Annotated in this window: 97 protein-coding genes, 2 tRNA genes and 1 pseudogene (2 of these 100 cut by a window edge); 57 read left to right on the top strand and 43 right to left on the bottom strand. The window is 59.8% G+C overall.

The features are described from left to right. The 4 genes from phaC (PspCFBP13508_RS16505) to PspCFBP13508_RS16490 all read left to right on the top strand — a co-directional run. Positions 1–936: the 3' portion of a class II poly(R)-hydroxyalkanoic acid synthase gene (phaC, locus tag PspCFBP13508_RS16505; RefSeq protein ID WP_137215135.1), read on the top strand. 744 nt of this gene lie to the left of the window's left edge; only the last 936 of its 1680 coding nucleotides appear in the window; the start codon falls outside the window, past its left edge; the stop codon is at positions 934–936. A gap of 94 nt (positions 937–1030) precedes the next feature. Further along, positions 1031–1885, top strand: coding sequence for a poly(3-hydroxyalkanoate) depolymerase (gene phaZ, locus PspCFBP13508_RS16500; protein WP_076565220.1), 855 nt, complete (start codon positions 1031–1033; stop codon positions 1883–1885). Between the two features lie 140 nt (positions 1886–2025). Beyond that, positions 2026–3708 (top strand): class II poly(R)-hydroxyalkanoic acid synthase, encoded by a 1683-nt coding sequence (gene phaC, locus PspCFBP13508_RS16495; protein ID WP_137215134.1) that lies wholly within the window; start codon positions 2026–2028, stop codon positions 3706–3708. A gap of 30 nt (positions 3709–3738) precedes the next feature. Next, positions 3739–4359: a TetR/AcrR family transcriptional regulator gene (locus PspCFBP13508_RS16490; protein ID WP_137215133.1), complete on the top strand. Its 621-nt coding sequence runs from the start codon at positions 3739–3741 to the stop codon at positions 4357–4359. A gap of 380 nt (positions 4360–4739) precedes the next feature. On the opposite strand, the gene PspCFBP13508_RS16485 is transcribed toward PspCFBP13508_RS16490, so the two are convergent. From PspCFBP13508_RS16485 to PspCFBP13508_RS16475, 3 genes are all read right to left on the bottom strand, one after another. Continuing rightward, a complete protein-coding gene (locus tag PspCFBP13508_RS16485) occupies positions 4740–5645 on the bottom strand; it encodes a phasin family protein (RefSeq protein WP_137215132.1) in 906 nt (301 codons plus the stop codon). Positions 5646–5655: 10 nt separating this feature from the next. Continuing rightward, positions 5656–6078 (bottom strand): phasin family protein, encoded by a 423-nt coding sequence (locus PspCFBP13508_RS16480; RefSeq protein ID WP_016772067.1) that lies wholly within the window; start codon positions 6076–6078, stop codon positions 5656–5658. Positions 6079–6308: 230 nt separating this feature from the next. After that, entirely contained in the window at positions 6309–6584 is a 276-nt protein-coding gene (locus PspCFBP13508_RS16475; RefSeq protein ID WP_016772068.1) for a polyhydroxyalkanoic acid system family protein, read from the bottom strand. A gap of 154 nt (positions 6585–6738) precedes the next feature. On the opposite strand from PspCFBP13508_RS16475, the gene ubiE reads away from it, so the two are divergent. From ubiE to PspCFBP13508_RS16425, 10 genes are all read left to right on the top strand, one after another. Further along, positions 6739–7509: a bifunctional demethylmenaquinone methyltransferase/2-methoxy-6-polyprenyl-1,4-benzoquinol methylase UbiE gene (gene ubiE / locus PspCFBP13508_RS16470; RefSeq protein WP_016772069.1), complete on the top strand. Its 771-nt coding sequence runs from the start codon at positions 6739–6741 to the stop codon at positions 7507–7509. Then, positions 7509–8132: an SCP2 domain-containing protein gene (locus PspCFBP13508_RS16465; protein WP_071174136.1), complete on the top strand. Its 624-nt coding sequence runs from the start codon at positions 7509–7511 to the stop codon at positions 8130–8132. Before ubiE ends, PspCFBP13508_RS16465 begins: the two co-directional genes overlap by 1 nt. After that, a complete protein-coding gene (ubiB, locus tag PspCFBP13508_RS16460; protein ID WP_137215131.1) occupies positions 8129–9733 on the top strand; it encodes a ubiquinone biosynthesis regulatory protein kinase UbiB in 1605 nt (534 codons plus the stop codon). Before PspCFBP13508_RS16465 ends, ubiB begins: the two co-directional genes overlap by 4 nt. 120 nt (positions 9734–9853) lie before the next feature. Continuing rightward, on the top strand, positions 9854–10255 hold the full coding sequence (gene hisI, locus PspCFBP13508_RS16455; protein ID WP_007899278.1) for a phosphoribosyl-AMP cyclohydrolase: 402 nt from the start codon (positions 9854–9856) through the stop codon (positions 10253–10255). Continuing rightward, positions 10248–10580, top strand: a complete 333-nt coding sequence (locus PspCFBP13508_RS16450) for a phosphoribosyl-ATP diphosphatase (RefSeq protein WP_007909355.1) — start codon at positions 10248–10250, stop codon at positions 10578–10580. Before hisI ends, PspCFBP13508_RS16450 begins: the two co-directional genes overlap by 8 nt. 25 nt (positions 10581–10605) lie before the next feature. Beyond that, the gene (locus tag PspCFBP13508_RS16445) at positions 10606–10887 is read left to right on the top strand and encodes a twin-arginine translocase TatA/TatE family subunit (protein ID WP_073471591.1); all 282 of its coding nucleotides are present in this window, start codon (positions 10606–10608) and stop codon (positions 10885–10887) included. Between the two features lie 10 nt (positions 10888–10897). Further along, positions 10898–11368 carry a Sec-independent protein translocase protein TatB gene (gene tatB / locus PspCFBP13508_RS16440; protein WP_137215130.1) on the top strand — a complete coding sequence of 157 codons (471 nt, stop codon included), beginning with the start codon at positions 10898–10900 and terminating at the stop codon, positions 11366–11368. Continuing rightward, positions 11365–12156 carry a twin-arginine translocase subunit TatC gene (gene tatC / locus PspCFBP13508_RS16435; RefSeq protein WP_016772075.1) on the top strand — a complete coding sequence of 264 codons (792 nt, stop codon included), beginning with the start codon at positions 11365–11367 and terminating at the stop codon, positions 12154–12156. Before tatB ends, tatC begins: the two co-directional genes overlap by 4 nt. Then, positions 12153–12860: a 16S rRNA (uracil(1498)-N(3))-methyltransferase gene (locus PspCFBP13508_RS16430; RefSeq protein ID WP_130911789.1), complete on the top strand. Its 708-nt coding sequence runs from the start codon at positions 12153–12155 to the stop codon at positions 12858–12860. Before tatC ends, PspCFBP13508_RS16430 begins: the two co-directional genes overlap by 4 nt. 236 nt (positions 12861–13096) lie before the next feature. Next, entirely contained in the window at positions 13097–15013 is a 1917-nt protein-coding gene (locus PspCFBP13508_RS16425; protein WP_137215129.1) for a methyl-accepting chemotaxis protein, read from the top strand. 252 nt (positions 15014–15265) lie between these two features. Here the strand turns inward: PspCFBP13508_RS16425 and mdoH are convergent, their stop codons facing one another. From mdoH to hutC, 15 genes are all read right to left on the bottom strand, one after another. Continuing rightward, a complete protein-coding gene (gene mdoH, locus PspCFBP13508_RS16420) occupies positions 15266–17836 on the bottom strand; it encodes a glucans biosynthesis glucosyltransferase MdoH (RefSeq protein ID WP_073471586.1) in 2571 nt (856 codons plus the stop codon). Further along, entirely contained in the window at positions 17829–19610 is a 1782-nt protein-coding gene (locus tag PspCFBP13508_RS16415; protein WP_160768503.1) for a glucan biosynthesis protein G, read from the bottom strand. Before PspCFBP13508_RS16415 ends, mdoH begins: the two co-directional genes overlap by 8 nt. 350 nt (positions 19611–19960) lie before the next feature. Continuing rightward, positions 19961–20398, bottom strand: coding sequence for a D-aminoacyl-tRNA deacylase (dtd, locus tag PspCFBP13508_RS16410; protein WP_137215128.1), 438 nt, complete (start codon positions 20396–20398; stop codon positions 19961–19963). Beyond that, a complete protein-coding gene (pip, locus tag PspCFBP13508_RS16405; protein ID WP_024011249.1) occupies positions 20395–21366 on the bottom strand; it encodes a prolyl aminopeptidase in 972 nt (323 codons plus the stop codon). Before pip ends, dtd begins: the two co-directional genes overlap by 4 nt. 241 nt (positions 21367–21607) lie before the next feature. Continuing rightward, positions 21608–22411 (bottom strand): N-formylglutamate deformylase, encoded by an 804-nt coding sequence (hutG, locus tag PspCFBP13508_RS16400; protein ID WP_137215127.1) that lies wholly within the window; start codon positions 22409–22411, stop codon positions 21608–21610. A 10-nt stretch (positions 22412–22421) separates the two neighbouring features. Further along, entirely contained in the window at positions 22422–23627 is a 1206-nt protein-coding gene (gene hutI / locus PspCFBP13508_RS16395; protein WP_137215126.1) for an imidazolonepropionase, read from the bottom strand. 200 nt (positions 23628–23827) lie between these two features. Continuing rightward, entirely contained in the window at positions 23828–25360 is a 1533-nt protein-coding gene (gene hutH / locus PspCFBP13508_RS16390; RefSeq protein WP_137215125.1) for a histidine ammonia-lyase, read from the bottom strand. Between the two features lie 116 nt (positions 25361–25476). Beyond that, positions 25477–27000: a histidine ammonia-lyase gene (hutH, locus tag PspCFBP13508_RS16385; RefSeq protein ID WP_137215124.1), complete on the bottom strand. Its 1524-nt coding sequence runs from the start codon at positions 26998–27000 to the stop codon at positions 25477–25479. Positions 27001–27133: 133 nt separating this feature from the next. Then, entirely contained in the window at positions 27134–27964 is an 831-nt protein-coding gene (locus PspCFBP13508_RS16380) for a glycine betaine/L-proline ABC transporter ATP-binding protein (protein WP_137215123.1), read from the bottom strand. Next, positions 27961–28812 (bottom strand): proline/glycine betaine ABC transporter permease, encoded by an 852-nt coding sequence (locus PspCFBP13508_RS16375; protein ID WP_016772087.1) that lies wholly within the window; start codon positions 28810–28812, stop codon positions 27961–27963. Before PspCFBP13508_RS16375 ends, PspCFBP13508_RS16380 begins: the two co-directional genes overlap by 4 nt. 68 nt (positions 28813–28880) lie before the next feature. Next, the gene (locus tag PspCFBP13508_RS16370) at positions 28881–29849 is read right to left on the bottom strand and encodes an ABC transporter substrate-binding protein (RefSeq protein ID WP_137215122.1); all 969 of its coding nucleotides are present in this window, start codon (positions 29847–29849) and stop codon (positions 28881–28883) included. Between the two features lie 71 nt (positions 29850–29920). Beyond that, complete coding sequence (locus PspCFBP13508_RS16365; RefSeq protein ID WP_137215121.1) at positions 29921–31393, bottom strand: cytosine permease; 1473 nt, start codon at positions 31391–31393, stop codon at positions 29921–29923. Positions 31394–31534: 141 nt separating this feature from the next. Continuing rightward, on the bottom strand, positions 31535–33223 hold the full coding sequence (hutU, locus tag PspCFBP13508_RS16360; RefSeq protein ID WP_137215120.1) for a urocanate hydratase: 1689 nt from the start codon (positions 33221–33223) through the stop codon (positions 31535–31537). Positions 33224–33698: 475 nt separating this feature from the next. Next, positions 33699–34271, bottom strand: coding sequence for a HutD family protein (locus PspCFBP13508_RS16355; protein WP_137215119.1), 573 nt, complete (start codon positions 34269–34271; stop codon positions 33699–33701). Then, entirely contained in the window at positions 34268–34978 is a 711-nt protein-coding gene (gene hutC, locus PspCFBP13508_RS16350; protein ID WP_178084498.1) for a histidine utilization repressor, read from the bottom strand. The genes PspCFBP13508_RS16355 and hutC overlap by 4 nt, the downstream gene beginning before the upstream one ends. A gap of 146 nt (positions 34979–35124) precedes the next feature. Between hutC and PspCFBP13508_RS16345 the strand changes: the two genes are divergently transcribed. Continuing rightward, positions 35125–36489 carry a formimidoylglutamate deiminase gene (locus PspCFBP13508_RS16345; protein ID WP_137215117.1) on the top strand — a complete coding sequence of 455 codons (1365 nt, stop codon included), beginning with the start codon at positions 35125–35127 and terminating at the stop codon, positions 36487–36489. A gap of 121 nt (positions 36490–36610) precedes the next feature. Here PspCFBP13508_RS16345 and PspCFBP13508_RS16340 read toward each other — a convergent pair whose 3' ends face one another. Continuing rightward, positions 36611–37180: a lipocalin family protein gene (locus PspCFBP13508_RS16340; RefSeq protein WP_110602125.1), complete on the bottom strand. Its 570-nt coding sequence runs from the start codon at positions 37178–37180 to the stop codon at positions 36611–36613. 29 nt (positions 37181–37209) lie between these two features. Beyond that, on the bottom strand, positions 37210–37464 hold the full coding sequence (locus PspCFBP13508_RS16335) for a hypothetical protein (RefSeq protein ID WP_016772095.1): 255 nt from the start codon (positions 37462–37464) through the stop codon (positions 37210–37212). 282 nt (positions 37465–37746) lie between these two features. Between PspCFBP13508_RS16335 and PspCFBP13508_RS16330 the strand changes: the two genes are divergently transcribed. Then, positions 37747–39639 (top strand): methyl-accepting chemotaxis protein, encoded by a 1893-nt coding sequence (locus PspCFBP13508_RS16330; protein ID WP_206665449.1) that lies wholly within the window; start codon positions 37747–37749, stop codon positions 39637–39639. Between the two features lie 310 nt (positions 39640–39949). Here PspCFBP13508_RS16330 and PspCFBP13508_RS16320 read toward each other — a convergent pair whose 3' ends face one another. From PspCFBP13508_RS16320 to PspCFBP13508_RS16300, 5 genes are all read right to left on the bottom strand, one after another. After that, a complete protein-coding gene (locus tag PspCFBP13508_RS16320; protein WP_137215116.1) occupies positions 39950–40552 on the bottom strand; it encodes a DUF924 family protein in 603 nt (200 codons plus the stop codon). Between the two features lie 3 nt (positions 40553–40555). Continuing rightward, a complete protein-coding gene (locus tag PspCFBP13508_RS16315; protein ID WP_039756611.1) occupies positions 40556–41566 on the bottom strand; it encodes a class 1 fructose-bisphosphatase in 1011 nt (336 codons plus the stop codon). Positions 41567–41857: 291 nt separating this feature from the next. After that, positions 41858–43222, bottom strand: coding sequence for a DUF3999 domain-containing protein (locus PspCFBP13508_RS16310; protein ID WP_137215115.1), 1365 nt, complete (start codon positions 43220–43222; stop codon positions 41858–41860). Continuing rightward, entirely contained in the window at positions 43219–46800 is a 3582-nt protein-coding gene (locus PspCFBP13508_RS16305; RefSeq protein WP_137215114.1) for a DUF2339 domain-containing protein, read from the bottom strand. Before PspCFBP13508_RS16305 ends, PspCFBP13508_RS16310 begins: the two co-directional genes overlap by 4 nt. A 251-nt stretch (positions 46801–47051) precedes the next feature. Further along, on the bottom strand, positions 47052–49502 hold the full coding sequence (locus tag PspCFBP13508_RS16300; protein ID WP_137215113.1) for a glycogen/starch/alpha-glucan phosphorylase: 2451 nt from the start codon (positions 49500–49502) through the stop codon (positions 47052–47054). Between the two features lie 259 nt (positions 49503–49761). On the opposite strand from PspCFBP13508_RS16300, the gene PspCFBP13508_RS16295 reads away from it, so the two are divergent. Beyond that, positions 49762–50199 (top strand): YkgJ family cysteine cluster protein, encoded by a 438-nt coding sequence (locus tag PspCFBP13508_RS16295; protein ID WP_130887632.1) that lies wholly within the window; start codon positions 49762–49764, stop codon positions 50197–50199. A gap of 255 nt (positions 50200–50454) precedes the next feature. On the opposite strand, the gene typA is transcribed toward PspCFBP13508_RS16295, so the two are convergent. Next, complete coding sequence (typA, locus tag PspCFBP13508_RS16290) at positions 50455–52275, bottom strand: translational GTPase TypA (RefSeq protein WP_090280259.1); 1821 nt, start codon at positions 52273–52275, stop codon at positions 50455–50457. Positions 52276–52414: 139 nt separating this feature from the next. Further along, on the bottom strand, positions 52415–53869 hold the full coding sequence (gene thiI, locus PspCFBP13508_RS16285) for a tRNA uracil 4-sulfurtransferase ThiI (RefSeq protein WP_024011233.1): 1455 nt from the start codon (positions 53867–53869) through the stop codon (positions 52415–52417). A 327-nt stretch (positions 53870–54196) separates the two neighbouring features. Between thiI and glnA the strand changes: the two genes are divergently transcribed. The 5 genes from glnA to ntrC all read left to right on the top strand — a co-directional run bounded on the left by glnA (position 54197) and on the right by ntrC (position 59762). Next, the gene (glnA, locus tag PspCFBP13508_RS16275; RefSeq protein WP_016772104.1) at positions 54197–55603 is read left to right on the top strand and encodes a type I glutamate--ammonia ligase; all 1407 of its coding nucleotides are present in this window, start codon (positions 54197–54199) and stop codon (positions 55601–55603) included. 277 nt (positions 55604–55880) lie between these two features. Continuing rightward, complete coding sequence (locus PspCFBP13508_RS16270; protein ID WP_137215112.1) at positions 55881–56393, top strand: DUF4124 domain-containing protein; 513 nt, start codon at positions 55881–55883, stop codon at positions 56391–56393. Then, on the top strand, positions 56390–57013 hold the full coding sequence (locus PspCFBP13508_RS16265) for a DUF4124 domain-containing protein (protein ID WP_137215111.1): 624 nt from the start codon (positions 56390–56392) through the stop codon (positions 57011–57013). Before PspCFBP13508_RS16270 ends, PspCFBP13508_RS16265 begins: the two co-directional genes overlap by 4 nt. 230 nt (positions 57014–57243) lie before the next feature. Next, entirely contained in the window at positions 57244–58329 is a 1086-nt protein-coding gene (gene glnL / locus PspCFBP13508_RS16260) for a nitrogen regulation protein NR(II) (RefSeq protein ID WP_016772107.1), read from the top strand. Then, positions 58326–59762 (top strand): nitrogen regulation protein NR(I), encoded by a 1437-nt coding sequence (ntrC, locus tag PspCFBP13508_RS16255; RefSeq protein WP_016772108.1) that lies wholly within the window; start codon positions 58326–58328, stop codon positions 59760–59762. The genes glnL and ntrC overlap by 4 nt, the downstream gene beginning before the upstream one ends. 623 nt (positions 59763–60385) lie before the next feature. Here the strand turns inward: ntrC and PspCFBP13508_RS16250 are convergent. From PspCFBP13508_RS16250 to PspCFBP13508_RS16230, 5 genes are all read right to left on the bottom strand, one after another. After that, positions 60386–62857, bottom strand: a complete 2472-nt coding sequence (locus PspCFBP13508_RS16250) for a leucine-rich repeat domain-containing protein (RefSeq protein ID WP_137215110.1) — start codon at positions 62855–62857, stop codon at positions 60386–60388. A gap of 121 nt (positions 62858–62978) precedes the next feature. Then, positions 62979–64958, bottom strand: coding sequence for a leucine-rich repeat domain-containing protein (locus PspCFBP13508_RS16245; RefSeq protein ID WP_241669528.1), 1980 nt, complete (start codon positions 64956–64958; stop codon positions 62979–62981). A gap of 108 nt (positions 64959–65066) precedes the next feature. Continuing rightward, entirely contained in the window at positions 65067–68333 is a 3267-nt protein-coding gene (locus PspCFBP13508_RS16240) for a leucine-rich repeat domain-containing protein (protein WP_137215109.1), read from the bottom strand. Positions 68334–68510: 177 nt separating this feature from the next. After that, positions 68511–70595 (bottom strand): leucine-rich repeat domain-containing protein, encoded by a 2085-nt coding sequence (locus PspCFBP13508_RS16235; RefSeq protein ID WP_137215108.1) that lies wholly within the window; start codon positions 70593–70595, stop codon positions 68511–68513. A 151-nt stretch (positions 70596–70746) separates the two neighbouring features. Further along, the gene (locus PspCFBP13508_RS16230) at positions 70747–71187 is read right to left on the bottom strand and encodes a hypothetical protein (RefSeq protein ID WP_130911999.1); all 441 of its coding nucleotides are present in this window, start codon (positions 71185–71187) and stop codon (positions 70747–70749) included. Here PspCFBP13508_RS16230 and PspCFBP13508_RS16225 point away from each other — a divergent pair. Next, a complete protein-coding gene (locus PspCFBP13508_RS16225) occupies positions 71186–71641 on the top strand; it encodes a tRNA (cytidine(34)-2'-O)-methyltransferase (RefSeq protein ID WP_076565159.1) in 456 nt (151 codons plus the stop codon). The two genes, PspCFBP13508_RS16230 and PspCFBP13508_RS16225, sit on opposite strands and share 2 nt — an antisense overlap. Positions 71642–71737: 96 nt before the next feature. On the opposite strand, the gene secB is transcribed toward PspCFBP13508_RS16225, so the two are convergent. The 3 genes from secB to PspCFBP13508_RS16210 are packed head-to-tail and all read right to left on the bottom strand — an operon-like array spanning position 71738 to position 72950. Further along, positions 71738–72223 (bottom strand): protein-export chaperone SecB, encoded by a 486-nt coding sequence (gene secB, locus PspCFBP13508_RS16220; RefSeq protein ID WP_130911998.1) that lies wholly within the window; start codon positions 72221–72223, stop codon positions 71738–71740. 57 nt (positions 72224–72280) lie between these two features. Beyond that, positions 72281–72535: a glutaredoxin 3 gene (gene grxC, locus PspCFBP13508_RS16215; protein WP_130911997.1), complete on the bottom strand. Its 255-nt coding sequence runs from the start codon at positions 72533–72535 to the stop codon at positions 72281–72283. A gap of 1 nt (position 72536) precedes the next feature. Next, the gene (locus PspCFBP13508_RS16210; RefSeq protein WP_016772116.1) at positions 72537–72950 is read right to left on the bottom strand and encodes a rhodanese-like domain-containing protein; all 414 of its coding nucleotides are present in this window, start codon (positions 72948–72950) and stop codon (positions 72537–72539) included. Positions 72951–73102: 152 nt separating this feature from the next. Here PspCFBP13508_RS16210 and gpmI point away from each other — a divergent pair, with 152 nt between their 5' ends. From gpmI to PspCFBP13508_RS16180, 5 genes are all read left to right on the top strand, one after another. Beyond that, the gene (gpmI, locus tag PspCFBP13508_RS16205; protein ID WP_016772117.1) at positions 73103–74632 is read left to right on the top strand and encodes a 2,3-bisphosphoglycerate-independent phosphoglycerate mutase; all 1530 of its coding nucleotides are present in this window, start codon (positions 73103–73105) and stop codon (positions 74630–74632) included. Between the two features lie 217 nt (positions 74633–74849). Next, positions 74850–76136 (top strand): murein hydrolase activator EnvC, encoded by a 1287-nt coding sequence (locus PspCFBP13508_RS16195; protein WP_137215107.1) that lies wholly within the window; start codon positions 74850–74852, stop codon positions 76134–76136. 31 nt (positions 76137–76167) lie between these two features. Beyond that, positions 76168–77487, top strand: coding sequence for a S41 family peptidase (locus tag PspCFBP13508_RS16190; protein WP_137215106.1), 1320 nt, complete (start codon positions 76168–76170; stop codon positions 77485–77487). A gap of 2 nt (positions 77488–77489) precedes the next feature. Further along, entirely contained in the window at positions 77490–78266 is a 777-nt protein-coding gene (locus tag PspCFBP13508_RS16185; protein WP_137215105.1) for a divergent polysaccharide deacetylase family protein, read from the top strand. A 116-nt stretch (positions 78267–78382) separates the two neighbouring features. After that, on the top strand, positions 78383–79756 hold the full coding sequence (locus PspCFBP13508_RS16180; protein ID WP_137215104.1) for a Vps62-related protein: 1374 nt from the start codon (positions 78383–78385) through the stop codon (positions 79754–79756). Here the strand turns inward: PspCFBP13508_RS16180 and PspCFBP13508_RS16175 are convergent. From PspCFBP13508_RS16175 to PspCFBP13508_RS16140, 7 genes are all read right to left on the bottom strand, one after another. Beyond that, positions 79737–80492 carry an ABC transporter substrate-binding protein gene (locus PspCFBP13508_RS16175; RefSeq protein WP_137215103.1) on the bottom strand — a complete coding sequence of 252 codons (756 nt, stop codon included), beginning with the start codon at positions 80490–80492 and terminating at the stop codon, positions 79737–79739. The two genes, PspCFBP13508_RS16180 and PspCFBP13508_RS16175, sit on opposite strands and share 20 nt — an antisense overlap. Positions 80493–80565: 73 nt before the next feature. Further along, positions 80566–81336: an imidazole glycerol phosphate synthase subunit HisF gene (gene hisF, locus PspCFBP13508_RS16170; protein ID WP_016772122.1), complete on the bottom strand. Its 771-nt coding sequence runs from the start codon at positions 81334–81336 to the stop codon at positions 80566–80568. A gap of 107 nt (positions 81337–81443) precedes the next feature. Next, positions 81444–82184 carry a 1-(5-phosphoribosyl)-5-[(5-phosphoribosylamino)methylideneamino]imidazole-4-carboxamide isomerase gene (gene hisA, locus PspCFBP13508_RS16165; RefSeq protein ID WP_039756586.1) on the bottom strand — a complete coding sequence of 247 codons (741 nt, stop codon included), beginning with the start codon at positions 82182–82184 and terminating at the stop codon, positions 81444–81446. Positions 82185–82279: 95 nt separating this feature from the next. Next, complete coding sequence (locus PspCFBP13508_RS16160; RefSeq protein WP_137215102.1) at positions 82280–82543, bottom strand: DUF2164 domain-containing protein; 264 nt, start codon at positions 82541–82543, stop codon at positions 82280–82282. Next, positions 82544–83182 carry an imidazole glycerol phosphate synthase subunit HisH gene (gene hisH / locus PspCFBP13508_RS16155; RefSeq protein ID WP_137215101.1) on the bottom strand — a complete coding sequence of 213 codons (639 nt, stop codon included), beginning with the start codon at positions 83180–83182 and terminating at the stop codon, positions 82544–82546. After that, positions 83182–83775 carry an imidazoleglycerol-phosphate dehydratase HisB gene (gene hisB / locus PspCFBP13508_RS16150; RefSeq protein ID WP_016772125.1) on the bottom strand — a complete coding sequence of 198 codons (594 nt, stop codon included), beginning with the start codon at positions 83773–83775 and terminating at the stop codon, positions 83182–83184. The genes hisH and hisB overlap by 1 nt, the downstream gene beginning before the upstream one ends. Positions 83776–84048: 273 nt before the next feature. Further along, complete coding sequence (locus tag PspCFBP13508_RS16140) at positions 84049–85713, bottom strand: OFA family MFS transporter (RefSeq protein WP_016772126.1); 1665 nt, start codon at positions 85711–85713, stop codon at positions 84049–84051. A gap of 231 nt (positions 85714–85944) precedes the next feature. Between PspCFBP13508_RS16140 and PspCFBP13508_RS27680 the strand changes: the two are divergent. The 18 genes and pseudogenes from PspCFBP13508_RS27680 to vapC all read left to right on the top strand — a co-directional run. Then, positions 85945–86159 (top strand): annotated as a pseudogene (locus PspCFBP13508_RS27680) (acetyl-CoA sensor PanZ family protein); the annotation flags it as partial. 78 nt (positions 86160–86237) lie between these two features. Then, positions 86238–88454 (top strand): AsmA family protein, encoded by a 2217-nt coding sequence (locus tag PspCFBP13508_RS16130; RefSeq protein ID WP_137215099.1) that lies wholly within the window; start codon positions 86238–86240, stop codon positions 88452–88454. Then, entirely contained in the window at positions 88451–89518 is a 1068-nt protein-coding gene (gene mutY / locus PspCFBP13508_RS16125) for an A/G-specific adenine glycosylase (RefSeq protein ID WP_137215098.1), read from the top strand. Before PspCFBP13508_RS16130 ends, mutY begins: the two co-directional genes overlap by 4 nt. Then, a complete protein-coding gene (locus tag PspCFBP13508_RS16120) occupies positions 89515–89787 on the top strand; it encodes an oxidative damage protection protein (protein ID WP_016772129.1) in 273 nt (90 codons plus the stop codon). The genes mutY and PspCFBP13508_RS16120 overlap by 4 nt, the downstream gene beginning before the upstream one ends. A gap of 91 nt (positions 89788–89878) precedes the next feature. Further along, a tRNA-Phe gene (locus tag PspCFBP13508_RS16115) sits at positions 89879–89954 on the top strand. A gap of 402 nt (positions 89955–90356) precedes the next feature. Continuing rightward, positions 90357–91331, top strand: a complete 975-nt coding sequence (sbnA, locus tag PspCFBP13508_RS27675; RefSeq protein WP_137215097.1) for a 2,3-diaminopropionate biosynthesis protein SbnA — start codon at positions 90357–90359, stop codon at positions 91329–91331. Positions 91332–91336: 5 nt separating this feature from the next. Next, positions 91337–92368 (top strand): 2,3-diaminopropionate biosynthesis protein SbnB, encoded by a 1032-nt coding sequence (gene sbnB, locus PspCFBP13508_RS27670; protein WP_137215096.1) that lies wholly within the window; start codon positions 91337–91339, stop codon positions 92366–92368. Continuing rightward, positions 92362–94143, top strand: a complete 1782-nt coding sequence (locus PspCFBP13508_RS16100; RefSeq protein ID WP_137215095.1) for an FAD/NAD(P)-binding domain-containing protein — start codon at positions 92362–92364, stop codon at positions 94141–94143. Before sbnB ends, PspCFBP13508_RS16100 begins: the two co-directional genes overlap by 7 nt. Beyond that, on the top strand, positions 94140–94754 hold the full coding sequence (locus PspCFBP13508_RS16095) for a glutathione S-transferase (RefSeq protein WP_137215094.1): 615 nt from the start codon (positions 94140–94142) through the stop codon (positions 94752–94754). The genes PspCFBP13508_RS16100 and PspCFBP13508_RS16095 overlap by 4 nt, the downstream gene beginning before the upstream one ends. A 15-nt stretch (positions 94755–94769) precedes the next feature. Beyond that, on the top strand, positions 94770–96194 hold the full coding sequence (locus PspCFBP13508_RS16090) for an L-lactate permease (protein WP_130910409.1): 1425 nt from the start codon (positions 94770–94772) through the stop codon (positions 96192–96194). A gap of 27 nt (positions 96195–96221) precedes the next feature. Continuing rightward, on the top strand, positions 96222–97700 hold the full coding sequence (locus PspCFBP13508_RS16085; RefSeq protein WP_137215093.1) for a PLP-dependent aminotransferase family protein: 1479 nt from the start codon (positions 96222–96224) through the stop codon (positions 97698–97700). Positions 97701–97722: 22 nt separating this feature from the next. Further along, positions 97723–98067: a hypothetical protein gene (locus PspCFBP13508_RS16080; RefSeq protein WP_130910411.1), complete on the top strand. Its 345-nt coding sequence runs from the start codon at positions 97723–97725 to the stop codon at positions 98065–98067. Between the two features lie 279 nt (positions 98068–98346). Next, positions 98347–99405, top strand: coding sequence for a PDDEXK nuclease domain-containing protein (locus PspCFBP13508_RS16075; protein ID WP_137215206.1), 1059 nt, complete (start codon positions 98347–98349; stop codon positions 99403–99405). 121 nt (positions 99406–99526) lie between these two features. Next, complete coding sequence (locus PspCFBP13508_RS16070; RefSeq protein ID WP_241669527.1) at positions 99527–100447, top strand: alpha/beta fold hydrolase; 921 nt, start codon at positions 99527–99529, stop codon at positions 100445–100447. Positions 100448–100476: 29 nt separating this feature from the next. Next, positions 100477–100890, top strand: a complete 414-nt coding sequence (locus PspCFBP13508_RS16065) for a hypothetical protein (protein WP_016772137.1) — start codon at positions 100477–100479, stop codon at positions 100888–100890. Between the two features lie 6 nt (positions 100891–100896). After that, positions 100897–101349 (top strand): hypothetical protein, encoded by a 453-nt coding sequence (locus tag PspCFBP13508_RS16060; protein WP_137215091.1) that lies wholly within the window; start codon positions 100897–100899, stop codon positions 101347–101349. 164 nt (positions 101350–101513) lie between these two features. Next, complete coding sequence (gene vapB / locus PspCFBP13508_RS16055; protein ID WP_137215090.1) at positions 101514–101744, top strand: type II toxin-antitoxin system VapB family antitoxin; 231 nt, start codon at positions 101514–101516, stop codon at positions 101742–101744. Next, the gene (gene vapC, locus PspCFBP13508_RS16050; protein WP_039756566.1) at positions 101744–102142 is read left to right on the top strand and encodes a tRNA(fMet)-specific endonuclease VapC; all 399 of its coding nucleotides are present in this window, start codon (positions 101744–101746) and stop codon (positions 102140–102142) included. Before vapB ends, vapC begins: the two co-directional genes overlap by 1 nt. Positions 102143–102219: 77 nt before the next feature. On the opposite strand, the gene gabP is transcribed toward vapC, so the two are convergent. Next, positions 102220–103611, bottom strand: a complete 1392-nt coding sequence (gene gabP / locus PspCFBP13508_RS16045) for a GABA permease (RefSeq protein ID WP_016772141.1) — start codon at positions 103609–103611, stop codon at positions 102220–102222. A 543-nt stretch (positions 103612–104154) separates the two neighbouring features. Between gabP and PspCFBP13508_RS16040 the strand changes: the two genes are divergently transcribed. The 11 genes from PspCFBP13508_RS16040 to PspCFBP13508_RS15985 all read left to right on the top strand — a co-directional run. Further along, positions 104155–104928 (top strand): ABC transporter ATP-binding protein, encoded by a 774-nt coding sequence (locus tag PspCFBP13508_RS16040; RefSeq protein ID WP_024011209.1) that lies wholly within the window; start codon positions 104155–104157, stop codon positions 104926–104928. Positions 104929–104941: 13 nt separating this feature from the next. Further along, positions 104942–105694 carry an ABC transporter substrate-binding protein gene (locus tag PspCFBP13508_RS16035; RefSeq protein ID WP_042608621.1) on the top strand — a complete coding sequence of 251 codons (753 nt, stop codon included), beginning with the start codon at positions 104942–104944 and terminating at the stop codon, positions 105692–105694. A gap of 77 nt (positions 105695–105771) precedes the next feature. Next, entirely contained in the window at positions 105772–106467 is a 696-nt protein-coding gene (locus PspCFBP13508_RS16030) for an ABC transporter permease (protein ID WP_016772144.1), read from the top strand. Next, positions 106464–107153: an ABC transporter permease gene (locus PspCFBP13508_RS16025; RefSeq protein ID WP_016772145.1), complete on the top strand. Its 690-nt coding sequence runs from the start codon at positions 106464–106466 to the stop codon at positions 107151–107153. Before PspCFBP13508_RS16030 ends, PspCFBP13508_RS16025 begins: the two co-directional genes overlap by 4 nt. Beyond that, the gene (locus tag PspCFBP13508_RS16020; protein WP_137215089.1) at positions 107134–108390 is read left to right on the top strand and encodes a methyltransferase; all 1257 of its coding nucleotides are present in this window, start codon (positions 107134–107136) and stop codon (positions 108388–108390) included. Before PspCFBP13508_RS16025 ends, PspCFBP13508_RS16020 begins: the two co-directional genes overlap by 20 nt. 407 nt (positions 108391–108797) lie before the next feature. Further along, a tRNA-Thr gene (locus PspCFBP13508_RS16015) sits at positions 108798–108873 on the top strand. 172 nt (positions 108874–109045) lie between these two features. Next, positions 109046–110368 (top strand): integrase arm-type DNA-binding domain-containing protein, encoded by a 1323-nt coding sequence (locus PspCFBP13508_RS16010; RefSeq protein ID WP_137215088.1) that lies wholly within the window; start codon positions 109046–109048, stop codon positions 110366–110368. 905 nt (positions 110369–111273) lie between these two features. Next, the gene (locus PspCFBP13508_RS16000) at positions 111274–112254 is read left to right on the top strand and encodes an integrase domain-containing protein (RefSeq protein WP_137215086.1); all 981 of its coding nucleotides are present in this window, start codon (positions 111274–111276) and stop codon (positions 112252–112254) included. Then, entirely contained in the window at positions 112251–112538 is a 288-nt protein-coding gene (locus PspCFBP13508_RS15995; protein WP_137215085.1) for a hypothetical protein, read from the top strand. Before PspCFBP13508_RS16000 ends, PspCFBP13508_RS15995 begins: the two co-directional genes overlap by 4 nt. Positions 112539–112902: 364 nt before the next feature. Continuing rightward, positions 112903–115044: an AAA family ATPase gene (locus PspCFBP13508_RS15990; RefSeq protein WP_137215084.1), complete on the top strand. Its 2142-nt coding sequence runs from the start codon at positions 112903–112905 to the stop codon at positions 115042–115044. A gap of 5 nt (positions 115045–115049) precedes the next feature. Then, a protein-coding gene (locus PspCFBP13508_RS15985) for an ATP-dependent helicase (protein ID WP_137215083.1) crosses the window boundary here: on the top strand, positions 115050–115343 show its beginning. Its footprint extends 1473 nt past the window's final position; 294 of the gene's 1767 nt are visible here — the first part of the coding sequence; its start codon is at positions 115050–115052; its stop codon lies beyond the right edge, outside the window.

The raw sequence follows: 115343 nt of genomic DNA, 5'->3' as shown, positions 1-115343 counted from the left end.
CCAACCTTCATCATCAGCTGGCGCAACCCGACCAAGGCCCAGCGCGAATGGGGTCTGTCGACCTACATCGAGGCGCTGAAGGAAGCCGTCGACGTAGTCACCGCTATAACCGGCAGCAAAGATGTGAACATGCTCGGCGCCTGTTCCGGCGGCATCACCTGCACCGCCCTGCTCGGCCACTACGCCGCGCTCGGCGAGAACAAGGTCAACGCCCTCACCCTGCTGGTCAGCGTGCTCGACACCACCCTGGACAGCGACGTCGCCCTGTTCGTCGACGAGCAGACCCTGGAGACCGCCAAGCGCCACTCCTACCAGGCCGGCGTGCTCGAAGGCAAAGACATGGCCAAGGTCTTCGCCTGGATGCGCCCCAACGATCTGATCTGGAACTACTGGGTCAACAACTACTTGCTCGGCAACGAGCCGCCGGTGTTCGACATCCTGTTCTGGAACAACGACACCACTCGCCTGCCCGCCGCGTTCCACGGCGACCTGATCGAGATGTTCAAAAACAATCCACTGATCCGCCCCAATGCACTGGAAGTGTGCGGCACGCCGATCGACCTCAAGCAGGTCACCGCCGACATCTTTTCCCTGGCCGGCACCAACGATCACATCACGCCATGGAAGTCCTGCTACAAGTCGGCGCAACTGTTCGGCGGCAAAGTCGAATTCGTGCTGTCGAGCAGCGGCCATATTCAGAGCATCCTCAACCCGCCGGGCAATCCGAAATCGCGCTACATGACCAGCGAAGAGATGGCGGCGACTGCCGATGACTGGCAGGAAAACTCGACCAAGCACACCGATTCCTGGTGGCTGTACTGGCAGGCATGGCTGGCCGAACGCTCGGGCAACCTGAAAAAGGCCCCGGCGAAACTGGGCAACAAAGCCTACCCGGCAGGCGAGGCTTCGCCAGGCACTTACGTACATGAGAGATAGCGGCAAGTTTCAAGCTGCGAGCGACAAGCTGAGCGGGTTCTGCTTGAAGCTTGCGGCTTGCAGCTGCTCCCAACTGACCCGAAGGGTTTGACCCATGCCGCAACCGTTCATATTCCGCACCGTCGATCTGGATGGCCAGACCCTCCGCACGGCGGTGCGTCCCGGCAAGCCTCATTTGACGCCTCTGCTGATCTTCAACGGCATCGGTGCCAACCTGGAGCTGGTGTTTCCGTTTGTCGCAGCGCTCGACCCGGATCTGGAAGTGATCGCCTTCGACGTGCCCGGGGTCGGCGGCTCGTCGACGCCGAACCGACCGTATCGCTTCCCCGGCCTGGCCAAACTGACGGCGCGGATGCTCGACTATCTCGACTACGGCAAGGTCAATGTGATCGGCGTGTCGTGGGGCGGAGCTCTGGCGCAGCAGTTTGCCTACGACTATCCCGAGCGCTGCAAGAAACTGGTACTGGCGGCCACTGCGGCCGGTGCGGTGATGGTCCCCGGCAAACCGAAAGTGCTGTGGATGATGGCCAGTCCGCGCCGCTACATTCAGCCATCCCATGTGATCCGCATCGCGCCGATGATCTACGGCGGCTCGTTCCGCCGCGACCCGACGCTGGCTGCCAGCCATGCGGCGAAAGTGCGCTCGGCGGGCAAGCTCGGTTACTACTGGCAACTGTTCGCCGGCCTCGGCTGGACCAGCATCCACTGGCTGCACAAGATCCATCAGCCGACGCTGGTGCTGGCCGGCGATGACGACCCACTGATTCCGCTGATCAACATGCGCATGCTCGCCTGGCGCATTCCCAATGCGCAGTTGCACATCATCGATGACGGCCATCTGTTCCTGATTACCCGCGCCGAAGCGGTGGCGCCGATCATCATGAAGTTTCTCGAAGAGGAGCGTCTGCGCGCAGTCATGCACCCGCATCCGACCCCGCTCGGCGGCTGATCGCGGCGGCCTGCTTTATGCAGCACTTTCCAAATCAAGCGCGCGGCAGGACGCCGCGCAGGCAGCAACCGGTAACAGCGTCTATGGTGTTCTGGTTCGGTGAGTGTGTTTTTGCCCTGAAGACGAAGGAGTGTTGAGTCATGCGCGAAAAACCAGCGACGGGCGTGGTGCCCAGCCCCGCCGTGTTTATCAACGCCCAGAGTGCGATCGCCGGTCTGCGCGGCAGGGATCTGCTGTCGACCCTGCGCAGCGTCGCCGCCCACGGCTTGCGCAATCCGTTGCACAGCGCAAAGCATGCGCTGAAGCTTGGCGGACATTTGGGCCGCGTGCTGCTCGGCGAAACCCTGCACCCGACCAATCCGCAAGACAGCCGCTTCGCCGATCCGGCGTGGAGCCTCAACCCGTTCTACCGGCGCAGCCTGCAGGCGTATCTGGCCTGGCAGAAACAGGTCAAGAGCTGGATCGATGAAGGCGACATGAGCCCTGAAGATCGTGCCCGTGCGCACTTCGCTTTCACCCTGCTCAATGACGCCGTGGCGCCCTCCAACACCCTGCTCAATCCGCTGGCGGTCAAGGAGCTGTTCAATTCCGGCGGGCAGAGTCTGGTGCGTGGCCTGAGCCATTTGTTTGATGATCTGCTGCACAACGACGGCCTGCCCCGGCAAGTGACCAGGCAGGCGTTCGAGGTCGGCAAAACCGTGGCGACCACCAGCGGATCGGTGGTCTTTCGCAATGAAATGTTCGAGCTGATCCAGTACAAATCGATGAGCGAAAAGCAGTACGCCAAGCCGCTGCTGGTGGTGCCGCCGCAAATCAACAAGTACTACATCTTCGACCTAAGCCCGCAGAACAGCTTCGTCCAGTACGCCCTGAAAAACAGCCTGCAGACCTTCATGATCAGTTGGCGCAATCCTGATGTGCGCCATCGCGAGTGGGGCCTGTCGAGTTACGTCGAAGCGGTCGAAGAAGCGATGAACATCTGCCGGGCGATTACCGGCGCCCGCGAAGTCAACCTCATGGGCGCCTGCGCTGGCGGCCTGACCATCGCCGCCCTGCAAGGGCATTTGCAGGCCAAACGGCAACTACGCCGGGTCGCCAGCGCGACGTATCTGGTCAGTCTGCTCGACAGCCAGATCGAGACCCCGGCCACGCTGTTCGCCGACGAGCAAACACTGGAAGCGGCCAAACGTCGCTCGTACCAGCGAGGCGTGCTCGACGGTCGCGACATGGCCAAGGTCTTCGCCTGGATGCGCCCCAACGATTTGATCTGGAGCTATTTCGTCAACAACTACCTGCTGGGCAAGGAGCCGCCAGCCTTCGACATTCTCTACTGGAACAATGACAACACGCGCCTGCCGGCGGCGCTGCACGGCGATCTGCTGGACTTCTTCAAGCACAACCCGCTGATCCACGCTGGCGGTCTCGAGGTGTGCGGTACGCCGATCGACCTACAGAAGGTCAATGTCGACAGCTTCAGCGTCGCCGGCATGAACGACCACATCACGCCATGGGACGCGGTGTATCGCTCGACCCTGCTGCTCGGTGGCGAGCGACGTTTCGTGCTGTCCAACAGCGGCCACGTGCAGAGCATCCTCAACCCGCCGAGCAACCCGAAAGCTGCCTACGTCGAGAACGCCAAACTGAGCAGCGACCCGCGTGCCTGGTACTACGATGCCAAACACGTCGACGGCAGCTGGTGGCCGCAGTGGCTGGAATGGGTCGCGCAGCGCTCCGGCGCCCTGAATGAGACTCGCACCACCCTCGGCAATCCGAACTATCCACCGATGGAAGCGGCACCCGGCACCTATGTGCATGTGCGCTGACGCTCAACCGAAATTTTCTAAGAAGACTGGATGAAAACCCGCGACCGGATTCTCGAATGTGCACTGCAACTGTTCAACGAAAAGGGTGAGCCGAACGTTTCCACCATGGAGGTGGCCAACGAAATGGGGATCAGCCCGGGCAATCTTTACTACCACTTCCACGGTAAGGAACCGCTGATTCTCGGCCTGTTCGAACGCTTCCAGCACGAACTCGCCCCCCTGCTCGACCCGCCACCGGAGGTGGAGCTCGCACCGGAAGATTACTGGCTGTTTCTGCATTTGATCGTCGAGCGACTGGCGCAGTACCGGTTCCTGTTCCAGGACCTGTCGAACCTCGCCGGCCGTTTGCCGAAACTGGCCAAGGGAATTCGCAATCTGCTCAATGCATTGAAGAGAACTCTGGCCTCTCTGTTGGCGCGTCTGAAGGCTTCGGGGCAACTGGTCAGCGATACCCAGGCCTTGGGGCAACTGGTCGAGCAGGTGACCATGACGCTGCTGTTCTCGCTGGATTACCAGCGGATTCTGGATCGTGAGGGTGAGGTCAGGTTGGTGGTTTATCAGATCATGATGCTGGTGGCGCCGCATTTGTTGCCGCCGATGAAGGTGGCGACAGAGCGAATGGCGCTGCAATACCTTGAGGATCACGACTGACCCGAAAAGCCCTCACCCTAACCCTCTCCCGGAGGGAGAGGGGACTGATTGGGGGATGTTCGAGAGCTACGCCGACCTGAGCGAGCTTCGTTGAATCCATAATCGACTATCCGAAGATTACGGCTGACTCGAAAAGCCCCTCACCCTAGCCCTCTCCCGGAGGGAGAGGGGACTGACTGGGGGATGTTCGAGAGCTACGCCGACCTGAGCGAGCTTCCTTGAATCCATAATCGACTGTTTTTTTCAGGTCGGTGGATGTCTGGAGACAACGCGGTCGGCTCCCTCTCCTTGGGGAGAGGGCTGGGGTGAGGGGCCGCTTGGAATGCACAAACAAAAACGCCCGACCTTCACAGGCCGGGCGTTTTTGATTTGCCCTGCAATCAGGACTGACTGGATGGCGTCGACGGTGTCGATGCCGCAGTCGGAGTAGCTGCTGCCGTGGGTGCCGCAGCGGAGTTTGCCGCGTTGGCCGGAGCTGTTGGAGCAGTCGATGGTGCGGCGGCCGGTTTCGGCGCAGCGGCTTTCGGCGCAGCCAGTTTTTTCACTGCAGGCTTTTTCGCCGCAGCCGGTTTGGCCGCAGGCTTCGCAGCGGGTTTGGCAGCAGCGGTCTTCGCTGCTGGTTTGGCCGCTGGTTTCGCTGCAGCTTTAGTCGCAGGTTTTGCTGCTGCTTTGGTTGCCGGTTTCGCAGCGGCCTTGGCGGCAACCGGTTTGGCTGCCGCTTTGGCCGCAGGCTTGGCGGCTGCCGTTTTGGCCGCAGCTTTTGCAGCAGGTTTCGCCGCTGCTTTGGTCAGTGGCTTGGCTGCGGTTTTCGCCGCAGGTTTGGCCGCTGCAGTTTTAGTGGCAGGTTTCGCCGCAGCGGTTTTTGCCGCCACAGGCTGAGCTTTCAGACCGGTGAGTTTTTCGATCTGCTTGGTCAGCGTGTCGACCTTGGCGTTGAGCGCCTTCACCTCATTGCGGCTCGGCACACCCAGGCGCGAAATCGCGCTGTTCAGGCGCTTGTCGAACGCGCCTTCCAGCTCGTCCCACTTGCCCATGGCACGGTCTTTCACGCCGCTGATGCGCGACTTGGCCGAAGAGGTCGAGTCCTCGACTTTCTTGCCGACCGCAGTCTTGGTGAGCTTCTCGGCTTTCTCGCCGTCTTTGACCAATGCATCGAAGAGTTTGCTGCCGTCAGTGTCGATCTTCGAGTACACGCCTAAACCAGCCAGCCAGATTTTGCGGGAGTAGGACTCGACCTTCCCGACCCACGAGCTGCTTTCTTTATCGGTGTTCTTTTTGCCAGCCATCCCGTTCTCCTTAAGATTTTCGCGCGACGCGTTCGAGCAATGCCGTCAGCTCATCGAGCTTAGCAGAGAGTGCCTCAACGTCATGTTTAGACGGAATGCCGATCCGATTCAAGGCGCTGGCCACACGGTTGTCGAAGGCCTTCTCGACCTTGTCGAGCTGAACTTCAACGCGACCCTTGAACGAGCTGACCTGGGTGGCCGCGTCATCGATCTCGGCGTTGGCCGCGAGGAGTTTTTCGCTGACGGCTTTTTTGCCTTTCTTTTCAACGGTTTGACCGGCGGCCACGAGTTCTTGAAAGTACTCGCTGCCCTCCTGGCCGACCTTGGTGTAGGCGCCCAGGCCTGCCAGCCAGATCTTGCGGGCATAGGATTTGACGTCGCTCAGAGTGGAAGTCGGAGCGTCGATTTTTTTCTTCAAAATGACTTTGGCCATGGTGCACCTCACGCGCAGAAGGTTTGAGGAACTGCCGGACGAGTGTCGGGCTCAGGCACAAAGTAGGCAGAAAAATTAGAAAGGGCACCCTAACCAGCGGGAGCAACACAAAACAAATGTGGGAGCGAGCCTGCTCGCGAATGCGGTTTGTCAGTCACGGATAATTTGACTGAAAGACCGCTTTCGCGAGCAGGCTCGCTCCCACAGGGGACTTGATTTCAATCTGGAAATCAGGCGAGGGCTTTGTCTAGGGCCTTCTCGATCTCGGCTTTGATCATGCCGCTCATGGCCGACATCATCAGGCCCAGCTCGACGTCGACCCTGATCGAATCGTCCGCCACGTGCACTTCACCTTTCACGCCCGAGCGCTTGAGGTTCAGGGTGTCGCCCGACCATTGCGGCTCCAGGCCGTATTGTTCATTGAGCTTTTTGGCCAGTTTGTCGGCCTTTTCGCGGGCGGCGTCCTTGCCCAGGGTGTGGGCGCGCTCAACACTGATTTTGGCCATGGAATGACTCCTGATGATTGAATGGCTGACGTTGAATCTTGACCGCATCTGCGGCAAATCGTCCCGAAGGTTGCCCATCTTACCTTTAGCCATTCCAAGACAAAGCACGGCTTGGGGATTAGAATGTCGCGCATTCTCTTTTGGTGACAGCGATATGACTGATCAGCGCAAAGGCAGCGATGCCGAACCCACCACTCACTTCGGCTTCAAAAACGTTCCGGAAAGCCAGAAAGCGGAAAAAGTCGCTGAGGTTTTCCATTCCGTAGCCGCGAAATACGACCTGATGAACGACCTTCTGTCGGGCGGCATGCACCGTCTGTGGAAGCGTTTCGCGATCGAGCTTTCCGGCGTGCGCAGCGGCAACCGCGTGCTCGACATCGCCGGTGGCACCGGCGACCTGACCCGCAAGTTCTCGAACCTCGTCGGCCCGACCGGCCAGGTCGTGCTGGCCGACATCAACGAGTCGATGCTCAAGGTCGGCCGTGATCGTCTGCTCGATCTGGGCGTTGCCGGCAACGTCGAATTCGTCCAGGCCGACGCGGAAAAACTGCCGTTCCCGGACAACCATTTCGACTGCGTGACCATCGCCTTCGGCCTGCGCAACGTGACGCACAAAGAGGACGCGCTGCGTTCGATGCTGCGCGTGCTCAAGCCCGGCGGACGCCTGCTGGTACTGGAATTCTCCAAGCCGACCAACGCGCTGATGTCGAAAGCCTACGACGCCTACTCGTTCGCCTTCATGCCGCTGATGGGCAAGCTGATCACCAACGATTCGGAAAGCTATCGCTACCTGGCCGAATCGATCCGCATGCACCCGAATCAGGAAACCCTGAAGTCGATGATGGTCGAGGCCGGTTTCGACCGCGTGACCTATCACAACATGACCGCAGGCATCGTCGCCCTGCACCGCGGCATCAAACCCTGATGTTGCTCACCGGGCTGCTCGCCAGCGTCGAACTCGGCCTCAACCGGGTGCTGCGTCTCGACAGCACGGCGCTGCCGCGCCTGGCGCATTTGACCGGCAAGGTGATTGCCGTCGACTGCCGCAGCCCGGCGCTGCAACTGTTCATCCTGCCCAGCGACGAAGGCCTGATGCTGGCTGCGCAGTGGGCAGCGGACGTCGATTGCACGTTGCGTGCACCGGCCTCGAGCCTGGTGAAACTGGCCCTGAGCAAAGACAAGACCGCCGTGCTGCACGCACCGGAAGTCGAGCTCGATGGCGACAGCGGTGTGTTGCTGGAACTGGCCGGCGTGCTGCAGGATCTTGAGCTGGACTGGGAGTACGAACTCTCGCGCTGGCTCGGGCCGGTCGCCACGCAATTGCTCGGCGGCCATCTGCGCAGCCGCGCGCGCTGGTATCAACAAGGATTTGCCAGCCTCAACCAGAATCTTGCCGAATACCTCGCCGAAGAATCGCGCACCCTTGTCGGGCAACGCGAAGCGGAAGCGCGGTTCAGCGAACTGGACCGGATCAAACTTGATCTGGAACGACTCGAGGCGCGTTTCGAGCGCCTTTCCCGATCCCTCGACCCAAGCGATAACGCATGAAGCTGCTTGCCGTCCGCCGTCTGTTGCGCATCCAGCGCGTCGTGATCCGCTACCGCCTCGATGACCTGCTCTTCGATCTGCCACTGCCCTGGTTCCTTCTGGCCGTGCGCTTTTTGCTGCCGTGGCGCTGGCTGCCGCGCAAGCCGCTGGAGCTCAACCGTGGCGCGCGCTTGCGTCTGGCGTTGCAGGATCTGGGGCCGATCTTCATCAAGTTCGGGCAGATCCTTTCGACCCGCCGCGACCTGTTGCCGGAAGACATCGCCGATGAGCTGATGCTGCTGCAGGACCGCGTGCCGCCGTTCGATTCGCAGGTGTCGATCAAGCTGATCGAAGAACAGCTGGGCAAGAAAATCAGCGAAGTGTTCAGCCGTTTCGACGTCGCACCGCTGGCCTCGGCCTCGGTAGCGCAGGTGCATGCGGCGCAGCTCAAAAGCGGCGAAGAAGTGGTGGTGAAGGTCATTCGCCCGGGTCTGAAGCCGATCATCGCGCAGGATCTGGCATGGCTGTTCATCCTCGCCCGCGCGGCGGAAAAATTCTCCGCTGATGCGCGCCTGCTGCACCCGGTCGACGTGGTGCAGGATTACGAAAAGACCATTTACGACGAACTCGATCTGTTGCGCGAGGCGGCCAACGCCAGCCAGTTGCGCCGCAACTTCGAAGGCTCGCAGCTGCTTTATGTACCGCAAGTCTATTGGGACTGGTGCCGGCCGAAAGTGCTGGTGATGGAGCGCATCTACGGGATTCAGGTCACCGACCTGGCGACACTCGCCGACCAGCGCACCGACATGAAAATGCTCGCCGAGCGCGGCGTGGAGATTTTCTTCACTCAGGTGTTCCGCGACAGTTTCTTCCACGCCGACATGCACCCGGGCAACATCTTCGTCAGCACAGTCAATCCGTGGAGCCCGCAGTACATCGCGATCGACTGCGGCATCGTCGGCAGCCTGACCCCGGAAGACCAGGATTATCTGGCACGCAACCTGTTCGCTTTCTTCAAGCGTGACTACCGCCGTGTGGCGCAGTTGCACATCGATTCGGGCTGGGTGCCGGCGGAAACCAAACTCAACGAATTCGAAGCGGCGATCCGTACGGTGTGCGAACCGATCTTCGAAAAACCGTTAAAAGATATTTCATTTGGCCAGGTGCTGATGCGCCTGTTCCAGACCGCTCGCCGTTTCAACATGGAAGTGCAGCCGCAACTGGTGCTGTTGCAGAAGACCCTGCTGAACATCGAAGGCCTCGGGCGTCAGCTGTATCCGGATCTGGATCTATGGAACACCGCGCAGCCGTTTCTCGAGCGCTGGATGCGCGAACGCGTCAGCCCGAAAGCCTTGCTGGGCAACGTGCAGAGCCAGCTGGAGCAGATTCCGCACCTGTCGAACATGGCTCGCGATCTGCTCGAACGCATGTCGCAACCTCACGCCAAAGACCCTCCGCCGCCGTGGCGCAAACGCAAGGACGACTGGTTCCTGCGCCTGCTCGGCTGCGTGCATCTGGCCGGCGGCGCGATCCTCGCAGCGGGTGGTCCGTTGACCGAGTGGTCGCACTGGCCCGCCGGAATCATGATCGCGGTCGGTTTGTATCTGGTCGTTCGCCGATAGCACGATTGAGCTGCAAGTTATAAGCTGCGAGCTTCAAGCTTGACGCTACAGGCACACCGCAACGTGCGTTTACTTGCAGCTTGAAGCTTGAAACTCGAAGCTGCTTTTCAGGAATTGAAGATGAAAAACTGGCTGGACGAGATCAAGTGGGACGCTGACGGCCTGGTGCCGGCGATTGCCCAGGATCACAAGACCGGGCGCGTATTGATGATGGCCTGGATGAACCGCGAAGCGCTCGAACTGACCGCTGCGGAAAATCGTGCAATCTACTGGTCACGTTCCCGTGGCAAGCTGTGGCGCAAGGGCGAAGAATCCGGCCATGTGCAGACCCTGCATGAGATGCGCCTGGACTGTGACGCCGACGTGATCATCCTGATGGTTGAACAGATCGGCGACATCGCCTGCCACACCGGCCGGCAAAGCTGCTTTTACCGGGTCTTCGAAAACGGCGACTGGAAAACGGTCGACCCGGTACTGAAAGATCCGCACGCTATCTATTCCGCAGGACACACACATGAGTGACACCCTCACCCGTCTGGCCGAAGTGCTCGAAGAGCGCAAAGGCGCAGCCGCCGACAGCTCGTATGTCGCCAGCCTGTATCACAAGGGGCTGAACAAGATTCTGGAGAAAGTCGGCGAAGAGTCGGTCGAAACCATTATTGCCGCCAAGGATGCCGCCATCAGCGGCGATTGCAGTGATGTGATCTACGAGACCGCCGACCTGTGGTTCCACAGCATGGTCATGCTCGCCCAACTGGGGCAGCATCCGCAGGCCGTGCTGGATGAACTGGACCGTCGCTTCGGCCTGTCCGGACACGTCGAGAAAGCCTCGCGTCCGTCCGCCTGAACAACTTTTAGAGAGGAATCGCCACATGGGCATTTTTGACTGGAAACACTGGGTCGTCATTCTGATTGTCGTGGTGCTGGTATTCGGTACCAAGAAACTGAAAAACCTCGGCACCGACGTTGGCGAGTCGATCAAGGGTTTTCGCAAAGCCATGAACGACGACGAAAAACCGGCCGAACCAAACGTGACCCCGCCGGCCCAGCCTGTGCCACCGGTGCAGCCGCAAACCACTGCTCAGGCCAACCCGCCGCACACCATCGACGTGCAGGCGCAGAAAGTCGAAGAGCCGATCCGTAAAGACGTGTGAGCACTGACTAATGTTTGGTATCAGCTTCTCTGAACTGCTGCTCGTCGGCCTCGTCGCCCTGCTGGTGCTCGGCCCCGAGCGTCTGCCGGGCGCTGCGCGCACCGCCGGTCTGTGGGTCGGCCGCCTGAAGCGCAGCTTCAACGCGATCAAACAGGAAGTTGAACGTGAAATCGGTGCCGACGAGATCCGTCGGCAACTGCACAACGAACATATTCTGTCGCTGGAGCAAGAGGCGCGGAAGATTTTCAATCCGAACCAGCAGGAGCCGACGCCGGTCGAGCCTGTGGGCGAGCAGACGATTCACAGCGCTGCCGCTCCCACTGCACCTGCACCTGCACCTGCACCTGCACCTGCACCTGTTGTAACACCGCCAGGACCGGCGCCGGTTACCACAGACACATCGGTTGAACACGTAGCGCCCTCCGCCGCGCCGACTACACCAGCGCCTCAAGACCCTACACTGCCGCCGCGAGCCCCATGAGCGATCTTCCGGAAAACGACCAGCACATGCCGCTGGTTTCGCACCTCACCGAGTTGCGCACCCGCCTGCTGCGTTGCGTGGCGGCGATCTTCATTATCTTTGCCGGGCTGTTTGCGTTTACCCAGCAGATCTACACCTTCGTCTCGACGCCGCTGCGCCAGTACCTGCCGGTCGGCGCGACGATGATCGCCACAGACGTGTCGTCGCCGTTCCTGACGCCGCTGAAGCTGACGATGATGGTTTCGCTGTTCCTCGCGATTCCGGTGATCCTGCATCAGATCTGGGGCTTTATCGCGCCAGGCCTGTACAAGCATGAAAAACGCGTCGCGGTGCCGCTGCTGATCTCCAGCATTCTGCTGTTCTACATCGGCATGGCGTTCGCCTATTACTTCGTTTTTCCGCTGATCTTCAAGTTCTTCGCCGCTGCCACCCCGGCGGGCGTGGAAATGATGACCGACATCGCCAGCTACCTCGATTTCGTCATGACGCTGTTCTTCGCCTTCGGCGTGGCGTTCGAGATTCCGGTGGCGGTGGTGTTGCTGGTGTGGATCGGCGTGGTCGACGTCAAATACCTGAAGAAGATTCGCCCGTACGTGATCATCGGCTGCTTCGTGGTCGGCATGATCCTCACCCCGCCGGACATCTTCTCGCAGACCCTGCTGGCTGTGCCGATGTGGATGCTGTTCGAGATCGGCATTCTCTTCGGCGCGCTGGTCAGCAAGCGCGAACGCCCGGACGAAACGCCGGCCGACGACCACAACGACCAGCCGCCAGCGACCCAGGCATGAACCTGCTGCTGCTCGAAGAGGCCGACTTCATTGCGGCCGACCGCGTGATCCTGCGCGACCGGCGCCTTACGCACATGCAGGAAGTGCATCGTTCGGAAGTCGGCGACAGCCTGCGTGTGGGGCGCATCAACGAGTTGATGGGTTCGGCCGAGTTGCTGCGTCTGGAAGCCGGCGAAGCGGAGCTGCGCGTCAACCTCGATCAGCCGCCGCCGGCCAAACTGCCGCTGACCCTGGTGCTGGCCCTGCCCCGGCCGAAAATGCTCCGCCGCGTGTTCCAGACCGTCGCGACCATGGGTGTGGCCAAGGTGATTCTGGTCAACAGCTATCGCGTCGAAAAAAGCTTCTGGCAGACGCCGTTTCTGGAGCCGGAAGCGATTCGTGAGCAGTTGATCCTCGGTCTTGAACAGGCACGCGATACGGTGTTGCCGGAGATCGTCATCGAAAAGCGCTTCAAGCCTTTTGTTGAAGATCGCTTGCCGGCGATCGCCGAGGGCACCCTCGGCCTGGTAGGCCACCCCGGCAACTTCCCGCCCTGCCCGCGCGCCCTGAGCGAGCCAGTAACCCTGGCCATCGGCCCCGAGGGTGGCTGGATTCCCTACGAAATCGATCTGCTGGCCAAATCCGGCCTGCAACCGGTGCAACTGGGCGAGCGCATCCTGCGCGTCGAAACTGCCGTCACCGCCCTGCTTGCGCGCCTGTTCTAGCGCGACAGCGATCCTTGTAGGAGCTGTCGAGTGCAACGAGGCTGCGATCTTTTGACCTTGTTTTTTTAGAAGCAAAATCAAAAGATCGCAGCCTCGTTGCACTCGTCAGCTCCTACAAGCTCCTACAAGCTCCTACAAGCTCCTATGGGGCGCAGACAAGTGGCGTTACAGATTGCCATCACCCAGCCGATACAACCCCTATAAGTCCAATTTAGTGGTCCGAAGGGAGTGGTCGCATGTACCGTTGGTTAGCCGAGAGTCTTGGAAACGTCAGCGTCAAACGCAAGCTGGGCATCGGTTTCGGCCTGGTGCTGTTGCTGACGCTGTTGATCACTTTCACTGGCTGGACCGGCATGAGCGGCATCATCAGCCGTGGCGACAAGCTCGGCTTCATTTCCAGCCTCAACGAGCTGACCAAAGACCTGCGCCTGGCGCGCATGGACTACGACATGCGTCGTGGCGAACAGGGTCCGGGCGCGGTCAATGAATTGCTCAGCAAACTCGAAAGCGGTCTGCAATCGGCACGCGGCATGATCGAGCAGCCGTCAGATGTGGCGATGGTCGATCAACAACTTGCTGCGGTTGCCGAATACAAACGCGCCTTTGGCGAAATGACCCAGGCCACGGTGCAGCGTGAAGACGCGCGCAGCAAGCTTGGCGCCAACGCTGACAACGCGGTAGCCAAGGTTGGCGAAGTTGAAAGTGCGCTGCTGCAAGGCGACAGCGTCGCGCAATACAACGCAGTGATCGAAATGACCAAATTGCTCCAGCAAGCGCGCTATCAAGTGCGCGGCTACACCTACAGCGGCAAGGCCGACGCGGAGCAACCGGCGCTGACTGCCATCGACAACGCCCTGAAAAACCTCGAAAGCCTGCCGACCCGCGTGCCAGAGCAGCACATCGCCAACCTGCAGCAAGCCACCGACTCGCTCAAGGCCTACCGCGCCGCCGTCGCCCAATTCCGTGATTCGCAGGTCAAGAACACCGCCGCACTGGCGAACATGTCGGCTCAGGGCGACATCCTCATGTCGGCCAGCAAGAAGCTCACCGAATCGCAAACCGTGGTGCGCGACACCGACGCCGCCCACGCCAAGAACATGCTGCTGGTCGCCACTGCGCTGGCGCTGGCCTTCGGTCTGATTGCCGCCTGGGCGATCACCCGACAAATCATCATTCCGCTGACCCAGACCCTGAAAGTCGCCGAGCGCGTGGCGGCCGGTGACCTGACTCACAACCTGGTGTCCCTGCGTCGCGACGAACTCGGTCAATTGCAGCGCTCGATGCAGAGCATGACCCAAGGCCTGCGCGAGTTGATCGGCGGCATCAGCGACGGCGTCACGCAGATCGCCAGCGCCGCTGAGGAGCTTTCGGCGGTGACCGAGCAGACCAGCGCCGGGGTCAACAATCAGAAGGTCGAGACCGATCAGGTCGCCACCGCCATGAACGAAATGGCCGCCACCGTGCAGGAAGTCGCGCGCAACGCTGAAGAGGCCTCTGAAGCCGCTGTCGCCGCTGACCAACAGGCCCGTGAAGGCGACAAGGTCGTCGGCGAAGCGATCGCGCAGATCGAGCGTCTGGCGCTTGAGGTCGGCCATTCCACAGAAGCCATGGGCGAGCTCAAGCGCGAAAGCGACAAGATCGGCAGCGTCCTCGACGTCATCAAGTCGGTCGCCCAGCAAACCAACCTGCTGGCCCTCAACGCGGCCATCGAAGCCGCGCGTGCCGGGGAAGCCGGACGTGGTTTCGCCGTGGTTGCCGATGAAGTGCGCAGCCTCGCCCAACGCACGCAGAAGTCCACCGAAGAGATCGAAGAGCTGATCGTCGGCCTGCAAAACGGCACCCAGCAAGTGGCGACGATCATGGACAACAGCCGCAGCCTGACCGACAGCAGCGTCGAACTGACCCGGCGTGCGGGAGGTTCGCTGGAAAGCATTACCCGCACCGTGTCGGCGATCCAGGCGATGAACCAGCAGATCGCCGCAGCCGCCGAGCAGCAGAGCGCCGTGGCCGAAGAGATCAACCGCAGCGTGTTGAATGTGCGCGATGTGTCCGATCAGACCTCGGCGGCGAGTGAAGAGACCGCAGCGTCGAGTGTTGAACTGGCGCGACTGGGCACGCATCTGCAGATGCTGGTGGGCCGCTTCAAAGTCTGAGTTGATGCACAACCTCGGTTCGCCTGGAACCGAGGTGATGCCATTCGCGAGCAGGCTCGCTCCCACCTTGGAATGCGTTTCCCTGTGGGAGCGAGCCTGCTCGCGAAGGCAGCGGCGCGGTTTGCGCGTCGTAGGTAACGGGCGCGCCAATTTGGCGACGGATGCTATGCACTGGTTTTAGGTTTGATCGGTATTTGTTCGCAGCTCAACAGCGGACATAAAAAAACCCCGCTGATCAGCGGGGTTTTTTTATCAAGCCGGCTGAGCCTGCAAGCTCACCGGTCGCAGCGGCAGCAACGGCGCATGCGGATCGGCTTTCACCGAGGCGCGCCAGGCGTCCAGCCACTCGGCGTGACCTTCGGCCCAGACCTGCTCATGCAGACGTGCCAGTGCTACAGGGTCGCTGAGCAGTTGCAGGCGATCATGGTTGTTCAGCCCGGCCGGGCCGACCTTGATGGCGTGACGCACACGTTCCTGACGCAGCCACTCGATCGGCTCGGCCTGGCCGTGACGCGAGGTCGCCAGCGAGCACGCCAGGGCGTTCTGCTGTGGATCGACCACGGCGCGGACGAAGCCGTCGTTGAGGGCGTGATAACGGTTCTCGTGGGTGTACTGATCGGTTGCCAGCAAGGCCTGTGGCGGATTGTATTCCTCGGGGATGAGGAACAGGCTCTCGTCACGGGTCTTCAGACCAAGGCCGACACGGCTGGAGATCACCGATACCGGTATCGACAGCATCAGCGAACCGACGATCGGCACCAGCCACCAGAGGAAGCTCGGGTTCAGCCAGATCACCAGCAGCGCCCACAAGAAGCCCAGCAACGTCTGCGGACCGTGGCGCTTGACCGCTTCGCTCCACGGCGTCGAGTCGTCGTCACGCTGCGGCGAGTTCCAGGTCGCGGCCCAGCCGAGGAACGCGGCGAGGACGAAGCGGGTGTGGAAAATCATCCGCACCGGCGCCAGCAGCATGGAGAACAGCATCTCCAGCAGCATCGACAGGGTCACCTTGAACTTGCCGCCGAACTCTTTCGCGCCCTTGGCCCAGATCAGGATGATGCTCAACAGCTTCGGCAGGAACAGCAGCACGATGGTCGTCGAGAACAGCGCGATGGCCTTGTCCGGGTGCCATTGTGGCCACAGCGGATAGAGCTGGCGCGGTTCGAGGAAGTACTGCGGCTCCATCAGCGTGTTCACCGCCAGCAGCGCGGTCGACAACACCAGGAAGAAGAACCACAACGGCGCCGATAGGTAGGACATCACGCCAGTGAGGAACACCGCGCGGTGCACCGGGTGCATGCCTTTGACCAGGAACAGGCGGAAGTTCATCAGGTTGCCGTGGCACCAGCGACGGTCACGCTTGAGTTCGTCGAGCAGGTTTGGTGGCAGCTCTTCGTAACTGCCCGGCAAATCGTAGGCAATCCACACGCCCCAACCGGCACGGCGCATCAGCGCAGCTTCGACGAAGTCGTGGGAAAGGATCGCACCGGAAAACGCGCCCTTGCCCGGCAACGGCGCGAGGGCGCAGTGGTCGATGAACGGCTTCATGCGAATGATCGCGTTGTGACCCCAGTAGTGGGATTCACCCAACTGCCAGAAGTGCAGACCGGCAGTGAACAGCGGGCCATACACGCGGGTCGCAAACTGCTGCATGCGCGCATACAGGGTGTCCATGCCCGAGGCACGCGGCGCGGTCTGGATGATCCCGGCGTCCGGCGTGGCTTCCATCAGACGTACCAGACTGGTCAGGCACTCGCCGCTCATCACCGAGTCGGCGTCGAGCACGACCATGTACTTGTAGTCACCACCCCAACGACGGCAGAAGTCGTCGAGGTTGCCGCTCTTGCGCTTCACGCGACGGCGGCGACGGCGATAGAAGATCTTGCCGAAGCCCTTGGCCTCGCGGCAGACATCCAGCCAGGCCTGTTGCTCGGCGACGCAGATATCGGTGTCGTTACTGTCGCTGAGGACAAAAAAGTCGAAGCGATCCAGATCACCGGTGGCCGCTACCGATTCGAACGTCGCACGCAGACCGGCGAATACACGCGGTACGTCTTCGTTGCAGATCGGCATCACCAGCGCAGTACGCGCATCTTTCGGAATCGGCTCGTTACCGGCGCTTTTCCCGGAGATACGGTATTTATCGTGGCCGGTGAGCAGCTCGAGGAAGCCCATCAGCGCGGTCCAGAAGCCGGCCGAGACCCAGCAGAACAGAATCCCGAACAGAATCAGGATGCTGGTTTGCAGCGCGTACGGCAGCACTTGCGTGGCGGTTTGCAGCAGCGGCTGATGCAGGACTTCTTCCAGATCGACGAACGACCAGCCCTGGTACGGCATGATGCCTTTCATGTACCAGCCGGCAACGATGGTCTGACCGAGCATCAGCAGCAACAGAATGTAGCGGCGGATCGAACCGACGGTGCGCCAGCGCGCGGCCGGCAGGACATTGGCGTCCTTCGGCGGCTGCGGCGGGTTGGTGCGACCGGTCAGACGGCGCCAGCCACGCACCAGAATATTGGTGCGCCATGGCTCCGGCACGACCTTGGTGCGGCGGATCGGCGGGGTCGCCTTGAGGCTGACCCGACCACTGGCGTCGAGCACCAGCATTTCCGCTTCAGCGAGTTCTTCGGCAGTGCTCAGGGTCAGACGCTTGCCCACCGAAGCCTGGGCGGCTTCGGCAGGAGCGTCGAATGTCGAGGACGACAGGCGTTCATGCAGCTCGCTGAACGACTGGCAACCCGCGAGTTCCGCGCGTTGCTCGTCGGTCATCGGCAGATGCGCCAGATACTCGGACAGAGTCTCTGGCTGTACTGGTGAATTACTCATCGGCAGGCAACTGATAGCTCCAGGTCTCGGTCAGGACTTCTTCAGTCGGCGCCGATTCCGGTGTGGCTGGGGCCGCGTCGGCAGCGACTGGCTGCTTGGCGTCTTTGTTGGCCTTGTCCTTGGCGTCGGCTGCAGGCTTGGCTTCAGCCTGTTTGGCTTCGGCGGCCTTGGCTTCCTTGTCGAGTTTTTCCTGTTGCTTGGCGGCAACCTTGTCAGCCTTGGCGACCGACGAATTGGACGCCGGCACCGATTTGCCCAGATCTGCGGTGACTACCGGCTGAACCAGGGCGGCGCGCATCTCGGTCGCTTTGCTCGGGTCCTTGATCTTCATCCGCAGGGTCAAGCGCCAGCCCTTGGTTTCCGGGTTGTAGCGCACGCTGTTCTCGACCAGTTCGGCGTTGTCACCGACGCTGACCTGACTGCGCACGTCGGCATCCGGCGTCAGGGCCGCCAGCGACGGGCCTTCGAAGTCGACCAGATAGGCCACGCTGCCATCGGGCTGACGGATCAGGTTCGATTGCTTGACGTCACCGGTCGAACGCAGGGTCTGTGCCACCCAGGCACTGTCCGGCGCGTGGAGTGCTGCTTCGTCCATGGTCCAGTGCATGCGGTAGGCGAAGTCCAGCGGCTGGCCTGGCTCCGGCATTTTTTCCGGGCTCCAGAACGCAACGATGTTGTCGTTGGTTTCGTCAGCGGTCGGAATCTCTACCAGATCGACAGTACCCTTGCCCCACTCGCCCTTCGGCTCGATCCAGGCGCTTGGGCGCTTGTCGTAGCGGTCGTCGAGGTCTTCGTAGTGGCTGAAGTCACGGCCACGCTGCAGCAGACCGAAACCACGTGGGTTCTCGACGCTGAAGTTGCTCACGGCCAGGTGTTTCGGGTTATTTAGTGGGCGCCAGATCCACTCGCCGTTGCCGGCATGGATCGACAGACCGCTGGAGTCGTGCAGTTCACGACGGTAGTTGAGCACTTTCGACGGCTGGTTGGCGCCGAACAGGAACATGCTGGTCAGCGGCGCGATACCCAGTTTGCCGACCTTGTCACGCAGGAACATCTGCGCCTTGACGTCGACGATGGTGTCGCTGCCAGGACGCAGGATCAAACGGTAGGCACCGGTGGCGCGCGGCGAATCGAGCAGGGCAAAGATCACCAGGTGCTTGTCGCCTGGCTTGGGCTGCTGAATCCAGAACTCGCGGAAACGCGGGAATTCTTCACCCGACGGCAGCGCGGTATCGATCGCCAGACCACGGGCCGACAGACCGTAGGTGTGGCCCTTGCCAACGACGCGGAAGTAACTCGCGCCGAGCATGGTCATGATCTCGTCTTGCTTGTCGGCCTTGTTGATCGGGTACAGCACACGGAAGCCGGCGTAGCCCAATTGCTCGGTGGCTTTCGGATCGAATTTCAGATCGCCGAAATCGAAGCGGCTCGGATCATATTTGATTTCCGAGACGGTGTTTGCGGTGATTTCGTTGATTTTCACCGGCGTATCGAAATGCATACCCTGGTGATAGAAGGAGAGCTTGAACGGCGTCTTCTGATCGGCCCACTCAGCCTTTTCGGTGAGGAAGCGGATCTTCTGGTAGTCCGCGAACTTCATTTCGCGGAATTCGTTCGGCAGGTTGCTGCGCGGGGCTTCGAACTTCTGCCCGGCCAGCTCTTTGGCCTTGGCCGATACGTCGTCAAGATTGAACGCCCAAAGCTGACCGGCGCTGAGCAGGCACAGGAGCGCCGAACCCGCTACCAGAGCACTTCGCATGCGTTTGGCAGACATTTTTGCTGCATTACAGGGACTAACAATCACGAGCAACCCTCGCCGAAAACAGATCAATAAACCAACGGCCAGATGAAGTGCCTTTAGGGTTTTCGGCAATGAAAAACCGACCTTTCAGGGCACCCTTGCCAAGTTGGCGAGCATTGTTCCGACTCCGCCGGGGCAAAATGATTCCCCAATCGGATCCAGACAAGTCTCTACCTAAGTCAAAACGGATCAACGAATGTCGATCCCCGCAGCGCGCGATTATCTAGTAGCCCGGATGACAACGCATCAGGGGTAACAAAGTATTTATCGCGAAAACAGCCTAAAAACAGTCGAAATTACCGAAAAAGGTGTTTCAGGCACTGTCAGGTCTGTAACAAAAAGGTAACCGGGCCATCGTTGACCAGGTGCACCTGCATATCGGCGCCGAATCTACCTGATGCCACAGTGCCATGCATCTGTTTCGCCTGGCTTAATAAATAGTCGAACAGTTCTTCACCCAGCGCCGGCGGTGCGGCCGTGGAAAAGCTCGGACGCAGGCCGCTTTTGGTGTCGGCGGCGAGGGTGAACTGAGAGACCAGCAGCAACCCGCCACCCACATCCGCCAAGGACAGATTCATCTTGCCCTCGGCGTCACTGAATACCCGATAGTTAAGCAGCTTATGCAGAAGTTTGTCGGCGCTGGTACGCGTGTCGTCGGGTTCTACCGCCACCAGCACCAGCAAACCCTGATCGACCGCGCCGACTATTTCGCCGGCGACCTCCACCCGCGCACCGCGTACGCGTTGCAACAGCGCCTTCATGCTTCTTCGAGCGGCAGGTCGAGCAGGCGCTGGGCCATTTTGCTCGCGGCGCGCACCAGCGCATCGGTGATGCCCGGCTCGGACGCGGCGTGGCCGGCGTCGCGGATCACCTGCAATTCGCTGTTGGGCCAGGCCTGGTGCAATTCCCAGGCGTTGTCGAGCGGGCAGATCACGTCGTAGCGACCGTGAATGATCACGCCGGGCAGATGAGCGATCTTGCCCATGTCGCGGATCAACTGGTTCGGCTCAAGGAAGGCGTTGTTGGTGAAGTAGTGGCATTCGATCCGCGCAATCGACAGCGCGCGTTGCGGCTCGGAGAAACGATCGACCACCAGCGGGTTCGGGCGCAGGGTCGCGGTGCGCCCTTCCCAGGTCGACCACGCCTTCGCCGCATGCATCTGGGCGATCTGATCGTTGCCGATCAGGCGTTTGTGGAAAGCGTTGAGCAGGTCGTCGCGCTCGTCCAGCGGGATCGGCGCGATGTAGTCCTGCCAGTAATCGGGGAACAGACGGCTGGCGCCGGCCTGATAGAACCATTCGATTTCCTGCGGACGGCAGAGAAAGATCCCGCGCAGAATCAGACCATGGACCCGCTCCGGGTGGGTTTGCGCGTAGGCCAGCGCCAGGGTCGAACCCCACGAGCCGCCGAACAGCACCCATTTTTCAATGCCAAGGTGTTTGCGGATGCGCTCAAGGTCTTCGACCAGATCCCAGGTGGTGTTGTTTTCCAGGCTGGCGTGCGGCGTCGAGCGACCGCAGCCGCGCTGGTCGAAGGTGACGATGCGATACAGATTCGGATCGAAATAGCGTCGGCTCTGGGCGTCGCAGCCGGCGCCGGGGCCACCGTGGATGAACACCACCGGTAAACCCTCCGGCGAGCCGCTTTCATCGACGTACAGCGTATGGGTGTCATCGACAGCCAGATCGTGCCGGGCGTGGGGTTTGATCTGCGGAAACAAAGTCTGCATTGCGCGCTCCGTAAGGGGTCGAGGTCATCCCTGGGGGGACTCGTATTATTCTGCCGTTGGGCATCATAAACCCGATTTGCGTCAATGAGCATGCCTGTGCGCTGTCACCGTTTGTCAGCCATCACCCTCACGGGCTGAACGCGATCCTGTGGGAGCGAGCCTGCTCGCGAACGCGGTGTGTCATTCGGCCTGGTTGTCGGCTGAACGGACGCCTTCGCGAGCAAGCTCGCTCCCACAGGGGTTAGGCGCTGTAGTGAGATTTTGCCCAGGCCAGATAGCCCTGCAGCAATTCCCTGAGCACCACCCGCGTCGGTTCGGCCAGGTCGGCGCGGTAGCGGAACGGTTCGAACTCTTCCATGTAGGTGGACTGGCACAGTTCCAGCTGCACGGCGTGGATGTTCTGCGCCGGGTCGCCGTATTGGCGGGTGATGTGTCCGCCCTTGAAGCGACCGTTGAGCACATGGGTGAACTGCTCGTGCTGCGCGCAGATGGCTTCCAGTTGACTGGCCAGTTGCGCATCACAACTGGCGCCATTGAAGGTGCCGAGGTTGAAGTCCGGCAGTTTGCCGTCGAACAGGTGCGGAATGATCGAGCGGATCGAGTGCGCATCGAACAACAGCGCGTAGCCGAATTCGGCTTTCAGTCGCGCCAGCTCTTGCTGCAAGGTGCGGTGATACGGCGTCCAGATCTGCTCCAGGTAAGTCGCGCGCTCCTCTTTCGACGGTTCCAGACCTTCCTGAAACAACGGAATGCCGTCGAACAACGTCGCCGGATACAACCCGGTGGTCGCCCCGGCATACAACGGCTTGTCGTCGGACGGCCGGTTGAGGTCGATGACGAAACGCGAATACTCGGCGGCCAAGGTGCTGGCGCCCAGCTCCTCGGCAAAGTCGTAGAGCTGCGGGATATGCCAGTCGGTGTCCGGCAGGCTTTTCGCCGCGGGGATCAGCCCGGCCTCGACCGCCGGGGTCAGACGCACGCCCGCATGGGGCATGCTGATCAGCAGCGGCACGCGGCCTTGTTTGAAACTCAGAACCTTGTCCACAACCGCCCTCCTATAAATTCGATTCAACGCCGTGACGCACGATGCGCTTGTCCAGATCGCCACCGAGCCAATAGGCCAGATCCGCCGGACGCTCGATGTCCCACGCCACGAAATCAGCGATTTTGCCGACCTCCAGCGAGCCATGGGTCTGCGCCATGCCCAGCGCCTGCGCGGCATGGATGGTCGCCCCGGCCAGAGCTTCTTCCGGGGTCATGCGGAAACAGGTGCAGGCCATGTTCAGCATCAGACGCAACGACAGCGCCGGCGAGGTGCCGGGGTTGAGGTCGCTGGCGATGGCGATCTTCACCTTGTGTTTGCGCAGCGCGTCCATCGGCGGCAATTGGGTTTCGCGCAGGAAGTAGAACGCGCCCGGCAGCAGCACGGCGACGGTGTCGGCAGCGGCCATGGCGATGGCATCGTCCTCGTCCATGAACTCCAGGTGATCGGCGGACAAGGCTTTGTAACGAGCGGCGAGGCTGGAGCCGTGCAGCGAGGACAATTGCTCAGCGTGGAGTTTCACCGGCAGACCGAGTTTTTGCGCGGCGACGAACACCCGCTCGACCTGCTCCGGCGAAAACGCCAGGTATTCGCAGAACGCGTCCACGGCGTCGACCAGACCTTCGGCGGCAAGGGCCGGGAGCATCTGTTCGCAGACCAGATCGATGTATTCGTCGGCGCGATCCTTGTACTCCGGCGGCAAGGCGTGCGCCGCCAGGCAAGTGCTGCGCACGCTGATCGGCAGCTCTTCCGCCAAGCGCCGGATGACCCGCAGCAGCTTGCGCTCGTTGGCCAGATCGAGACCGTAGCCGGATTTCATTTCCACAGTGGTCACGCCGTCGCGCATCAGGCGTTTCAGACGTTTGGCGGCGCTGGCGAACAACTCGTCCTCAGTGGCTTCGCGAGTGGCGCGCACGGTGCTGGCGATGCCGCCGCCCTGCGCGGCGATCTCGGCATAGCTGACGCCTTGCAGACGCCGCTCGAACTCGCCGCTGCGGTTGCCGCCGAACACGGTGTGGGTGTGGCAGTCGATCAGCCCGGGCGTGACCCACGCGCCTTGCAGGTCATTGACCGCCGGGTATTCGCCGGACGGCAATTGAGTGCGTGGGCCGATCCACTCGATCAGCGAGCCGGACGTCACGATCGCGGCATCCTCGATGATCGAATAGGCGCCGTTGGCCATGGTTGCGACGTGGCAGTGTTGCCAGAGGGTTTTCACTGTTGGCCTCCGTTTGGGTTTGTATGGTGAGCAGCCTCAAAAGCCCCTCACCCTAGCCCTCTCCCAGAGGGAGAGGGGACTGACCGTGTTGTTCTGTCGAGCTACATCGACCTGAGAGTCTTGAGCCGAACTCAGGTCTTGAAACTCGCAGAGATCGGCTCCCTCTCCCTCCGGGAGAGGGCTGGGGTGAGGGCTGGTTTTTACAGGCTCGGCAAAAGCTTCGCCGGCACCAGCTCTGTCAAACACCGCGACGCCAGCAATTGCGTCGCCGCATTGATGTCCGGGGCAAAGAAGCGGTCCTTCTCATAAAACGGCACTTCCCTGCGCAAAATCGCCCGTGCCTGTTCCAGCTTCGGCGAGGTCTTCAGACCGTTGCGCAGATCCAGCCCCTGCACCGCCGCCAGCCATTCCACCGCAAGAATCCCGCGAGTGTTTTCAGCCATTTCCCACAGACGCTTGCCGGCTGCCGGGGCCATCGATACGTGATCTTCCTGGTTGGCCGAGGTCGGCAGGCTGTCCACCGAATGTGGATGGGACAACGCCTTGTTTTCGCTGGCCAACGCCGCAGCGGTGACCTGGGCGATCATGAAACCGGAGTTCACCCCGCCATTGGCCACCAGGAACGGCGGCAGTTGCGACATGTGCTTGTCCATCATCAGCGAGATGCGCCGCTCGCTCAGCGAGCCGATTTCAGCGATGGCCAGGGCCATGTTGTCAGCGGCCATGGCCACCGGTTCGGCGTGGAAGTTGCCGCCGGAAATCACGTCGCCTTCGGCGGCGAATACCAGCGGGTTGTCGGAAACTGCGTTGGCTTCCACCGCCAGCACTTCAGCGGCCTGGCGGAACTGGGTCAGGCAGGCGCCCATGACTTGCGGCTGGCAGCGCAGCGAGTACGGGTCTTGGACCTTGTCGCAATTCTGGTGCGAGGCGGAGACTTCGCTGCGCTCACCGAGCAGATCGCGGTAGGCCGCAGCGGCATCGATCTGCCCTTTCTGCCCACGTGCGGCATGAATGCGCGCGTCGAACGGCGAGCGCGAACCGAGCACGGCTTCAACAGTAAGACTGCCCAGCGCCACTGCACCGGCAAACAGATCCTCGCCTTCGAACAAACCGCGCAGGGCAAACGCCGTGGAAACCTGGGTACCGTTGAGCAGCGCCAGACCTTCTTTAGCCGCTAACGTCAGCGGCGCCAGGCCGGCGATTTTCAGCGCTTCGGTGGCTTCAAGCCATTCGCCCTTGTAGCGGGCCTTGCCCTCGCCCAGCAGCACCAGCGACATGTGCGCCAACGGCGCCAGATCCCCCGACGCACCAACCGAACCTTTCAACGGAATGTGCGGATAGACCTCGGCATTGATCAGCGCGATCAGCGCATCGATCACCTGCCGACGGATCCCGGAAAAACCGCGGCTGAGGCTGTTGACCTTGAGCACCATGATCAGTCGCACCAGCTCATCGCTGATCGGCTGGCCGACCCCGGCAGCGTGCGAGAGCACCAGCGAACGCTGGAGGTTTTCCAGATCTTCGCTGGCGATGCGCGTCGAGGCCAACAAGCCGAAACCGGTGTTGATGCCGTAGGCGGTGCGGTTCTCGGCGAGGATCTGTTCGACGCAGGCGACGCTGGCCTCGATCTGCGCACTGGCGCTGTTGTCGAGAGTCAAGGTGACCGGGTTCTGGTAGACGTCACGCAGTTGGGCCAGGCTCAGTTGGCCGGGGATCAGGTTCAGCGCAGTCATTAAAATGCTCCTGTTAGGCATTGTTATTAACTACCAGTCGCTCCGGAGCATTCCGTTATCCGTCGTTTCTCGTCTTGTGAACGATCCACGCCTTGGCACGCTGGTATGGGTAGTTGTCAGTGCAAATTCGGTAGGACGTTGTGCGGCAGATTCGGGTCTTTCAACACGGTCGCAGCGGCAGCGATATCCGGCGCCAGCCAGCGATCCTGATCGTAGGCCGGGACCGTTTCGCGTAGCAGGCGCCAGGCGACATCTGTGCCGACGCCAAAGCGCTGCTCCTTGAGGAATTCAAACGCCTGCGCCGCCAGCAGATATTCAATCGCGAGGATCTGTGTGCAGTTTTCCAGCGCACGATGCAGCTTCAGCGCGGCGTTGGTGCCCATGCTCAGGTGATCTTCCTGCAGGCCCGAGGTGATGTAGTTGTCGAGCACCGCCGGTTGCGCCAATTGACGGTTCTCCGCACACAGCGATGCGGCGACGTATTGCACGATCATCATCCCCGAGTTGACCCCGGGATTGGCCACCAGAAACGCCGGCAGACCGCTGACGTGCGGATTGACCAAACGGTCGAGACGGCGCTCGGCAATCGAGCCGATTTCGGCCATGGCAATCGCCAGCAGATCCGCCGCCATCGCCACGGATTGACCGTGCGGGTTGGCCTGCGACATCACCCGAAAATTGTCCGGCGTGCCCAGCAGTAACGGGTTATCAGTGCAGCCGTTCAGCTCCGCTTCGACCTGTTTGATCGCATGCTCCAGTTGATCACGCGCGGTGCCGTGGACCTGCGGGATCGAACGAATGCTCAGCGCGTCCTGAGTGCGAATGCCTTTGCTCGCGGCGATCACTTCGCTGCCATCGAGCAAGGCGCGCAGATTGATGCCGACCTGCTGCATTCCGGGATGCGGCTTGAGCGCGATGATCTCGGCATCGAACGCATCGATCTGGCCGCGCTGGGCTTCGAAACTCATCGCACCGATGACATCGGCCCATTGCAGCAGCCGCGTGGCATCGGCGATCGCCAGGCAACTGAGGCCGGTCATGCACGGCGTGCCGTTGACCAGACACAAGCCATCCTTCGCGCCGAGCTGCACTGGTTGCAGGCCTTCTTCGGCCAGCGCCTGTTGCGCCGAAATGATCCGCCCGCGATAGCTGACATTGCCAACGCCCAGCAGCGCGATGCCGATGTGCGCCATGTGCGTCAGGTAACCCACCGAACCCTGCGACGGCACCTGCGGGGTGATGCCGCGATTGAGCAGCGCCAGCAGCCCTTCGACCACACGCCGATGCAGGCCGGATTTGCCGTGGCTGTAGTTGTGGATCGCGGCGCAGATGATCGCGCGGGTCTGCTCGTCGCTGAGCACCGGGCCGACACCGCAGGCATGGCTGAGCAGGGTGTTGCGCGAGAGTTGGCTGAGCTGTTCGTCTTGCAGCGAAACGTTGGACAGACCGCCCAGACCGGTGTTGACGCCATAGGCACGCTCGCCGCTGGCGACGATGCGCTGAACAATGGCCTGAGCGTTGTCGATGCGCGCCCATGTGTCGCTGGACAGTTCCAGCAGCGCACCGTGACGGGCGACGGCGACCACGTCCTGCCAATGCAGAGGCGCACCGGTGATGATGATTTTTTCAGCCTGGGACATCTTTAACCTCATCCAAATATCGATGCAGCTTCACCGCCGCCTTCGCGAGCAGGCTCGCTCCCACAGGGGACCGCATTCCAGGGTGGGAGCGAGCCTGCTCGCGAAGAGACCCGCCCAGCCACCACAAATCTACCTAGACCACCGCCGCCCGCCGCTGCACAAACCGGTCAACGTACTCATCCGCCGGCGAGTGCAGGATCTCTCTTGGCGTACCCACCTGGATCAACCGGCCATCCTTGAGAATCGCGATGCGATTGCCGATGCGCACGGCTTCGTCGAGGTCGTGGGTGATGAAGACGATGGTTTTGTGCAGGGTCTTTTGCAGTTCCAGCAACTGGTCCTGCATTTCGGCGCGGATCAGCGGATCCAGCGCACTGAATGCTTCATCCATCAGGATGATGTCGGTGTCCGCCGCCAACGCACGGGCGAGGCCGACGCGCTGACGCATGCCGCCGGAGAGCTGGTGCGGGTATTTGTTTTCGTAGCCTTTGAGGCCGACGGTGTTGATCCAGTGCAGCGCGCGTTCGGCGCAGACCTGCTTGCTCTCGCCGCGCACTTTCAGGCCGTAGGCGACGTTGTCGAGCACGGTCTTGTGCGGCAGCAGGCCGAAGCTCTGGAACACCATGCTGATCTTGTGCCGACGAAATTCGCGCAGGGCTTCCATGTCGTACTGCAGGATGTCCTCACCATCGACCAGAATCGCCCCGCTGGTCGGATCGATCAGGCGATTGAAGTGGCGCACCAGGGTGGATTTGCCCGAACCGGACAGGCCCATGATCACAAAGATTTCGCCGGTGCCGATACTCAGCGACAAGTCGTTCACGCCGACCACGCAACCGGTTTCGCTGAGCACCTGATCCTTGCTCTTGCCCTGGCCGACCATGGCCAGCGCATGCTTGGCGCGGTTGCCGAAAATCTTGAAGACGTTGCGCACTTCGATCTTGCTCACGCTTGCATTGCTCATTTGCTCACCTCGTGGCGTGGCCGACCGTACGCTTGAGTGATGCGGTCGATGACCACCGCGAGAATCACGATCGCCAGCCCGGCTTCGAGACCACGGCCGACGTTGAGGGTCTGAATCCCCACCAGTACGTCTTCACCGAGGCCACGGGCGCCGATCATCGAGGCGATGACCACCATCGACAGGGCCATCATCGTGGTCTGGTTGATCCCGGCCATGATGCTCGGCAGCGCCAGCGGCAGTTGCACGCCAAACAGTTGCTGCCAGCGGTTGGCGCCGAAGGCGTTGATCGCCTCCATGACTTCGCCGTCGACTTGGCGAATGCCCAGATCGGTCAAGCGAATCAGCGGCGGCGCGGCGTAAATCACCGTGGCGAAAATCGCCGGCACCTTGCCCAGGCCGAACAGCATCAGCACCGGAATCAGGTACACGAAACTCGGCATGGTCTGCATGATGTCGAGCAGCGGCATCAGCACCGAACGCAGGCGATTGCTGCGCGCCGAGAGGATCCCCAGCGGAATGCCGATCAGCACCGAAATGATCGTCGCGACCATCATCAGCGCCAGGGTCTGCATAAGCTTGTCCCAGAGGCCAACCGCACCCACCAGAAACAGCAAGCCGACAATCACGGCGGTGGTGACGACTTTGCGCGTGGCGTGCCAGGCGATGACACCGACGATTGCCAGCATCAACCACCACGGCGCCGCACGCAGCAAACCTTCGAGACTGACGATGGCCCACAGCAGCGTGTCGGAGATATGCCGGAACACGTCGCCGTAGTTGGTCACCAGCGAATCGACCCAACCGTTGACCCAGTCGGCGATGGAAAAGGTAAAGCTTTCGGGAAACATAAGGGACTCTCAATCAAGGGGTTGCGATCAAGCGTCCGGCTGCCGTGCTGGCAGCCGGGAAACCTGACCTACAAGGCCGCGTCGATTTTCTTGGCTGCGTCGTCGCTCACCCATGCGTGCCAGACTTCAGGATGTTCCTTGAGGAAGATTTTCGCCAGTTTTGCCGACTCGATACGTTCCTTGGCCATGCGCCCGAGGTTCTGATTGAGCAGGTCGATCGGCAGGTTGACCTTTTCCAGCACGGCGACCAGTTCCGGGGCTTCGTCGTGGAAGGTTTTCGACAGGCCGACTTTGATGCTGACGGTCTTGTCGACGCCGGGTTTCTCTTCCAGTTTGACCGCGTCGATCTGGCCCATCAGCGGCGTCGGCGACCAGTAATAGAAGAGGATCGGCTCGCCGCGCTTGTAGCTCGACAGCACTGCCGCATCCAGCGCGGGGCCTGTGCCCGGACGGAAGTTGGTGTAGCTGTTTTCCAGGCCGTAGCTCTTGAGCATTTCGCTGTTGTCGAGCTCGCAGGTCCAGCCGGCCGGGCAATTGTAGAAGCGGCCCTTGGACGGCTCTTCGGCGTCCTTGAACACGGCGGAATACTTGCCCAGGTCAGCGATGTTTTTCAGGTCCGGGGCTTTCGCCTCGAGCTTGCGCTTGGCGTCGCCTTCGATCACATAGCGCGGCACGTACCAGCCCTCGATCGCGCCCACTACCGGCGCGCCGACACCGACGACCTTGCCGGCCTTCTCGGCCTTGTTCCAGACCTCGCTGCGGCCGACCCACTCTTCGGCAAACACTTGAATATCGTTACTGCTCAGGGCGTTTTCCATGGTGATGGAATTGCCCGGCAGGCTGTCGGTCTTGCAGCCGTAACCTTTCTCCAGCACCACTTGCATAACGTCGGTCAGGAGCATGCCGCTTTCCCAGTTCAGCCCGGCGAATTTCACCGGCTTACCCGATTCGCACCAGCCGGCGGCTTGCGTCGCACCGGCACTGGCCAACAGGCCCATGGACAGCAATGTGGTCAGCAGGGTCTTGTTCGATTTCATTGTCGTGACGCTCCTAATCATGAATGGGCTTACGGCAGTTCAAGAGGCATCCAGCCTGGTCCACGTCCAGATCAGGCCTGCGCCGCAGCGCGACCGGCCCCGCTCGTTTTTGCTTGTTGGGTGCTGTTCTGCTCGACCGGCAGAATCAGGCGATCGGGCACTGCGCTGTGCCATTTCTTTGCGCAGAAGTAATAGACGGCGGCCGGGAGAACCAGGCCGATGATCCAGGAAATGTCCACATCACCGAGGGCGGCCACCAGCGGCCCGGTGTAGAACTTGGTCGAGATGAATGGCAGCTGCACCAGCACGCCGAACACATAGACGCTGATACCGAGCAGGTTCCAGCGGCCGTAGCGGCCGTTCGGATCGGCCAGCGCCGGCATGTCGTAACGCTCGCGGGTGATGCAGTAGTAGTCGACCAGATTGATCGCGCTCCACGGGGTGAAGAAGGCGAGCAGAAACAGAATGAACGACTTGAACGCACCGAGGAACGAGTGCTGCCCGAGCAGGGCAATCAGTGTCGCGGCGCCGACGATGAACAGCACGAACACCAGCCGCTGCATGCGGGTAACCGTCAGGTGCCCTTTGAAGCCACTGATGATGGTGGCGATGCACATGAAGCTGCCGTAGGAGTTCAGCGTCGAGATGGTCACCTTGCCGAACGCGATGCTGAAATACAGCAGCGCGGCAGTGGCGCCGGTACCGCCTAAACCGACGATGTAGGCGACTTCATGACCAGCGAATTGACCATTGGCCGAAGCGGCGGCAAACACGCCGAGGATCATCGCCACCTGGGCGCCGATCACCGAGCCTGCGCCAGCGGCGAAAAAGGTTTTCACCGATGAAGTTGCGCTCGGCAGGTAACGCGAGTAGTCCGCTACATACGGGCCGAAAGCGATCTGCCAGGACGCCGCCAACGACACCGCCAGCAGAAAGCTGCTCCAGCTGAAGTGGCGGATTTGCAGGAGTGCACCGACGTCGGTCTGGCTCATCAGCCGCCAGAACAGGAACACAAAAGCGATCACGCCAATCACGCTGGCGACGCGGCCGATCCAGTGGATCACGCGATAGCCGAGCACTGTGACCAGCACGATGACACTGGCGAAAATCAAGATGCCAACGCTGTCGCTGACACCGAACAACTGCCCCAGCGCCTGCCCGGAGAGCACCGTTCCGGTGGCGGTGAAACCCAGGTACATCAGGCACACCAGCACGATCGGAATCGCCGCGCCATAAACGCCGAATTGCACGCGGCTGGAGATCATTTGCGGCAGGCCCAGTTTCGGCCCTTGCGCGGCATGCAGCGCCATCACGCCACCGCCGAGCAGTTGGCCGATCAGCAGACCGATCAACGACCAGAACACATCACCGCCAAGCACCACCGCCAGGGCCCCGGTGACGATCGCGGTGATCTGCAGATTGGCGCCCATCCACAGGGTGAACTGGCTGAACAGACGACCGTGTCTTTCCGCTTCCGGGATGTAGTCGATCGAACGCCTTTCGATCAACGGGGTACTGCCTGCACGTTCGTTGTTAACCGCCATGATTCAACCTCTGTGGATTGCGATTCGGGTTGGTTCGCACACCTGTAGGAGCTGTCGAGTGAAACGAGGCTGCGATCTCTTGATCTTAAAAATCAACATCAAAAGATCGCAGCCTTCGGCAGCTCCTACAGTGCTTTCGCGTTATTTACCGGTGATCATCGGCAGATTCAGCCCCTGCTCTTTCGCACAGTCGATGGCAATCTGGTAACCGGCATCGGCATGGCGCATGACGCCAGTCGCCGGGTCGTTATGCAGCACGCGCGCGATGCGCTCGGCCGCTTCGTCAGTACCGTCGCAGACGATCACCATCCCCGAATGCTGCGAGAAGCCCATGCCGACGCCGCCGCCGTGGTGCAGCGACACCCAGGTCGCGCCGCTGGCGGTGTTCAGCAGCGCGTTGAGCAGCGGCCAGTCGGACACGGCGTCGGAACCGTCCTGCATCGATTCGGTTTCGCGGTTCGGGCTGGCGACCGAGCCGGAGTCGAGGTGGTCGCGACCGATCACCACTGGGGCCGACAGCTCACCGCTACGGACCATTTCGTTGAAGGCCAGGCCGAGCTTGGCGCGCTGGCCCAGACCGACCCAGCAGATACGCGCCGGCAGACCCTGGAAGCTGATGCGCTCGCGGGCCATGTCCAGCCAGTTGTGCAAATGCGCGTCGTCGGGGATCAGCTCTTTGACCTTGGCGTCGGTTTTGTAGATGTCCTGCGGATCACCCGACAGCGCCGCCCAACGGAACGGGCCGATGCCACGGCAGAACAGCGGACGGATGTAGGCCGGCACGAAGCCCGGAAAATCGAAAGCGTTTTCGACGCCTTCTTCCTGAGCCATCTGACGGATGTTGTTGCCGTAGTCGAAGGTCGGAATGCCCTGCTTCTGGAACTCCAGCATGGCTTTGACGTGCACCGCCATCGACTGCTTGGCGGCTTTGATCACAGCGGCCGGTTCGGTCTTGGCGCGGGCGCGGTATTCGTCCCAGCTCCAGCCGGCCGGCAGGTAACCATTGAGCGGATCGTGGGCGCTGGTCTGGTCGGTGACCATGTCCGGGCGCACGCCGCGCTTGACCAGTTCCGGCAGGATTTCCGCCGCGTTGCCGAGCAGGGCGATGGAAATCGCTTTGCCTTCTTTGGTGTATTTGTCGATGCGCGCCAGAGCGTCGTCGAGGTCTTTGGCTTGCTCGTCGACGTAACGGCTCTTCAGGCGGAAATCGATGCTGACCTGCTGGCATTCGATGTTCAGCGAGCAGGCGCCGGCCAGGGTGGCGGCCAGCGGTTGTGCGCCGCCCATGCCACCGAGGCCGGCGGTCAGCACCCAGCGACCCTTGAGGTCAGCGTTGTAATGCTGGCGACCGGCTTCGACGAAGGTTTCGTAGGTGCCCTGAACGATGCCCTGGCTACCGATGTAGATCCAGCTGCCGGCGGTCATCTGGCCGTACATGGCCAGGCCTTTGGCGTCGAGTTCGTTGAAGTGTTCCCAGCTCGCCCAGTGCGGCACCAGGTTGGAGTTGGCGATCAGCACGCGCGGCGCGTTGCTATGAGTCTTGAATACGCCGACCGGCTTGCCCGATTGCACCAGCAGGGTTTCGTCGTCGCTCAGGTTGGTCAGACTCTCTACGATCTTGTCGTAGCACTCCCAGTTCCGCGCGGCGCGGCCGATGCCACCGTAGACCACCAATTCTTTCGGGTTCTCGGCGACTTCCGGGTCGAGGTTGTTCATCAACATGCGCAGCGGCGCTTCAGTCAGCCAGCTCTTGGCGGTCAGCGTGTTACCGCGTGCGGCGCGGATCTGCACGTCACGAAACTTGTTGCTGTTCTGGGTATTGTCAGTCACGAAAAAGACTCCTCAGCGATCAATTCAAACCAACCCTGGCAGTGGGCAGCAGCCTGCGCGCTGTGCTGCGCGACAAGCGAATCAGTGGACGCTGCGGAGAGTCTCGACCGACTCATACGCATACGTCTTTACTTGTACATACAAGCATATGCAATCAAGCGGCCAACTTGTTGGAGGAGTGTTCAGGAAAAATCATGGGCATGGCTGGAGAGCGCCTGAATCGAGGGTTCTGGCGTGGATGAAATTTTCCGGAAGGAGATTCTGAGGAGATGCGACTGGGCCAAGTGAGCGTGGTTTTGCGCCACGCTGGGGCGTTCGGTAACAAGTTGGTGCGTGGAGGGAAACAAGAGTGGGGATGGCTTTGGTGGCGAGGGGATTTATCCCCGCTGGGTCGCGAAGCGGCCCCATTCTTGATTAAAAAGGCGGTCTGCTGCGCAGCCCAGCGGGGATAAATCCCCTCGCCACAGGGGTGTGTTCAGTTCTGAAGGAGTTCGATCACGCAGCATGCGGCGTTGGTGGAGACTTCGACCAGCCCACTGTTACCGTCCAGTTGCAGGCAATCATGCCGACCGAGCTGCGAAACGCCGTCGCCAACACGCGCGTCCATCCGCTCACTGACACTGAACACCAGCAGCGTTGATGCCGAGCTGAAGAACCGCTGCTCGCCGTCCAGCCACTGCAATCGCGCGCGGTAACGTTGCGGCGCGTAGATCAGATTGAAGTCGCGAATCGCACCGCCGAGCAAGGTGCAGGACACTTGGCTTTCGCCGCTGAAAGCAAACGGGTCCAAGGGTAACAGTGGACGGGTATCGTCACCGTCGACGCACAAGGTCATGCCGTCGCCCTGCAACACGGTGATGACTCGCTGGTAACCGGCGAATGTCGAGAAACCGCCGGATTCGGTGATGTCGGCAATCGACAGGCGCCAGCCGAAACCGTCCAGGCCAGTGCCGGCATCACGAGTGATTTCCTCGGTGCTGCCGCCGCCGTTTTTCCACGGCATGCGCGGGTAGCCTTCGGCGCGTAGAACCTTCACTTGATAATTCATTTATGAAAGCGCCCTTCCAGACGATGACGCGAACCCGGGTGGATCAAACGCGCCGCCGTCACCGGTTGACGCCCCGACCACGTACGTCGACGAATCAGCAGGCACGGCTCGCCCTTTTCGATCTGCAGCAACTTGCACTCCGACGGCTCGGCAAGAATCGCTTCAACGACGTGCTCGCCTTCGGTCAGCGGCGCGACCTGATTGAGATAGGCGTAGGGCGTTTGCAGGGTGAAATCCTGCTTGAGGTATTCCGGGGCGACCAGGGCGTTGACGAAACGGTCTTCGATTTGCACCGGAATGTCGTTTTCGTAATGCACGATCAGCGAGTGGAAGACTTTCTGGCCTTCGCGCATGTCCAGCGCCAGCGCGCGTTCGGAACCGGCGGCCTCTTCTTCGAGGGTGATGACCTGGCAGGTGTGGCGATAGCCGCGCGAGGCGATTTCGTCGGCGATGTTGTGCACTTCGAACAGCGCAGACTGGCTCTTCGGTTCGGCGACAAACGTGCCCACGCCTTGCATGCGCACCAGCAGGCCGTCGGCGGTCATCTCGCGCAGGGCGCGGTTGATGGTCATGCGGCTGAAGCCGAGCTGGCTGACCAGTTCGCTTTCGGACGGCACGCGGTAGTGCGGCGGCCAGTTACCGCTGTCGATCTGCTGGGTAATCATCTGTTTGACGCGGGCGTACAAAGGCGCCGGACTGTCGCCCATGTTCGCGGCCAACGGAGAAACTGGAGGCGGAGTCGGCACGGTTGATCCCTGTTCATTGGATGAAAGTGACTAGCTTGCCGGAGTTTACCGGGCAGGCAAACGTCTGTATATGTATATACAAATTACACACGATGGGGTGCCGAACGATGTCCGCCTTCTTTGCCGAACGCGCACTGCTGCCTGAGGGATGGGCCAACAATGTACGTCTCGAGGTCAGCGCCGATGGCCTGTTGACCCGAATCCAGGCCGATTCCAGCGCAGACGGCGCCGAACGCCTGCGCGGGCCGTTGCTGCCAGGAATGCCCAACCTGCACTCTCACGCCTTCCAGCGCGCCATGGCTGGATTGGCCGAAGTGGCCGGCAACCCCAACGACAGTTTCTGGACCTGGCGCGATCTGATGTACCGCCTCGTCGGAAAAATCAGCCCGGATCAGCTCGGCATCATCGCCCGTCAGCTGTACATCGAAATGCTCAAGGCCGGTTACACCTCGGTCGCCGAATTTCACTATGTGCACCACGACAGCAACGGCCAACCGTACGCCGATCCGGCCGAGCTGGCCTTGCGCATCAGTCAGGCCGCCAGCGAAAGCGGAATCGGTCTGACCCTGCTGCCGGTCCTTTACAGCCACTCCGGTTTCGGCGGGCAGACGCCAAATGATGGCCAGCGTCGCTTTATCAACAGCACTGAAAATTATCTGAATCTGCAAGCGCGTTTGCAGCCTTTACTGGCGCAGCAAAAGGCGCAATCGCTGGGCCTGTGTTTCCACTCGTTGCGTGCGGTGACGCCGCAGCAGATCAGCGAAGTGTTGGCGGCCAGTGACAAGCGATGCCCGGTCCACATCCACATCGCCGAGCAGCAGAAAGAAGTCGACGATTGCCTGAGCTGGAGCGGTCGCCGTCCGTTGCAATGGCTGTATGAAAATACTGAAGTCGATCAGCGCTGGTGTCTGGTCCACGCCACCCATGCCAACCCGGAAGAAGTCGCGCTGATGGCCAACAGTCGCGCGATCGCCGGGCTGTGTCTGACCACTGAAGCGAATCTGGGCGACGGAATTTTCCCGGCGGTGGACTTTCTTGCCCAGGGCGGGCGCATGGGCATTGGCTCCGACAGCCATGTGTCGCTGAGCGTGGTGGAGGAATTGCGCTGGCTGGAATATGGCCAGCGCCTGCGTGATCAGCGGCGTAATCGCTTGTATGGCGCGGACCAGCCGATGGTCGGGCGCACCCTGTATGAAGCGGCGCTGGACGGCGGCGCACAGGCACTGGGGCAGCCGATCGGCGCGCTGGAAGTGGGCAAGCGCGCGGACTGGATTGTGCTTGATGGCAACGATCCGTATCTGGCGACGGCCTCGGGTGACGGGATTCTCAATCGCTGGCTGTTTGCCGGCGGCGATCGCCAGGTGCGCGATGTGCTGGTCAATGGTCAGTGGGTGGTGCGCGATGGCCGGCATGCCGGCGAAGAGGACAGCGCCCGAGCCTTCACCCGGGTCCTGCGCGATCTCTTGGGCTGACCCAAAACCAAACTGTGGGAGCGAGCCTGCTCGCGAACGCGGTGTATCAGTCAATATTCATGTCGACTGATACACCCTCTTCGCGAGCAGGCTCGCTCCCACATTTGATTTGTATAGCGGCTTAATTAGAGGTCTTGGCCATCTGCCGATCCGAAGCCCGCCAGATCAGGCGGGTGGTGTCGTAACCCTGCTGACGCGCCTTGCTCAGCAATTCTTCACGCACTACACCGTTGACGGTCGGCGTGCGTGACAGCAGCCACAGGTACTTGCGACTCGGATCGCCGACGATGGCGGTCTTGTAATCGTCGCTGACGTACAACACCCAGTACTCGCCCTTCGCCACACCCGGCACCAGGCGCGAGAACCAGTTATCGAATTCGACCCAGAGCTTGTCGGTCTTGCCCGGCACTTGTGGATAAGCCGTGCCCTTGGCTTCTTCCCACTGCCACTCCGGAGTCAGGCAACGGTTGAGCACGCCGACGTTACCGTCAGGCTTGAGGGTGTAGTGGGCTTCGGACTGCGCGCAGTGGCGCTGAAAGAACATCGGCAAGCGTGCCAGTTCATACCAGGTGCCCTGATAACGCTTGAGATTGACGCTGTTGACGGTCTTGGGCGCCAACGGGTCGACGCCGGAAGTGGCGCAGCCAGCCAGTACCAGGCCAGCAAAAAGGATCAGCAATAACCGCTTCATTTTTTTCTCCGTGGGCGCGAAGCCCCGGTTTACTTCAGGCCTTGGCCGGAAAACATCAGCACTTTGTCACCGGCGTATTGCACGCTGATAAAGCTGTTCTTGTCGCCCCAGGTGCAGCTGGACATACCGAGCGCGCCCGAGCAATCGGTGGGCTTGCCGAGAAGGGTTTCCACTTCGGACTTGGCCATGCCGGCCGAGAGCTTGGAGTAGTTTTCCTGATTGACCTTGCTGCATGCGGCCAACAGCACGCAAAACGACAGCAGGGCGATAGATCGCAGCGACATGGTGAAACTCCTGGAACGAGGGGGGATGGCATGGTGCCAACCAGAAGCTTAGAAGAGGAAAGTGTCATCTGGTTCCGTGACCAAACGCCTATTTATCAGCCCGCCCGTCTGGCTTTTTTCGGTAAATCAAAAACTTTGTGAAGCCGTCGAGCATTTCGTCGACTTTCCCTGCAAACGCCTAATCTTTGGCGCGGCGCGGTCGAAAATAAGAGCAGCGCAACGCTGCCGAATATGGCAAATTGCCGCCCTTTCCTGACCAGCCCCTTCGCGGTAGTTCATTCGATGACCAGAAACATGAAATTCAGCCACAAGATTCTGCTGGCTGCTGCCCTTGTGGTGGCCGTAGCGTTCGCCTGTTTCATCTTCTTCAACGACTATCGCCAGCGTCAGGCCTTGAGCAGCAGCACCGAAGCGACCATGCAGGAGCTGGGCAGCCTGACCACCAGCAATATTCAGACGTGGCTGGAAAGCCGCATTCAGCTGCTGCAATCGCTGTCGCAGCAAGTCGCCGTTGACGGCAACGCGCCCGCCAGCCTCAAGCGCATCATCGACCTGCCCGCCTACACCGGCAATTTCCAGCTCAGCTATTTTGGCGGCGCCGACGGCGTGATGTTCTCGGTGCCGGCCGGCAACCGTGCGCCGGACTACGATCCACGGGCGCGCGGCTGGTACAAAGCCGCGAACAGCGCACAACAGACCATCGTCACCGAACCGTACATCGCCGCTTCGTCGGGCAAACTGGTCATCACTGTGGCCACGCCGGTGCAGCGTCAAGGCCAGATGCTTGGCGTGGCCGGGGCCGACATCGATCTGACCAGCGTCAGCGCGATCATCAACTCGCTGAACTTCGGCGGCCACGGTCATGCGTTCATCGTCAGCGCCGAAGGCAAGATCCTGATTCACCCGGACAGCAAACTGGTGCTCAAGACCCTCGCCGAGGCCTATCCGAACGGCGCGCCTCAAGTCAGCCCGGGCCTGAAAGAAGTCGAGTTCGACGGCAAAACCCAGTTGATTTCCTTCACTCGCGTCAACGGCGTGCCTTCGGCTGACTGGTACGTGGCACTGGTGCTCGACAAAGACACCGCATTCTCGATGCTCAGCGAATTCCGCACCTCGGCACTGATCGCCATGGTCATCGCCGTGCTGATCATCATCGGCCTGCTCGGCATGCTGATTCGCGTGCTGATGCAGCCACTTCTGACCATGGGCCGCGCGATGCATGACATCGCTGAAGGCGAAGGCGACCTGACCAAACGTCTGGTGATTCACGGCAATGATGAATTCGGCGCGCTGGGTACGTCGTTCAACCGCTTCGTCGAGCGCATTCATACGTCGATCCGCGAAGTGTCTTCGGCCACCGGCCAGGTCAACGAAGTCGCTCTGCGAGTAGTCGCTGCCTCGAACTCGTCGATGTACAACTCCGACCAGCAGGCCAGCCGCACCAACAGCGTTGCGGCCGCGATCAATCAGCTCGGCGCCGCCGCTCAGGAAATCGCCCAGAACGCCGCCCTCGCCTCGCAGCATTCCAGCGACGCACGCAGCCTGGCGGTCGATGGCCAGCAGGTAGTGGATAAAACCATCCAGGCCATGCAGCAACTGTCGGCGAAGATCAGCGACTCCTGCGGCAACATCGAAACGCTGAACAGCAACACGGTGAACATCGGCCAGATTCTCGAAGTGATCACCAGCATCTCCCAGCAGACCAACCTGCTCGCACTCAACGCCGCCATCGAAGCCGCGCGTGCCGGTGAGGCCGGGCGTGGTTTCGCCGTGGTCGCCGATGAGGTCCGCAATCTAGCCCACCGCACCCAGGATTCGGCGCAGCAAGTGCAGAAGATGATCGAAGAGCTGCAGGTCGGCGCACGTCAGGCGGTGACCATCATGACCGAGAGCCAGCGTGAGAGCGAAAGCAGCGTCGGCATCGCCAACCAGGCCGGCGAGCGTCTGGGCAGCGTGACCCAGCGCATCGGCGAAATCGACGGCATGAACCAGTCGGTGGCCACCGCGACCGAAGAACAGACAGCCGTGGTCGAGTCGATCAACGTTGATATCAACGAGATCAACACGCTGAACCAGGAAGGCGTGGAGAACTTGCAGGCGACATTGCGCGCGTGTTCGGATCTTGAGCAGCAAGCCGCGCGGTTGAAGCATCTGGTCGGCAGCTTCAGGATCTAAGCCGCGGCCTCAGGCTTCCTCGCGAGCAGGCTCGCTCCCACAGGGATCTCCGGTGGTTACACAATTTGAGTGCACCACCAAATCCTGTGGGAGCGAGCCTGCTCGCGAAAGCGGCCTGCATCACGCAGAATGTCTTCAATATAAACATCGGGAATTTGCCAGATGAACAAGAAACACAACGGGGTTCATCCAGATCAAATCACATTATTGGCAATCCTTGCGCTGGGTAGCGAGGAAATCGATCGAGGAAACTATACAAACGCTGAAGACGTATTTCTTGAGCTAGATGAACTGGATCCAGCCCAGCAAACTAGAACCGTGATCCAGGTTTGGAAAGAAATACCAACTCTTCAGCCGTAGACTCCCGCCCCAACACCGCATTGCGGTGCGGAAACCTGCCAAATCGGGCAATCACCTTCTGATGCCGCTCGGCATAATCCAGATTGTCGGCGAACACCGCCCGCTCCGACTCTGGCTGTTCAGCCACCAATTCAATAAATCTGGAAACGGCTTCGTTCTGCACTGCGAGGTTTTCGCAGTGTTCGAATACCAGATAAATGAATACCCGCTGAATCGGTTTCAACTGCCGATCGAAATCCGCTGCAATGCCTTGCGCGACGAGCTTCTGTGCGCGCAGATCACCGGAAAAGGCTTTGGGGGTATCGCGATAGATCATGCGCGGCAGTTGATCAAGCAACAGCACCACCGCCAGCCAGCCTTCGGGACATTGCGTCCACTCGGTCAATCCGCCGGCCAGGGCCTGATCGACAAAGACCCCGAAACGCGTCTGCGCTTCGAGGTCTTGGCTGTCTCGCTTGCCGAACCACAACTTGCCCTTTTCAGCCGCTACTGCATTCGGTGATTCAGCGTGTCCGAACCACCAGTCGAGCAACGGCTGCCAGGGCGCGTGCATGGTTTATTCCTTGTGGTAGGCCGTGGCGCGGGCGACTTCTTCTTTCGAACCGAGGAACACTGCAACGCGCTGGTGCAGGCCTTCCGGCTGGATGTCGAGAATACGCTGGTGACCGTCGGTGGACGCGCCACCGGCCTGTTCAACGAGGAACGACATCGGATTGGCTTCGTACATCAGGCGCAGCTTGCCCGGTTTCGACGGCTCGCGGCTGTCGCGCGGGTACATGAACAGACCGCCACGGGTCAGAATGCGGTGTACGTCGGCAACCATCGCCGCGACCCAACGCATGTTGTAGTTCTTCTTCAACGGGCCTTCTTCACCGGCCAGCAGCTCGCCGACATAGCGCTGCACCGGGGCTTCCCAGTGACGCTGGTTGGACATGTTGATGGCGAATTCCTGGGTGGTTTCCGGGATGGTGATGTCTTCGTGAGTCAGGACGAAGCTGCCCATTTCGCGGTCCAGGGTGAAGCCTTTGACGCCGTCGCCCAGGGTCAGCACCAGCATGGTCTGCGGGCCGTAGATGGCGTAGCCGGCGGCCACTTGCTGGGTGCCTGGCTGCAGGAAGGCTTTTTCGTTCAGCGGCTCGTTCTGGCTCAGGTATTCGTTCGGGCAACGCAGTACCGAGAAGATCGTGCCGACCGGGGCGTTGATGTCGATGTTCGACGAGCCATCCAGTGGGTCGAACACCAGCAGGTACGCGCCTTTCGGGTATTTGCCCGGGATCTGGTAGGCGTTGTCCATTTCTTCGGACGCCATACCGGCCAGGTGACCGCCCCATTCGTTGGCTTCGAGCAGGATCTCGTTCGACAGCACGTCGAGCTTCTTCTGCACTTCGCCTTGCACGTTCTCGGTGCCCATGCTGCCCAGAACACCACCCAGGGCGCCTTTGGACACGGCGTGGCTGATCTCCTTGCAGGCACGCGCCACCACTTCGATCAAAAAGCGCAGATCGGCAGGAGTGTTGTTGCTGCGGGTCTGCTCAATCAAATAGCGACTCAAGGTAACGCGGGACATGGACGGCTCCGGTGGAATGGGGGGCGGAAAACCCGCGCAGTTTACAGGGAGTCTGAAAACCTAGCGAGCGAAGACGCCGGCTAACGTGCGCCTGGGTGTATTTGCCTGTATGAGACGTGATTGTTGGTGGAGAGTTCAGGTGTCGGATTGAGCGTAGTTCGGTTCGGCATGAGCGATTGAAGATTTTCAGTGTCTGCCCGGGCGCTTTCGCGAGCAGGCTCGCTCCCACAGGGCAATGTATTCCATTGTGGGAGCGAGCCCGCTCGCGAACGGCGCAAAGCGCCGCCATGCTCAGGTATTGGCAGGCGGCTTGCGCAACAGGCTGAACGCCATCGCCCCGAGAAACACCACACTGAGCAACAACACCGCCCACAAGCCGAGTTTCTTCCAATTGGTTCCGGCCACCGCAGCCGTGGTAGCCGTCGAGGTCTGCGTGGCCAGCGCTTCGCCCTGCACCGTTGCCTTGCCCAGGCTCGCCAGCTTTTCTGGCTTGAAGTCCGGAATCAACGTTGCCAGTGGCAGGTTCGCCGTTTTCACCGTGGCATTGCCCAAGGCCAGGCTGTACGGCCCTTCGCCCCGGGCGAGGAAGATCACTTGCGTGGCGCGCACCGCATATTTCAGGTCCGGCGCCTGCTCACCCAGACCGCCGCCGCGCTCATCCACGGTCAGCTTGAGTTGCTGCACGGTCTGCCCGGACAGCGGGATTTCGTTCTGCACCACGTCCTGATTGTTCTGGCTCAGGCGATACAGCAAACCGCTGCTCAGCGTCTGCCACGGCAAGTTGCTCTCGCGCCGGCCTGCCAACGTCACCGGCGCCAGACTGTTCGGCTGCTTCAGCTCAATCTGCACCCGCTCGACATTCAGCCCCATCGGCAACTGCCAGATGTATTCCCCGGATTTGCTGCTGGTGCCGGCCACGCTGGGCGACCACACCAAAGGCAGCGGCAGGTTGCGCGGGTCGCTGCTTTTCAATTGTGCCGAAGTCAGGACGGGCGCCGAGCCCGGCGACTCCCACAACAGGCGCACATAGCGCGCGGTCTGCCCCGGCAAAGTCACTTCGTGCTGTTCGATGCGCTCATCGGAAAAGGTCAGCCGTGCCACCTGGCCCTCGCCCCATGCCTGCCAGTGCTGCAGATCGTCGCTGGCCTCGATGCTGAAACGCTGGAAACCGTCGCGCTCGCTGGTCCAGTCGAGGACCAACTGCTGCAATGGCGCCTTGATCGCGCTGGCATCGAGCAGCCAGCCGCGCAGCACTTCTTCGCCCGCCTCCAGTTGCGAGGACGGTTGCACTTCGACCAGTGTGCCGTTGGTGGTCGACTGCACGCGCACGTTCGGCGCGCGCTCGCTGGCATCGGCGGCGTTGTACAGCGGGAACCACTTGACCTCATGCAGCTTGCCGTCGTCGCGGGTCTGCGCCGATTCGCGAGCCAAGGCATAGGCCTGCGCTTCGCCGGCGGCGTTGAACACACGCAGGTCGCCGAGATCGGTCTGGCGCGCCTGCAATTGCGCGCTCAGCGGCAGGTCGAGGCGATACCACGGGCCATTGCCGCTCACCGTCAACGGCACTTGCGTGGCGAAGTCCGCCGGTTTTTCCTGAGCGCCAGCGACCATCACCACGCCCAGCGCCAACCACCCCAGATTCAGCATGCGACTCAAGATGCAACTCCTTCGGTTTCCGGCGCGGGTTTGTCCGCCGCCGGTTCGGCCTCGACGCGTTTGGGTGGCAGCGGCGCGAAGTAGCCGACCACCAGCAGCAATACGCCGACGCCGATAAACGAGACGATCCGGGCGAGGCCGCCACGGTTGCTCAGTTCGACAAAAATCAGTTTGGCCACCACCAGCGCGATCAGCGCCGCGCCGATCAGCCACACTTCGCGGCGATGGCGCAGATGGCCGCCGATCATCAGCCCCAGCGCCATCAGCGTCCAGACGATCGACAGGCCGGCCTGCACCAGCATCGACGCGAGCAGTTGATCAAGCTCGAACGGGATGCCGGCCCAGTGATGCGCGGCGCGAGTGACCAGCGCGGTGCAGAAGGCGAACAGCGAAACCCCGGCGATCAGTTGCGTGGCATGGTCGGCGTAGTCCTTACGGATCGACAGTTGTGCAACCGCACTGCGGGACCAGACATAAACGCCGAACAGCGCGAACAACAGGCCCAACTCCAACGGGTTGAGCAGCGGCACATAGGGCAACGGTTCGGCATTGCCATCGCTGACGCCATTGGCCAGCCAGAACCACGCCAGCATCAACACCGCCAGCGGTGCCGCCGCATACAAGCGGTACTCGCGGGCAAATGCGGCCACCGGCCACGGCCACGTACGGTGAGCAGCCATCAGCAACAGATAGAGGCTCGGCAGAATCGCCCAGCCCAGCCACCGCCACGCGTTGTACTGCTCGGACAACAGCAGCAGGCCGTAACGCAACTCCAGCGCCAGCACGCCAATCAGCAGCCAGCAACCGAGCACATGGGCCGCGCTCAACGCGCGCGTCGGCAACATCGACGCCAGGCGCTGCAGGCTGAAGAAGTGCACCGCGAACAGCGCCGGCCACGCCAGCCAGCCGAAGTCGGCGGCCGGGTGGTAGCGCGAATGCCAAGCGCCGAGCAAAACCAGCGCCGCCACCGGAATCAGCAAGGTGCAGAGCAACCCCAGCGCCGGCCATTTCAATCGCAGTGACAAAATCGTCCACAGCGCCACACTGATCGCAGCGACCAGCAGCAACAATGTGCCTTGCAGGTTCGGCGAGGCGAAACGCAGGATTTCGCTGACCCACGCCAGCGTCCACCAACCGGCGCCCCAGACCAGCAGCACTTGCGACAAGCGCTGCAAACTCAAGGCATCAAAAGCCGTGGCATGGTTGCCCAATTGCAAGCGCCACGCACCGATCAGCGCGGCCAGCCCCAGCACCAGCGGTGTCCAGAAGCCGCCATGGGCCAATGGTTTCAATTCTTCGCTAGACAATGGCCCGAGCCATTCGGGGCCGGCGAGCAGAAACGCCGCGCCGCCGACTACCTGCAACAGCAGCCCGAAAACGAAACTCAGACGCTGTTGCAGGTACAGGCTCAGCCAGATGATCAGCAAGCCGCTGGCCGCCCACACTGCACTCGCGGTTTGCCACGGCAGCACGAACAGCACCGCCAGATTGATCAGCACCAAGCCGGCCAGCAGCACCACCGACAAGCCGCGCAGCAGGCGCACATCACCGCGCACCATCTCGTCCCGCGCCGCCAGCAGCATGCCGCCAATCAAGGCCAGACCGATCAAGGACGCACTGAGCAAACCGCTCCAGCCAGCGCTGAACACCGCCGCCGAATCTTCGCCGGCCGTTTGCAGGCGCAGCAGAAACAACGCGCCGCCCAGCAACTGCACGGCGAACGCGGTAAACAGGAATGTGCGCGATTGAATTCGCAAGCCAACAAACAAGGTCGCCAACCCGGCCAACGCCCAACTGATCGCCGTGCCCTGAATGAACAGGAACAACGGTGCCAGCAGATAGAGGAAAGTCAGGCCCAGACATGCCAGCACCGGAAGACTCTGGCGCTCCCACGGCGAAGTCTGCTCAGGCGTAGCCTTGCGCAATTGATCGAAACTGAACAGCAGCGCAAGCCCGAGCATCAGTGCGCCCAGCGGTGCGCCGTCGAGCAGGCTGCTCTGGCCGAGCTGCAACTGGCTGAGGAACGCCAGTGCCGAACCCAGTTGCAGCAGCAGCGCAAAGGCCCGGGCGAACGGTCGCTGCTGACGCAACCCGAGCCAGAAAATCCCCGCACCTTCCACGGCCCACGCCGCTGACGTCCAGCGCGCATCGAGCCCCAGTGGAATCGCCAGGCTGGCAAAAATCACTCCCAGCGCCAGGCAGGTTTCGCCCAACAGCATCGCGCGCCCGCCCATCAGCGCTTTGGCCAGCGCCATGTAAATCATGCCCAGCGCCAGGGCACTGAACGCCGCCGCGAATTCGAGATGCTGCACCAGCGCGAACTGCAATCCGAAGCCGATGATCGGCGGGCCGAACAGCAGGGTGCCGTCGACGTAATCGCCCTTGCGGGCCGACCATTGCAGCAGCGCCTCGCGATCAGCCTCCGCCGGAGCATCATGCAGGTCGCGCAATTTGCGCCGGGCGAACAGCAGGCCGATGGCGAGGTACATGAGGAAAAACAAAATCAGGAACGGCTCGGTGCTCCACAGCAGTTCCGGCGTGTAGGAACGCAGGCCCCAGGCGAAACCGATGCCGAAGGTGCCGACGAAGCCGATCAGATTGAGCAGGCGCCAGGCCTTGAACCAGGCGATGGCCAGAATACCGGCGTTGAGCAAGGCGAAATAACTGAACAGCGCGACGTGATTGCCTTCGCCGGTAGAAGTGAGAATCGGCGCGGCGAAACCACCGAGTGCTGCCGCTGCCGCCAGCCCGAGTGCATCCTGGGTAATCGCCAGAATGGCCGAGAACACCGTCACCGCGACCAGCAAACCGAGTGCAGCGGACGGATCAAGCAACGGATGCAAACGCATCGCCGCAAACACCGTCAGGTACAACACCGCGATCCCGGTTCCTTGCAGCATCAACGCATAGTGGCTGTTGCGTCGTCGCAGCCACCAGCCCAGCGCCAGCAGGGCCAACGCTGCTGCCGCGACGCCGGCGTATCGCAACTCGATCGGCACCACCATGCCTTCGGTGGCGTAACGCAGTAAAAATGCCAGACCGAAAAACAGCAGCACCACACCGACGCGCAGCACCGTGTTGCCGCCAAACAGCCAATTGCGCGCCGCGCTGATGCCGCGTTCGATCAGGTTCGGGCCGCGGGGTTCGGCGGTTTTTTGCGGTGGTGCAACGGGAGCCGGTTCGGCGCGCCATACATCGGCCGGCAGCGGCTGACTGGTTTCGCGGGCGACGGCGGAGATCGGTTCGAGTTCGGGCGGCAGTTCCCAGATCAGCTCAGGGCTCGGGGCGGCCTGCTCCGCCACATCGACGGGTGCGACGACAGACTCCACTTCAGCTGGCGGTGCCGGCGCATGAGAAGGCGAACCCTCCAGCACAAACAGCCGCTGAGCCACGCCTTGCAAGGCCTCGCGCACCTGCTCGAGCTGGCGCTGTTGCTCCGCCGCCTGCGAGCCGAGGCGCGCAATGCGAAGCATCTGGCCGATGACCAGCCCCAGCAGCGCACCCAACAGCGCGCCACTGACAGACTCGTCAAGCAGCCCACCGAGCACCAGCCCGATCAACATGAACATCCATTGCATGGTCGATATCCCTAAGCAGCCCCGAGACGGGGCGAGTCCGGCGATGGCTTCAGTCTAGGCACAAACCTTGTGGGAGCGAGCCTGCTCGCGAAGGCGGATTGTCAGCCAACATTTCTGTTTAAGTCGACGATCGCTTCGCGAGCAGGCTCGCTCCCACAGGGGATGGCGGTGATTGATGCCTTTTAACCGGCGCTCAGTATATCGATCCGGCCCAACAAACGTTGGGCCCTGCGCAGATTTGTTGCGGAAAGTTACTCCAGCGCTTTCCAGATATCCGTGGCGTACTCGCGAATCGTCCGGTCGGAAGAGAACCAGCCCATCCGCGAGGTGTTGAGCACCGCCGAACGCCACCAGTTCTGCGAGTCATGCCAGTGCGCATCGACACGCTTCTGCGCTTCCCAGTAGGAGTCGAAGTCGGCGCAGACCAGGAAGCGGTCGTAGTCGATCAGTGAGTCGATCAGGCCGGTGTAGCGCGAGGTGTCGTCCGGCGAGAACACACCGCTGCGAATCGCTTGCAGCACATCGTTCAAACGATGGGATGCAGCGATGTCGGGCACGGCGCTGAACTCGTGGTTCTGCTTGCGCGCTTCAACCTGTTGCGCGCTGAGGCCGAAGATGAACATGTGCTCGGCGCCGATACGCTCGCACATCTCCACGTTGGCGCCGTCGAGGGTGCCGATGGTCAGCGCGCCGTTGAGGCCGAACTTCATGTTACTGGTGCCTGACGCCTCGAAACCGGCGGTGGAAATCTGCTCGGACAAGTCCGCTGCCGGGATGATGCTCTCGGCCAGGCTGACGTTGTAGTTGGGCAGGAACACCACTTTCAGCAGGCCACGCACGGTCGGATCGTTGTTCACCACCCGAGCGATGTCGTTGGTCAGCTTGATGATCAGCTTGGCCTGGTGATAACTCGCCGCCGCCTTACCGGCGAAGATCTTCACGCGCGGCACCCAGTCGACTTCCGGCTCGGCACGAATCGCCTGGTACAACGCCACAGTGTGCAGCAGGTTGAGCAATTGACGCTTGTATTCGTGGATACGTTTGACCTGCACGTCGAACATTGCCGCCGGGTTGACCGCGATCCCCAGGCGTTCGTGAATCAGGTAGGCCAACGCCTTCTTGCTGTGCAAACGCTGCTCGGCGAAGGCTTTGCGGAACGCGGTTTTCTCGGCGAACGGCTCGAGTTCGAGCAGGCGCTCTTCGGGATGGTCGAGCACGTCCGGGCCGAGGGCATCGACCAGCATCGAGGTCAGTTCCGGGTTGGCCTGATACAGCCAGCGGCGGAAGGTGATGCCGTTGGTTTTGTTGTTGATCCGCTCCGGATAGAGCTTGTGCAGTTCGGCGAATACGGTTTTGCGCATCAGTTGCGTGTGCAGACCGGACACGCCGTTGACGCTGTGCGAACCGAGGAACGCGAGGTTGCCCATGCGCACCCGGCGGCCGTTGTCTTCTTCGATCAGCGACACCGCACGCAACACGTCGAAGTCGTGAATGCCCTTGGCCCGCAGCGAATCGATGTGCTGCGCGTTGATCAGGTAAATGATCTGCATGTGCCGAGGCAGCATGCGCTCCATCAGCCCGACCGGCCAGGTTTCCAGCGCTTCCGGCAGCAGCGTGTGGTTGGTGTACGACAGCGTGTCGACGGTGACTTGCCATGCCGCGTCCCACGCCACGTCGTAGACGTCGACCAGTTGGCGCATCAGTTCGGCCACGGCGATCGAGGGGTGAGTGTCGTTGAGCTGGATCGCCGCGTGGTCACCGAGGGTCAGCACCGAGGTGTGCATGTTGCGATGACGGCGCAGCAGATCCTGCAGCGAGGCGGCGACGAAGAAGTATTCCTGACGCAGGCGCAGTTCTTGCCCGGCTTCGGTGCTGTCGGCCGGGTAGAGGACGCGGGAGATACTTTCGGCGCGGGCCACTTCCGCAACGGCGCCCAGGTGGTCACCGGCGTTGAAGCGCTCCAGGTGCAAGTCTTCCATGGCGCGGGCGCGCCACAGGCGCAGAGTGTTGACGCTCGCCCCGCGCCAGCCGACCACCGGCGTGTCGTAGGCAATCGCGCGCACGGTTTCCGCTGGCGACCAGACCTGACGGGTCTTGCCGTTGGCATCGGTGACGGTTTCGACACTGCCGCCGAAGCCGATCGGGTACACCACTTCCGGACGCTCGAACTCCCAAGGGTTGCCGAAATCCAGCCAGTGTTCGGTCTGCTCCTGTTGCCAGCCATCGACAATCGCCTGACGGAACAAGCCATGCTCATAACGAATGCCATAGCCATGGCCGGCGATGCCAAGGGTCGACATGCTTTCCATGAAGCACGCCGCGAGACGACCGAGGCCGCCGTTGCCGAGCGCCGCATCGGGCTCCAGCAGGCGGATGCGCTCCAGATCGACACCCAGTTCGGTCAACGCTTCACGGGCAACATCGAGCAGGGCGAGGTTGCTCAGGCTGTCGTAGAGCAGGCGGCCGATGAGAAATTCCAGCGAGAGGTAATAAACGCGCTTCTGGCCTTTGCGATAGATCTGTCGGGTGTGGTCCATCCAGTGTTCGACCATGTGATCACGCGCAGCCAGGGCGATGGCTTCGAACCAGTCATGGTCGAAGGCGTGATCGGGGTCTTTGCCCACGGCGTAGGTGAGTTTGGTCAGGACGGCGTCGCGGAACGCGGCCACCTCTGCTTCGCGAACTAGTGGTTCTTGAGTCATCAACAGGACCTCGAGCGAGCGGGAATTTTCTGAGCCTAGACGGTCTGACCGGCGGTAACGGCTCTGGTTCGGCAGTATTTGCGCGGACTGTGCGCCAGTGCGACATAACCTTGGCGGATGAGCCAATGAATGCAGGGGCCGTGCCGTCCTGTCGGGAAAAATGCGGCCGCTGCAAAAATATCCGGCGAAAGGTTGTTCAAAATTCCACCGCTCCCGGTATGATCGCGCGCCCTGATGCATACACGCCTGGTAACTCCCGATGATGAAGCCCAACCTGATCGCCGCCGCCGAGATTGATCGTCTCGATACGTGGGCCAAATATTCGGCACCGATGTGCGGCTCGTGCATGTCCAGCTGCTGCACGCTACCGGTCGAAGTGAAGATCAAGGATCTGGTGCGCATCGGCGTGGTCGACGAGTTCGAACTGGGCGATCCGCCAAAGAACATAGCCAAGCGCCTGCAAAAGGAAGGTCTGGTCGAGCGCTTCAATCAGAAGTCGGGAATCTTCACCCTCCAGCGCATGAGCAACAACGACTGCTATTACCTGGATCGTAAAACGCGCCTGTGCACCATTTATGACAAGCGCCCGGACACCTGCCGCAACCACCCGAAGATCGGCCCGCGGCCGGGGTATTGCGCTTACAAGCCGAAAGAAGTCGAGCGGGTGCAGAATTTCCGATCAATTGAGCGCTTCTGAGCGACGCTGAGCTCTTGGGTAGCCGTTAAACCCCAGCCCCTCACCCCAGCCCTCTCCCGAGGGAGAGGGAGCCGATCTCTGTCGGCTTCCAAACCTGAGTTCGACTCGATTACTCAGGTCGATGCAAAATCAAAGAACAACTCGGTCAGTCCCCTCTCCCTCCGGGAGAGGGCTAGGGTGAGGGACTTTTGAGCCCGGACAAACAAAAACGCCCCCGGTCTCGCGACCGGGGGCGTTTTTTATTCCAGGGCTGGATTACGCCTTGGCTTTCTTGGCAGCGCGGGTACGCTCGCTTTCGTCGAGGATCTTCTTGCGAAGACGGATCGACTTAGGCGTGACTTCGCACAGCTCGTCTTCCTGGATGTATTCCAGAGCCTGTTCCAGGGTGAACTTCACCGGTGGCACCAGAGCGATGGTTTCGTCTTTACCCGAAGCACGCATGTTGTCGAGCTTCTTGCCCTTGGTAGGGTTGACGCCCAGGTCGTTGTCACGGCTGTTCTGACCAACGATCTGACCGTTGTAGATCTCCTGGCCGTGTTCTACGAACAGCTTGCCGCGAGCCTGCAGGGTTTCCAGCGAGTAGGTCAGTGCCTTGCCGGTTTCAACCGAAACCAGAACGCCGTTCTGACGGCCGGACATGTGGCCCGACTTGACGGTGTCGTAACGATCAAAGATCGAGGTCAGGATGCCAGCACCGTTGGTCAGGGTCAGGAACTGGTTACGGAAACCGATCAGACCGCGAGCAGGGATGTTGTATTCCAGACGTACACGGCCCTTGCCATCCGGCACCATGTTGCTCAGGTCGCCCTTACGCAGGCCCATCTCTTCCATGACCTTGCCCTGGGATTCTTCAGGGATGTCGATGGTCACGTTTTCAAACGGTTCCTGCTTCACGCCGTCAACTTCACGGATGATCACTTCAGGACGGCCCAGGGCCAGTTCGAAGCCTTCGCGACGCATGGTTTCGATCAGTACCGAGAGGTGCAGCTCACCACGGCCGGAAACCTTGAACTTGTCAGCCGAGTCGCCTTCTTCAACGCGCAGTGCAACGTTGTACAGCAGCTCTTTGTCCAGACGGTCCTTGATGTTACGGGACGTCACGAACTTGCCTTCCTTACCGCAGAAAGGCGAATCGTTAACCTGGAAGGTCATGGAAACGGTTGGCTCGTCGACGGTCAGAGGCTTCATCGCCTCGACAGTGTCCGGGTGGCACAGGGTGTCGGAGATGAACAGCGAATCCATACCGCTGATGCAGACGATGTCGCCGGCCGCAGCTTCTTCAACGTCAACGCGGTGCAGACCGTGGTGACCCATCAGTTTCAGGATACGGCCGTTACGACGCTTGCCATCGGCACCGATCGCGACAACCGGAGTGTTCGGCTTGACCCGACCACGAGCGATACGGCCAACACCGATAACACCCAGGAAGCTGTTGTAGTCCAGAGCGGAGATCTGCATCTGGAACGGACCGTCACGGTCAACGGCCGGAGGCGGAACGTGGTCGACTACCGCCTGGTACAGCGCGGTCATGTCTTCGCCCATGGCGGTGTGGTCCAGACCGGCAATGCCGTTCAGGGCCGAAGCGTAAACAACCTGGAAGTCCAGTTGTTCTTCGGTCGCACCGAGGTTGTCGAACAGGTCGAAGATCTGGTCCAGAACCCAGTCCGGGCGCGCGCCTGGACGGTCAACCTTGTTGATCACCACGATTGGACGCAGGCCGGCTTCGAAAGCCTTCTTGGTCACGAAACGGGTTTGCGGCATAGGGCCGTCTTGAGCGTCAACCAGCAGCAGAACGGAGTCGACCATCGACATTACGCGTTCAACTTCGCCGCCGAAGTCGGCGTGGCCCGGGGTGTCCACGATGTTGATGTGGTAGCCGTTCCAGTTGATGGCGGTGTTCTTCGCCAGAATGGTAATACCGCGCTCTTTTTCCTGGTCGTTGGAGTCCATCACGCGCTCGTCGTTGAGCTCGTTGCGCTCCAGGGTGCCGGATTGACGCAGGAGTTTGTCTACCAGGGTGGTTTTACCGTGGTCAACGTGGGCAATGATGGCGATGTTGCGTAGATTTTCGATCACTTGTGTATCTCGATCAGAGGATTCGGTTTGCTGACAAGTCATGGCAGCGATTAGCAGTAGTGTCCGGCATGGCCGTTACAGCTTGACGGCGGTGTCGGGGGGCCGGTGACGCAGGCCACAGGCAAACAGCCCCGGGCACTTAGCTCGGTCGATAAACGCGCACATTGGCATGCCCCTCACTGAGCAAATGGTGGGCATGCAGGCGACTCATCACGCCTTTGTCGCAATACAGCAGGTACTGGCGAGTAGGGTCCAGTTCCTTGAAACGTGCGTTCACTGCATAGAACGGCATCGTCTGTACCTCTATGCCGGCGAGCTCCAGCGGGTCATCCTCGGCGGCATCCGGGTGGCGGATGTCGATCACGATCTGACCGGCCAGCGCTTCGCTGACTTCTTCAATCTGCAAATCCTGGCCCAACTCGTCGATTACCCGATCGATCGGCACCAGTTTGGCGTTGGCGAGCGCACGCTCGAGCACCGCCATGTCGAATTCTTTCTCTTCGTGCTCAACCCGGCCACGCTTGGCGGCGGTCTTCGGGTTGACCGAGATCACGCCGCAGTATTCTGGCATGTGCCGGGCGAAATCGGCGGTGCCGATCTCGTTGGCGGTGTCGATGATGTCCTGCTTGTGCGCGACGATCAGCGGCCGCAGCACCAGCTTGTCGGTCACGCAGTCGATCACCGACAGGTTCGGCAGCGTCTGGCTCGACACCTGGGAGATCGCTTCACCGGTCACCAGTGCATCGATGTGCAGGCGTTCGGCGATCTCGGACGAGGCGCGCAACATCATACGCTTCAAAACCACGCCCATATGACTGTTATCGACTTTGCCGAGAATTTCGCCCAGCACTTCCTCGAACGGCACACTGACAAATAGCACGCGTTGCGAGCTGCCGTACTTCTTCCAGATGAAGTGCGCGACTTCCATCACGCCCAATTCGTGGGCACGCCCGCCGAGATTGAAGAAGCAGAAGTGCGCCATCAGGCCGCGACGCATGATCTGGTAAGCCGCCACGGTCGAATCAAAGCCGCCGGACATCAATACCAGCGTCTGCTCCAACGCGCCGAGCGGGTAGCCGCCGATGCCGTTGTGCTGGCTGTGAATCACGAACAACCGTTTGTCGCGAACTTCGATACGGACTTCGATTTGCGGTGCTTTAAGGTCGATTCCGGCCGCACCGCACTCACGACGCAGCTTGCTGCCGACGTATTTTTCCACGTCCATCGAGCTGAAGGCATGCTTGCCTGCGCGCTTGCAGCGCACCGAGAAAATCTTCCCGGCCAGTGCATCGCCGTAGTGCTGTTTGCATTTTTCGGTGATGTCGTCGAAGTCGCCCAGCGGGTACTCGTCGATCTGCAGAAAATGCGCGATACCCGGCATGCAGGTCAGGCGCTCGCCCATCTCTTTCAAGGCTTTGGGGTCGGTAACGCGGGTTTCCAGCTCGAGATTGTCCCACACGCCGTTCACCACCACGGCCGGGTCCAGGTCACGGAGCACGGTGCGGATGTTCTTGGCCAACTGGCGGATGAATTTCGTCCGGACAGGTCGGCTTTTGATGGTGATCTCGGGGAAGACTTTTACGATAAGTTTCATGAAAACAGCGCGCGAACGGCCAGCCGAAAAAGGGGGGCGCGGATTATAGCGGAAATTGCTCAAGGTTTAACCAGTTAATGTGCAGAAGGTTTTGCTTGCACCAAAACAGGTCATTTCTGAATTTAAACGCAACATTAAGGGGCGGGATTTGTCGATTCAGAACCTCGCACGCCTTAATAAGCGTGAATTTGGGGCAAAAAACCCATGCTGGGGCACTGGCATGCAATTTGCTCCCTTGTGAGGCAGGTTGCCTTGGCAGAGTATTCGCGCCGGCATCACCATTATTAAGGGCATCCACTACCCGCCCTAATTCACCCGGAGGACACTATGTCGAAGTCGGTTCAACTCATCAAAGATCATGACGTCAAGTGGATTGATCTGCGCTTCACGGACACCAAAGGCACTCAGCACCACGTGACCATGCCGGCTCGCGATGCGCTGGATGACGACTTCTTCGAAGTCGGCAAGATGTTCGACGGTTCCTCCATCTCCGGTTGGAAAGGCATCGAAGCCTCCGACATGATCCTGATGCCGGTCGACGAAACTGCCGTACTCGATCCGTTCACCGAAGACCCAACCCTGATCCTGGTGTGCGACATCATCGAGCCTTCGAGCATGCAGGGCTACGATCGCGACCCACGTGCGATCGCCAAGCGCGCCGAAGAGCACCTGAAAGCCACCGGTATCGGTGACACCGTATTCGCCGGTCCAGAGCCTGAGTTCTTCATCTTTGACTCGGTGAAATTCAAGTCGGACATCTCCGGCTCGATGTTCAAGATCTACTCCGAGCAAGGTTCGTGGATGTCCGACCAGGACATCGAAGGCGGCAACAAGGGTCACCGTCCAGGCGTGAAAGGCGGCTACTTCCCGGTTCCACCGTTCGACCACGACCACGAAATCCGTACCGCCATGTGCAACGCACTGGAAGAAATGGGTCAGTCGGTTGAAGTTCACCACCACGAAGTGGCAACTGCCGGCCAGAACGAAATCGGCGTCAAGTTCAACACCCTGGTGAAGAAGGCCGACGAAGTTCAGACCCTGAAATACGTTGTGCACAACGTTGCCGACGCTTACGGCCGCACCGCGACCTTCATGCCGAAGCCACTGTACGGCGACAACGGTTCGGGCATGCACGTGCACATGTCGATCTGGAAAGACGGCAAGAACACCTTCGCAGGTGAAGGCTATGCCGGCCTGTCCGATACCGCTCTGTACTTCATCGGCGGCATCATCAAGCACGGTAAGGCCCTGAACGGCTTCACCAACCCGGCGACCAACTCCTACAAGCGTCTGGTGCCAGGCTTCGAAGCGCCGGTAATGCTGGCCTACTCGGCTCGCAACCGTTCCGCTTCGATCCGTATTCCATACGTGTCGAGCCCGAAAGCCCGCCGTATCGAAGCACGCTTCCCGGATCCGGCTGCCAACCCGTACCTGGCTTTCGCAGCGCTGCTGATGGCTGGTCTGGACGGTATCCAGAACAAGATCCACCCAGGCGACGCCGCCGACAAGAACCTGTACGACCTGCCGCCTGAAGAGGCGAAAGAGATCCCACAGGTTTGCGGCAGCCTGAAAGAAGCCCTGGAAGAGCTGGACAAGGGCCGTGCGTTCCTGACCAAGGGCGGCGTATTCTCCGACGACTTCATCGACGCTTACATCGCGCTGAAATCGGAAGAAGAAATCAAGGTTCGCACCTTCGTACACCCACTGGAATATGAGCTGTACTACAGCTGCTGATCCGGTAGCGCTGCGTAAAGTGGCGTGACAAAAGAGGCCTCCTTCGGGAGGCCTTTTTTATTGCCCGGCGCAGTTCATTTACCCTGTGGGAGCGAGCCTGCTCGCGAAAGCGGTGAGGCATTGAAGATGATGGTGACTGATGCGACGCCTTCGCGAGCAGGCTCGCTCCCACAGGCGATCTGTGGTGTCTGAATGATCTTTGAATGTGTCGCCAGTTGGGCCAACCGCCCCACCTGTCCTATGCTGCTACCCATCGCTTCCAACCCCGGTCGATTTCATGGGTCGCACGCTCCTCTACATTCTGCTGCTGATCGCCCTGCCCGCCGCCGCGCAGATCTACAAGTACACCGACGCCAACGGCAACACGGCGTACAGCAATCAGCCGCCGGACGGCGTGCAGGCGCAACCGGTCGAGTTGCCGCCACTCAATCGGGTCGAGCCACAAGCGCCGAGCGCGCCGCAAGCACCCGCTGCGGAACAACCCCAACCACCGCGCAACGCCTATGAAATTCTCGAGCTCTCCGGTCTGCCCACTGACGAGGCCCTGCGCGCCAACAACGGCACCTTCACGGTCAACGTCCTGATCAAGCCGCGCCTGCAACCGCCCCATCAACTGAGACTGGTGCTGGACGATGAACCCTACGGCCAGCCGAGCAACGTGCCGGTTCTGCAACTGGTGAACATCGATCGCGGCGAACATCGCCTGGCCGTGCAAGTGATCGACGGACAGACCGTCATCCAGCAGAGCTCGTCCGCCGTGCTCACCGTGCAACGAGTGCATAAACCATGATCCGCGCAGCGCTGCTCGCCTTATTGGTCCTGATGATGGCGCCTGTCTCAGCCGAGGTATTCACCTACGTCGACGCGCAGGGCAACCGCGTCTACACCGACCAGCCACGCGCCAACGCCAAGCGAGTGCCGATCGCGACGAGCAATCGCATGGCTGTCCCTGCCAACACCGCAGCGCCGATCACCACAGCGAAAAAATCCGCCGAACCGCCGCCCTTTCACTACGACATGCTGCGCATTCTGATCCCGGAGCCCGATGCCACTTTGCGCAGCAGCGCCGGCGAGCTGATCGTCAGCGTCACCAGCGAGCCCGGCCTGCAAAGCGGCCATCGTTATCGCTTGCTGCTGGATGGCAAGGCCACTGGCGAGCCCGGCGTCAGCCCGGTATTTGCGCTGAGCAATATTGATCGCGGCAGCCACAGCCTTTCGATCGAGATTCTCGACGCCGCCGGGCGTACCGTGGAGCGTACCGCCAATCAACCGTTCCACATGCTGCGCATTTCCCTGGCGCAGAAACGTCAGGTCAAACCCTGTGTCGCCGACGACTATGGCGTGCGTCCGGAATGCCCGCTCAAGGACAAACCTGACGAACCGAAAAATCCATTCCTGCGCTTCTTTTAACACCCGTCGGGCGTGCGCACTCTATTGGTGCACTAAACTGCATCTCGCCCACAACCCAACCCATTTTGGTTCGAAACTTCCCGTTTGAGCTGGCTTCGTGCCATACAAACGCGCGTCAAACGCCTGTTTCAGGGGTTAAACGCTTCTTTTCGGAGCCTTGGTTTGGTTTTTGCATTTTCCCGACATCAGCGCTTTGTTCTCGCGCACGCCTTGCTCCAAAAGGGGTCCAGATGACCATAAGCGACGCTATTCACCGTTTGCTGCTCGACAACCTGACCACGGCGACCATCCTGCTCGACGCCGAATTGCGACTGGAGTACATGAACCCGGCGGCGGAGATGCTGTTGGCGGTCAGCGGTCAGCGCAGTCACGGCCAGTTCATCAGCGAGCTGTTCACCGAATCCCCCGAGGCGCTCAATTCCTTGCGTCAGGCGGTGGAGCAGGCGCACCCGTTCACCAAGCGTGAAGCGATGCTCACCGCCCTCACCGGCCAGACGCTGACCGTGGATTACGCGGTCACGCCGATTCTCAGTAACGGCGAGACTTTGCTTTTGCTTGAAGTGCATCCGCGTGATCGCCTGTTGCGCATCACCAAGGAAGAGGCGCAGCTGTCCAAGCAGGAAACCAGCAAGATGCTGGTACGCGGCCTCGCCCACGAGATCAAGAACCCCCTCGGCGGCATCCGTGGCGCGGCGCAATTGCTCGCCCGCGAACTGCCAGAAGACAGCCTGCGCGATTACACCAATGTGATCATCGAAGAGGCCGACCGCCTGCGCAATCTGGTGGATCGCATGCTCGGCTCGAACAAATTGCCGTCGCTGGCCATGTGCAACGTCCACGAAGTGCTCGAACGCGTCTGCCATCTGGTCGAAGCCGAAAGCCAGGGCTGCATCACCCTGGTGCGTGATTACGACCCGAGCATTCCCGACGTATTGATCGACCGCGAGCAGATGATTCAGGCGGTGTTGAACATCGTGCGCAACGCGATGCAGGCGATCAGCAGCCAGAACGAGCTGCGCCTGGGCCGCATCAGCCTGCGCACCCGCGCCATGCGCCAGTTCACCATCGGCCACATCCGCCATCGTCTGGTGACCAAGATCGAGATCATCGACAACGGCCCGGGCATCCCGGCGGAACTGCAGGAAACCATTTTCTTTCCCATGGTCAGCGGCCGCCCGGACGGTACCGGGCTGGGCCTGGCCATTACCCAGAACATCATCAGTCAGCACCAGGGCCTGATCGAGTGTGAGAGCCATCCAGGCCACACCACCTTCTCGATCTTCCTGCCACTGGAACAAGGAGCCACATCGACATGAGCCGTAGTGAAACCGTGTGGATCGTCGATGACGACCGTTCTATCCGTTGGGTCCTGGAAAAGGCCTTGCAGCAGGAAGGCATGACCACCCAGAGCTTCGACAGCGCCGATGGCGTGATGAGTCGTCTGGCCCGGCAGCAGCCGGACGTGATCATTTCCGATATCCGCATGCCGGGCGCCAGTGGCCTGGATCTGCTGGCGCGGATTCGCGAACAGCACCCACGGCTGCCGGTCATCATCATGACCGCTCACTCCGATCTGGACAGCGCTGTCGCCTCCTATCAGGGCGGTGCTTTCGAGTACCTGCCCAAGCCTTTCGACGTCGACGAAGCCGTTTCGCTGGTCAAACGCGCCAATCAACATGCGCAGGAACAGCAAGGCCTGGAAGTGGTGCCGGCGCTGACCCGCACCCCGGAAATCATCGGCGAAGCGCCGGCGATGCAGGAAGTGTTTCGCGCCATCGGCCGCCTGAGCCACTCCAACATCACCGTGCTGATCAACGGCGAATCCGGTACCGGTAAAGAACTGGTCGCCCACGCCCTGCACCGCCACAGCCCACGCGCGGCTTCGCCGTTCATTGCCCTGAACATGGCGGCGATTCCCAAGGATCTGATGGAATCGGAACTGTTCGGCCACGAGAAAGGCGCGTTCACCGGCGCGGCAAACCTGCGGCGCGGGCGCTTCGAACAGGCCGACGGCGGAACCTTGTTTCTCGATGAAATCGGCGACATGCCGGCGGACACCCAGACTCGCCTGCTGCGCGTGCTGGCCGATGGCGAGTTCTACCGCGTCGGCGGCCATGTGCCGGTGAAGGTCGATGTACGCATCATCGCCGCGACCCACCAGAATCTGGAAACGCTCGTCCACGCCGGCAAATTCCGTGAGGACTTGTTCCACCGCCTCAACGTGATCCGCATCCACATCCCGCGCCTGTCGGATCGTCGCGAAGACATCCCGACCCTGGCCCGGCACTTCCTCAGCCGCGCCGCGCAGGAACTGGCGGTGGAGCCGAAGCTGCTGAAAAGCGAAACCGAGGAATACCTGAAAAATCTTCCGTGGCCGGGCAACGTGCGCCAGTTGGAGAACACCTGCCGCTGGATCACCGTCATGGCCTCCGGCCGTGAAGTGCACATCAGCGATTTGCCGCCGGAACTGCTCAACCTGCCGCAGGATTCGGCGCCAGTGACCAACTGGGAACAGGCCCTGCGCCAGTGGGCGGATCAGGCCTTGGCCCGCGGCCAGTCGAGCCTGCTCGACAGCGCAGTGCCGGCGTTCGAGCGGATCATGATCGAGACGGCACTGAAGCACACCGCAGGGCGTCGGCGGGATGCGGCGGTGTTGCTGGGTTGGGGCCGAAACACCCTGACGCGCAAGATCAAGGAACTGGGGATGAAGGTTGATGGTGGGGATGATGATGAGGGGGAAGAGGGTTAACGCTTAAGGGTTGTCGTGTACTCAGGATCGATCCCCCTCACCCCAGCCCTCTCCTCCAAGGGGGAGAGGGGGAAGGGAGCAATCTCGGGTGGTTTCGAGGCCTGAGTTCGGCTCGGTATCTCAGGTCGGCGTAACTTGACCGGGCAACTCGGTCAGTCCTCTCTCCCTCTGGGAGAGGGTTAGGGTGAGGGCCACCGTGCACCGCATCAATGCACAATGACCCGCGATCGCGCACAGCCGTATCGCCACAATCACTCCTTAAAAAACTGAAAAACCCTTTATTCAAAAACGCGAAAGCCCCGAGTCCCGGGGCTTTCGCGTTCTCAAAGCGTTTTTTGTTTCAGCAAATTAAAAGCTGGCACGCACCCTGCAACACCTATCTCAGGTGATTCGTTTCACCACCCGTTTCGGGGACCTTGGTACAGGCAGGCCGGGGATTCCCCTCTTTACATTGGGCTCACAGCGCAAAGCGGCGAGCCCACCCTTTTGGGATCCTTGGTACAGGCAGGCCGGGGGTTCCCTCTTTACACCGGGCTGACGCCACAAGCGCAGCCCACGCTTTTGGGAACCCTGATACAGGCAGGTCAGGGATTCCCGCTTTTACATACAGCCATTGCATCCCTTCAACCCACCCTCCCAGGCTTAAGCAAATGATGCGAGGGCGGGTTCTGCCACGTTGGATCAAACTTGCGTATTTCCTCTTCGAGCCGGTCCAGCATTTTCCCGGGACTTGGCTCAGCGAAAGCAATATCCCGCAGAGTTTCCTGCTCACCAAGGCTTGCCCTTTGGAAATGTTCAAAAAACGCCCAGACCCGACGCTGCAGGAGTGACCGCTCGACCTGAAACTCAGGCGTGCGTACAAGATCCCTGATTTTTCTCATCATCGGAATGTTTGTCGGATTGATCAACGAGACCCAGAGAGATGCTTTGGCGGCGTGCTGCTCCTGCGGAACGTTATGCATCCAATGATCGATCACCAGGTCGTACAGGGTTCTTCCCAACCAGAAATCCGTACCTGTTTGCCGACGCGCAGCAATGAGCCGCCGGAAAGTGACCGGATCAGAAAGCAGAGTGCCGGTCAGCTCGAAACCTGCTCTGATTTCAACGCTGTCCGGTATCGAGGTGATTCCGGTGTAAGACAGATCCAAACTAACAACGGGATTCTCGGAAGTCACACCGTCAGGGAAATCTTTTATCTGAGTATGGCTGAGATCAACCTCCAGCAAGCTTCTCATGCCTCTGAGGGATGGCGCCTGGGCAAGTGGGGTCTGCGATAAATTCAGGGTTTCAAGCCGCGAAGGACCATTCTGCGAGCCAAGTCCACGCGGTGGAGCCCAAATGCAGGTATAGGAAAGATTCAGTTCTCGCAGTTCCGACATATGGGTCACGTCCGGCGCATCCGTGATCGCCGGATTATGGAACAGATCAAGTACCTGCAACCGCGCCGCGGCGGGCATATCACCCAGTCCGGGCGGTAACCCGAGCAAAGCACAACCACGCACGCGCAAGACTCGCAAATCGGCCATGCCACGCACTGAGAGATCTGGCCAGATACTGCAGTTGGTCAGGATCAGTTTCTGTAAACGCGTCGAGTGCGGAAAGAGTTCATGATCGATCGACGACGCCCAGACCTTACTGTCCCGCATCTGCAGGACTCTCAACGCCGGCAGCCTGGCAATTTCGGCAAGCAGCTCACGGCTCTCGCCTGAGAATCTCCGAACTTCGAGAGAATCGATATGCGAGAACATAGCGAACATATTCACCAGGCTTCTCGAGGGGCTGCCTTCAAGGACAAGAGATTCAACGGATCTGAGTGGAATCGAAAATTCCGGTAACGACAGATTGCTTCGCCTTCCCAGGTCGAGCTCCAGCTCGAAACCGACCAGCCGCCCGTCACGGTAGACTTTTTCGCTACTGTCTCCCTGCCACTTGAACAGCCGGCGCATCTTCGCACCTATTTCCAGTCGCCGACTGCGCTCAGCATCGTCATTGCCCTTATAGCCCCTTTCCCACGCCGCGATCTCACGGTTCAACTGAGGAAACTCAAGGTGAATCCGCTGCAGTTCCGATTCCGCCACACCCGCTTCACCAAAGCGTGCGATGAAATCATCGGCATGTTGATCGGTCGAGTCTGCAAAATAGCGTTTGACCTGTGCCCGGGTCGTCGCCACAAGGGCCGGTGGTTGCGGCGTTGACTGACCCGCACCGGTGAGCCAGGGGCGGTGAAAGTTGAACGGGTTGGCATCTGCGGGGGCGTTGCGGTCCATGCCGCCGCGCAGACCTGTGAGGATGGAAACCCACGTATCCTGTTCGCTACGGGTAATTGCCACAGTCTCACCGCCAAGGCTGGCGCGATAAATGTTTGCGCTGTCGGTGGCGACGGGATCTGCTGGATTGACCAGACGCCAGACTCGATATTCCGGGCGGGACGCATCAAGATCCTGCAGAACCTGATACGTGTGTTCCTGGATGACCACGTAGAGCTTGCCGTTGTGACGTATCACGCCGTCAACGCCGGGTTCCACACTGCCAAGATCGAGGCCACTGCGAAAGTTCTGCAAACTTGCGTCGGTCAAAGGATGGGTACGTGTGCTGAAGTCGTTGTGCGGATGCCAGATGCCGCTCTCGATATCCCGCAGCATCCATGGGCCGGAGGGCAGCAACTCGCTGGATAGCCGAGCGCGATACAATCCGGTTTCCGCATCCACGCCGACAAGCACCACGCCTGCGTCAGGTACATCAACATATTGGCGATCCTTGTAAACCCTCAAGCCTTCGCTGTCAGCGTCCGGCAGCACGGCAACTGACTGGATCCGGTAATTTTCCAGCGACGTGTAAAAAGCGATTGGCTTCTGGACAGGAAGCGGATCCGGGCGAGCCTCGACTGTGAGCGTCGACGCAATCGTCTCCCGCACTGCAGCATCGCCAACAGAGGTGCTTCGCTGCCACGTGTCATCAACACGAACTCGTGAGACCTTAGCATCCCGGCCGGCCGTGCCGGCCTGTGAAAAATTCTTTTCCGAACTGTGAGTGGAGTGCGTGCGGACATCCGTATCCACGCGAACGCTGCCACCGCGAGACTGTTTTACTGGCATGTTTTCATCCTTGAAAGTTCTTCTCTGGCATAAATGCCAGAGACGATGTTGGGGTTGGCACCTTTGGTACAGGGAGGCTGAATATTGCCGCTTTTACACCGGCATTGCGGACGCCTGCGAGTCACTCCAGTCTGGAGCGCTTGGGCGGGGGGTGCGACGGCTGATTCTGCCGCCCGCCGTCATATTTGCGAATCTCTTCTTCCAGCCTGTCCAGCATCCTTCCAGGACTCGTTTCGGTGGCAAGAATGGCGTCAAGCCTGGATCGCTCGTTGACTTCGGCTTTGTCATACATATCCAGAAACCACCATACGCGCCGCTGCAGAAGCGGTCGCTCAACATGAAATTCGGGCGTACGACTCAGTCGACGAATGATCATGGTCAAGGCTTGTGGGGTTGTTCCGAAATGCCTGTCCCACAGCGTTTGTTTTTCGGCTATCTGTTGCTGCGGTACATTGCGCAGCCAGAGACCGGCAGACACATCGCTGCTTTCCTGCCCAAGCCAGATATCTGTGCCCGTCGCCATACGTGCACGTATCAACCGCCGAAGAGAGGCCGGGTCCGTTATGGGATTGCCGATGAGATTGAAGCCCGCTCTGAGCTCGATGGATTCAGGAATCGAAGTAATCCGACAGTTCGCCAGATTCAGTACTTTGCCGGGAAAAACGTCGGTGATGCCCTCCGGGAATCGATCCAGCCCTGTGCTGGAAAGATCCAGCTCCTGCAATGCGGTCATGTTTTTGAGTGGCGGGCTGGCTGAAAGCGGATTGCCACCAAGTTTCAATACTTCCAGCTTCGATGCAACTTCAATGGCATCAAGTCCGGTAGGAAGCAGTTCTATTCCGGTGTGGCTCAAATCCAGCACCCGCAATTCAGTCATCCCTCTGACGTCAGCTGCCACTTGCGAAAAGGTGACTTGCTCCTGACGTTGCATCTGCCCGTACAACGTACTCACCGGCGCCTCGAATGTATTGCAAAACCATAGCTCACGTAGCCTGGTAAGGCCTCGCAGCGAAAAGCCAGCCGTCAGTTCACAGTCCTGCAGGCGCAGCCTTTGCAAACGCGGGAATCTTTTCAATTGTTCGGCAAAGCCCAAATCCATGCTGAATTTCGAATGAACAAATCTTACCGAGATCCGTCCCGGTACCCGGCCATTCATGTTGATCACCTGACTAGTGATCGTCAGACTTTCAAGGTTGGGGAATTGTGCGCAAAACGCGTCCGGGTCCAGCCTCCCACGACCTCTTAAGGTCAGAGAAACGACTGAGCTGAATTTCAATGAAAGCGGCTCTTGAACTGGCCATGTCGTGAGATTGATATCCAGCTTGTAGCCCACAAACCGCCCATCACTGTAGACCCGTTGATCGGGCTGGCCCTGCCATTTGTATAACTGGCGTAGCGTCGTCCAAGTTACAGAGGCCTCATCTAATTCCGGGCCCGATACAATACGATCCGGACTGCGCGGCACGCGAATATACGTCGAGTTCAGTTGCGCAAGCCCAAGCTGGATCTGCTTGAGCTCAAGCTCTGCTGCATCCTTGTCATCAAACCGCGCGATGAAGGCATCCGCGTCCTCATCGGTCGTGTCCGGAAGATATTTGCGTATCTGCTCCCGACTCGTTGGCTCCGCGACTTCGCGCGCATACCAAAGTCCGCTCTCCGCATCGCGCAGCATCACCGGACCTGGCGACAATTCGCTGGGCCGGCGGGCACGATGCAGACCCGTCTGCGGATCGACGGCGACAAGAACGAGGTCACCACCGGCCACGTCAACGTAAGTGCGTTGATTGCGAACCCTTAGCCCTTCGCTGTTGAGCTCCGGAAGCATTGCGCGGACGTTGATCACGTAATGGTCCAGCGTGGGTTGAGGTGCTGGCAGACTGGCTTGAGCAGGGGTTGCATGAACCACGACCGCTGCAGTCGCACGAGTGGCGTCTGCGTCGGTAGCGCGCGACGCCAGATTATCGGCGGAGAAAGCCGGGCCAGAACCTCCCCGACCTGATGTGCCGGGGAGTGCGATATCAATGTCGTCCGGTCGGGTCGGACTGGTGGAAGCATCCACTTTCGCGCGGGTAGCGCCACCTTTGGCTGGTTTTCCTGGCATGTTTTCATCCTTGAAAAATCGCCCCCGGCATTTACGCAAGGGACGAAGAAATTGGCATCTTGCCAACATAAATGGAGCGGTTGCGGTTTCGAATTGCCCGTCGAGCCGTTAAATATCAAGCCTCGGACGCTTGGGTAAATGATGCGAAGGCTGGTTTTGCCTCCCTGAGTCACGTTCGCGGATCTCTGCTTCCAGCTTGTCCAGCATTTTCCCGGGACTGAATTCACGGAGCAAAATGTCATTGAGACGGAGCTGCTCGCCGTACGCAAGTTCGCTGTAGATCTTGAGGAACGACCAGACCCGCCGCTGCAAAAGAGGATACTCGGCATGAAATTCCGGCGTACGAGTAAGCAGCAATATCCTGTTCTTCAAGAGACTGCCAGATGGGCCGACGCGGTCCCATAGTTGCTGTTTTTCAGTGACGTCCTTATCCACATTTCTTAGCCAGACGAACGACGACTGATCGCTGCTCAGATCTCCCAGCCAGATATCAGTACCCGTTTCGATACGTGCACGTATGAGCCGTCGGAGTGAAGCCTGATCTGTTACAGGATTACCCATGAGATTGAAGCCCGCCCTGAGTTCAACGGATTCGGGAATCGAAGTAATACGGTTGTTCGCAAGGTTCAACACCTTCCCGGGTATCTGGGATGTGATGCCCTCCGGGAACTTGTCCAGGCCGGTATTGGAGAGATCCAGTTCCTGCAGCGCAGTCAGTCCTTTGACCGTAGGCACCTCAGAGAGAGGATTACCGCCAAGTTTCAGTACTTCCAACCCCGGCGCGACGTTATCGGCACCAAGCCCGACAGGAAGTCGAACCAGTCCCGTCTGCGTAAGATCGAGTATGCGCAGCTCGTTCATGCCCACCAACGAAAAGTTGGACGGTACGGACGTCCTTTGCAGGTGCAATTCGCGCAGGCGCGTAAGCTTTGTCAATTGTTCAGTGAAGCCGGGGTCCGCGTTGAAGCGTGGTTGCCAGGCTTCGCTTATGACCGTCAGACGTTCAAGACTGGGGAAATGTGCAAAGAAAGTCTCCGGTTTACGCAGGATGCCTGCTGTCAGGGAAAGGGAGACAACGGAGCTGAATTGCAGAGGTAACTGCAGGTCATCCCCCCATAGATCAAGACTGATAGACGTCTTGAAACCCACCGGTCGAGCATCGTGGAAGACCAACTCATCAGGCTCCCCTTGCCATTTGTACAGACGACGCAACTTGCGCCACATTTGAGTGTGAGGGCTTTGTTCAAACGCAGCGTTGACCTGGCGATCCAGTTCTGGAATTCCGAGCTGCATGCGTTGGAGTTCCAACTCTGCCGCGCGCTTGTCCCCGAAGTTGGCGATAAAGTGATCTGCGTGCTGATCGGTCGCCTCCGGAAAATATTTTCGTACCAGCGCTCGCGAGGCCGACTCGTCTCGTATACGGGGGGGCTGGACGATACTGCCGGATTCGCGGAGCAGATCCATGGCCGAGGGCAGAGGCTCGCTTTGCGAATAGATTTCTGCTTCCAGTCGGTCCAGCATTTTCCCAGGGCTGAGTTCACTGGACATGATACTCCTCATGGTAAACACATCCCTGGCGCCAGCCTTGCTGTAGACGTCCAGGAACCGCCACACTCGCTGCTGCAAGAGTGGTCGGTCAAGATGAAAGTCGGGCAGACGAGTAAGCTTCAAGATTCCTTGACGGCATGTGGAATCGCCGGTCCTTTCCCAGAGCTTCAATTGTTCAGGTAGTTCTTCCAGCGGCGAATGCCGTAGCCAGGGATTAACCGATCGATCAGTACTTTCCTCACCCAGCCAAATGTCAGAGCCTGTTTTGATACGTACATCCATCAGGCGCTGGAGTTGAGCCGGATCAGTTACAGGATTACCACTGAGATTGAAGCCTGCTCGAAGTTCAACAGATTCGGGGATGGCTGAAATACGGTTATTCGCCAGATTCAACACTCTCCCTGGCAACTGAGACGTGATGCCTTCAGGAAACCTGTCCAGACCCGTGCCGGAAAGATCGAGTTCCTGCAGTGCATTCATTCCCTTGAGCGAAGGCACAGCGGATAACGGGTTATATCCAAGTCTCAACACTTCCAGTCGTGACGGCCCGTTTTCAGCCCCCAGCCCGACAGGCAACTGGTGTATTCCAGTCATCGTCAGATCCAGTACACGCAACTGCGTCATCCCCACAATGGGTGGTGCGGCCTTCAAGTAGGGATTTTGGTTCAAGTCCAGCAACTGCAACTGTGAGCGTTCTGGCAGTTGATTGACCAGAGCAATCAAGTCCGGCCCCTGCTGAATGTTACCCAGCGTAAGCAATTGCAGTCTGGTCATGCCCGCCAGCGAAAAATCATCGGGCAAGATGCAGTCTTGCAGGTGCAGCTCCCTGAAACGGCGCAACGTCGACTGCTCAACAGAACCATTCTCGATCCTGAGCTTCGAAAAAGTCCGATACTGAGACGGTGGATTGATGAGTACCCGGTCGACGTTGGGAAACTGCCTGAGGAAAACCTCCAGGTTGAGCTGACTCCCGTCCCTCAGGGTGAGAGAAGCAATGGAATTGAATGTTGTTGGAAAAGTTCGATGGGTCGGCCAAGCGTTGAGATCGATCTCGATCTTGAACCCCGCCAGCCGATCATCGTGGTAGACCCGCTCATCAGGATCGCCTTGCCACGTATAAACTCTGCGCAGTCTGCTTGCCATTTCTCTGGCAACGAAACTCCCTGTGCCATCAAGAATTGCCATATCCCGTTCCATCTGAGCAAGCCCGGACTGGACCCGTTTGAGCTCCACGTCTGCCACATCCTTGTCACCGAATCGGGCAATAAGGTTTTCCACCTGTTGATCGGTCGCCTGCGGAAAATATCGTTCGATCTGCGCTCGCGTGGTTGGCTCAACGACTTCGCGCGCATACCAGAGTCCGCTGTCCGCATCGCGCAGCATCACCGGACCTGGCAACAACTCGCTTGGCCGGCGGGCACGCTGCAGACCCGTCTGCGGATCCACGGCGACAAGAACGAGGTCACCATCGGCCACGTCAACGTAGGTGCGTTGATTGAGCACCCTTAGTCCTTCGCTGTTGAGTTCTGGAAGCATTGCGCGGGCATTGATCACGTAATGGTCCAGCGTGGGTTGAGACGCTGGCAGACTGGCTTGAGCAGGGAGCGCATTAACCACGACTGCCGCAGTCGCACGAGTGGCGTCTGCGTCGATAGCGCTGGACGGGCCGGCGCGCGACGCCAGATGATCGGCGGAGGAAGCCGCGCCGGCGCCTCCCCGACGTGATGTGCCGGCGAGCTCGATATCGATGTCGTCCGGTCGGGTCGGACTGGTGGAAGCGTCCACTTTCGCGCGGGCAGAGCCACCTTTGGCTGGTTTTAATGGCATGTTTTCATCCTTGAAAAAAATGCCCCCTGCATCATGCAAGGGGAAATGAGGGCGCGACACAGATTGCCCGCCTCGGACTCAGACCGCAGCGCAGTGAGCCGTGCCTTGGAGCAACCTGAATACAGGCGGGTCAGGAATTCCCGGTTTTATATCGCACGCCGAGACATGAACTTGCGTTCATTCAAATCTCGGTCGCTTGGGTAACTGATGCGGTGGCACGTGTTGGCGCCGTGCATCAAATTTTTCAATTTCGGCTTCCAGTCTTTCCAGCATGACGCCAATAATTGGTTCATTTTCCGTGAACCTTCCAGCAACAGCTCTGAGCTGTGCCTGTTCGACAGCGTCAGCCTTGTCAAATGCCTCGAGGAATGCCCAGACGCGGCGTTGCAATAGCGGACGCTCGATGTGAAATTCTGGCGTGCCACTCAAGTGTCGGATACGTAACATCAGGTCGCTTTCGGGAACGCTCGACCATCGGTTCCAGAGCGCCAGCTTGTCGGGCAATTGTGCTGGCGGCACATTCTTCAGCCAAAGATTTGCAGACAGGTCAGTACTTCCTCGCCCCAGCCAGACATCTGTGCCTGTTTGTCGCCGAGCAAAAATGAATCGCCGCAGGGAAGCCGGGTCGGAAATCGGATTGTATGAAAGGTCGAAGCCTTTCCTGAGCTCAAGCGATTCGGGGATCGTTTGAATATCGTTGCCTTTAAGTATCAATTTCGTCTTGGGGATATCGGCCGTAATGCCCTCGGGAAGTCTGTCTATACGGGTCCAGCTCAGATTCAGCTCCTGCAATGCAGTCATCCCTCTAAGCGAAGGCGCCACATAAAGATCATTGGCGCTGAGGTTCAATATTTCGAGCCGCGAAGGTCCACTCCCGGAATCAAGCCCTACCGGAAGCCTGCTTATCCCCGTATCCGCCAGATCCAATATTCGCAGCTCAGACATTGCACTTACGTCAGGTGCGACTTTCAGGCCCCGATTCCGACTCAAATCAAGCACTTGTAAACGTGACGGGCCGGGCATTTCACTCAGTCCAGCCGGCAAAGCATTTATACCGGTATATCGAAGATTCAATACGCGTAACTCGGTAAGACCGCGGACTGACGGAGCGTGCAGTACCCTGCCATTTTCGAGGTTCAACTCCTGCAGGCGGCTCATGCGTGTGAAGCGATCCACATCGGCCGGCTTGAACAGGACCCCTGTTTGGCCCATGTCGAGGACTTTCAGCTCTGTGAGTGTTTCGATCCCGGCAGGTAAGCCATCACGCAGTGACGCTTGCACTTTCAGCGTTTCAATGTGGGGCAAGCTCTTGAACAGACCTTCGAGGTTACCTACGGCACCCTCTGTGATTTCAAGGGCAACGATGGAACCGAGTCGTGTAGATAAAACCGGGAGACTTAGATTCCTCTTCCTTCCCAACTCCAGTTTCAGGACAAAACCTGCCTGAAATCCCTCCTGATGGATTCTCTCCGATGCATCGCCTAGCCACTTGAACAATTGACGCACCTTGGTTCCCAGAGCAAAGCGCCGATCGCGCTCCTCGGTATCAGAGCCCTTGTAAGCCTTCTCCCATGCGCCGAGTTCGCGGTCCAGTTGAGGAAACCCAAACTTGATCCGCTCAAGTTCAATCTCTGCGCTGTCCCTGTCACCGAATCGGTTGTTAAAGTGCTGCGCGTGTTCATCGGCGGCCTCAGGAAACGATCTCTTGAATTGTTCTCGAATGGTCGCGCCAACATCCTCGTGCAAACGCCACAAGCCGCTAGCGCTATCGCGCTCCAGCACGGGGCCAGAGGGACGCAATTCACTCGAACGCCGGGCGCGATAAAGTCCCGTATCCGGATCCGCCCCGACAAGCACAGTCCCGCCGATGGACAGATCAACATAAGTGCGGCTCTTGAACACTCTGAGTCCGCTGCTGTTGGCGTCTGGAAGCGTTGAACCGGCACTGATCAGGTAGTTTTCCAACGACGACGGACCGGGAATAACAAGCGCCTCAGCGCTAGCCGCGTGGACCATTACCACCGCAAGCGGCTTGGTTTCATTCCCGGCGATGCCGTCGGACGCCCCGTCTCCCGGGCGCGAATGATCCACAGAAATATCCGATGCGGAACCTCGGCGGCCCGATGTTGTCGGCAGCGACGTATCAACTTCGGCCGATCGACTCGCGCCGGCGGAAGCATTCACATCAACGGGGGTACTGCCACCGCGCGGTGGTTTTACTGGCATATCTTCATCCTTGAAAAAAACGCCCCATGCATTCATGCAAGGGCACGCTTGGTATCGGCATCCTGCCGTTTGAAGGGGCGAACGATAGCGTGGACGAGCATCTGACGGAGATGGGAAAGGGCGACGGCCGCAGAGGGAAACGACCTAAAACAGTGTAGGAACGAACATCAGCAAGGATGACTTCCCGCTAGGGCTCGCTCAAGCGGATCTCCAGTCGCCAGCGATCATCGACCTCGCTACCGACCCAGTCGCCCTGCAATGGGCGCGCTGCCAGCACCGTCAGCAACAATCCGCCATCACTCTTGCGCGTGCGCCAGTTGACGTCCTTGCCGTTGAGCCTGAGCTGGCCTTTCTGCGCCCGACCTTCGGCCTGAAACAGCAGCGCGATGGTGCCATCGATGATCTCGCCGTGCAGTTTCGGTTCGTTGTTGAACCACACTACCAGGCCGCCTTCGGTGACCTCGACCCTCTCCAGCACGCTCGGGTCTGGCGTGGTCAGGCGGCCGATCATCAAGCCGATCATCATCCCGACGATCGCCAGCGAACCAATGACGCGCGGGAATAGTTTCGAACGCGGGTCCGCTTGCGGCGTAGAATGCGCGTCATCTTTACCTTCGGAGCCGTGCATGTTTCACGTCATCCTTTTTCAACCAGAAATTCCGCCGAATACCGGCAACGTTATCAGGCTGTGCGCCAACAGCGGCTGCCACCTGCATTTGATCGAACCACTGGGTTTCGAGATGGACGACAAGCGCCTGCGCCGTGCCGGTCTCGACTACCACGAATATGCCACGTTGCAGCGTCACGCGGACCTGGCCAGCTGTCTGGAAAGTCTGGGCAACCCGCGCGTGTTCGCCTTCACCACCAAGGGTTCGCGGCCGTTCCATGATGCCGCGTTCGTGCCCGGCGATGCGTTTCTGTTCGGCCCGGAAAGCCGGGGCCTGCCCGCGGACGTGCTCGACGCCCTGCCCGGCGAACAACGCCTGCGCCTGCCGATGCGCGAGGGCTGCCGCAGCCTGAACCTGTCCAACACTGTGGCGGTCGCCGTGTACGAAGCGTGGCGGCAGAACGACTTCAAATAGTTTTCACCTGACAAAAACAATCGCGGGCAAGCCCGCTCCCACAGGAATGTGCAAAACCTGTGGGAGCGGGCTTGCCCGCGATGCGTATCCGCGCCGTTATTGAACGGTTGGTGCGTCCCCGCTTTCCTGCATGCGCTGCAGCTCTTGCGCGTACAGGGCGTCGAAGTTCACCGGGGCCAGCATCAGCGCCGGGAACGAGCCACGGGTAACCAGGCTGTCGAGGGTTTCGCGGGCGTAAGGGAACAGGATGTTCGGGCAGAACGCACCGAGGGTGTGGCTCATCGAAGCCGCATCGAGGTTCTTGATCAGGAATATACCGGCCTGCTGCACTTCAGCGATGAAGGCGACTTCTTCACCGTTCTTCACGGTCACCGACAGGGTCAACACCACTTCGTAGAAATCGCCTTCCAGCGCTTTCTGCCGAGTGTTCAGATCCAGACCGACCGCCGGATCCCACTGCTGGCGAAAGATCGCCGGGCTTTTCGGGGCTTCGAAGGACAGGTCGCGTACGTAGATGCGCTGCAAGGAGAATTGCGGTGCGGTTTCTTCTTCGCTGGCTGCAGTGTTCTGTTGGTCAGTCATCTCAGATCCTTATCGATCTTGGGTCTTTTAGGGAGTGCTGTACGTGGGTGCAGCCGTTCAGCCCTTGAGCAGCGCGTCGAGTTTGCCGGCGCGCTCCAGGGCATATAAATCATCGCAACCGCCGATGTGCTTAGAGCCGATCCAGATCTGCGGCACGGACGTGCGCCCGGCCTTTTTGGTCATTTCGGCACGCAGCTGCGGCTTGCCATCGACCTTGATCTCTTCGAAGGCCACGCCTTTGCTGGCGAGCAGATGCTTGGCGCGCGAGCAGTAGGGGCAGTAATCGCTGGAGTAGACGATGACTTCGCTCATGTCATTTCACCAATGGCAGGTTGTCGCCCTTCCAGCTGGAAATCCCGCCGGACAGCTTGGCGGCGGTGAAGCCGGACTTCATCAGTTCGCGGGCGTGGGTGCCGGCGGTCTGACCGAGGGCATCGACCAGAATGATGGTCTTGGCCTTGTGCTTTTCCAGCTCGCCGACGCGAGCGGCCAGCTTGTCTTGCGGGATGTTCACCGCGCCGACGATGTGGCCGGCGGCATAATCCTTGGCCGGACGGATGTCCACCACCACGCCTGCATCTTTATTGACCAGTGCGGTCAGCTCGCCGGTGCTCAGGCTCTTGCCGCCGCCCTGCATCGTGTGCGCCAGCAACAGAGCCAGCAGTACGACGAAGATACCGACAAGAATGTAGTGGTTAGTGGCAAATTCAATCAGGTGAGCAACCATCGAAGGAGGTTCCAGGGCGTTAAAATGTCGGCCAGTATACACAGCCACTATGGTCGGCCAAACCCCGTCCGGCGGTGACGCGGTCGGAACTTCGCTTTAAACTCCAACTCCGTTTTCCATCGCCTCTTCTTTATCAGCCACGAGTGGATTCCATGACGACTACGCCCAAACCTTTGGTCCTGATGATTCTCGACGGCTTCGGTCACAGCGACAGCCCCGAATCCAATGCCGTGTTCGCGGCGAAGAAACCCGTGCTGGATCGTCTGTGGGCCACCGTGCCAAACGGCTTGATCTCAGGCAGCGGCATGGACGTCGGCCTGCCGGATGGCCAGATGGGCAACTCCGAAGTCGGCCACATGAACCTCGGCGCCGGGCGCGTGGTGTATCAGGACTTCACCCGTGTGACCAAAGCGATCCGCGACGGCGAATTCTTCGAAAACCCGACCATCTGCGCCGCTGTCGATAAAGCCGTGGCCGCCGGCAAAGCCGTGCATTTCATGGGCCTGCTGTCCGATGGCGGCGTGCACAGCCACCAGGATCACCTGATCGCCATGGCCGAACTGGCCTTCAAGCGCGGCGCCGAAAAAATCTATCTGCACGCCTTCCTCGATGGCCGTGACACACCGCCGAAGAGCGCTGCCTCGTCGATCGAACTGCTCGACGCGACGTTCCAGGCATTGGGCAAAGGCCGGATCGCCAGCATCATCGGCCGCTATTTCGCCATGGACCGTGACAACCGTTGGGATCGCGTCGCCCAGGCCTACAACCTGATCGTCGACGGCAACGGCGAATTCAACGCCGCCACCGCTCAGGAAGGTCTTGAAGCTGCCTACGCCCGTGGCGAAAGCGACGAATTCGTCAAAGCCACTTCCATCGGCGAGCCGGTGAAAGTTGAAGACGGCGACGCCGTGGTGTTCATGAACTTCCGCGCCGACCGCGCCCGCGAGCTGACCCGGGTGTTCGTCGAAGACGATTTCAAGGAATTCGCGCGCGCCCGCCAGCCGAAACTGGCCGGTTTCGTCATGCTGACCCAGTACGCCGCTAGCATTCCGGCACCGTCGGCCTTCGCCGCCGGCAGCCTGGAAAACGTTCTCGGCGATTATCTGGCGAAAAACGGCAAGACCCAGCTGCGCATCGCTGAAACCGAAAAATACGCCCACGTGACCTTCTTCTTCTCCGGCGGTCGCGAAGAACCGTTCCCGGGAGAAGAGCGCATCCTGATCCCGTCGCCGAAAGTCGCTACCTATGACTTGCAGCCGGAAATGAGCGCCCCGGAAGTTACTGACCGCATCGTCGACGCCATTGAAAACCAGCGTTACGACGTGATCGTGGTCAACTACGCCAACGGCGACATGGTCGGCCACAGCGGCGTGTTCGACGCGGCGGTGAAAGCGGTCGAGTGCCTGGACACTTGCGTCGGTCGCATCGTCGAGGCGCTGGAAAAGGTCGGCGGCGAAGCACTGATCACCGCTGACCACGGCAACGTCGAGCAAATGGCCGATGAATCCACTGGTCAGGCGCACACCGCGCATACCACCGAGCCGGTGCCGTTCATCTACGTCGGCAAACGCGACCTGAAAGTGCGCGAAGGCGGCGTGCTGGCGGACGTGGCACCGACCATGCTGATGCTGCTGGGCCTGGAAAAACCGGCGGAGATGACAGGTACCTCGATCCTCGTATAAACACCGCCAATCCCTGTGGGAGCGAGCCTGCTCGCGAATACGGTGGATCAGTCGACAGCGATGTCGCCTGACGCACCGCTTTCGCGAGCAGGCTCGCTCCCACATTGGTTTTGCGGTGTTTTTCTGTCCAGTTATCACACAGCCCCAATTGGGCGTTTTTTTTGCAGCCTCGGGCGGGCATACTAGGCCGTCCCTTACCCTGGTGCCGCCCGCCCCTATGCTTCGCGTCCTGATCGCCCTTGCTCTGACCTGTCTGCTCCAGCCGGCCTTCGCCGACGAGCGCGCGCAAACCCAACAGCAGTTGGAGGCCACGCGTCAGGATATCGCCGAGCTGAAAAAGCTCCTGGGCAAGTTGCAGGAAGAAAAGTCCGGCGTGCAGAAAGAGCTCAAGGGCACTGAAACCGAGATGGGCAAGCTGCAGAAGCAGGTCGACGCGCTGCAGAAAGAACTGCAGAAAAGCGAATCCGAGCTACAGCGGCTCGATGCAGAGAAAAAAAAACTCCAGAGCGCGCGCACTGAACAGCAGCGACTGATCGCCATTCAGGCCCGTGCGGCTTACCAGAACGGCCGCCAGGAATACCTCAAGCTGCTGCTCAATCAGCAGAACCCCGAGAAGTTCGCCCGCACCCTCACCTATTACGACTACCTGAGCCAGGCACGCCTGGAGCAGTTGAAGAACTTCAACGAAACCCTGCGCCAACTGGCCAATGTCGAAAAAGACATCGGTCTGCAGCAAGCGCAGTTGCTGGTGCAGAAACGCGACCTCGACACGCAGCGCGAAGCACTCGAGAAAGTCCGCAAGGAGCGCCAGCAGGTTCTCGCCAAACTCAATGACGACGTCAAGGCCCGCGACCAGAAACTCGCCGCCCGCGAGCAGGATCAGGCAGACCTGTCTAAAGTCCTTAAAACCATTGAAGAAACCCTGGCCCGCCAGGCTCGTGAGGCAGAAGAGGCGCGGCAGAAAGCGCTGATCGCCCAGCAGGAAGCGGAAAAAAAGCGTTTGCGTGAGGCGCAGGCTGAAAACAGCGACGCCCCACGAAAACCCGTCAGATCAAGCCCCGGCGCGCTGGTATCGAGCAGCGGCGAAACCTTTGGCGGGCCATTTGCTGCAACCCGGGGAAAACTTCCGTGGCCGGTTGATGGTCGATTACTCGCACGCTTCGGTGAAAGCCGTGGCGACGATGCCCGCACCAAATGGGATGGCGTGATGATCAGCGCTTCCGCCGGCAGCCAGGTGCACGCTGTACACGGCGGGCGCGTGGTGTTCGCCGATTGGCTGCGCGGTGCCGGCTTGCTGGTGATCCTCGATCACGGCAACGGTTTTCTGAGTCTCTACGGCCACAACCAGACGCTGCTCAAGTCGGCGGGTGATGTGGTCAAGGCTGGCGAGTCGATTTCCACTGTCGGTAACAGTGGCGGTCAGGACACGCCAGCGCTGTATTTCGCAATTCGTCAGCAGGGTCACCCGAGTGATCCGGCGCAATGGTGTCGTGCGCAAGGATAAGCACGGCATCTAATTCAGGAGTTCGTTCGACATGCTGCATTTGTCCCGCCTTACCTCGCTGGCCCTGACGATCGCTCTGGTGATCGGCGCGCCTCTGGCGTTCGCCGCACAACCGGCCCCGACCGTCACTCCGGCAGGCACTGCCGCGACCGCCAAGGCGCCGTTGCCGCTGGAAGAGCTGCGCACCTTCGCCGAGGTCATGGACCGGATCAAAGCCGCGTACGTCGAGCCTGTGGACGACAAGACCCTGCTGGAAAACGCGATCAAGGGCATGCTCAGCAATCTCGATCCGCATTCGGCCTACCTTGGCCCGGAAGACTTCACCGAGCTGCAGGAAAGCACCAGTGGTGAGTTCGGCGGTCTGGGCATCGAAGTCGGCGCCGAAGACGGCTTCATCAAGGTCGTCTCGCCGATCGATGACACCCCGGCATCTAAGGCTGGCATTCAGGCTGGTGACTTCATCGTCAAGATCAACGGCCAGCCAACGCGTGGCCAGACCATGACTGAAGCCGTCGACAAGATGCGCGGCAAGATCGGCCAGAAAATCACCCTGACCCTGGTTCGCGACGGCGGCACGCCATTCGACGTGACCCTGGCGCGCGCAGTGATTCAGGTCAAGAGCGTCAAGGCGCAGCTGCTGGAATCGGGCTACGGCTACATCCGCATTACCCAGTTCCAGGTCAAGACCGGCGAAGAAGTCTCCAAGGCTCTGGCCAAACTGCGCAAGGACAACGGCAAGAAGCTCAACGGCATCATTCTCGACCTGCGCAACAACCCGGGTGGCGTGCTGCAATCGGCGGTGGAAGTGGTCGACCACTTCATCACCAAAGGCCTGATCGTCTACACCAAGGGCCGCATCGCCAACTCCGAATTGCGCTTCTCCGCCACCGGCAAGGACGAGAGCGAAGCGGTGCCGATGGTCGTGCTGATCAACGGCGGCAGTGCCTCGGCTTCGGAAATCGTCGCCGGCGCCCTGCAGGACCAGAAACGTGCCGTGGTCATGGGCACCACCAGTTTCGGCAAGGGCTCGGTGCAGACCGTGCTGCCGCTGAACAACGACCGCGCGCTGAAGATCACCACCGCGCTGTATTTCACGCCGAACGGCCGCTCGATCCAGGCCCAGGGCATCGTGCCGGACATCGAAGTGCGCCGCGCCAAGATCACCAACGAAGCCGACAGCGAATACTTCAAGGAAGCCGATCTGCAAGGTCACCTGGGCAACGGCAACGGCGGCGCCGACAAACCGAGTGGTTCGGCTGGCAAGGCCAAAGCCATGCCGCAGGATGACGATTACCAGTTGGCCCAGGCCCTGAGCCTGCTCAAAGGCCTGAGCATCACCTCCGGCCGCTGAGGATGTTGCTGCGTTTCGTCTGCGCTCTGTTGTGCTGTCTGGCGGGTTTTGCCCAAGCGGAGCCCGCCGGCTCCACGCCGCACAAAGCCTACCTGACACTGATCATCGATGACCTGGGGCAGAATCTGCCCCGGGATCGCCGCGTGCTCGCCCTGCCCGGCCCGGTCACGGCAGCGATCATGCCCGATACGCCCCACGCCACCGAGTTTGCCCGCGAGGCCCATCGCGCCGGCAAGATCGTCATCCTGCACATGCCGATGGACCCGGCCACCGGACCGTACGCCTGGCACCCCGAACTGCCCATCGAAGAACTGCAGAAACGCCTGAATGCCGCGTTCGAGAAAGTCCCGTTCACTGCCGGCATCAACAATCACATGGGCAGCCGCATGACCGCGCAGCCGGCGGCGATGGCGTGGTTGATGGCTGAGTTGCAGCACCGGCACAAGTTCTTCGTCGACAGCCGCACCAGCGCCAAGACAGTCGCTGCGCAGCAGGCACAGAAAATCGATCTGGCCAGCGTTTCCCGCGATGTATTTCTCGATGACGAACGCACCGAAGCGGCGATTTCCACTCAACTGCAGACCGCAATCGCTCTGGCGCACAAACAGGGTTCAGCGGTGATGATCGGCCATCCGTATCCGCAGACCCTGGCGGTGCTCGAGCGCGAACTGCCCAGGCTGAAGGCGCAGGGTATCGACTGGATCGATATCCGGCAGATGATCAGCGTGCGCAGCAACCGCGCCATGGCCGGCCATGGCAAGGACGGCGTTTACCGGTAACGCCCTGTGACGTTGGCACATACATATTTACCACCCGGTAACCGCCCCCGATTCCGATAGTGCGACCTGCAACAGGTCGCGACGCCCCTGCGTCGCTTTCACTATCAGGAATCGCAATGACTACTCATGAGACTACCGCTTTGCCAGCCAGGCAAATGCAACCCATCCGAAACGACAATTTGCTGATCAGCTTTACGACGGAGTTTCTGCGCATCTGGGATACCGCTGGATCCCGGGCAAAACCGGCTGCCTTCTGGCGGCCCACGCCACCTGCCGATGTGCTGCCGGGTTACTTTCCGTTGGGCGACGTGGCGATTGATGACCATGACAACATTACTGACAGACATGCGGTGGCTGTGGTTTGCGAAGCGGCGACACCCAGTGCGGATCCCGCAAAAGGCAGCGCGTTGCGCCGTCCTGACGACTATGAACTGATCTGGCAAGACACAGGCTCAGGCTCGAAAAAGGACGGGGCGATCTGGCGACCCATTCCTCCGCAAGGGTATGTAGCGCTCGGTTCGGTCTGCTCCGACGGTCACGCAAAGCCTTCTTTGAACGCTGTCCGTTGCGTCCGTGCCGACCTCTTGATTGCTTCCGGCCTGGCTGAATCGGTGTGGACAGACAAGGGCAGTGGAGCCCGACAAAGCATCAGCACGTGGAGCGCCGTTCCGCCTTCGGCGCCTGCGGATGAAATCCATCTGGCGCCCGGCACCTTCGTCGGCTTGAAGAGTTATTCCAAACCCGCCAATTTCACCATTTATTCCCTGCGTATCCCGATTGAGATTGACGTCAATGCACGCCCCGCCGTGCCAGTCCTTGCGGATGTCACGCCACCCGACCTGCGGGTGCCCGAGCAACCTGCCTACAGCGCGCGACTGCCTTGGTTCATCGTAAAAGACCCACAGCTCACCCGACGCCAACAGCTCAGTCAGTCACCTGAGTATCTGCTACAGCGCACGGATCATTATCAGCTCGTTGGCCATTGCCACAACACGGAAGACAGCAACAAGACCGTCCGCTGGGTCGCCCCCCGCCTGCAACAAAACGATAGACTGCGCCTGTTTACCAGCGCCACTTTGATCGAGTTCGGCGCACAGTGGCAGAGCAATCTGTCCCAACCCTTTCTGTTTTCGGCGCGGTTGAACAATGATTTCACCCAGTGTGAAATGCACTCGAACGAATGGCTCAACCCGGCACCTATCGAGGTCGCGGCTATCGTGGCCGGCAACAGCTCGATGGCGGTGTATCTGACTCAGAGTGACTATAAGCTGCTGCGCGCGGACGGCACACAGATCGGCAGCGTCGTCAGCTACACCGATGGCAAGAACCTGCACTTCAGCGTGTACACACCACCGCAACCAAACGCGACAGTCCTGCCTGCCGAGGCCGCGCACATGCAAAGCGCAACAGTCGAGGACGAAACGGATAACGAAGCCGCAGCGTTGCCAACAAGCACAGAGTTGCCAGTGACTACAGATAGCGTCCCATGATCTCGTCGACAACTCCGTCCTTGCGCATCTGATCAAGCGCAGCCTGCAACCTGGCAACGACTGTATCTGACACATCCTTGTTCAGTGCCAGATACAGTTCGGCGCTGTTGAAGCGCAGCACGGTCTTCAGACCGGTCACGCCATCCTGCCGCGCCAGATAACGGCCGGCAGGATCCCCGGTAGCCCAGAGATCGATCTGGCCGTTGACGAGTTTCTTCGCATTGTCCTGATCGCGCAGCACCACCAGCGGTTTGAGGCCCTGTTTGGTCAGGGTCTCGGCAATCGCATCGCCCTTGTAGGCGCCGATCCTGTATTTGCGTGCATCATTGAGGGTTTCCAGGGTGATCTTGCTGTCAGCCTTGGCCAGCAGGATCCAGTCGTCGGGTCCGATCGGGCCGACCCATTTGAAGAGTTTTTCGCGATCGGGCAGGCGCGCCATGACGAAGGCCCCATAACCGGGATTTTCCAGGGCGAGCTTGTAGACACGCTCCCAGGGGAAACGCAGGGTCAGGCTGTAAGTGAGGCCGGCGCGCTGGAACATCTCGCGAACGATGTCCGTGGCAATACCGTTGATGTTGTCGCCCTGGGCGAAATTCTTGCCGTTCTTCGCCATGTTGTAAGGCGGGAAGTTCTCGGTGAGCAGCACCAGATCGGTGTCGGGACTGGTTTCGGCCCGGGCATTGCTGATGAACAACAACGAGGCGCTGGCGAGAACAACAAGCAGGCGTTTGATCATGTCGGGCTACCGGAATCCATGGCGTGCCCAAGAGTGCCTTGGGCGCGCCATGCTGTCCACTGGCCTGTACGCTTTAGCGCATGACGATGCCGCGATGCGACATGTAGGCCTTGGCTTCCTGCACGGTGTATTCGCCGAAGTGGAAAATACTTGCCGCCAGCACCGCACTGGCATGGCCTTCGAGAATGCCGTCGGCCAGATGCTGCAAATTGCCGACGCCACCGGAAGCGATCACCGGAATGCCCAGCGCGTCGCTGATGGCGCGGGTCACGCCGAGGTCGAAGCCGTTTTTCATGCCGTCCTGATCCATACTGGTCAGCAGGATCTCGCCGGCACCGAGGCCTTCCATTTTCTTCGCCCACTCGACTGCGTCGAGACCGGTCGGCTTGCGCCCGCCGTGGGTGAAGATTTCCCAGCGCGGGGTTTCGCCGGGGCCGGAGACTTTCTTGGCGTCGATGGCAACGACGATGCACTGCGAGCCGAAATGCTGCGCGGCTTCGCCAACGAATTCCGGGTTGAACACGGCAGCGGTGTTGATCGACACCTTGTCCGCGCCGGCATTGAGCAGGTTGCGGATGTCCTGCACGGTACGCACGCCACCGCCGACGGTCAGCGGAATGAACACCTGGCTGGCCATGCGCTCGACGGTATGCAGCGTGGTGTCACGGCCATCGACGCTGGCGGTGATGTCGAGAAAGGTAATCTCGTCGGCGCCCTGCTCGTCGTAGCGACGGGCGATTTCCACCGGGTCACCGGCGTCGCGGATGTTCTCGAACTTCACACCTTTGACGACCCGGCCGTTGTCCACGTCCAGGCAAGGGATGATGCGCTTGGCTAACGCCATAAGACTTAATCTCCGATTAAGAAGCTTCAAGCTTCAAGCTGCAAGAAAGGGCGGATTGCGGTCGCGCTTCTAACTTGCAGCTCGCAGCTTGCAACTTGAAGCTGCTTTTATCTGGCCGCGTAGCCATCACAAAAAGCTTGAGCCTCTGCAACATCCAAAGTGCCCTCATAGATCGCGCGGCCCGTGATCGCGCCGATGATGCCCGGTGCCTTGGCGTCGAGCAGCGACTTGATGTCACCCAGGTTATGGATGCCGCCGGAAGCGATCACTGGAATCCTGGTGGCAGCGGCCAGCGCAGCGGTGAACGGTACGTTGCAGCCCTGCATCATGCCGTCTTTGGCGATGTCGGTATAAACGATCGAGGACACGCCGTCGGCTTCGAACTGCTTGGCCAGGTCAATGACCTGCACGGTGCTGATCTCAGCCCAGCCGTCGGTGGCGACGAAACCGTCTTTCGCATCCAGACCGACAATGATCTTGCCCGGAAACGCACGGCAGGCTTCAGCAACGAACGCCGGATCTTTTACGGCTTTGGTGCCGATGATCACGTAGCTGACGCCGGCCTTGACGTAATGCTCAATGGTTTCCAGCGAACGGATGCCGCCACCGATCTGGATCGGCAGGGTCGGGTAGCGCTTGGCGATCGCGGTCACCACTTCGCCGTTGACCGGCTGGCCTTCGAACGCGCCGTTGAGGTCGACCAGATGCAGACGACGGCAACCGCCCTCCACCCACTTGGCAGCCATGCTCACCGGGTCATCGGAGAACACCGTGGAATCTTCCATGCGGCCTTGGCGCAGACGTACGCAGGCACCGTCCTTGAGATCGATAGCGGGAATAATCAGCATGCTTTTTCCTTCGTCAAAAGAGCTGCAAGCTGCAAGCCACAAGCTGCAAGCATGCGTGTGTTCGTTTCACTCTTGCAGCTTGAAGCTCGTAGCTTTCAGCTGCTTTTTTCGAGCGCCCACAGGTCACTTTCGATGCTTTCAAACCGTTCCTTGAGGTGGGTCTGCACATCGAAAATCGCCCTGTTGTAATAGTGCGGAGCAATCTCGCGGGTAAACAGCTCAAGAATTTCCGCCGCCTCGAACGAACCCAGATCCAGCTCGAAACGGTCTTCCATGAACCGCTGGATCTTGCGATTGGCCTCGTTCTCCTGTTCGGGAGTGAGGGTCAGGATCGGCGGCTTGGATTTCTTGGCAGCCATTTACCAGCGACCGTCCCACGCAGCGAAGTTCTGCAGAAGTTGCAGGCCATGGGTATGGCTTTTCTCCGGGTGGAACTGCACGGCGAAACGCGAACCGTCGGCCAGCGCTGCGGCGAAATCGACACCGTAATGACCGCTGCCTACCACCTGACGCGCATTGGCGGCGGCGATGTAGTAGCTGTGCACGAAGTAGAAACGCGCCAGATCCGGGATGTCATGCCAGAGCGGGTGACTGATCTTCTGCTTCACCTCGTTCCAGCCCATGTGCGGGACTTTGAGGTGCTCGCCGTCTTCGTGCAGATCCTTGCCGAAGAATTTCACCGCGCCGGGGAACAGGCCGATGCAGTCGACGCCGTCGTTCTCTTCGCTGGTATCGAGCAGGGCTTGCATGCCGACACAGATGCCGAGGAACGGCCGATCCTGGCTGACTTCACGCACCAGCGAATCGAAGCCGAGGCGACGGATTTCCGCCATGCAATCGCGAATAGCGCCAACGCCCGGGAATACCACGCGGTCAGCTTCGCGAATCACCTTCGCATCGCTGGTAATCAGCACCTTGCCGGCGCCGACGTGCTCAAGCGCCTTGGCCACCGAGTGCAGATTGCCCATGCCGTAGTCGATAACTGCAACCGTCTGCATTACAGAACGCCTTTGGTCGACGGCATTTGCCCGGCCATGCGCTCGTCCAGCTCGACGGCCATGCGCAGCGCGCGGCCGAAAGCCTTGAACACGGTTTCGATCTGGTGGTGAGTGTTGGTGCCGCGCAGGTTGTCGATGTGCACGCTGACCAGCGCGTGGTTGACGAAGCCCTGGAAGAATTCCTGGAACAGGTCAACGTCGAAACCGCCGACGGTGGCGCGGGTGTACGGCACGTGCATCTGCAGGCCCGGGCGACCGGAGAAATCGATCACCACGCGCGACAGCGCTTCATCGAGCGGCACGTAGGCATGGCCGTAGCGACGGATGCCTTTCTTGTCGCCGATTGCTTTGGCGAAGGCCTGGCCGAGGGTGATACCGACGTCTTCCACCGTATGGTGGTCGTCGATATGCAGGTCGCCCTTGCATTCGATATCCAGGTCGATCAACCCGTGACGGGCGATCTGGTCCAGCATGTGCTCAAGAAAAGGTACACCGATATCGAATCGGGCCTTTCCGGTGCCATCAAGGTTGATCGAGGCTTTGATCTGGGTTTCCAGAGTGTCGCGCTCGACAGACGCCTTACGTTCGGCCATCACCAGCTCCGCAAAATCATTGGGCGAAAAAGGCAGCCATTATAGGCACGCAGCAAGCAAACAGAAACACGCGAGGTGAGATGCCTGACGGATAGAACGCCCGGCTGTCGCGGGTAGACATGTCCATACAAGCCAGTACAGGCATGCCATAAACAAATGTGGGAGCGAGCCTGCTCGCGAATGCGGTACGCCAGCCAACATTGATGTCAACTGGTGCTCCGTCTTCGCGAGCAGGCTCGCTCCCACAGGTTCGGTGTTTATTTAGCTAACACCTTAGTGAAACAGTACCGCCGTCTTCTGCAGGGTCACCCACACACCCCACGCCAACGGAATACCCACCACCAGCCATGCCGCGATCGCCAGAGGCTTGGTGCCCGGCGCCGCTTTCCACTCCAGAACGGTGCTGGCATCGGCACCCTTGTCGTGGCCCAGCGCCTGTTCGGCGGCCAGTTCTGCGTCGGTCATGAAGTACTTGTCGGCCACCGGGCGCACCATCAGGTTGCACAGGAAGCCCAGCACCAGCAGGCCGGCGAGGATGTACAGGGTGATGTCGTAAGCGGCAGCGCGTTCCACGCCGATGCTCAGCTGATATTCACGCAGGTAGTTGACCAGCACCGGACCGAGCACACCGGCAGCGGCCCAGGCAGTCAGCAGACGACCGTGGATCGCACCGACCATCTGCGTACCGAACAGGTCGGCCAGATACGCCGGAACGGTGGCAAAACCACCGCCGTACATCGACAGGATGATGCAGAACGCCGCCACGAACAGCGCAACGTTGCCCAGATGACCCATGTTCGGAATCAGCGCGTACAAGGCAAAACCCAGCGCGAAGAACACGAAGTAGGTGTTCTTGCGGCCCAGGTAATCCGAGAACGAGGCCCAGAAGAACCGGCCACCGATATTGAACAGGCTCAGTAGACCGGTGAAGCCCGCTGCGATCGCCGCGATCGAGGCCAGTTGCCCAGCGTCGAGTTGGCCGAACGGCACATCGACGCCCAGCAGTTTGCCGCCGAACACTTCCTGCAACAGTGGCGAAGCCATGCCGAGGATACCGATACCCGCCGACACGTTCAGGCACAGCACCAGCCAGACCAGACGGAATTGCGGAGTTTTCCACGCTACATTCACGTGAACGTGACGGTTGGTGATCATGGCGTTGGACGCTTTCTTCGCCGGAGCGGTCCAGCCTTCAGGTTTCCAGCCGGTTGGCGGCACGCGGTAGGACAGTGCGCCACCGATCATGAACACGAAGTAAATGGCCGCCATGGCCACGAAGCTCTGCCATACGCCCACGCCTTCTGGCGATGCGAAGTGGCTCATCAGTGCAGTCGCCAATGGTGCGCCGACCATCGCGCCGCCACCGAAGCCCATGATCGCCATGCCGGTCGCCATGCCGCGCTTGTCCGGGAACCACTTGATCAGGGTCGACACCGGCGAGATATAGCCCAGGCCCAGACCGATACCGCCGATCACGCCGGAGCCGATCCACATCAGCCAGATCTGGTGGGTATAGATACCCAGCGCGGAAATCAGCAGACCGCCACACCAGCACAAGGCCGATACAACGCCAGCCTTGCGTGGACCGGCATGTTCCAGCCAGCCACCCCAGATCGCTGCCGAGCAGCCGAGGAAGATGAAGAACAGCGTGTAGATCCAGCCGAGCATGGAGATCGGCCAGTCGCAGTTCGACGAAAATACCTGTGCGATGAAGCTCATGTCCGGCGCGCAAGCCACCGGCGCGGTAACGCCGAGTGCCTTGGACAGCGGCAACCAGAACACCGAGAAGCCGTAGGCCATGCCGATGCACAGGTGAATGGCCAAAGCGGCCGGTGGAACCAGCCAGCGGTTGAAACCGGGCTTGGCGATGATGCGTTCCTTGGACAGGAACGCAGGCTGGTCGGCTTTGAGGCCGTCCGCCGTGATGCTCGTGCTCATTGTGTATCCCCCAATTGTTAGTATGGTTCGCCAGCCACTGCTCACCCTCGGCCTTATGCACGCAGGCATGACCGTTTTTTCAGGTGAAGCTCCTTGAAGGCGCGACGTTAAGTCGCAGACGGGCGGACGAACTGGCGAAGGTTACCATTCTCAGGTGACAGAAAAACCAAACTGATATCACCTTTTTTCAAGTCATCTGTTCTCGTACGACTCGGGAAGCTGCCAACCCCGCGTCTGCAAAGGCACCACGCCGTTTTCTACTTGTCCCATTTATGCGTGTGAAAAGTTACCCGTCGACTGGGCGTGACTGAACGACTGGTGAACCAAGCGCAAAAAATGGCGTCGCAAGCGGGGGCCGGATTGCACCCTCTGACGCCCGCCGGGCATCCTCAAGCGCAGGCCCGGTGGCGAAGTTGCAGGTGCCACCGCCGACCCTCGGCAGATGACGCCACACCGAACCGGGTGCCGGCAGCGCTATACTCCCCGGCCATATGACCAATTCGACTAACTACAAGGACTCGCCCATGAAAGCGTTCGGCAAAATCCTGGGTCTGGTACTTCTCGGGCTGTTGCTGATCATTGTGGCGGCAGGCTTTGCCCTGACCCACCTCTTCGATCCCAACGACTATAAAGACGAGATCCGCCAGATTGCCCGCGACAAGGCCCACATCGAGCTGACGCTCAATGGCGATATCGGCTGGAGCCTGTTCCCGTGGCTCGGCCTGGAATTGCACGAAGCCAGCGTCGCTACCCTGGCCAAACCTGCCGAACCGTTTGCCGACTTGCAGATGCTCGGCCTGTCCGTGCGCGTGCTGCCGTTGTTGCGCCGCGAAGTGCAGATGAGCGACGTGCGCGTCGAAGGCCTCAACCTGCGCCTGAACCGTGACAAGAACGGCCACGGCAACTGGGAAGACATCGGCAAGGTGCCTGTGGCGCCGGGCTCGACTCCACCGGCCACAGCGGGCGCGACCGCCAGCGAGCCGACTGTCGCCGTGGAAAAACCGGCGCAACCGATCCGCCTCGACATCGACAGCCTGACCGTCAACAACGCCCGCGTTGAATACACTGATGAGCTGACCGGCAAGCAGTTCAGCGCCGAAAGCATTCAGCTGAGCACCGGCCCGGTCCATGACTCGACCAATATCCCGGTGAAAGCCACCGCGTTCCTTGGCACCAACCAACCGGTGCTGCGCGTGCGCACCGAGCTCAACGGTGAGCTGCGCTTCGAGCGCGCCCTGCAACGCTACAAGTTCGAAGACCTGAAGCTGACCGGCGAGCTCGCTGGCGATCCGCTGCAAGGCAAGACCATGACCTTCTCTGCTCAGGGCCAGTTGCTGCTGGACAAGGCAGCGAACGTCGCCGAGTGGACCGGCATCAAGATTTCCGCCAACCAGTTGCGCGCCCTGGGCGAGCTGAAAGCCAACGACCTCGACAAGACGCCACAGATCAGCGGCGGCATTTCCATTGCGCAGTTCGATCTGGCGAAATTCGTCGACAGCATCGGCCAGACACTGCCGGCGATGGGCGAAGGCAGCCTGAGCAAGGTCGAACTGGTCAGCCGCGTTGCGGCCACTCCGACCAGCCTGTCGTTCGACAACATCAACCTGAAACTCGATGACAGCAGCTTCAGCGGCCGCATCGCCATCGAGGACTTCGCCAAACAATCGCTGCGCGCAATTCTCAAGGCCGACACTTTCAACGCCGATCGCTACCTGCCACCGAAATCTGCCCAAGCCAACAGCGCCACGCAAACACGTCAGGCCGAAGTCGCCAGCACCGAGGCCGGGGCTGTGGCCGGCACCACGCCGCTGCCGGACAAACCGAGCAAAACCGCCTGGAGCACCGAGCGTCTGCTGCCGGTCGAACGCCTGGCCAAACTCGACGTCGATGCCGACCTGACTTTCGGCCAACTGACCCTCGACAAACTGCCGATACAGAACGCCGCGCTCAAAGCCACTGGCCAGGGCGGCCTGCTGACGCTGACTAACCTGAGCGGCGATCTGTACAACGGCGGCTTCGTCGCCAACGGCACACTCGACGTGCGCCCAAGCGCGCCGGTGCTGAACCTGCAGACCCGCCTCAATCGCGTCCCGGTGGAAAAAATCATCGAAAGCCAGGGCAAGAACCCGCCGGTCAAAGGCCTGGTGACGCTGACCAGCAGCTTCACTGGCAGCGGCAACAGCCAACAGGCGCTGATCGATACGCTGAACGGCAACGCCAGTTTCGTCATCAACAACGGTGTGCTGCTCAACGCCAACCTTGAACAGCAATTGTGCAAAGGCATCGCCACGCTCAACCGCAAAACCCTGAGCGGCGAGCCACGGGGCAAGGACACGCCGTTCGAGGAGCTCAAGGGCAACCTGACCGTGCGCAACGGCGTCGCCAGCAACCCAGACCTGAAAGTGCGCATCCCCGGCATGACCGTCAACGGTGACGGCGACATCGACCTGCGCGTGCTCGGCATGGATTACCGCGTCGGCATCATCGTCGAAGGCGATACCAGCGCCATGCCTGACCCGGCCTGTCAGGTAGGCGACAAATTCGTCGGCATCGAGTGGCCGCTGCGCTGCCGTGGCCCGCTGGAACTGGGGGCCAAGGCCTGCCGTGTCGACAATGACCGTCTCGGCCAAGTCGCCAGCAAGATGGCTGGCAACAAGCTCAGCGAGAAAATCGACGAAAAACTGGGCGACAAAGTCAGCCCGGAATTGAAAGACGCGTTGAAGGGGCTGTTCAAGCGATGACAGCGGAGCAATTTTCCACGGCGGTGCTGGAGTGGTTCGACCGCCATGGCCGCCACGATTTGCCGTGGCAGCAGGACATCAACCCGTACCGGGTCTGGGTGTCCGAGATCATGTTGCAGCAGACTCAGGTCAGCACGGTGCTCAATTACTTCGAGCGTTTCATGGCGGCGCTGCCGACGGTCGAAGCGTTGGCCGAGGCGCCGGAAGACGAGGTGCTGCACCTGTGGACCGGGCTGGGTTACTACACTCGCGCACGCAATCTGCAGAAGACCGCGAAGATCGTCGTCAGCCAGTACGCTGGCGAATTCCCGCGTGACGTGGAAAAACTCACCGAGCTGCCAGGCATCGGCCTGTCCACCGCCGGGGCGATCGCCAGCATCAGCATGGGCCTGCGCGCGCCGATCCTCGACGGCAACGTCAAACGCGTGCTGGCGCGCTTCACTGCGCAAGAGGGCTACCCTGGCGAACCGAAGGTGGCCAAACAACTCTGGGCCAACGCCGAGCGCTTCACCCCGCACGATCGGGTCAACGCCTACACCCAGGCGATGATGGATCTTGGCGCGACACTCTGCACGCGCAGCAAGCCGAGCTGTCTGCTTTGCCCGCTCAAGCGTGGCTGTGAAGCGCACATGCTTGGCCTGGAAACCCGTTATCCGATTCCCAAGCCACGCAAAGCCATCCCGCAGAAACGCACGCTGATGCCGATGCTCGCCAACGGTGAAGGCGCGATTCTGCTTTACCGCCGCCCGTCGACGGGACTGTGGGGCGGTTTGTGGAGCCTGCCGGAACTGGATGACCTGGAGGATCTGCAACATCTGGCCGATCAGCACTCACTGACCATGGGCCAGCAGCAGGCGCTGCCGAGCCTGGTTCACACCTTCAGCCATTTCCAGTTGTCCATCGAACCCTGGCTGGTTCAGGTGCAGGAAGCCAGCCATCACGTGGCCGAGGCCGACTGGCTCTGGTATAACCTCGCCACCCCGCCGCGCCTGGGCCTTGCTGCCCCGGTCAAGACCTTGCTCGAACGCGCGGCCGCCGTATTGAATGCAGGAGAATCGCCATGACCCGCACCGTAATGTGCCGCAAGTACAAAGAAGAACTGCCCGCGCTGGAGCGCGCCCCTTTCCCGGGTGCCAAGGGCCAGGACATTTTCGACCACGTCTCGGCCAAGGCCTGGGCCGACTGGCAGAAACACCAGACCCTGCTGATCAACGAAAAGCGCCTGAACATGATGAACGCAGAAGATCGCAAATACCTGCAGGGCGAAATGGACAAGTACTTCTCCGGCGAGGAATACGCCAAGGCCGAAGGCTACGTGCCGCCAGCCGAATAACCCGCAGATTTCGTAAGCGACGGAATTAATTTAAGAAATTTTCAAAAAGTCGTTGACGTAAATCCGAAAAACCCTTTTAATGCGCCCCGTTGCCCAGATAGCTCAGTCGGTAGAGCAGGGGATTGAAAATCCCCGTGTCGGCGGTTCGATTCCGTCTCTGGGCACCAAATACCGAAAACCCTGAATCGCAAGATTCAGGGTTTTTTTATGCCTGCGATTTGATCCCCCTCCTCACTTCTCCCTTCGATACACCCAATTCCAGCTGTACTGGAAAAAACCCGAAATCTGTATCTCTGCGCGCAGATGGCGTTTCGCCAATACTTTGCGCAAGCCTTGGCGAGCCAATGACTGGCTCCACTTTGCGCCCCGCAACACTCTGGGTTTCTGTAGCCCTCAGAGCGCAAAACCTGATTTTTTGAATCGATCGGCGTCGCCCGCAAGGTCACTTCCTGTCCAGCAAAAAAATCTGAACCCAACCCACAGGCGAACTGCAGTTACTGCTTTTCAAACATTCCAGGATGAATGCTGGCGCCCCCGTGCGCCCGGCAAAACAGCGAAACGGACGACGTATGATCAAGCAACTCATCAATGAAGACAGTTATGTGCAGATCGGCGATCTTTGCAGCGCAACGATCCAGCTCAAAATCGAAGGACTGAATCCCGCCGGCTCCATCAAGCTGAAGACCGCGCACGCGCTGATCACTGATCTTGAAGTCCGCGGACTGATCAACCACAAGACCCGCCTTATCGAATCCTCGTCGGGGAATCTGGGCGTTGCGCTGGCCATGGTTTGCGCCGCCAAGGGTTACCAGTTCGTTTGCGTAATCGATCCGAATATTTCCGCGCCGAACCGCAAGCTGATTCACGCCCTGGGCGCGCAAATGCTCATGGTCGATCAACGCGACGAGAACGGCGGTTATCTGAATTCGCGGATTCGTCTGATCGAGCAACTGGTCGCTGATAACGCCGACTACATCTGGCTCAACCAGTACAAGAACCCGACCAACCCCCTCGCTCACTATCAAGCGACTGCAACGTCCATCGCGCGCAGGTTTCCCCAGGTCGATTATCTGTTCGTCGGCGCTGGCACCACCGGCACGCTGATGGGCTGCAAGAACTACTTTGCCGAACATCATCCGCACACCAAAGTCATTGCCGTCGATACCGTCGGCTCGGTGACGTTCGGACTGCCGGGCGGCACGCGCCATATTCCGGGGCTCGGCACCAGCCGCCTGCCGGAGATATTCGAGTCGTCGGGCATTCACGACTTCCTGTCGATTCCCGAGGAACAGACGATCAAGGTCTGCCGTTGGCTGGCGCAACGCTACGGCCTGCTCTTCGGCGGCTCCACCGGCACTGTGCTCGCCGGCATCCGCCAGTGGGCGCCGCATATCCGGCCCGACGATGTCGTGGTGGCGATCTCCCCCGACATGGGTGAGCGCTACCTCGAAACCATCTATTCCGACGACTGGGTCACCCAGCGGATCGGCGCAACCGCACTGCAGCCCCTTTTCCCTGAAATCGCTCTGGCACTCTCGGCGTAATCCTCATGACCACACAGAATCCGATCCAACCGTTCCACGTCATCCCCGGCGCTGTCGTCAAAGACATCCTCAACGGGCTGCGGCATGCAACCATCGACATGGTGGCGCAGACCTACCTGACCCACGAGCGTGGCGAAACCGTTAACCCCGACAGCTATTTTCTGCGTTTCCCTGCGCAACCGGCGAACCGGATCATTGCGCTGCCGGCGGCCATCGTCGACAGCGAGGGCGATCAATCCGTCTCCGGAATCAAGTGGATTGCCAGTTATCCCGACAACATCAAGTCGGGCATTCCGCGCGCATCTGCGGTGCTGATTCTCAACTATCCCGAGACCGGTTACCCCTACGCGCTGCTCGAAGGTGCACTGATCAGTGCTGTGCGCACGGCAGCGTCGACAGTCTTGGGTGCCTGGTGGCTGAATGGCCAGGACCGCCACGCGGCGACACTTTCGATCATTGGTGGCGGGGTAATCTCAAGAAATATCCTCGAGACTTTCGTCGCGGACGACTGGTCCTTCGACAGCGTGGGCATTCACGATCTCAACGCGGAATCGGCGCAAGCCCTCGCGGAATTTGGTGAACAACTGGGCCTGCCGGATGTACGCCTGCTGTCGCTCGAAGAAGCGCTGACTGCCGACATCGTGGTGTTCGCCACCAGCGCGGGCGAGCCGTACGTAAAAGGCCAGGGCACGTTCCGCCCGGGGCAGATTGTTCTGAACATCTCGCTGCGGGATATCGGCGCCGAAATCATCGAGGAAAGTTACAACTACTTCGACGACATCACCCATTGCCTGAAAGCCAATACTTCGCCGCATCTGGCCGAGCAGCAATACGGCCATCGCGACTTTGTCACCGGCACAGTGGCGCAGCTGATTCGCGGCGACCTGCATGTCGCCCAGGACAAACCGCTGATCTATTCGCCATTCGGCATGGGCATTCTCGATCTCGCGATTGGCCGGATGATCCACGACATTGCGGTGGCGGCCGGTACGGCAATTGCCATACCGTCCTTTTTTGGCGAGGAGCGCAGATGGTGAAGGCGCCTATGCAAATCGGCCTGATCGGCTGCGGTTCGCGCGGATTGTCGGTATTCGAGCGCCTGTTGAGCCGCGCCGAGGAACGCCCGCAACAACCGGTGTTCATCGACATCTTCGAGCCCAATGTGCTCGGCAGCGGCGCGCACTGGCCCGATCAACCGGACTACCTGTTGCTCAACACCGTCGCCGGTCAGCTCGGGGTGTTTCCCGACGCAGCAGCGTTCGGTGATCTGACCGACGCCCGGGAACGGCCAGGGCCGGACTTTCTCGCGTGGTGCAGAGCCCGGCGCGTCAAGGTTGACCCCGACAGTGGCCTGCTCGCCGCCGACGGTCGCGACGTCGAGGCGGAGGATTTTCTGCCACGGCACCTGCTCGGCGCCTATCTGGCTGACGCCTTCACGCAGATCCTCGCGACCGCACCCGCCTGGGTCACCGTCAATCTGCATCGGCATCAGGTCACGGCGGTCGAGCGCAACGAGAATCAGCAATACGTTCTGCAAACCGCCGACGGCGCTGCGGTGACGGTGGATCGTCTGGTGCTGACCGTCGGCCACACCGGACGCTTGCGCCTGGCGGGGCAGAACCGGGTCGACAACGTTTACCCGTTGCCGGGCAGCCTCACCACCGTCGAGCCAGGCGAAACGGTGTTGATCGAAGGGTTGGGCCTGGGCGCCATGGACACCCTGGCGGCGCTGACGGCTGGCAGAGGCGGGATCTACAAACCCATGGCCGATGGCAGTCACACTTACCAGCCTTCGGGTCGGGAGCCGGTGATTTTCATCCAGTCGCGGGACGGGCTGCCGTTTCGCACGCGTCCCAATGGCTTGATCGGCTGCCCCCGCCATAGCGCCGTGCTGCTCACGAGCGAGCGCATCGAGTCGTTGCGGGTCAACGCGCACAACCGCCGACTGGATTTCGAACGGGACATTCTGCCGCTGATGCTGCTGGAAATGCGTGCCGCTGCGGTCGCCGTCCTGCATAAACCCTCAGCGCCACAACAGTTGCTTGCGCAGCTCAGAACCGTCAGCGTTGCCGGCCCAGCAGGTGTTGTCGCCTGCGAAGCTTTGCTGCGCGAGTTCGAAGCGATTGCCGGGGCAATCAATCCGCTGGAGCTGATCTGCCACGCACTGCCCGACAGCGTCACGCCTTACAACTATCACGCATGGATTTACGACACCCTCGAAGCCGACTTGCATGAAGCACGCCTGGGACGCGGCGCGTCGCCGATCAAAGCCGCCATCGAAGTATGGCGAGACTTGCGTGACCGGCTGCGTGAGGCGGTGGATTTCGACGGGCTCACCGAAGATTCGCATCGGCAGTTCTATGGCCGCTGGCACAAGGCGATCAATCGTCTGGTCGCCGGCCCGCAGAAGGAGCGCCACGCCGATCTGCTCGCGCTGTGTGATGCCGGTTTGCTGACCTTTCTCAAGCCTGGCTCACGCCCCGCGATCGAGCACTTCAAGCGAATCGCCGGTTACGTCCAGAGCAGCGGCGTCGCCCACAGCGACTGCGCGCCGGTGCGCGACCTCGCGCGCCTGGGCCTTGTGCGTCCGCGCACCGATGTGCCGGGCATCGACGGCATCGATGTCGACGCGGCCTGCCACCCCAAATCGAACGGCGGCGAAGCGGTGCGTGACATCTGGGTGCTGGGGCCGCTCGCCGAAGGCTCCTGTTATTACAACCACTACGTCACCTCGGCGGGCGCACCTTCGCGGCTGTTCATGGACGCCCATCGAGTCGCCACCGCCATCCTTGAGACAGGAACTCGCGCATGAAACTCTACTATCAGACGCATTCGCCGTACGCCCGCAAGGTGTTGGTGCTAGCTCACGAACTCGGCATCGCGTCGAGCCTGGAGGTGATTCATCACGAAACCAGTCCGACTTCGCCAAACGCGACCATCTACCAGGCCAATCCGCTGGGCAAAGTGCCGGTGCTGATGCTGCCGGACGACACCGCACTGTTTGATTCAATCGTCATTTGCGAATACCTCGACGACCTGAGCGGTGGCCGCAAATTCATCCCGGCCAGCGGCCCCGAGCGCTACCAGGCGCTGCGCCTGCAAGCGTTGGCGCAGGGTATGTGCGACGTCGGTATCAAGCTGCGCTGGGAAGTCGAGCGGCGCCCCGAGGCTTTGCGCTATCCAGCGTACGCCGAGGGTCAGGCGTACAAACTCAAGGAGGCGTATCGCTTCATCGAAGAGCACGTCGACCTCAATGGCCCGATCACCGTGGGCCACATCGCCCTGGCGACTGCCCTTGACTGGATCGCTTTTCGTCAACTCTCGGACTTCTCGGCGCAGGCACGCCTGAGCGAGTGGTATCAGACGTTCTGCCAGCGCGCGTCCATGCGGGCGACCGAGTACAGCGGACAGACGCACGACTAGGCCAAGGAAATCGCTATGAGCTCTCTATTGCTGCAAATGTCACCGATCGCGCTGGTGATCGCGCTGATCCTGATCCTCCGCCGTCCGCCGGTACAAGCGGCGCTGGCCGGTGTGGTGCTGGTGCTGGTGCTGTGGGCACTGGGCGCCGCCGGGCCGGTGTCGGCGGCGATCTCCTCGGCGATATTTCAGGACACCACGATCCTGTTTCTCAGCACCGCGTGCGTCATCGTCCCGGGGCTGGCCTTCGTCATTCTGGTCGAGCGCGGCGGCGCACCACAGGCCATCGGCGCGTGGGTCAAGGAACTCGGCTGGACGCCCCCCGCGCAGGTGATTTTCATCGTGCTGGGCCTGGCACCGCTGCTGGAAGCGATGACCGGCTTCGGCGTTTCGCTGATCGCCACGGTGCCGCTGCTGATGGGGCTTTTCACTCGCCAGTCGGGGATGAAAATCGCTCTCGCCGGCATGGTGATCATGCCGTGGGGCACGCTGGGTCTGGCAACGGTGATCGGTGCCTTGCTGGCGCATTTGCCGGCGCAAACCCTCGGTAGCCATTCGGCGCTGATCAGCGCGCCGGTGTTCCTCTGCCTGGCGTCGCTGGCCTTGTGGCAGGCCGGCATCCGCAGGATCACAGCGTGGCTGGGGCTGCTTGTCGTGACGGCCCTGTTCGTTGCCGTGCTGTTTGGCGTCAACCTGTGGCTCGGCCCGGAAGTCTCCGGTGTGCTGGCCGGGCTGGCCGTGGCTTGCGTTGGCCTGGGCATCTCCTGGGCGCAACGGAAAAAACTGGTGCGCTGGCCGAGCGCGGCATGGCCTTATCTGGCCTTGCTGGGAGTGATTGTGGCGTCGCGCGGACTGTTCGTGCTGTCGGGCTGGGATGGCCTGTGGGTCGTCAGGGGCGAACACGTTTCATGGAAGCCGCTGGCGTCTCCAGGGCTGGCGCTGCTGATCGTGACCGTGCTGATGGCGTTCAGGCAAACCGCGGGCGGCGGCTTCCCGTGGCAAGCGCTGTTCAACCGGGCGAAGTTTCCGGTCACGACAATCTTCCTGTTCCTGCTGCTCTCCCAGGTGATGGTCAACGCCGGATTCCTCGTCGAGGCGCAAAGCGCGTTGCAATCCATGTCGGGTATTTCGCTGGCGCCGACGATCGCCCTGCTGGCGGGGATTGCCGGTTATGTCACCGGCTCCAACGTCGGCGGCAACACGCTGGTGATGCCGTCCATTGCCGCGCTGAGCAGCGAACACGGGGCGTGGCTGGCGGCAATGGTCAACAGCGCCGCCGGCCATGGCGCACTTGGCTCGCTGTCGATCCTGTCATTGATCACCGGACTTGCCGGTGCCAACCGCCAGGAAGAAAACAGCCTGATCCGCTTCGCCTTCGGTCTGGTGGCGCTGAACATCGTCATAGTTGCTGCAACGGGGATCGTTTTGCTCTACTTTCTGTGAATTGTTTCGAATCATCACAGAGAACTTATGGACAGGTTTGATTTGCCGGACAAGCGCTGGCGGATAGTCAAGGACTGGATTATTCGCCAGATCGACAGCGGTGACCTGGCGGCCGAAGCGAAACTGCCGTCAATCCGCGTTCTGGCGCGGATGTTCGAGACCAGCATCACCACGGTGCAGCGGGCGCTGGCCGATCTCGAGGCTGATGCCTACGTCTCGACCGTGCCCCGCGTCGGCTACTTCGTCTCGGCGTCAGGGCGGGCAAAACCGTCCGGCGCCTTCGACTTTTCCAGTGTCACCGTCAACGTCAATCATGCGGTAGTCGCGATGCTCTCCGAAGCGGCGTCGCGCACCACCGCATCACTGAATTCGGCGGTGCTGCACAGCGATCTCACGCCCAACGTGCTGCTCAACAAATGCCTCTCGGTGCTGGCCGCCAAGACTGACAACGCGCTGAGCGGTCTGGTCGCGCCACCCGGCCTGCCGGCGCTGCGACGGCGCATCGCCGGGCTGATGCTGACACGCGGCGTGGTCTGCGGGCCGGACGATATTCTAGTGACCTCGGGCGACACCATCGCTCTGGAACTGGCCCTCGAAGCCGTCGCGTCGAAAGGCGCTACAGTCGCCATCGAAACCCCGACCTACTACGGCATTCTGCAGACCATCGAACGCCTGGGCATGCGCGCCTTGCCGATCCGCACCCACGGCCGGACGGGCCTGGATGTCGATCATCTGGAGGAAGCGCTGAAGCAAAAAAAGGTCGCGGTGATTTTTCTCAACCCGACGCTGCAGAATCCGCGTGGCTTCATCATGCCCGACGAAGCGCGCGCCCGACTTTCACGGATCGCCCGCGAAGCGGATGTGCCGATCATCGAAGACGACATCTTCTTCGATCTGGTGCCCGAAGCTGATCGACCGCGCGCCCTCAAGAGCTATGACAGCAGCGGCCAGACGATCTACTGCTCGTCCTTTTCGAAAACCATCGCGCCGGGTTATCGCGTCGGCTGGTGTCTGGCCGGCAAATACCGCAATGCCATCCTCGCGCAGATGTTTTCGCGCAACCTGGCCGTTTCCAGCCTGGCGCAAAATGTTCTCAATGAATTCATCGGCCGTGGCTACATGGACGAGCACTGCGCCAGATTGAGGTCGCAACTGTCTTCGCTGGCGAGTTTCGTCGAAGCGCTGGTGCGCACGGATTTCCCCACCGGGACCCGGTATGTGCCACCACGCGGCGGCTTCATCCACTGGATCGAAATGCCGGCACACACCGACATGTCTGCGCTGCAGCAACTGGCCACGGAGCGTGGTTGCCACGTGGCTGGCAGCGGCATCTTTTTCGCCGACGGCCAGGCTTCCACAGGCGTGCGCATCTGCCTCGGCACTGCGCTGACGCCGGCGGTGATCGGCATTCTCAAGGTGATCGCTGAATGCGCCCACCTTGCCGCACGCCCGACGAGCCTGCGGCAGATGCCGACTGAACAACTGCAAGAGCCGGCAGTTTCCTGACCGGCTCACGCGAGCCTCGCTTATGAATCAGAAAAGAACCCGTATTCGCTTGCCGCATCCCCCGCCGTATCGCCCGAGCCGCTGGACATTCTGGCTGACGGTGCTCGCTGGAGTGCTGATTGCCTTAGCCGTATGCCTTTCGATCTCCATGCTTGTCGAAAGCTGGATCAGCGGCTCCATCACCACCAACAATCGCGGGCCGCGCAGCACCTACACCTTGGCACTGCAACCTCGGCGATACTGGTTCGAGTTCCTTTGGCAGAGCTTCTGGACCGCGTTCATGTTGGCCATCGGTGTGTTCGGGCTGTGGATTTATCGCAAAGGGCGGGTGCGTGAGCAGAGGCCGAAGCGCAAGCGCTCGCGATGATGAAGTTGGGGTGCTTCTTCGAAGCGGCCTATTGAACCTAGGCTTTGCCCTTCAGGTGAAACACCAGATTGCGGGCCGTAGCGCTGCCAACTTCGCGGCGACTGAGTGAGCAAGAGTACGAAATGGACTACGGACATTTACCCTGTTACGCGCCTTCCAGTGGCAATGTCCTGCAACGCCTGTCCCACCCTTCCTTCCGAACTCGCAGGTCCGCCCGACATACCTGCGCCGCCTTCCCCGGCATGCTTGCGTCTCTGTTTCCAGAATGCGGAAGACCCGATGAGCCAGCTCAAACCTGCTGATACGCAAGACCATAAAATCGATTCACTGCTGGGCGAACTGGGCGAGCTGATTCGCCAGGCGCGGCAAAAAGTGCTACGCGCGGTCGATACGATTCAGGTGCAGACCTGTTGGCAAATCGGCCGGCATATCGTCGAGTTTGAACAACAGGGAGCCCAACGTGCGGGATATGGGAAAAAATTGATTGGCCTACTGGCTAAGGATCTGACCGGGCAATTCGGGAAAGGGTTTGATGAAACCAATTTGTGGAAGATGCGCCTGTTTTATCAAAAATTTCCAATTCGAGACGCACTGCGTCCCGAATTGAGCTGGACCCACTACCGCCGGCTACTGCGGGTCGAAAGCGAGAAAGCGCGCCTGTGGTACATGAACGAATGCGCCGACCTCAACTGGTCAAGCCGCGCCCTTGATCGTCAGATCCTGACGCTCTACTACGAGCGCCTGCTGATGAGTCCGGACAAAGCCGAGGTGGTCGAGGAAGCCACGACCAACATCGACGCGATGAAATGCAATCCGCGGGAATTCATTCGCGATCCGGTCATGCTCGAATTCCTCGGCCTGCCCTCGGCAGGCAAAGTCAGGGAAAGCGGACTCGAACAAGCACTCATCGACCACTTGCAAAGCTTTCTGCTTGAACTTGGCAAAGGCTTTTCCTTTGTCGCCCGCCAACAACGCATCAGCACTGACGGCGTCGACCTCTATATCGATCTGGTGTTCTACAACTACCTGCTCAAGTGCTTCGTGATCATCGACCTCAAACGCGGCAAGCTCAGCGCCCGCGATGTCGGGCAGATGGACATGTATGTGCGCATGTACGACGAGCTCAAGCGCAGCGACGGTGACAAGCCAACCGTCGGTATCATTCTGAGCGCGGAAAGCAATGACTCGGTGGCGCGCTATTCCATGCTCAAAGGCAATGAGCAACTGTTCGCCAGCAGCTACAAGACGATACTGCCGAGCGAAGAAGAGTTACGTGCTGAACTCAACCGCGAACAGGCGTTGATCGAAGAACGCATGCTCATTCAATCCAGTGAATGAACCGGCCGGATTGTTCTTGATCAGCGCGGCGACTATGGTTGGCACCTAACCGCCGAGGTCAAGCGCCATGAGCTGTCAGCAGACATCCGATGTGGGCGCCCCAGAGTTGAGCCAAGCAGCTTTGACTGTAACTAAAGCCACGCCCTTCAAGGAAACCGCAGCCGACGGCTACGCACTCGGCGGCTTCACCTGGCGCCACAGTTCGCCCAATCCTCAGCGCCCGGTGGTCATCATCAACGCCGCCACCTCGGTGCGCTGTCGGCACTATTCACGGTTCGCGGCCTATCTGTTCAGCCACGGCTTCGACGTGATGACCTACGACTACCGGGGCATCGGCGAATCACGCAGCGAATCGATCAAAGGGCTGCGTACCTCGTGGACCGACTGGGGCGCGCTGGATTTCCAAGCGATGCTCAAACGCGCGCAGCAGGAGTTTCCCGGTCAGCCAATCGATGTGGTTGGCCACAGCTTCGGTGGTTGCGCGGCCGGTCTCGCCGCATCCGGCAAGGTAATCCGACGGCTGGTAACCGTCGGTGCGCAGTTCGCCTACTGGCGCGATTACGCCCCCGAACACCGCTGGCGGATGTTCGGCAAGTGGCATGTGGTCATGCCTTTGATGGCGCTGCTCTGCGGTTATTTTCCAGGCAAGCGGCTCGGCTGGCTGGAGGACACGCCCACCGGTGTAGTCCGCGACTGGAGCACACCCACCGCACGTTACGAGGATCGTCCAAGCGGTCGTGCTCTGATGAAAAAGGCGGGCGCCCTGCCTTTCGCCAACGTCCGCGCGCAGACCCTCGCCATCAGCCTCTGCGATGATCCTTACGGCACGATCCCGGCCATCGAACGCCTGCTCGGCTACTTCAGCAACGCGGCAAAAACTCACCTGCGCATCGAGCCGCAGGACATCGGCGAACAACAAGTCGGACATTTCGGCTTTTTTCGCAGCGCATACCAAGCCACACTATGGCCCATCGCTCTGACCTGGCTGCAGACCGGCGCACTGGCCCCCGACACACCCGGGCGGCAAGTCCCGCGCAGCTGAGCCCTTCTCCACGCACGACGGAACACACCATGGCCTCCGCCAACAAGCAGCAAAAACGCGCCACCCGGGCCAAAGCCAAGGCCAAGCAGAACCGCACCAAGCGCGCCGAAGCGCCGGTCGAGCTGGACCCGAACGACGACCGCATCGATTTCGAATCGGTGGACCTGACCGAACTGTTCAAGAAAATGATCGACGCCGAGAAGATCAGCCAGCAAGCCATGTGCACCGCGTTCCTCGAAGACCCGCTGCTGGAACTGGTCTATGAGCAGGAAGGCGAAGAAGGCGCGATGGATTTCATCCTCGCCGCGCTGATCGAGTATCGCCAGTGGTCACAGGAAACCGACGAGGCTGGCGCGCTGGCGTGGATCGAATCCCCGGCCTTCCAGGCTGACTATGTGGCGGCATCCGACGCGATCGCTGCACAAACCCAACAGAAGAACTGAGCTCCCATGGCATCCCTGAACAAGCAACAGAAACGCGCCAAACGCGCCAAGGCCAAGGCCAAGCAGATCCGCATGGTCGGGCGCAAACCGCTGGATCAGGACGAAGACCTCGGCCACCTCGCCGAGCCGATCCCGGAATACACCCTGGCGATGTTCAGCAAAATGCGTGAAGCCGAAGCGGTCAGTCGCGACGAAATGCTGCTGACCCTGCTGCGCGAACTGGCCTTCATCATCGTCGACCATCCTGAACTGCTCGACATGAAAAACGCCGACAACGAAGGCATGGCCGCCACCCACCTCGCCGCCGACATGCTCATCGACTACCGCATGTGGGCCGACGGCATGACCATCGAACAGGCCCAGGCCTGGCTGAGCGAGCCGCAGTTCATTACGGATTTCGGGGTGGCGCTGGATGCTTATGGGAAGTCGGTAGACACCCAGGAAGACAAGAGCGAATAAGCCCTGCTCAGAAACCAAAACGGCCGCTAGTCATCCCTGACAGCGGCCGTTTTTTTGTTTGGATGGCCTAGCACTCTTTGCCCAATGACAATGTATATCCCGTTGACATATCCCCAGCACAACCTATCCTGAACCAATCACAGGATCAGGCCCGGAGGTCGGATATGGAGCAGACCACAATTTTCATGAGCAATAGAAGTCAGGCAGTCCGCCTGCCAAAGGCAGTTGCGATGCCCGGCGACGTTAAACGCGTGGAAGTTATCGCGATTGGCAGAACACGCGTCATTACGCCTGCTGGAGAATGCTGGGATAGCTGGTTTGATGGCGACAGCGTCAGCCCTGATTTCATGGCTGACCGTGAGCAACCCACTGATCAGGAGCGCGAGTCGTTCTGATGATCAAATACATGCTGGATACAAACATCTGCATCTTCACCATCAAGAACAAACCACAAATTGTCCGGGAAGCCTTCAATCGACATTCCGGGCAGTTGTGCATCAGCGCTATCACGCTCATGGAGCTTATTTACGGTGCTGAAAAGTCAGCGGTCCCGGAGAAGAATCTGGCGATTGTCGAAGGGTTCGTCGCGCGACTGGATGTCTTGCCTTTCGATAACGACGCAGCCGCACAGGCCGGGATGGTTCGATCTGAACTTGCGAAGGCTGGAACGCCGATCGGGCCATACGACCAAATGATCGCTGGCCACGCGCGGTCACTTGGACTCATTGTAGTGACGAACAACGTACGGGAGTTTGAACGCGTTTCCGGTTTGCGAATCGAGGACTGGGTTTAACCTGATTGAAAAGCTCAGAAACAAAAACGGCCGCTAGTCATCCCTGACAGCGGCCGTTTTGCATTACGCGTTAAAAATCAGTTCAACACCACCGCACCGCGCTTTTCCAGCTTGCGCCGGCGCGACACCAGCAGACCGGCAGCCACCACCATCAGGCTCAGCAGGCCGGTGGCGAGGATTTCCACGCGGTGGGCTTCCTGGAACAGCATGATGGTCAGCGCGGCGACGATGAAGATGATCACCGCCCAGGTCAGACCCGGGAACAGCCACATGCTGAAGACAATCTTCTCGCCGCGGGCCATGCGCTGTTTACGCATACGCAGTTGCGAGAACGCGATCACCAGATACACCAGCAGGGCGATGGCGCCGGAGCTGGCCAGGAGGAATTCAAACACCGCGGCCGGAGCTACATAGTTGGCGAAGGTGCAGAGGAACGCTGCGCCGGTCGACAACATCACTGCCCAGTAAGGCGTGCCGCTTTTGTTGGTGCGGGTCGACATGGCTGGGGCGTCGCCGCGCTTGCCGAGGGAGAACAGCATGCGCGACGAGGTGTACAGCGCCGAGTTCAGGCAACTGGTCACCGCGACCAGTACGACGATGTCGACGATCATCTTCGCGTTGGGAATGCCCATGCGCTCAAGCACGGTCTGGTAGGAACCGAGGTTGGCCAGGGTAGGATCGTTCCACGGCACCAGCGCCACCACGATGAAAATCGAAACGAGATAGAACAAGCCGATCCGCCAGATCACCGAGTTGGTCGCCTTGGAGATCTGCTTGCCTGGGTCCTTCGATTCCGCCGCCGCGATGGTGACGATCTCGGTGCCCATGAACGAGAACATGGTGGTCAGGATCGCGCCCAGCACAGCGCCCATGCCGTTGGGCAGGAAGCCGCCACTGTCGAACAGATGCGACACACCGCTGACCTGGCTGGTCGGCAGAAAGCCGAAAATCGCCGCAAGGCCGAGGCCGATGAAGCCGATGATCGCCAGCACCTTAATCAGGGCGAACCAGAACTCGAACTCGCCGTAATTCTTCACGCTGAACAGGTTGGTCACGGTCAGCAGCATGGTGATGACCAAAGCGAAAGCCCAGATGTCCACGCCCGGGAACCACGCATGCAGGATGGTCGCGGCGGCGTTGGCTTCCAGCGGAATCACCAGCACCCAGAACCACCAGTAGAGCCAGCCGATGGTGAAACCGGCCCAGTGACCGATCGCGCGGTCGGCATATGTCGAGAACGAACCGGTGTCCGGCGAGGCTACGGCCATTTCGCCGAGCATGCGCATCACCAGCACCACCAGAGTGCCGGCAGCGGCGTAGGCCAGCAGCACGGCCGGGCCGGCGGCAGCAATGGCGTGGCCGGAGCCGACGAACAGACCGGCGCCGATCACACCGGCGATCGACAACATGGTCACATGACGCGGTTTGAGCCCCTGTTCGAGGCCAGTGGAGCTTGGGGTACTGCTCATAGAGACTACCTTTGCAAGGAAAGCGAGTGCGTCCGGCGCGTCTGAAAATTCTTTCTCGTAAAAAGAATCCAACGGCCTGTTCCTTATTCTGCACGCAATATTTGCGCCAAAATGTTTCAAGTCCTTGAGGGCCGGGGGCTCCGGCATCCGATGCAAGTCCTTGAGTTTAATGGCTATTCGCCAGAACGTTACCCGGCGACTCACTTTCGAGACGAATCCGCGCACCAGAAACACACAGATAAAGTGTGCGGCGCACAGAAAAAGGGCGAATAAGGAACGTTCGGCCGGATAGCGCTTCCAACACCCCGCCAAAGCTGGCAACATCGCGCCTTTTTTTACGCGGCACCCACGGGTTTGCACGATCAAACACCCGTTCGGTTGTTGATGGGGCGACAGTCTGCTGCGCCGATGCGACAACCCGCAACATGCCACCCGTTTACCGCTCGTAGCGCTGTTGGCTGCCATTGAAACGCTATGCTAGCTTGGCCGCCTCGCCAGGAAGGCCCGCCAACAGCAGGAGCGCAACATATATGAGGAACGCACATGGCTGAGGCCACGCCCGCGCTTGAAATCCGCAACTTGCACAAACGCTACGGACAGCTTGAGGTGCTCAAAGGCATCTCGCTGACCGCCCGCGACGGCGACGTGATCTCGATCCTCGGCTCTTCCGGTTCCGGCAAGTCCACGTTCCTGCGCTGCATCAACCTGTTGGAAAACCCGCATCAGGGCCAGATCCTGGTGGCCGGTGAAGAACTCAAGCTCAAGGCCGCGAAGAACGGCGAACTGGTCGCCGCCGACGGCAAGCAGATCAATCGCCTTCGTTCGGAGATTGGTTTTGTATTTCAAAACTTTAATCTGTGGCCGCACATGAGCGTGCTCGACAACGTTATCGAAGCCCCGCGCCGCGTGCTCGGCCAGAGCAAGGCCGAGGCCATCGAAGTCGCCGAAGCGTTGCTGGCCAAGGTCGGCATCGCTGACAAGCGCCACGCCTACCCGGCGCAATTGTCCGGTGGTCAGCAACAACGCGCCGCCATCGCCCGCACGCTGGCAATGCAGCCGAAGGTGATCCTGTTCGACGAACCCACCTCCGCGCTTGACCCGGAAATGGTTCAGGAAGTACTTAGTGTCATCCGCGCATTGGCCGAAGAAGGCCGCACCATGCTGCTCGTGACCCACGAAATGGGCTTCGCCCGCCAGGTCTCCAGCGAAGTGGTGTTCCTTCATCAGGGCCTTATAGAAGAGCAAGGATCGCCACAGCAGGTGTTCGACAACCCGCTTTCGGCGCGCTGCAAACAATTCATGTCCAGCAACCGCTAACGGAGCAACATGCATGCAGAATTTCAAAAAGGTCTTCCTGGCCGCCGCCGTCACTCTCGCGTTCAGCGCCGGTGCCATGGCTGAAACCCTGAAGATGGGCATCGAAGCGGCCTACCCGCCGTTCAACAATAAAGACGCGAGCGGCCAAGTGGTCGGCTTCGACAAGGAAATCGGCGACGCCCTGTGCGCGAAGATGAAAGCCGAATGCTCCGTCGTCACCTCTGACTGGGACGGCATCATTCCGGCGCTGAACGCGAAGAAGTTCGACTTCCTGATTTCCTCGCTGTCGATCACCGAAGAGCGCAAAGCCGCGGTGGACTTTACCGACCCGTACTACTCGAACAAATTGCAGTTCATCGCGCCGAAAAATGTCGATTTCAAAACCGACAAGGACTCGCTCAAGGGCAAGACTATCGGCACCCAGCGCGCAACGCTGGCCGGCACCTGGCTCGAAGACACCTACGGTGACGACATCAAGGTCAGCCTCTACGACACCCAGGAAAACGCCTACCTCGACCTGACCTCCGGTCGTGTCGACGCGATCCTCGCCGACAAGTACGCCAACTATGACTGGCTGAAAACCGACGCCGGCAAGAACTACGAGTTCAAGGGCGACCCGGTGGTGGAAAGCGACAAGATCGGCATCGCCGTGCGCAAGGGTGACAACGAGCTGCGCAACAAGCTGAACGCAGCCCTGAAGGAAATCGTCGCTGACGGTACCTACAAGAAAATCAACGACAAGTACTTCCCGTTCAGTATCTATTGATCTGACCTGTGGGACCGGCGCCGTGATCAAGCGGCACCGGATCCCGACTTTGCCTGCCGCAATTTGAACAGAAACCCATGATTATCGACCTCTACGGATTCGGCCCGGCGCTCGCCGCTGGCGCGCTGATGACCGTCCAACTGGCCCTCACCGCCCTGTGCCTGGGCCTGGTGCTCGGCCTGCTCGGCGCCTTGGCCAAGACCTCCCCGTACAAGCCGCTGCAATGGCTTGGCGGCACTTATTCGACGCTGGTACGCGGCGTCCCGGAATTGCTCTGGGTGCTGTTGATCTACTTCGGTACGGTCAACCTGATGCGCGCCCTCGGTGAGTACTTCGGCAATCCCGACCTGCAACTCAACGCGTTTGCCGCCGGTGTGATCGCACTGGGCCTGTGCTTCGGAGCGTACGCCACGGAAGTGTTTCGCGGCGCCCTGCTGGCCATTCCCAAAGGTCACCGTGAGGCCGGCCAGGCCCTGGGCCTGTCGAAATGGCGGATTTTTACCCGGCTGATCATGCCGCAGATGTGGCGCATCGCCCTGCCGGGCCTGGGCAACCTGTTCATGATCCTGATGAAGGACACCGCGCTGGTCTCGGTGATTGGCCTGGAAGAAATCATGCGTCACGCGCAGATTGGCGTAACCGTGTCGAAACAACCGTTCACCTTCTATATGGTCGCCGCGATCATGTACCTGGGCCTGACCGTGCTGGCGATGACCGGCATGCACTTGCTGGAAAAACGCGCCGCTCGCGGCTTTGCGAGGAGCGCGCAATGAACTGGGAAGTCATCATCAAGTGGCTGCCGAAACTGGCACAGGGCGCGACCCTGACGCTGGAACTGGTTGCCATCGCTGTCATTGCCGGTCTGCTGCTCGCCATTCCGCTGGGCATCGCCCGCTCTTCGAAGCGCTGGTACGTGCGCTCGCTGCCTTACGCCTACATCTTCTTTTTCCGCGGCACGCCGTTGCTGGTGCAGCTGTTTCTGGTCTATTACGGCCTGGCGCAGTTCGACGCAGTGCGTGAAAGCGCGTTGTGGCCATACCTGCGCGATCCGTTCTGGTGTGCGACCGTGACCATGACCCTGCACACGGCGGCGTACATTGCCGAAATCCTGCGTGGAGCCATTCAGGCAATTCCGCCGGGAGAAATCGAAGCCGCGCGGGCCTTGGGCATGTCCAGGCCGAAAGCGATGTTCTACATCATCCTGCCCCGCGCCGCGCGCATCGGCCTGCCGGCCTACAGCAACGAAGTGATCCTGATGCTCAAAGCCAGCGCCCTGGCCAGCACCGTGACCCTGCTGGAACTGACCGGCATGGCGCGCACGATCATTGCGCGCACCTATCTGCCGGTGGAAATTTTCTTTGCCGCCGGCGTGTTCTATCTGGTCATGGCTTACGTGCTGGTTCGCGGCTTCAAGCTGCTGGAACGCTGGCTGCGCGTCGATGCCTGCCAAGGCCGCTGAAACGTCCCACGTGCTGACGGGCGAGGCCCTACTCGCCCGCTTCACCGCGCTGGATGCTTTTTTGATTAAGCATCAGGCGCTGTGGAAACCTCGGCCGTTCACCCACCTTTCGCTTGCCTGGGAAGCGTCTTATCCCGAGGTGTCTGCGTGGCTACGCGGGCGGTCGCTGGAAGATGCAGAACGCACGCACAACCATCCTGCTGATCTTGTTGAAGCGCCGGAGCCGTTCGCTTCATTGGCGAAGTTGTCGGCTGAGCTGAGTGCGGTCGGTGAGTTGTCGGGGCATGCGCTTGAGGCTGCCGGGCATCGCTTGAATGTCGATGTGCCGGGTCGTAAGTGGCAGCAGATTGAAGCGTTTGCCAGTCGCTTGTCTTTCGCCTCGCAGCCGACGCATTGGCTGGACTGGTGCTCCGGCAAAGGGCATCTGGGACGCCGCCTGTTGGGTGCCGGGCAACAATTGACTTGCGTTGAATACGATCCTTTATTGGTCGCCAGCGGTCAGGCCTTGAGTCAGCGTCATCACTTGAACGCCCTGCATGTCGAACAGGATGTACTCGCGGCGGATGCCCCAGCCGTATTGAACGCCGCGCACACAGCCATCGCCCTCCACGCGTGCGGTGATCTGCATGTGCGCTTGATGCAACTGGCCAGTGCCGCAGGTTGCCAGCAAATGGCGATTGCGCCCTGCTGCTACAACCGCATCAGTCGCAACGAATATCAGGCCTTGTCCTGCGCAGGATCGGCATCGCTCCTAAAGCTGTCGCTGGAAGATCTGGCGTTGCCGATGAGCGAAACCGTCACCGCCGGTGCTCGCGTCCGACGTCAGCGCGACACCTCGATGGCTCGTCGCCTGGCTTTCGACCTGCTGCAACGGCAAGTGCGCGGCGTCGATGACTACCTTCCAACGCCCTCCCTGCCCAGCGCCTGGCTGGATAAACCGTTTGCGGACTATTGTCTCGATCTAGCAGCGCTGAAGGAGTTATCCACAGTCGGCTCGCCAGATTGGTCGACACTCGAAGCCGCCGGTTGGCAGCGGTTGGCCGAAGTGCGCAACCTGGAATTGCTTCGCGGATTGTTCCGACGACCGCTTGAGCTCTGGCTGAATCTGGATCGAGCGCTTTTCCTCGCAGAACAGGGATACTTCGTACGCCTCGGGACCTTCTGCGATACCTCACTTACACCGCGTAACTTACTGCTGCTCGCCGAACGCGCTGAAAACATCACAGCCTGTGGATAACTCTGTTGATGGATTTTCCGTGGATCCAATATCTGCGCCTGTTTCGTCGCCTTAACAACACTGGTCATTTTTTGTTCACATAAATAAAAACCGGTAAAACAGGGATTTGCGAACAAGATGAGAATGGCTTCACAAAACCTCGCCCGAGCAGTCCTAGCGCCCCTCAGTTGTGCATAAGGTGCCAATCAAAACGACATAACCGACGAATATTGGGCTAGCCGAGTGAGTAACTGCAGGGTCCCGAAAGCCCAAACTCAACTGTCCGCCCTGCATAAATGCCTCACTGCAGGTGAGGTACAAAAAGCTGCGTATAAATTTACGCAGGGCCTCATTTTCCGGGAATGCAAAAATAGTCTGAATTCAGGGGTTTACAGGATCAACCCAATCGCTATAATCGTCGCCCACACGCCGGTATAGCTCAGTTGGTAGAGCAACTGACTTGTAATCAGTAGGTCCCGGGTTCGACTCCTGGTGCCGGCACCATACAAGGTTCCAGAGAAGACTTTCAAAATCTCTGGAACCCCCAAAGAACCCGCCTTCTGGCGGGTTTTTTCGTTTTGGGGTTCCATCGGTTTCCGTCAGAAACTGGTGGATTCCAACCGTTTTAAGGGTAGAGTTTGGGATACAGGTCACTTCGATAAAAGGGAGTACCCTTATGTCGCGCACCACAGCTCCGCTCTCCGACGCAGCTTGCCGCTTGGCAAAACCTACAGACCGCGCCTACAAGCTTTTCGACGGCGATGGCCTCTACCTCCTAGTCCAACCCAACGGCCGCAAAGGCTGGCGGCTCCGGTACGTCAAACCTGACGGACGCGAAGGACTGACCTCGTTCGGCAACTACCCCGTCATTGGCCTCGCCGATGCGCGCCGCAAGCGCTTGGAAGTTAAGCGAATGCTGGCGGATGGCGTTGATCCTATAGAGACCAAGCACCAAGCCAAGGCGGAAGCCGTGATCAAAGGCAGAACCTTTGAAAGCGTTGCTCTCGACTGGCATACGGAAATGTCGGCCAAGTGGGCACCAGGCCATTCCAAGACTGTGATGAGCCGCCTCAAAACCCACGTGTTCCCGCTGATAGGCGCCCGCGCCATTGTTGATCTCGACACCCATGACCTTATGCAGCCCTTGGAAGCGATCAAGAAGCGCGGAACGATCGACGTTGCTTTAAGGGTACAAAACTACCTGCAGAGCATCATGCGCGAGGCAAAGCGCCTCCGGCTTATCACCATAAACCCTGCTTACGATCTCGAAGGCTCGATCAAAGCCCCGCGGGTGGTACATCGCCCCGCTCTACCCTTATCGCGACTGCCGGAACTGCAGGAGCGGATCGACACCTATAAAGGCCGGGCACTTACCCGTCTGACGGTGATGCTGTCGCTGCATGTGTTTGTCCGCTCCAGTGAGCTGCGCTTCGCCCGCTGGAGCGAGTTCGACCTTAAGCGCGGCACCTGGGAGATACCCGACACTCGGCCAGCGTTGGAGGGAGTACCCTTTTCCACAAGGGGTACGAAGATGGCAGGGGATATCCATTTAGTACCCTTATCGCCGCAAGCCGTGGAGCTACTCGAAAAAATCCATGCACTCACAGGTAAATTCGCATTGGTCTTCGCAGGTGATGCCAAACCCTGGAAGCCCATGTCCGAAAATACTGTGAACAACGCGCTTCGGACGATGGGATACGACACCAAAACCGATATCTGCGGGCATGGGTTTCGTTCGATGGCCTGCAGCGCACTGATCGAGTCAGGATTGTGGTCGGAGACCGCCATTGAACGGCAGATGAGCCACAAGGAGCGCAACAACGTCCGCGCCGCTTACATCCACAAGGCCGAGTTCATCGAGGAGCGCAGGCTGATCATGAACTGGTGGAGCCGGTACCTGGAGGCCAACCGGCAGGAGCATGTCACTCCACACGAATTCGCAAACCAGACCGGAGCGAACGTCACTCGCCTAAAAGCAAAACGTGGCGCAACCGAGTAAGCGCTCGGTCTTCATATCTCAGTGATCCGCTTGTCCACGCGGGTCCATCCAAACAGGGCTGCAAAGCCGCCCAGTTTGGATGGACCTCACTTAAAAAATCTAAAGCCCACGCAACTGTCTGTGGAAAACCACAGATTTCCACCGGTGGATAATTTCATCCACAGCCACAGAACTCCCAAAAATTCGAGCCTTGACCCGAATTATCCACAGGCGTAGAAAAGATCTGGCAAATCGCTGTCGCTGACAGCAACCCAGGTAGCCAGAACCTTTAAGGCTACGCCACACCGTGGTGGTTCTCCCAAAGTGCGATTAGCGTCCGGCGGCTCGCACGGTCACAGCGATGTGATGGATGCCTACTTTTACCAGTGTGCCCACTGCGGCAACTCATCCCCTTTCATAGCTGCTCTGCAGCAACCTATCCGCTTGGCCATTCCCGTGCGCCAACCTGCGCCCGTCTCTTTCTCCCGGAAAGAGACGGGCGCTCCTACCGCTGCTGCAGCCCAACTCGTACAAGGCTTTGCGGCATTCCCCCTCGTGACAATCGGCGTGACAAACACCGAAGTCACCAGCAACAGCGATGCAGATGATGGTGCCGCAGCCCACGGAATGGACTGCACCTGACTGACAGTCAGGCATGCCCCAGTCATAGCATCACTGCCTTCACCCGACTCAGGTTCTCGCGGCATTGGTCTCGTCAGCCAGTGCAGCCTCCACCCGCCCACTTCTTCGGAAGTGCTCAGGAGGCCAGATCATGAGATGCCCAAGCTCCCAGTCGTAAGGAGCCGCCAGTCCCGCGTTAGTGGACAACCCTCACAGGTCGCAGGGGCCTTGATCCCTGATAACACTCAACATTCTTGGCGGGATGACGTGGGGAAAGAACGGGAAAAGTAGATGAGGTAACCGACATGGCATTGGTGGGTAGGCGCGATGGCCGCAATTTTGGCTACGGTACGCAATTGAGCTATGCAGGGCCGCAGGCATTGAAAGACATGTTCAGCGGCGGCCATTACGGCACGTTCAAGGCGCACTCTGACCGGTGGTTGGCCTTCGTGAAGTGGTGTCGTTCTGATGATGGTCCAAGGATCAATGATGCGAGGCAGATTGATCGGGAGGTGTTGGCGGATTACGTAGCGTACGTAAGCGACTTGGTTAGCCGTGGTGGCCTAGCTGTCAGCACCGCACAAAACCGACTGTCCAGCGTTAACAGGACTATGGCCGCGCTTCGCGGTGATAAGTACGTGAAATTGCCCAGCCCAAGCAAGGCATTAGGTATGCAGCGCACCGGGGTTCGTCGCTCGGTGCCGCAAGGCCTGGACCGCGAACAGGTTAAGCAGATCGTCGATTCGCTTTGCAGTTGCCATCAGCTACGGGCTGCCGCCATCGTTACGTTGGCGCGAGCCTCCGGCATGCGCTTACGTGAGGCCATCTTAGCTGACCTACCACGGCTAAGTCGTGAAGCTAGAGACTTCGGCAAGATCAATATCCAGGACGGCACCAAAGGCGGCCGTGCCGGTGCATCGGCACCCCGCTGGATTACGGTGGACGAGCAAGTTCGAGTAGCGCCTGGATTTGCGGAGCAGGTCTCGCCTGCGGGTAGCCGCAACCTGATTGCGCCACACGAAAGTTACTTCAACGTTCTACAGGAAATAGTCCGCCCTGCGCGGGACATCCTCCATGCATACAACCTCAAAGGCTTCCATGAATTACGAGCGGCTTACGCATGTGAGCGCTACGAGCAAATCACCCAACACCGCGCCCCTATCAACGGTGGTCAATGCCGCCAGATGGATCCGCGTCTTGATCATGAAGCACGAAGCCAAATCGGCTATGAGATGGGGCATGGCCGGATCGATGTAGTCGCTGCCTACATTGGGGGGCGGGCATGAGTAAGCCATTCGATATGGAGCTTTTCTTAGCTGGTGTGCTGACCGGCTCGCACGCAACGCGGCAGCGCCATTTGCGACAGGCGAGGATTATTCAGGCTGAGATCGCAGAGCGATGGCAGCGGGAGACCCCTTGGGGATGGCAGAGAAAACATATTGTTTGGTTTATCAAGCATCACCTCGCCGGGCGTAGTGGTGCGACGCGGTACTACTACTTGCTCACCGTGCAGCTACTCGTTCGTCGATTGGAAAGGTCATGGGTGTTCAACTGCCAAAAGAGGATTTGATGTTGGTCACCATAGCCGGTAGCAAGCGGCGCCTTAACTACTGCAGCAGCCTTCACCTCACATGGCTTTACGGGATTCCCTTTCCTGCCAATTGACCTGGCCACCCTCACAGGTTACTGAGGCCTATGCCTGATAAATCTTCACTCTTGGCGGGATCGCACGAGGACGGCTTGGAGATTCAACCGCGAGAAGATCTTGACCAAGTCCGGAATAAGAAATAGTGTCATCCTGATATCACCACGCTCGTCGCTCACCAGGTACTTAGGAATCTTTAAATTACCTACTAAGCCATCACCTAAAATTCTGAGCCAATGATTTATATCTAAACTGTCACTTTAATACTCGAAGCAAAAAAGGACTGAAAATGCATATTACAGAAGTAGGGATTAGAAATTTTAGAAACTTCGAGTCAGCGAAATTTAAATTTATAAAAGACGAAGTTAATACTCTAATAGGGGAAAATGCTTCTGGCAAAACCAACTTATTCTATGCTATGCGCCTGGTACTTGATGAAAACTTACCAATAAATGCGCGACAACTAACCAACTCAGATTTTTATAGAGGTTTAGGATCACCCACCGGTCACTGGATAATAATTGCTTTTCAATTTTCTGGGCTGGGTGATTCTGATGAGGACTTTGTGCTTGCTAACCATAGCTTATTACCTGGTGATGACAGCTCAAAAGGAACTTATACATTTGTATACAGACCCAAAAAGCAGATCCGCCAAAAACTCTATGATATTACAAAATCCATTACTGACTTTGATAGCCGAAAACAATGTGCAACTGACTACCTGAGAACCATCAGCATTGATCGAGAACATTACGAGATAACAGCCTTTACGAGAACGACGGCCGATCTAACCTCGGATGGGGTTTATCATTCCATTGCGGGGGATTTCACGAACTACATTTTTCCAGACCCCGACAACGAGGATTCGTCCATAATAGGAAACACAAGACCACCGCATTTCTCTCTGATCAGGGAAATATCGTGCACATATGTCAAAGCTTTACGCAACGTCGTTTCAGATATGAAGTACGCAAATAGCAACCCACTCGTAAAACTACTATCCAAACAAAGCAAAACAATTTCCGACTCTCACCTCATCACTGCAAAGGTGAAAGATGTAAATACCACGATTTCTGGCCTAGCAGAAATACAGTCCTTAAGCGCCAAAATCAGAAAAACCTTACTTAGTGCTGTGGGTCATACATACTCTCCGACTCTTGAAATATCCTCTAATCTACCTGAGGATTTTGAAGAGCTAATAAAATCTCTGGGGCTTTTGGTCGAGGATAGCAATGGCTATTTAGGCTCAGGAAAGCTCGAAGATCTAAGTTTGGGAGGTGCGAATTTAATATATTTAGCTCTCAAGCTGTATGAGTACGAAGCACAAGTTGATTCAAATAGCAAAATAGCTCACTTTTTGCTTATTGAGGAACCGGAAGCACATATTCATACCCACATTAAGAAAACATTATTTTCAAACGTAAGCCACATAAACACTCAAGTATTCATCTCCACCCATTCCTCTCAGATCAGCTCCGTTTCCAAAATATCTGCTGTAAACGTATTATCTAGAAAGCAATCAAAATCAGAAGTATATCAACCATCAAATGGCTTAGAACCTCGTGAAGTTTCGCGAATAGAACGCTACTTAGACGCTGTCAGGAGCACTTTACTGTTTGCTAAAGGCGTTATATTGGTAGAAGGTGAAGCAGAACAAATACTGATACCAACATTAATCAAGAAGACCACAGGTATTTCCCTTGATGAGCTTGGCATAAGCTTAGTCAGTATGGGCGGTACAGTTTTCAAACATATCTCAGATCTTTTCCACCAAGATCGCCTACGTACATATTGCGCCATATTAACAGATAGAGATGAAGCTTATCTAACAACACCGAACTCATATGCAAACAAAAAGGACATAGATCACTTAATTGCTGCAGATAGAGACGGACTCCAAAGACAAAACGAGCTTACCTCCTGCTTAGCCGGAAATTCGTACACGCGCGCCTTCTATGCAAAAAATACTTTTGAAACCGAATTAATCAGTGCTGCCATAGTCTATCCTAACAACATAGACCTCTTCACATCAGTATTACCTCTGATATATGAGCGCAAGGCATTTATAACTGCTTACGAGAAGTATTTAAAATCCTCTGACGAGGCCATACGAAATCACTACGTATTAAAACTCGCCAACAAGGTCGGTAAAGGATGGTTTGCTCTGCTTCTATCTGAAAAGTCTCACCCTTGCCTTTATCTGCCGACATATATTCTAAATGCTCTTCACCATGTTTTGCGAAACCACGCTACCGAAGATATATGGCAAAAAATGATTTCTTACAGACTACAGTTCTATAAGTCTGGCGACACACTGCAGAATTATGAGAAGCATCGTGTATCTAAAGGAGATTCAACTCCACATGGCACCTCGTCAACTTTTGCAAATTTTTTTGAGCATGACCCCGTCGCAATTTTGATCCGAGGGTAAGATTTATGCCTCTGAAGAGTCTTACGAAAGAGCAGTATGATGCCGCCACATATAACGACAATCTTTTGCTTACAGCATGTCCTGGAAGCGGAAAGACCAAGACCCTCGTGGCCAAAATCGCCTACAAACTACAGACCCATGATCTTCGCAGAAAAATCTTGGTCGCTATTACTTATACAAATATAGCTGCAGACACCATCGTCGACAGGCTTGATGCCTTTTCAATCCCATCAGATAATCTCTGGATAGGAACTATTCACTCGTTCTGTCTAGAGTGGATTATAAAACCATACCGTGGG

The sequence above is a fragment of the Pseudomonas sp. CFBP13508 genome (assembly GCF_005233515.1).
Lineage (GTDB): Bacteria > Pseudomonadota > Gammaproteobacteria > Pseudomonadales > Pseudomonadaceae > Aquipseudomonas > Aquipseudomonas mercuritolerans.
This window is presented reverse-complemented; position numbering and strand designations above follow the sequence as displayed.

What these genes read in the sequence shown, in the direction of transcription:
- PspCFBP13508_RS16240 (WP_137215109.1), bottom strand. Translation starts at nt 68,333, where the DNA reads ATGCCATTAAAACCAGCCAAAGGTGGCTCTGCCCGCGCGAAAGTGGAC.
- PspCFBP13508_RS16190 (WP_137215106.1), top strand. Translation starts at nt 76,168, where the DNA reads ATGCTGCATTTGTCCCGCCTTACCTCGCTGGCCCTGACGATCGCTCTG.
- PspCFBP13508_RS16185 (WP_137215105.1), top strand. Translation starts at nt 77,490, where the DNA reads ATGTTGCTGCGTTTCGTCTGCGCTCTGTTGTGCTGTCTGGCGGGTTTT.
- PspCFBP13508_RS16090 (WP_130910409.1), top strand. Translation starts at nt 94,770, where the DNA reads ATGAGCTCTCTATTGCTGCAAATGTCACCGATCGCGCTGGTGATCGCG.
- glnL (WP_016772107.1), top strand. Translation starts at nt 57,244, where the DNA reads ATGACCATAAGCGACGCTATTCACCGTTTGCTGCTCGACAACCTGACC.
- sbnA (WP_137215097.1), top strand. Translation starts at nt 90,357, where the DNA reads ATGATCAAGCAACTCATCAATGAAGACAGTTATGTGCAGATCGGCGAT.
- ntrC (WP_016772108.1), top strand. Translation starts at nt 58,326, where the DNA reads ATGAGCCGTAGTGAAACCGTGTGGATCGTCGATGACGACCGTTCTATC.
- thiI (WP_024011233.1), bottom strand. Translation starts at nt 53,869, where the DNA reads ATGAAACTTATCGTAAAAGTCTTCCCCGAGATCACCATCAAAAGCCGA.
- PspCFBP13508_RS16445 (WP_073471591.1), top strand. Translation starts at nt 10,606, where the DNA reads ATGGGCATTTTTGACTGGAAACACTGGGTCGTCATTCTGATTGTCGTG.
- PspCFBP13508_RS16095 (WP_137215094.1), top strand. Translation starts at nt 94,140, where the DNA reads ATGAAACTCTACTATCAGACGCATTCGCCGTACGCCCGCAAGGTGTTG.
- PspCFBP13508_RS16265 (WP_137215111.1), top strand. Translation starts at nt 56,390, where the DNA reads ATGATCCGCGCAGCGCTGCTCGCCTTATTGGTCCTGATGATGGCGCCT.
- PspCFBP13508_RS16075 (WP_137215206.1), top strand. Translation starts at nt 98,347, where the DNA reads ATGAGCCAGCTCAAACCTGCTGATACGCAAGACCATAAAATCGATTCA.
- PspCFBP13508_RS16085 (WP_137215093.1), top strand. Translation starts at nt 96,222, where the DNA reads ATGGACAGGTTTGATTTGCCGGACAAGCGCTGGCGGATAGTCAAGGAC.
- PspCFBP13508_RS16320 (WP_137215116.1), bottom strand. Translation starts at nt 40,552, where the DNA reads ATGCACGCGCCCTGGCAGCCGTTGCTCGACTGGTGGTTCGGACACGCT.
- PspCFBP13508_RS16475 (WP_016772068.1), bottom strand. Translation starts at nt 6,584, where the DNA reads ATGGCCAAAATCAGTGTTGAGCGCGCCCACACCCTGGGCAAGGACGCC.
- PspCFBP13508_RS16175 (WP_137215103.1), bottom strand. Translation starts at nt 80,492, where the DNA reads ATGATCAAACGCCTGCTTGTTGTTCTCGCCAGCGCCTCGTTGTTGTTC.
- PspCFBP13508_RS16345 (WP_137215117.1), top strand. Translation starts at nt 35,125, where the DNA reads ATGTCCGCCTTCTTTGCCGAACGCGCACTGCTGCCTGAGGGATGGGCC.
- dtd (WP_137215128.1), bottom strand. Translation starts at nt 20,398, where the DNA reads ATGAAGGCGCTGTTGCAACGCGTACGCGGTGCGCGGGTGGAGGTCGCC.
- PspCFBP13508_RS16270 (WP_137215112.1), top strand. Translation starts at nt 55,881, where the DNA reads ATGGGTCGCACGCTCCTCTACATTCTGCTGCTGATCGCCCTGCCCGCC.
- PspCFBP13508_RS16450 (WP_007909355.1), top strand. Translation starts at nt 10,248, where the DNA reads ATGAGTGACACCCTCACCCGTCTGGCCGAAGTGCTCGAAGAGCGCAAA.
- PspCFBP13508_RS16330 (WP_206665449.1), top strand. Translation starts at nt 37,747, where the DNA reads ATGACCAGAAACATGAAATTCAGCCACAAGATTCTGCTGGCTGCTGCC.
- vapC (WP_039756566.1), top strand. Translation starts at nt 101,744, where the DNA reads ATGATCAAATACATGCTGGATACAAACATCTGCATCTTCACCATCAAG.
- hutH (WP_137215125.1), bottom strand. Translation starts at nt 25,360, where the DNA reads ATGACTGCGCTGAACCTGATCCCCGGCCAACTGAGCCTGGCCCAACTG.
- grxC (WP_130911997.1), bottom strand. Translation starts at nt 72,535, where the DNA reads ATGAGCGAAGTCATCGTCTACTCCAGCGATTACTGCCCCTACTGCTCG.
- mdoH (WP_073471586.1), bottom strand. Translation starts at nt 17,836, where the DNA reads ATGAGTAATTCACCAGTACAGCCAGAGACTCTGTCCGAGTATCTGGCG.
- PspCFBP13508_RS16335 (WP_016772095.1), bottom strand. Translation starts at nt 37,464, where the DNA reads ATGTCGCTGCGATCTATCGCCCTGCTGTCGTTTTGCGTGCTGTTGGCC.
- vapB (WP_137215090.1), top strand. Translation starts at nt 101,514, where the DNA reads ATGGAGCAGACCACAATTTTCATGAGCAATAGAAGTCAGGCAGTCCGC.
- PspCFBP13508_RS16480 (WP_016772067.1), bottom strand. Translation starts at nt 6,078, where the DNA reads ATGGCCAAAGTCATTTTGAAGAAAAAAATCGACGCTCCGACTTCCACT.
- glnA (WP_016772104.1), top strand. Translation starts at nt 54,197, where the DNA reads ATGTCGAAGTCGGTTCAACTCATCAAAGATCATGACGTCAAGTGGATT.
- secB (WP_130911998.1), bottom strand. Translation starts at nt 72,223, where the DNA reads ATGACTGACCAACAGAACACTGCAGCCAGCGAAGAAGAAACCGCACCG.
- phaZ (WP_076565220.1), top strand. Translation starts at nt 1,031, where the DNA reads ATGCCGCAACCGTTCATATTCCGCACCGTCGATCTGGATGGCCAGACC.
- PspCFBP13508_RS16065 (WP_016772137.1), top strand. Translation starts at nt 100,477, where the DNA reads ATGGCCTCCGCCAACAAGCAGCAAAAACGCGCCACCCGGGCCAAAGCC.
- PspCFBP13508_RS16300 (WP_137215113.1), bottom strand. Translation starts at nt 49,502, where the DNA reads ATGACTCAAGAACCACTAGTTCGCGAAGCAGAGGTGGCCGCGTTCCGC.
- PspCFBP13508_RS16430 (WP_130911789.1), top strand. Translation starts at nt 12,153, where the DNA reads ATGAACCTGCTGCTGCTCGAAGAGGCCGACTTCATTGCGGCCGACCGC.
- PspCFBP13508_RS16130 (WP_137215099.1), top strand. Translation starts at nt 86,238, where the DNA reads ATGAAAGCGTTCGGCAAAATCCTGGGTCTGGTACTTCTCGGGCTGTTG.
- ubiB (WP_137215131.1), top strand. Translation starts at nt 8,129, where the DNA reads ATGAAGCTGCTTGCCGTCCGCCGTCTGTTGCGCATCCAGCGCGTCGTG.
- hisF (WP_016772122.1), bottom strand. Translation starts at nt 81,336, where the DNA reads ATGGCGTTAGCCAAGCGCATCATCCCTTGCCTGGACGTGGACAACGGC.
- PspCFBP13508_RS15990 (WP_137215084.1), top strand. Translation starts at nt 112,903, where the DNA reads ATGCATATTACAGAAGTAGGGATTAGAAATTTTAGAAACTTCGAGTCA.
- PspCFBP13508_RS16380 (WP_137215123.1), bottom strand. Translation starts at nt 27,964, where the DNA reads ATGAGCAATGCAAGCGTGAGCAAGATCGAAGTGCGCAACGTCTTCAAG.
- PspCFBP13508_RS16000 (WP_137215086.1), top strand. Translation starts at nt 111,274, where the DNA reads ATGGCATTGGTGGGTAGGCGCGATGGCCGCAATTTTGGCTACGGTACG.
- PspCFBP13508_RS16080 (WP_130910411.1), top strand. Translation starts at nt 97,723, where the DNA reads ATGAATCAGAAAAGAACCCGTATTCGCTTGCCGCATCCCCCGCCGTAT.
- mutY (WP_137215098.1), top strand. Translation starts at nt 88,451, where the DNA reads ATGACAGCGGAGCAATTTTCCACGGCGGTGCTGGAGTGGTTCGACCGC.
- phaC (WP_137215134.1), top strand. Translation starts at nt 2,026, where the DNA reads ATGCGCGAAAAACCAGCGACGGGCGTGGTGCCCAGCCCCGCCGTGTTT.
- PspCFBP13508_RS16370 (WP_137215122.1), bottom strand. Translation starts at nt 29,849, where the DNA reads ATGAAATCGAACAAGACCCTGCTGACCACATTGCTGTCCATGGGCCTG.
- ubiE (WP_016772069.1), top strand. Translation starts at nt 6,739, where the DNA reads ATGACTGATCAGCGCAAAGGCAGCGATGCCGAACCCACCACTCACTTC.
- PspCFBP13508_RS16195 (WP_137215107.1), top strand. Translation starts at nt 74,850, where the DNA reads ATGCTTCGCGTCCTGATCGCCCTTGCTCTGACCTGTCTGCTCCAGCCG.
- PspCFBP13508_RS16160 (WP_137215102.1), bottom strand. Translation starts at nt 82,543, where the DNA reads ATGGCTGCCAAGAAATCCAAGCCGCCGATCCTGACCCTCACTCCCGAA.
- hisA (WP_039756586.1), bottom strand. Translation starts at nt 82,184, where the DNA reads ATGCTGATTATTCCCGCTATCGATCTCAAGGACGGTGCCTGCGTACGT.
- hisH (WP_137215101.1), bottom strand. Translation starts at nt 83,182, where the DNA reads ATGCAGACGGTTGCAGTTATCGACTACGGCATGGGCAATCTGCACTCG.
- hisB (WP_016772125.1), bottom strand. Translation starts at nt 83,775, where the DNA reads ATGGCCGAACGTAAGGCGTCTGTCGAGCGCGACACTCTGGAAACCCAG.
- sbnB (WP_137215096.1), top strand. Translation starts at nt 91,337, where the DNA reads ATGACCACACAGAATCCGATCCAACCGTTCCACGTCATCCCCGGCGCT.
- PspCFBP13508_RS16250 (WP_137215110.1), bottom strand. Translation starts at nt 62,857, where the DNA reads ATGCCAGTAAAACAGTCTCGCGGTGGCAGCGTTCGCGTGGATACGGAT.
- PspCFBP13508_RS16235 (WP_137215108.1), bottom strand. Translation starts at nt 70,595, where the DNA reads ATGAATGCATGGGGCGTTTTTTTCAAGGATGAAGATATGCCAGTAAAA.
- PspCFBP13508_RS16010 (WP_137215088.1), top strand. Translation starts at nt 109,046, where the DNA reads ATGTCGCGCACCACAGCTCCGCTCTCCGACGCAGCTTGCCGCTTGGCA.
- PspCFBP13508_RS16025 (WP_016772145.1), top strand. Translation starts at nt 106,464, where the DNA reads ATGAACTGGGAAGTCATCATCAAGTGGCTGCCGAAACTGGCACAGGGC.
- PspCFBP13508_RS16465 (WP_071174136.1), top strand. Translation starts at nt 7,509, where the DNA reads ATGTTGCTCACCGGGCTGCTCGCCAGCGTCGAACTCGGCCTCAACCGG.
- PspCFBP13508_RS16365 (WP_137215121.1), bottom strand. Translation starts at nt 31,393, where the DNA reads ATGGCGGTTAACAACGAACGTGCAGGCAGTACCCCGTTGATCGAAAGG.
- PspCFBP13508_RS16140 (WP_016772126.1), bottom strand. Translation starts at nt 85,713, where the DNA reads ATGAGCACGAGCATCACGGCGGACGGCCTCAAAGCCGACCAGCCTGCG.
- PspCFBP13508_RS16225 (WP_076565159.1), top strand. Translation starts at nt 71,186, where the DNA reads ATGTTTCACGTCATCCTTTTTCAACCAGAAATTCCGCCGAATACCGGC.
- PspCFBP13508_RS16120 (WP_016772129.1), top strand. Translation starts at nt 89,515, where the DNA reads ATGACCCGCACCGTAATGTGCCGCAAGTACAAAGAAGAACTGCCCGCG.
- PspCFBP13508_RS16355 (WP_137215119.1), bottom strand. Translation starts at nt 34,271, where the DNA reads ATGAATTATCAAGTGAAGGTTCTACGCGCCGAAGGCTACCCGCGCATG.
- PspCFBP13508_RS16210 (WP_016772116.1), bottom strand. Translation starts at nt 72,950, where the DNA reads ATGGTTGCTCACCTGATTGAATTTGCCACTAACCACTACATTCTTGTC.
- PspCFBP13508_RS16180 (WP_137215104.1), top strand. Translation starts at nt 78,383, where the DNA reads ATGACTACTCATGAGACTACCGCTTTGCCAGCCAGGCAAATGCAACCC.
- PspCFBP13508_RS16315 (WP_039756611.1), bottom strand. Translation starts at nt 41,566, where the DNA reads ATGTCCCGCGTTACCTTGAGTCGCTATTTGATTGAGCAGACCCGCAGC.
- PspCFBP13508_RS16425 (WP_137215129.1), top strand. Translation starts at nt 13,097, where the DNA reads ATGTACCGTTGGTTAGCCGAGAGTCTTGGAAACGTCAGCGTCAAACGC.
- PspCFBP13508_RS16295 (WP_130887632.1), top strand. Translation starts at nt 49,762, where the DNA reads ATGATGAAGCCCAACCTGATCGCCGCCGCCGAGATTGATCGTCTCGAT.
- PspCFBP13508_RS15995 (WP_137215085.1), top strand. Translation starts at nt 112,251, where the DNA reads ATGAGTAAGCCATTCGATATGGAGCTTTTCTTAGCTGGTGTGCTGACC.
- PspCFBP13508_RS16245 (WP_241669528.1), bottom strand. Translation starts at nt 64,958, where the DNA reads ATGCCAGGAAAACCAGCCAAAGGTGGCGCTACCCGCGCGAAAGTGGAT.
- PspCFBP13508_RS16230 (WP_130911999.1), bottom strand. Translation starts at nt 71,187, where the DNA reads ATGCACGGCTCCGAAGGTAAAGATGACGCGCATTCTACGCCGCAAGCG.
- hisI (WP_007899278.1), top strand. Translation starts at nt 9,854, where the DNA reads ATGAAAAACTGGCTGGACGAGATCAAGTGGGACGCTGACGGCCTGGTG.
- PspCFBP13508_RS16035 (WP_042608621.1), top strand. Translation starts at nt 104,942, where the DNA reads ATGCAGAATTTCAAAAAGGTCTTCCTGGCCGCCGCCGTCACTCTCGCG.
- gpmI (WP_016772117.1), top strand. Translation starts at nt 73,103, where the DNA reads ATGACGACTACGCCCAAACCTTTGGTCCTGATGATTCTCGACGGCTTC.
- gabP (WP_016772141.1), bottom strand. Translation starts at nt 103,611, where the DNA reads ATGAGCAGTACCCCAAGCTCCACTGGCCTCGAACAGGGGCTCAAACCG.
- PspCFBP13508_RS16375 (WP_016772087.1), bottom strand. Translation starts at nt 28,812, where the DNA reads ATGTTTCCCGAAAGCTTTACCTTTTCCATCGCCGACTGGGTCAACGGT.
- PspCFBP13508_RS16485 (WP_137215132.1), bottom strand. Translation starts at nt 5,645, where the DNA reads ATGGCTGGCAAAAAGAACACCGATAAAGAAAGCAGCTCGTGGGTCGGG.
- PspCFBP13508_RS16060 (WP_137215091.1), top strand. Translation starts at nt 100,897, where the DNA reads ATGGCATCCCTGAACAAGCAACAGAAACGCGCCAAACGCGCCAAGGCC.
- tatC (WP_016772075.1), top strand. Translation starts at nt 11,365, where the DNA reads ATGAGCGATCTTCCGGAAAACGACCAGCACATGCCGCTGGTTTCGCAC.
- tatB (WP_137215130.1), top strand. Translation starts at nt 10,898, where the DNA reads ATGTTTGGTATCAGCTTCTCTGAACTGCTGCTCGTCGGCCTCGTCGCC.
- PspCFBP13508_RS16020 (WP_137215089.1), top strand. Translation starts at nt 107,134, where the DNA reads ATGCCTGCCAAGGCCGCTGAAACGTCCCACGTGCTGACGGGCGAGGCC.
- PspCFBP13508_RS16040 (WP_024011209.1), top strand. Translation starts at nt 104,155, where the DNA reads ATGGCTGAGGCCACGCCCGCGCTTGAAATCCGCAACTTGCACAAACGC.
- PspCFBP13508_RS16490 (WP_137215133.1), top strand. Translation starts at nt 3,739, where the DNA reads ATGAAAACCCGCGACCGGATTCTCGAATGTGCACTGCAACTGTTCAAC.
- PspCFBP13508_RS16100 (WP_137215095.1), top strand. Translation starts at nt 92,362, where the DNA reads ATGGTGAAGGCGCCTATGCAAATCGGCCTGATCGGCTGCGGTTCGCGC.
- PspCFBP13508_RS16340 (WP_110602125.1), bottom strand. Translation starts at nt 37,180, where the DNA reads ATGAAGCGGTTATTGCTGATCCTTTTTGCTGGCCTGGTACTGGCTGGC.
- hutH (WP_137215124.1), bottom strand. Translation starts at nt 27,000, where the DNA reads ATGTCCCAGGCTGAAAAAATCATCATCACCGGTGCGCCTCTGCATTGG.
- PspCFBP13508_RS16415 (WP_160768503.1), bottom strand. Translation starts at nt 19,610, where the DNA reads ATGTCTGCCAAACGCATGCGAAGTGCTCTGGTAGCGGGTTCGGCGCTC.
- PspCFBP13508_RS16030 (WP_016772144.1), top strand. Translation starts at nt 105,772, where the DNA reads ATGATTATCGACCTCTACGGATTCGGCCCGGCGCTCGCCGCTGGCGCG.
- hutC (WP_178084498.1), bottom strand. Translation starts at nt 34,978, where the DNA reads ATGGGCGACAGTCCGGCGCCTTTGTACGCCCGCGTCAAACAGATGATT.
- PspCFBP13508_RS16305 (WP_137215114.1), bottom strand. Translation starts at nt 46,800, where the DNA reads ATGCAATGGATGTTCATGTTGATCGGGCTGGTGCTCGGTGGGCTGCTT.
- pip (WP_024011249.1), bottom strand. Translation starts at nt 21,366, where the DNA reads ATGCAGACTTTGTTTCCGCAGATCAAACCCCACGCCCGGCACGATCTG.